This is a genomic window from Enterococcus mundtii, assembly GCF_013394305.1.
Classification (GTDB): domain Bacteria; phylum Bacillota; class Bacilli; order Lactobacillales; family Enterococcaceae; genus Enterococcus_B; species Enterococcus_B pernyi.
Window position 1 is genome coordinate 2,600,686 of sequence record NZ_AP019810.1, and the last position, 91,815, is coordinate 2,692,500.

Below are 91,815 nucleotides of genomic sequence, written 5' to 3' on the forward strand. Positions count from 1 at the left end.
TGAGGAAGTTCAGGTTCAGGGACAGGATATCCTTGTTTGAATCGATTGATATTAACAGCTAATATGAAGCACCATTCCATTGTTTTAATTTTGTTCCTTTTTAGTGCAATATTGGTAAAAACTTGTTTTACTGTCGTTAAGATCTTCTGGAAATCAAGCGTTAGAAATGGCCATTCGATTCCTTCATATACCTCCCATAAGAACAAATAAATCGTGTAGCGAATTTGGGTTTCTTTTCCACTGAAAAAAATAGTACCTTCTCGTGTTTTTATTTTTAAATCATAGTAACTGAAGAAATGATTTACTTGAGCCAACTGCCTTCTGAGAAAGGATTCGCTGATTCCATGATGAGCGGCGAATTCGTAAAGCGTGAGATTTGAATGTAGACAAACAGCTTTAAGTATTTGGAAATTTAACGAATTTTCAAGTATTGCTAGTTTCAGTTGATGAAAGTCATAGTTGTCACCAAGAAAATGGTAACTAGATCCATCTTTTTTGAACATATTATTTTGGGATAGAGAACATAGGCGTTCGCAATGATTGAATAAGGAACGTCTATCTATGTGGAGTAGACTTGAAAGTTCGTCCATTGTCAAAGGTTGATGTGACTCGTAACAACTTTTTAAAATAGTCAGTTGTACGTGTATGTTTTTCTCTAATATAGTATAGATATTCAATGAGAAACCTCCTTCATAAGCAGATAGATAAATAGTTAAATTATTATAAAATGTTATATTTTTATTCAGGATATAATAATTTTCATTTTTTTAAATAGTATATTTAGTAAAAAAAAAGGTTACATAATAATTTTTTTAGTTATTTTATTAGGGTGATAGTACAAGCTTTTTGTAAATAAATAATAATAATTTACTTGGTTAATATTATATGTTATTTGGCATTTTAAATAAATTTTTTTGCATAAAATAACGATTAAATATTCATTTTTAGGTATTATCATCTGCTTTCAGATAGTTATTTCAAAATATATCAGAACTTAATGATAGATTTCTTATTTCGACGTTGCTACTATTCAAGATAACTTAAGTTGTAATGAGAAAAATTAAAAAGATATCTTTTTAAATTTTTGGTAAAGGAGTGTCATTCAGGGCAAAGCATATTTATTCGTGTTGATTCAATCTGTGGGGGAGAACAAAAATACATGAATCTGCTTTAGGGGGAAAGGGAATGAAAAAGGATTACAAAAAAAGTATGGATCAAAAGGCACGTGCCAAACGGCGATCAAAAAAAACAATATTGATAGGTACGTCGATAGCAGCAGGGGTGATGTTAGGGGTTACTCCGATTTCAATTGTGACACCTTTATTTACCCTTGGCACACATCAAGCATATGCGGATGTGGTCAGTGGACAAATATTCAATACTTTGACTACAGCTAATACAAGTGGCACAACAGCTTCAGCTCCTTATCAACTTAGTGGGGCGACTAGAAATGTCGACTTTACGATTTCAGGAGAAAATGGAATCAATGTTAATTTATTGAATGGTACGAGACGAGCAGTCTTAGTGATCCCAGAAGAAATGCAGGGACTTGTTTCCCCAGCAGGCGCTGGGACTTTTCAAACAGATATATTACTTCCACAAGATGAATTAGCTCCACTGCTGAATGCAGTAAATAGTGCGGTCACTCCTTTAATCACAGCGATTGATACCTTGTTGGGGGCAAATCCATTAGCAAGTGTGAATCTTGCTGAAGTTTACGAGCAGTTGAACTTATTACAAAATCTAAGTACGTTGACTTCTGCTGAAGTGCAAATTCCACTGCAAGTACAAGGGGACGAATATATCTATGGTGAACTGGATGGGGCACTTGAAACAGTTGTCAGAGAGGGATTAACAGAAATATTAACTGATTTGAACAATGCCGTTCAGGCGTTACAAGCAACTGGAAATGGGGTTTTAGGAAATGCGGCAGCTGGGATTGTTAATACTGCATTAGCTGCGACTGTAAAACCAGCATTTAACTTAGCATTTGCTACTGCAACAGGACTATTAGGTCCAACTTCTTCTTTGGTTGGTGTTGTAGCAGATGCGAGTGTGCTAGGAGGAACAGAAATCACAATCCCGACAACGATCCAAGATCCTAATTATGCTGATTTAGCAAATGCAGGGATCGATTTATCAACTCCTTATGAAGCAGGCTTTGTTGGAACTGTTGTGAAAGCAGATGTGTTGAACCTTAATGTGGGTTCCACTACTGACGGCTATTCACCGATTTTTTACCAAGCAGCCGAAGTAACTGCGCCTTATAATGTTGAAGTTACAGGAAATTCAACAGAAGGATATGAAGTCACTGGGTTGGCCGATCCAAATACTACAGTGCGGATCTATGACGATGCCAACAATTTGATCGCAGAAGGTCAAGCCGATGGGACAGGAGCATTTACGATACCGATTTCTCAAGATGATGTTGCGCCACTTGATGATATCCAATTAATTGCCTACGATCAAAACGACAATCCAAGTTTACCAACGGCGGCAATTATTCCGGATGATGAAGAGGCTGACGCTGATGCCGATGCGGATGCTGACGCTGATGCTGACGCGGATGCTGACGCGGATGCGGATGCTGACGCGGATGCGGATGCTGACGCGGATGCGGATGCCGATGCGGATGCTGATGCCGATGCCGATGCTGATGCTGATGCTGACGCCGATGCTGACGCGGATGCTGACGCTGATGCTGACGCTGATGCTGATGCTGATGCGGATGCTGACGCGGATGCCGACGCTGATGCGGATGCTGACGCGGATGCGGATGCCGATGCTGATGCTGACGCCGATGCGGATGCTGACGCTGATGCTGACGCCGACGCCGATGCTGACGCCGATGCTGATGCTGACGCGGATGCCGACGCGGATGCCGACGCGGATGCCGATGCTGATGCTGACGCTGATGCGGATGCTGACGCCGACGCCGATGCTGACGCCGATGCTGATGCTGACGCGGATGCCGATGCGGATGCTGACGCGGATGCGGATGCTGACGCTGATGCTGATGCCGACGCCGATGCGGATGCTGACGCTGACGCGGATGCCGATGCCGATGCTGATGCTGACGCCGATGCTGACGCTGATGCGGATGCTGACGCTGATGCGGATGCCGATGCGGATGCGGATGCCGACGCGGATGCCGATGCTGACGCCGATGCTGACGCTGATGCGGATGCGGATGCTGATGCGGATGCCGACGCCGACGCGGATGCCGATGCTGATGCTGACGCCGATGCGGATGCGGATGCCGACGCCGACGCCGACGCCGATGCGGATGCGGATGCGGATGCGGATGCTGACGCTGACGCTGATGCGGATGCTGACGCGGATGCGGATGCTGACGCGGATGCTGATGGTCGTCTAGGTGGGATTGGAAGCAACGGGGGTGGAGCAGGAAATAATCCAGATGGAGATCCAGTTGGCTTGTTCCTAAGTACTCGTGGAACAAGCAACCAATCTGGTTGGACTTCTGCTAGAAACGGAGTGAATCCTAGTGGTCACCACTCAGCGACACCGAAAATGTATCCTAAAACAGCTGAGCATTCATCTGTTGCCACTTCTTGGTTAGGTGCGATCACAGCACTACTTTCGGGAATTGGTATCTGGAAATCTAAAAAAAATAAAGAAGATTAATGAACAGGAACTAGAAAATTAGCTATGACAATCGGAAAATTGTCTGCTTGTCATAGCTATTTCTGATAGAGGTGATATGATGCTAGTGCAGACGCGTAATAAACTCTCGATACTTAAAGATATCTTGGATACTACAGGAATGGAAACAGAGAGAAAAACAGCTATCATTACTACTGGTGAAAACAAAGAACGTGGAAAAACGATGGAGTTTTATGGGAAAAACATCTCTCAACTTTGGAATAATATCGTAACTGCTTATCAAATGAATCAATGGGACAAAAACTCTTATGTAAGAGTGGATCTTGTAACCGAAGAAGAAAAAATAGACTTCGACTTGTTGAACCAAAAATTAAAAAAAATCAAGCGCAATAATTATATAGATTTTAATTTACGATTTGATGGAATAAGGAAACGATCTTTTTTAAAAGAAGAATTAGTAGGAAATGCCATTATCAAACCGGCTAAAACACATATTGTTGGCAAAAATCATCCGAATCTACAAATTGACCCACAGAATTTTCGAGGATATGTGAAACGTAAATATAATCGAGAAGAGGCGGATTTAAGTTACTTAGCGCGCTCAAACGTTTATCTTTTTAAGACAAAAGCTTATTATATTGAAAACAATCAAGTAATCAAGCTTGAAGATTACGGAAATGGAAATCAGGTGAGAAGGATCACTGAAGAGTCTTTGAATGAAGTGACTGATTCCGTCATAAGAGAAGGAAGTAAGTATCTAAAAGGACAGCTAACTGACACTGGACAGTTTATCTACGGTTATTATCCTTGTTATGATCAATTAATCAAGGGCTATAATTCAGTCAGACATTTCTCTTCATTATATGCGTTGATTGAAGCTGCTGAGTATTTCTCAGACCATGAACTGTTGCTACAGGCAGAAAAAGGTCTTGCTTGGGGTATCGAAAACTTAACAATGAATGAACAGGGATACTTTTTGGTCAAAGACTTTTTCAATAAAGAGATTGAATACAAATTAGGTGCCCAAGCAACTGCAATTTTAGCAATCGCAAAATATGTCCAAGTATCCGAGGACGTTTTTTATAAAAAATACTTGAAACAACTTGTTGATACGATTTCTAGGAAATTTCTCTCAATAGACAACCAAACAATCCATGTCCTGGATAAACAATTGACGGTCAAAGAGCATTTTCGAATCATTTATTATGATGGGGAAGCCTTGTTTTCTTTGTTAAGAGCGTATGAGATTCTTAATGATCCTAAGATTTTTAGTACGTGTGAAATCTTGATGGAACATTTTGTCACGGAAGATTATCAAAAATATCACGATCATTGGTTGAGTTATGCGACAAACGAGATGCTAAAATATAAACAAAAAATTGACTATTATCGTTTTGGAATCAAAAATGCCCTTGAAAATATCAACTTTATTGAGCAGAGAGACACTGCCTATCCGACAATGCTTGAATTACTTGTGGCAGCGTCCAAAATGATGAGGAAACTGGAACATAGTGAACTAAAAAATGAACTTTTCAATACGCAAAATGATTTCATTGAAGTAAAGGAAAGAATCGATACAGTGATGAAGAAGCGTGTTTCTCATGAAATCAAAACAGGAGTCATGTTTCCAGAATATGCGCTTTTCTTTAAAAAACCGGTTCGTATCAGCTATGGTTTTTTTGCAAGGCATGATCGTTTTCGTATGCGGATCGATGATGCAGAACATTTTTTGTCAGGATTGATCAATTATCAAAGCCACTATAAAAAGGAGTGAATAAGATGGTTGCATTTATTCGTTTTGCAGCATTGGCATTGATCGGGATTTCCTATTTAGGTTATCGTATAAAAAAGAAAAAACATCACCAAACAGAATCGCTAGAGACGGATCTGAGCCAATACGAGAAAAATGAAGAAGGACTTTACCCTTGGGAAGTTGATGCCGATGACTCGCCTAAGCGAATTGATCAAAAAGCAAGAAGATATGTCAATCAAGCAAGACCTAAGCGTGGAAAATGGTAAACAAAGTAGGTGGAAAGATGAATACGATCAAGCAATTACTTAGTGATATCGAAGGTTCATATTTTAAAGAGTATGCTAGTTTGGATCAGGAGATCAATCAACTTGAGTACTTTTCTGGACATCTTAAACGTACGAAAGATTATTCTAAAACATTATTTGTCTGTATAACAAATGAACGGCGTCAATATATCAATCAAATGCGTCCAGTCAAATGGGCGGATGGAAATGAACAAATCAAAGGCAAGGAAAATCAATTTGCTTTGATTGTCACAGAACATCCAATCGAAGACCCGCGTGTGACGACACCGCAATTCATTGTCCAAGATAGCTGGCGTTTCTTATTGGAATTTGCCAATCAAATGCGGCAATCGTTCAAAAAAACGGTGATTGCGATTACTGGTTCTGCTGGAAAAACATCTACACGTATGATGATCACCCATGCATTCAAAGAAGAAAAAGTTCTAGAAAATCGTGGAAATCATAATGTGAGATTTGCGATTCCTCTTTATTTAAGTCAGTTAGTAGGGGATTTTGACTTATTGAACCTTGAAGTATCTCTCAATGCGTTGAATACGTATGATACGGGTTCAATGTCTAGTCTAATACAACCCGATATAGCCATCGTGACTTCGATAGGTGAAGCACATCTTAGTTCCTTAAAAACAACTAAGAATGTCGCTTACTACAAATCAAAAATCTTTGACGGTTTAAAACAGAATGGTACAGCAATCATCAACACCGATATGGGTGCTGAAGAGTTAGCTATACTCATTCAAGCAGCCGAAAAGAAAACAACTGAAATTTTTACTTATTCGCTATATGATACAAGTAGAGATGTCCATGTCTTGTCCATTGAACAGAAAAAAGAGTTTTGTGAAGTAGGTATCCGTTTTTTTGAACAAGAGTTCAAGATCCGTCTCAGTGTTCCATCTTCTGGGATGATTTCCAATGCTTTGGCAACGCTGATAGCCATTTGGAAAATCAAAGGAGATGTTTCAGCTTATCTTACCACCTTCGAGACATTCAAGCCGTTACCTAAAATTTTAGAAAAACATGTTTATCCAAATGAACCTTCTTTCACTTTTATTGATGATACACACAATGCGTCATTACCCTCTATGAAAAATGCAATCGACTACTTTAAAGCAGTACGCCCATTTTATAATGGAAAATCGATATTGGTTCTAGGTCAAATCGCGGATTTAGGAAATGCTTCTGCAAATGTCCATCAGCAGGTGATGGAGGCATTAACAGACGTACCAGCAGATAATATTTATGGCTATGGGGGACATTTCAGAGAATTATTCAATGAACAAAGTAAAAATGACCAGAAATACGAATGGTTTGAAACGTTACCCGAATTAACACAAAATATCGAACAGCATTTAACGAATGATAGTATCATTTTGGCAAAGGGGTCAGTCACAGGTAGCGATTTCCATGAGATCGATAGATATATTCGTCAGTTTTCTTTGAAAGAAATGGTGTGAGCTCTCGCATACGGGGAGCTACTAGAACGTTTTAACAACATTTACTTGAACAATCACTTATAACAAATAAAAAAAGACGGAGAGAACGGAGAAGTTGTTTCATTTCCTGATTTCTCCGCTTTTTTTTGCTGGAAATGCTTAATAGGAAGGCATAAACAAAGTTAAAAAAACTAGTTTTTTTAATTTATTGAACAAAAAATCATAAAAATCCAATAAAACGTATAAAAAGAATCGCTTTCTTTCTTTTCTGTTTATGCGCCCTATGGTATGATAATTAAGAATTTTACAAAAAAATACATATGAATCACGAAGAAAAACACTATTTTTTAAAGTTTTATTAGGATTAAGTAGTTGGATTGCTGAATGATTGGGTGTATGAGAGAATAATCAAGAATATGTATGATAGAGGTGTAGTATGAAGCGGTGGCAAAAAGTGATATTGACTTTATTGGGAATAATCGTACTTCTCATCGGCGGAGTTTCAGCTTATGGAATCAAGTTTATGGGAGAGGCGAGCCAAACAGTCAATCGGATTTCAAAACAATCTGATCGTGTATCAGCAAAACGTGACGATCGAGTAAGTATTGATGATCAAGAACCCTTTTCAGTATTATTATTAGGATTAGATACAGGAGGCCTTGGACGAACAGAACAAGGGAGATCCGATACGATGATGGTCGTGACCGTCAATCCACAACAAAAGAAATCAACGATTATTAGCTTGGATCGAGATATCTATACGAATATCGTCGGTTATGGGACGGTCGATAAGTTGAACCATGCCTATGCATTTGGTGGCGTAGAGATGGCAATGGATTCGATCGAACAATTACTTGATATCCCTATTGACCACTATGTCACAATCAATTTGGATGGTATGAAGGACTTGATCGATGCAGTAGGTGGGATCGAGATCGACAATAAAATCGACTTTACTCTAGATGGTGTCCATGTTCCAGAAGGAAAACAAACAGTTGATGGTGAAAAAGGGTTGGCGTATGCAAGAATGCGGCATGAAGATCCTGAAGGTGATATCGGCCGACAAGCACGTCAACGAGAAGTTGTGACGAAAATCGTCAATAAAGTAGTCAGTCTTGATGGCGTTAGCAATTATCGAAAACTTTTAGATGCGGCAGGTAACAATGTGACAACTGATTTGGATTGGGATGACATGCTAGATATCGCAACGAATTATACCTCCGCTTTCCAAACAATCAAGCAAGACCAGCTAAAAGGAAAAGATACGACGATCAATGATGTGTACTACCAAATACTAGGTCAAAATGACTTATTATCGATCCAAAATCAATTGAAAAAACAATTAGAGATCAAGCCAAGTGATACGTTGCCTAACTTAAAAAATGATAATGCCTATATGATGTTTTATGATGACTCAGAAAATGGTGAAGGAGATACCACTGCTAATACCACAATCGGTGAGACATCTGAATATTCACAAGATACGTACAATCAGTATGGCACCGATGGGTACGGTCAGCAGTCGGTCTATTCAGAAGACACCTCTCAATACTACGACCCAAATCAGTATAACCAGCAACAATATTATGACCCATATGGCGGTCAACAAAATGATCAAAGCACAGAGACTTGGACAGGCAATGGCTATTAACAAAGCTTTGTTCTTATGATTTAAACAATAAATAAAACGAGTAGATATCGAAATTTAAGGATACATCCTTAAATTTCGATATTTTTTTAGTTTTTTAAGTTATGTTATTTTTATTTTGTTTTAAGTGTTTTTCTTATAACGGAAAATAATTTAAAATGATAGATAGATTTTATTTGATTACAGAAATGTCTTGAAAATGTTTGTTTATCAGATTTTTTTACGTTAATTTATTCAAAACAGAGTAGTTTTATATATTTTTATTTTTATACTCAAAATTAAAAAACGCTAATTCTTATTTAAAAATGTTATATTTTTAGTTTTTATTTGTTATGATATCGTTGTGCAAGAGGGAAATACATAGCACGAGATAAAATTGTTGATGGGGGATATACATACTAATGAAAAGAAATGTTCGTCTAAAGAAATTATTGGCTGGCGCTGCATTATGCAGTCTGCTAGTCGCACCATTGTTTTTGAATGAACAACAAAGTGCAGCAACAGAACAAACAATCAAAACAACACCTGATTTTGGTGTAGGTCAAGGTATTGAATGGCCAGAACAAGTCGTTGCACCATTTGTTGATATGACAGCTTATACATCAGGTACAGAGTTGTCGAATAATGGCGCGTTGAATCTAGCGGCAATTGCAAAGGAAACTGGGCAAAAATTCTTTAATTTAGGATTCATGCAAGCGAAAGGAATCAAAGATGGTAAGATCGATTGGGCATGGGGCGGATTTGCCGGATTGAGTGAGAATGACAGTGATCAATGGCAATATGAAGGTATCAAAAAAACGATCCGTGAATTAAGAGTGGTTGGTGGAGATGCTGCTGTTTCATTTGGTGGACTGAACACAGGTGCTTTCTGGGAAGTCAGCCATGATGAAGATATGCTTTATGATGCTTATATGGAAGTGGTTCAAGGATATGGCTTTACTCGTGTAGATTTTGACGTGGAAGCAGGGGCGATGGGCTATACAGAAAACTTACTCAATGCGAAAGCAGTCAAACGACTACAAGATACTACAGGAGTACAAGTAACGTTGACATTACCTGTTATGCCGACTGGTTTGATTTCGACTGGACTATCCGTATTGCAAGCTTATTTAGAAGCAGGTGTCGATTTGACCAATGTCAATATTATGACGATGTGTTATGGTCCGAGCGTCATTGATTATGCACAAGGATCATTAGATGCGGTCGACAATACAATGGTCCAATTGAAGAATCATTATCGCCAATATGCTGGTATCACTTTGACTGATGAAGAAGCGTATGCAAAATTAGGTACAACTCCTTCGATTGGTTTTGAGAACGAACAACATCCGTACTTCACGACAGAAATGTTCAATCAAGTTGTCGAACATGCAAGAGAACGTAAAATTGGTATGGTTTCTTATTGGTCGATGAACCGTGATGCAAAAACAGATGGTGGACAAGGACAAATAAAGAACCAATTTGAATTCTTAAAAGTGAGTGAAGCATTTGCTGAAGGTAATGAGGGCGGCGGAAGCGAAACTCCGGAAGATAAAGAAAAACCGTCTGTTCCGACAAATCTTTCTGTTGGGGACATTACAAAAAATAGTGCGCATATCAACTGGACGGCGGCGACTGACAATGACCGTGTGGCAAAATATAACCTGAGATTAGTAGGGAATGGACAAACGATCAATGTTACGACTACTTCTCTTTCATACGCGTTTGCAAACTTAAAAGCCGATACAGAATATATGGTAGAAATCAATGCAGAAGATCGTTCTGGAAATATTTCGGATACGGCAAAAGTTGCATTCACAACTTTAGCGGATGTAGTAGATCCAGAGGAGCCGGGAGAACCTGGTGAACCAGGGGAGGCACCTGCATGGGAGGCGACAAAGGTTTATTTAGGTGGAGAAGTTGTATCTTATAAAGGTGCTTTATATCGCGCTAAGCATTGGACGCAAAACAATGTACCGAGCGAGTCAGGCCAATATGGTCCTTGGGAATTGATTTCAGGAACGCCAGAAGGTGGCGATGAGATCGCCGCGTGGGAAGCGAATAAAGTTTATGTACAAGGAAATCGAGTGATGTATAATGGGATCGTTTATGAAGCGCAATATTGGACACAAAACAACAAGCCAAGCGAAGCTGGATTGTACGGTCCTTGGAAACAGGTTGGATAAAACATTCGAATAATAGAATCATATAAAAAAGCTACGTGAGCGATCACGTAGCTTTTTTAAATCATTGTTGTGTGATTCATTCTAGTACGTTGTTATTAGTTAAAACCTATCGATTAATTCAAAATAAAAATCGCGTAATTCAAGATAGATGCAAAAAATACCCATAAATAGTAAGGAATCGTCAACCACATTGCTGTGCGATTGTGCAGCCATAAATGATAGACCAAAGCTGTTAAGAAAATCATTAATAAAGTGATATCGATTGCTGAAATCAAAGTATTTCCAAGGTTGAAGAATAAAGCTGACCATAAAAGGTTGAAGATGAATTGAATAGTAAAGAGCCACAGTAGTTTAGAGCGGTGTTTTTGATTTTGTGTATTTAGAATAAAGTACAAAGAAATGCCTATTAAAATGTAGAGGACCGTCCACATAGGACCAAAAATCCAACTAGGTGGTGCAAAAGCTGGGAGTTGTAACGAGTAATAATATTTTCCTGGATTGCCGCTAAGAATGCCAGATAAAAATCCCAAAGCAACGATTCCGATAATGCAAACCCACAAACGATAATCTTTTAATCGATTGATAGTGTATACCATAACAAAAACTCCTTTCTTTAGACAGTTTAACATAATTATTTATAACAGCACCTATTTATGTCTTGTGATTTATTAAGTTATTTTAAAAAATGTTGATATAGCGTACATATTGACCGAAATAAATTAGTGACGAGGTGATTAAATCGGTGATAAAAGCTTTTTTAGATTGATTTTTAAACGTTGTTGCAATACCGAACATTTTTGTTTTTACTTTTTTATTTAACTATAAAACGGGGATAAAACGATTAAATAACCTTAATTTCTTTTTTGTTTTCGTTATATTATTTTGAGTTATCTGATATTATAAAATTTGTAATCGATTACGAACAAGGAAATGAATTAGTTGAATGAGGAGAGTTTGGAAAATGAAGAAAAAAAGTGTAAAAAGATTATTAGCTGGAGCAGCATTGTGTAGCTTATTAGTTGCACCGTTGTTTTTAAATGAAGAGCAAGGAGCGGCAACAGTGCAAACAGTTCGCGCAACACCTGATTTTGGTGTAGGTCAAGGAATCGAGTGGCCAGAACAAGTCGTAGCGCCATTCGTAGATATCACGGCGTATACTTCAGATGAAGTACTGTCAAATAAAGGTGCCTTGAATATGGCAGCAATTGCTAGAGAAACAGGTCAGCGTTTCTTTAATCTAGGGTTTATGCAAGCTAGAGGGATCAAAAATGGGAAACTTGATTGGGCTTGGGGAAACTTCAATGGATTGAGTGAAAGTGATAGTGACCAATGGCAATATGAAGGAATCAAGCAATCGATCCGTGAGTTAAGAGAAGTAGGCGGAGATGCAGCTGTGTCATTTGGCGGATTAAATTCTGGTGCCTTCTGGGAAGTAACGCAAGATGAAGATATGCTTTATGATGCTTACATGGAAGTTATCCAAGGTTATGGTTTTACACGTATTGACTTTGACGTAGAAGCTGCTGCTATGGGGTACCACGAAAATTTAGCAAATGCGAAAGCAGTAAAACGATTACAAGATGCAACTGGGGTTGACGTGACGTTGACATTACCAGTTATGCCTACAGGATTGATCTCAACAGGATTATCTGTCTTGCAAGCTTATTTAGAAGCGGGTGTTGACTTAACTAACGTGAATATCATGACGATGTGTTATGGATCAAGTGTTACAGACTATGCGCAAGGTTCGTTAGATGCGGTAGACAATACTATGGTCCAATTGAAAAATCACTACAAACAATACGCTGGTAAAACATTAACGGATGAGCAAGCTTATGCAAAATTAGGTACGACTCCTTCTGTAGGATTTGAAAATGAACAACATCCTTACTTTACAACAGATATGTTCAACTTAGTTGTACAACATGCCAAAGAACGCAAAATCGGTATGGTCTCATACTGGTCAATGAATCGTGATGCCAGAGTAGATGGCGGACAAGGGCAAGTGAAAAATCAATATGAATTCTTAACTGTGGGTCAAAGATTTACAGATGGTTCTGAGATGCCTGAAGATACACAAAATCCATCAACACCGACAAATGTAGGTTCAGATTTCATTACGACACAGCGTGCGCGTATCAATTGGACGGCATCAACGGATAATGACCGCATTGCTCGTTATAACCTTAAATTAACTGGTGCAGGCGAAACAGTATCAGCGACAACAATGGCTGTTTCTCATACCTTTGAAAACTTGAAGAGCAATACGACTTACACAGTTGAAGTGATTGCAGAAGACCGTTCTGGAAATGTTTCGGATGCAGCAACTTATACTTTTACTACGCTTGAAGAATCAGAATCTACTCTGCCCGCTTGGGACCCTGCAACAGTTTACTTAGGTGGAGAGCGTGTTACATATGAAGGGCTGATCTATGAAGCGAGACATTGGACACAAAACGATATTCCAAGTGAATCTGGTCCTTATGGTCCATGGAGACTTGTGACTAAATAATCCGGCGATTTCTTATTACTCCATAGATAAAATGATAAATCGTAAAAATTATTAATAACTTCTATTGTAAAATGATATTTAAGTTATTATTTATATAGATGTGTAAAAGAAGAGAGTCTTAAATAAGCTCTCTTCTTTTTGTTGGAAAAACAATATGTATATTGAAACATTAAGAAAATATTAAGTGTACAATAGAAACATTTAGGTGATTAACTATCCTTATTGCTAGTTAAATCCTATTAAATCAATCTTTTTATTAGATGTTTTAAATTAGCTTATCTGCAATAAAGTTATAAAAGCATAACGTTTGTTTTTATTTTAGAAAACGTTTACAATAAACCTATCAAATATAGGAGGTTCAGTTATGAAAAAGTTTAGTATTATGATGTTCGTAGGAATTGTTATGTTAGGTTTGTTTGGTTTTGGTACATCTGGTTATGCACATGGTTATGTAACATCTCCAGGGAGTCGTGCCTATTTCGGTACAGCAGCTGCAGGTAATTTGAATCAAAACGTTGGGCGCGCACAATGGGAACCACAAAGTATTGAAGCGCCTAAAAATACATTTATTGATGGAAAAATCGCAAGTGCAGGTGTTAGTGGGTTTGAACCATTAGATGAACAGACAGCAAATCGTTGGCATAAAAGTGTAATTAATGCTGGTCCTTTGAATATCACTTGGAACTTAACTGCACAACATCGTACAAGTACTTGGGATTACTATATTACAAAACCAGGTTGGAACCAAAATCAACCTTTGAAATTCAGCGATTTTGAATTGATTACAAAAATCGATGATAAAGCAACAGTTCCGCCAAAAACAGTAAATCAAACAATTACTGTTCCTCAGGATAGAAAAGGCTACAACGTGATTTTAGCTGTTTGGAATATTTCAGATACAACAAATGCGTTCTATCAAGTAATTGATGTCAATGTTCAATAGAAAAACCTTGAAGAGAAACCTTTTTAACTGATCATATAAAGAACACCTATGAAGTGACTCTCATTTTCACTTCATGGGTGTTTATTTGTATGTTCGAACCATTTAAAATCAATAGGACGAGGTTCGATGATGATCCCATTTTTTGGCGAACTTCAGGTTGTATTGTATGATAGAAATAAGGATACCAAAAGGGAAGGGTTACGGAGGAAATCAAATGAAAAAATTTTTACGGAAAAAAAAGAAAAACAAAGAATCGATTGAAGATACTGTAATCGAAAACGAAGAAACAAAAGTAGAAGAAACATTGGAGCAAACACCTGAGGAACAAAAGGAATTTGCTTCCTTTTTCGCTGAAACAATGAAAAGACTTCCTCAAAAAACAACCGCAGCTATTTTACGAAATTTTGATTCGTCAAAAAGCAAAGCGGAACAAACATTAGCAAAGAGTAAAACACAATTCGATCGTTTATTTGAAGAATTCTTAAAAGGGGTAGATGAACCCTTACGTAGAAAATGCCATGCAACGATTCATGCGGCCTCTTTGACAGCGGCGATCATCGGTTGTTCACCGATCCCTTTTTCAGATGCTTTTTTACTTGTACCAGTTCAGCTAACGATGATGGGACGTCTCCACAAGTTATTTGGACAATCATGGTCTGAATCATTAGGTAAAAGTGTCTCAAAAGAGTTGATCGTTGTTAGTTTAGGTAGAAGTGCAGTAGGGAATATCATTAAGATCATTCCGGCAGTAGGTACAGTGGCTGGTGCAGCGATCAACGCAACAGTCGCTAGTACGATCACCGAATCATTAGGCTGGATCACAGTAAAAATGTTGAATGATGGCGAAGATATTTTTGATGATGTCATGTCTTTCAAAGGGCAAGTTCAAACACTTTTTACTTTATTGAAACGAAAAAAACAAATGAAATAAGGTTTAATCAGAAATAATCGGATAAAAAAATAAGCATTGACCTCGGAAATAGTTTTGACTATTAAGTAAAGGAAAATGCTTATTTTTTATAAGGATTCTGGCTGGCGCTATTGAATTATTTTTTTGTTAATTTCACGACGACTTCACAACGTGCTGTCTGAGGGAACATGTCGACAGACTGTAGATACTCGACGTGAAATACTTTCGCTAATTGGACGAGGTCCCTTGCTAAAGTCGAAACATTGCAAGAAATATAAACTAATTTTTGCGGTGGGTTTTTTAAAATTGCTTGGATCAACTGCTCATCCAAACCAGTACGTGGCGGATCAACAATGATCCCATCCGGACGAAAGCCTTTATTCAACCACTTTGGTAATAGCTCTTCTGCCGTACCCACTTCATAACGAGTATTCTCATAGCCTAATCGTTGTGCGTTTTTCTGTGCATCTGAAATGGCTTGGGGGATGGTATCCATTCCGCGTACTTCTTTTGCTTTGTTTGCCACACTCAAACCAATTGTCCCAACACCACAATAAGCATCTACGATCGTTTCTTCTGGTTGGATGGCTAAAGCTTTGATTCCCTCACCGTATAAGACTTCTGTTTGTTGAGGATTCAACTGGAAAAAGGCACGAGGTGAAAGATCAAAAGTTACTTCATTGATCCGTTCCTCAATAGCTTCTTTTCCCCAAAGGTGTTTTGTTTCGTCACCCATCACGAGGGAGGTTTTTAAAGGTTGCACGTTTTGCATGATCGAAACGACTTCAGGGAGTTGCTGATTGATCTCACGAATCAGGGCATTTTTTTGTGGGAATTTTTGACTCCTGGTGATAAAGACAACTTGTAGCTCACCTGTCTGTATACCCACTCGAACCATGATCGTGCGGAAAATTCCGCTATCCGCACGTTCATCATAAATCGGTAAATCATATTTATTCAATAAATCGACGACTGTATTCATCACTTTTTGTGTCGCAGGCTCTTGCACTAAACAATCAGTAATTGCCACTAAGTCATGAGAATTGGCTTGATAGAGTCCAGCTTCGATTTTGTCTGTCTGTTTATTTTTTCTCAATTGAAATTGCGCTTTGTTCCGGTAACGCCATGGATCCTCCATTCCAATCGTTGGTAAAAGTGGATACTCACGATAACCGGCGGGTTTGAATTTTTCTAAAGCCTGCAAAAGCAAATCTTTTTTGAAATCGAGTTGTGCATGGTACGCTAAATGTTGCAATTGGCAACCACCACATTCATAGTAGACTGGACATGGAGCAGTCACACGGTCACTACTTGTTTTTTTGACTTTAACGAGTTGTCCTTCGGCATAGCGAGGGGTCGCTTTGGTGATCTTCACTAGGACTTCTTCTTTAGGAAGGGCATACGGAACAAAGACGATCATGCGTTTAAAGTAGCCGATTCCTTCTCCGTTGATCCCTAAACGTTTGATTTTTAATGTGATCGTTTGGCCGTTTTTAACAATTGCTTCTGGCATAGGTATCTCCCTTTTTATCATTATGTGGCTATATTTTAACATATTATAGCGAAAGTTGGGGATTTTCTATGTTATGATAGGAATATATGTTCGAGGAGGGATAGTTTGCTTTCTATTGCAAGAATCAGTAAAGGCAAGGGGCCTTTTTATCAGATCGATCTATCAGATGGCGAAACACTACAAGTATCAGAAGATATTTTAGTACGCTATCGTTTATTAAAAGGACAAGAATTGACAGAAGATAAATTAGCTGAAATCAAAAAAAGTACAGGTTATGATTTTGGTTTACAACAAGCATTAAATTATTTGAGTTACCAATTACGAACGGAAAAAGAAATTCGGATCTATTTAAAAGATAAAGAGATCGGACAAGAAGACCGTCATAAAATCGTTGAAAAACTAAAAGAATTAGGTCTTGTTGACGATTTGACGTTTGGTGAAAGTTACGTCCGAACGAATATGCGTTTGAGTGACAAGGGACCAAAAAAATTAGCACAACAAATGCAACAAAAAGGGCTATCACCAGAAGTGATCGAGCAGTCTTTAAGCCAGTACCCATTTGAAGAGCAAGTAGAAAATGCACGGCAAACAGCGGAAAAGACTTACGAAAAAAATCGTGCCAAAAGTCAAAAGGATCTATTACGGAATATCCAACAGAAATTGATGACAAAAGGATTTACCAATGATGTGATCCAAGAAGCGATGCAAACCTTACCTCAAGAAACTGATCCAGAAGTTGAATATGAGCTTTTAGTACAACAAGGAGAGAAGATCTGGCGTAAGAATAGTCGCTTTGAACCTCAAAAGAGAAAGATGAAAGTAAAGCAGAGTCTCTATCAAAAAGGCTTTGATTTTGAGATGATCCAGCGCTTTATTTTAGAAAAGGAAGAAGAAGCAAGTGAGTAGAGAATGGGAAAACTGGTCCTTAGAAAAAACAAAAGAATTTCAAGAACGTTTTATTGAATGGTATGAGCTTGAAAAGAGAAATCTCCCTTGGCGTTACAATCAAGACCCTTATCGTATTTGGATATCAGAAATCATGTTGCAACAAACCAGAGTCGATACAGTCATTGATTATTTTTATCGCTTTATGGAGTGGTTCCCAACCATCGAAGCGTTGGCGCAAGCACCCGAAGAAAAACTGTTGAAAGCTTGGGAAGGCTTAGGTTACTACTCACGGGCCAGAAATATTCAAGCTGCTGCAAAACAAATCATGGAAGATTTTGACGGAAAGATGCCACGAACACCGGAAGAAATCAGTACATTAAAAGGGATCGGTCCTTATACGACAGGGGCAATCGCAAGTATTGCTTTTGGGCTACCTGAACCAGCGATCGATGGAAATGTCATGCGTGTGGTTAGTCGGCTGTTCTGTATTGAAGAAGATATTGCGAAAGCATCGAGTCGCAAAGTGTTTGATCAAGCCATGCGGAAAATCATTGACGAAGAGCATCCGGGTGAGTTCAATCAAGCATTGATGGATCTTGGCTCAGCAATCTGCACGCCGACCTCGCCTAAATGTGAGGAATGCCCAATCCAAGCATTTTGTTTAGCAAAAGAAAAAGGGATCCAAACCGCCTATCCTGTCAAAACAAAAAAAGCAAAGCCGCGAGATGTTTATTATGTTTGTGCAGCGATTGAAAACGCAGAAGGTGCATTTTATTTTGAACAACGAGATCAACAAAAATTACTGGCTGATATGTGGACATTTCCGATGGTAGAAGTAACGAAAGAGGTATACGAAAAACTAGAAGCAGACTGGCAACCTAAGAACGAAATCAGTTTGTTCGATGAGGTTTTAGTCGCTGAAGAAGGTGCTTCAGTATTGCCTTTTGCTCATGCGGACAAAATCGTATGGCAAAAAAGGCATCTAGGGGAAGTGACGCATATCTTCAGTCATTTGAAATGGCATGTTTTATTGTTTTATGGTCGGTTGCCTAAGACTGAAAAAGACCTATCTGAGACTGGCAAACAGACGCAGTGGCTGATACCAGAAGCATTTGAACAAGTGGTTTTCCCAAAAGTACAAATGAAGCTAGTCGAGCAGTTGGATAAAAATCGAAACAATAGTAATCCTTTCTAGGCAAAGATGATTTTTATTGCTATAATAATTACGATGTCGGTGTAATGAACACCCCAACACAAAGCACAAAATGTTGCTAAGGAAGGATTGCGATGGGAGTTCCAAAAGAAGGAGAGTTTGTAACGATCCAAAGTTATAAACACGACGGCAAATTGCATCGAACGTGGCGCGATACCATGGTATTGAAAACAAGCGAACATTCAATGATCGGTGTCAATGATCATACTCTTGTAACAGAGTCTGATGGACGACGTTGGGTGACGCGAGAACCAGCGATTGTATACTTTCACAAAAAATACTGGTTCAATGTAATAGCAATGATCAGAGAAAAGGGGGTTTCCTATTATTGTAATCTGGCTTCACCTTTTTTATTAGATGATGAAGCATTAAAATATATTGATTATGACTTAGATATCAAGGTTTTTCCTGATGGCGAGAAGCGCTTGTTAGATGTCGATGAATATGAAATGCACAGTCAAATGATGAATTATCCAAGTGATATTGACTTCATTTTAAAAGAAAACGTGAAGATTTTGGTTGACTGGATCAATAATGGAGATGGCCCATTCTCAGAAGGCTATATTGATATTTGGTATGACCGTTACAAGCAATTGTCGCAAAAGTAAACGAAAACAGTAAGTAAGTGAAGGAATCTTCATCTTGCTTACTGTTTTTACTTGGATGCTTCACAAGTTTTTTTTCATGTTGAGATGTTGGATGCCCGCATCTTCGAAGACTTCACCGTAGGCTTGATAATCAAGCTTCTCGTAAAAAGGAATAGCAGTCAGTTGAGCGCCTAATTTTATCGTATCAAATCCTTGTTTTTTAGCAAAAGCCTCTGCTTCTCTTAGCAAGACTTGCCCCAAACCTTGTTGACGGTATTCAGCAAGGATTGCCATACGTTGGACTTTTATCTGGCCATTTTCGAGTGGCAGTAAACGAACAGTACCTTGCGCCTCCTGTGCATCTGTATAAAGGACGAAATGGATACAATGCGCTTCATCCTGATCGATTTCTCTCTCAAAGGGAACACCTTGCTCGACAACGAAGACTTGGTTTCTGATACGTACAGCATCGAGATAGATCGGACTCATCGTATCTTTTGTATGAACTACTTTCATCAAATAGCCACCTTTCTTTTCAGTAGTATACTGTAAAGTGATCGGAATGGAAAGTGCATAAAATAAAATCAAAAATAACAGATTTTTTCAAAAGAATGTTATATACTATCATAAAAAAGGAAAGAAGTGAATTATTTGTTCGATAAGTTAAAACAATCAAAGTTGATGTTCTGGTCATTTGAATTGCTGATTTTAGCAACATTGATCTTAGTCTCCTCGAAAATCAGCTTTGTCTTCCAACCAATCGGGACATTCTTCTCCACATTATTTGCACCAGTTTTGATTGCTGGTTTTTTATATTATATTTTGAATCCAATCGTTGGATTATTGATGAAAACAAAAATGAAACGGATCTGGGCAGTAGCAATTGTACTGTTATTGTTAGTTGCCGCTCTGGTCTGGATCTTGTTAAGTGTCATCCCAAGTTTAGTCCAACAAATATCTTCCTTGGCCTCTAACACGCCGAACTTTATTCGCCAAGTAGAGACTTGGTTAGCAGAAGTTGCACAATGGTCCGTATTCAAAGATGTCGATATCAATAAATATTTTGAACAACTGGATATTTCATATGGCACGATCATCCAACAATTTCTGAGTGGCTTATCTAATAGCTTAGGTTCGATCGTTGGAACGATTGCTTCAGCGACCATCGTTATTATTACCGCGCCGTTTATCTTGTTTTACATGTTGAAAGATGGCGAAAAACTTGTACCGAACATCAAACGTTTCTTTCCAGAAAAACGAAGAGAACAAATCGTCGAGTTGTTAGGACAGTTGAATAAAACGTTAGCTAATTATATTAGTGGCCAAGCAATCGAATGCTTATTCGTTGGTACATTCACCTTTCTAGGTTACTTTGCTCTAGGCGTAGACTATGCCTTCCTTTTCGGAGTAATTGCTGGATTGACCAACCTCATTCCTTATTTAGGCCCATATTTAGGTTTAGCTCCTGCCTTTTTAGTGACAGTATTCAATGATCCATTCAAAGCATTGCTATGTTGTGTAGTCGTTTTGATCGTTCAGCAACTAGATGGAAATATCATTTATCCGAATGTCATTGGTAAATCATTGAAGATCCATCCACTAACGATCATTATCGTTTTACTTGTTGCGGGAAACATTGCCGGTTTACTAGGGATTTTTCTAGGTGTACCTTTTTATGCGATCTGCAAAACAATCATTTCTTATGTCGTCAAGATCGTAAAAGAAGATAAACAAAACGAGAACAAGAAAAAAATCGCGACGACTCTTGAATCTTAATGATCGAATGGCTATTTTTATTGCAAAGAAAATCGCTTTATGATACCATTTTAACGTGGCTACCTTTAGCCACGTTTTTTTCTTTAAAAAAATAAAAATTTAAATGAATAAGGAGAGAATGCGATTATGAATGCTGACCCTGAGAGTCAGTCGCTGTTAGCGCAAATTTTATTATTGATCATTTTGACATTGATCAATGCTTTTTTAGCAGCTTCCGAAATTGCAGTTGTATCGATCAATAAAAATCGGATCGAACAAAAAGCGGAAGAAGGAGATGTTAAATCTAAAAAGCTTTTAAAAATATTGCAGAACCCAAATAACTTCCTATCAACTATCCAAGTAGGAATCACTTTGGTCAATATTTTATCTGGTGCATCTTTAGCTAATACTTTATCCGTAAGATTAGCCCCACTACTAGGTGGCGGTGCCGCAGCAAGAAGTATTGCAAATATTATCGTACTGGCTATTTTGACCTATGTTTCGATTGTTTTTGGAGAATTATACCCGAAAAGGATCGCTTTGAATAAATCAGAAGAGGTAGCGAATTTTACCTCAGGTATGATCCGAATGATCGGTGTCGTAGCGAAACCTTTCGTGTGGCTGTTATCTGCATCTACCAGCTTGCTGGCACGGATAACACCAATGACTTTTGACGATGAAGATTCAAAGATGACCCGCGACGAAATGCGGTATATGCTTGAAAACGAAGGGGTATTGAACAACGAAGAGTTGGAAATGCTTCAAGGTGTCTTTTCCTTAGACACAAAAGTTGCAAGGGAAGTAATGGTTCCTCGAACAGATGCTTTTATGATCGACATTAATGACTCCATTGAAGAAAATGTCAACGAAGTACTATCGGAGAATTACTCAAGGATTCCTGTTTATAATGAAGACAAAGATAAAGTTGTCGGAATCCTTCATACGAAAAATTTATTAAAAGCTGCCCATAAATTTGGGTTCGAAAACTTAGAGATCAAAAAAATCATGCAGGAACCACTTTTTGTTCCAGAAACGATTTTTATTGATGATCTATTGTATGAAATGAAAAAAACACAAAACCAAATGGCGATCCTATTAGATGAATATGGCGGAGTCGTAGGTTTAGTGACCTTGGAAGATCTACTTGAAGAAATCGTTGGAGAAATCGATGATGAATCAGATGAAGTAGAAAATCTCTACGAACAAGTCGGTGACTATGAATACATCATTCAAGGTCGAATGCTGATCGATGAATTCAATGAGGCGTTTGAAAGTAATCTCCACATGAGTGATGTGGATACGATGGCCGGCTACTTGATCACAGCTTTAGGCATGATTCCCGATGAAGGAGAAAAACTTTCATTTGATGTTGAAAACATTACCTTGATTTCTGAAGAAATGGAAGGTTCTAGAGTACTCAAAATTCGTGTGATCTTCCATGATCCAGAAGAAATAGAAGCTGAGCCTGAAGAAGAACGTCGCTATTTCAAAAAAGATTTTGAAGACGACGAACCACGAAGATAAAGCACCTTCGATGATCTTTTAACGAAACGAAGAGCGGATATATTACTTGCTTTCTGAAGTGATGTATCTGTTCTTTTTTTGGAGATATCAAATGAAAAGAAAAAGTAAAACTGTTTCGCTTACTTTTTCAAATTGAATATCCATGCTATACTATTTGAGTTGAAGAAAAGGATAGAGGAACTATCGAATAGTCGAAGGGGTTCTCTTTTATGAAGCAATAGACAAATGAAGAATGGAGTAAATTTATGAACAATCCAGAATTAAAACAGCAAGTGGACAATCGACGCACATTTGCGATCATTTCCCATCCGGATGCGGGAAAAACAACGATCACCGAACAACTGCTTTTATTCGGTGGTGCGATTCGCCAAGCAGGAACGGTCAAAGGAAAGAAAACAGGTAATTTTGCAAAATCTGACTGGATGGAAATCGAAAAACAACGTGGGATTTCTGTTACCAGTTCAGTGATGCAATTTGATTATCACGGAAAAAGAGTCAATATTCTAGACACCCCTGGGCATGAGGACTTTTCAGAAGATACGTATCGTACGTTGATGGCGGTCGATAGTGCGGTCATGGTCATCGATAGCGCAAAAGGGATTGAAGCGCAAACGAAAAAACTTTTCCAAGTAGTCAAAAGAAGAGGAATTCCTATTTTCACCTTCATCAATAAGTTGGACCGAGATGGTCGAGAACCGCTTGATCTATTAGAAGAATTAGAAGAGTTATTAGATATCGAATCTTGCCCAATGAATTGGCCGATCGGTATGGGGAAAGGATTGGAAGGATTATACGATATCCATCATAACCGAGTAGAATTTTATCGTCCTGAGAATTATCAAGATGAACGCTTGGCTCAATTAGATGAAGAGGGTCACTTACCGGAGGATCATCCACTAAGAAATAATTCATTGTACGAGCAAGTATTAGAAGAAGTAGAGCTGTTAAAAGAAGCCGGAGATTCCTTTAATGAAGAAAAAATTGCACGTGGGGAGCAGACGCCAGTATTTTTCGGTTCAGCTTTAACTAATTTTGGTGTTCAGACATTTTTAGAAACATTCGTTGATTTGGCGCCATCTCCTTATGGACATAAAACACGTGAAGAGCAAGTAGTCAGCCCGTATGAACAAGAGTTTTCTGGTTTTGTCTTTAAGATCCAAGCCAATATGAATCCAGCTCACCGAGATCGTATTGCATTTGTACGAATCTGTTCAGGTACATTTGAACGTGGAATGGACGTCTCATTAGAGCGGACGAACAAAAAATTGAAATTGAGTAATGTCACGCAGTTTATGGCAGATGCCAGAGAAAACGTTGAAAATGCTGTGGCAGGAGATATCATTGGTGTGTATGACACTGGAAATTATCAAATCGGTGACACATTATATGAAGGAAAACTAAAAGTAGCTTATGAAGAGTTACCTTCATTTACCCCTGAGCTTTTCATGAAAGTAACGGCTAAAAATGTGATGAAACAAAAATCATTCCACAAAGGAATCAATCAATTGGTACAAGAAGGTGCCATCCAATTATATAAAACCTATGTGACCGAAGAATACATCATCGGGGCAGTTGGACAATTGCAATTTGAAGTTTTCCAATATCGGATGTTGAACGAATACAATGCAGAAGTGATCATGTCGCCGATGGGGAACAAGATTGCCCGTTGGATCGAACCGGAAGATCTGGATGAGAAAATGAGTTCAAGCCGTAATATCTTAGCGAGAGATCGCTTTGATCAACCGCTATTCTTATTTGAGAATCAGTTTGCAGAGCGTTGGTTTGCTGACAAATATCCAAACGTAAAATTAAAAAGTTTGATGTAATCAGTGATTCCCATTAACTGTACAGTTGTTTCCTTTTAAAATAAAAACTTAAAAATATTCATTTAGTATATAAATTAAAACGAACACACGACGATTCATATTTTCAGTGAATTGTCGTGTGTTTTTGTTGGATTTTAACGTTTTTTTGTTTATTTTGAAAAAATCAATTAAAAACAAATAAAAAAATAGATTAGAATATTTTTGCGTACATATATATAAAATAAGCAAAGAAAGTAGGGATCAAATGGAAACAGAAATCGAAAAAAAACAGCGTATTGAAAGAAAAAAAGCAAAAATGCGTCGAGTATGTCAAATGTTGGATATTGAGAACTGGGAAAAAAATGAACGGATCGTCAATGAAATCCGCTCGATCATCCAAGCGGATCGACCTGTAAAGGGGAGGGAAGTTGGAAATAGTAAAAAGAAAAAAAGGGAATGCCAAGTGCCTTCGACAAAACCCTTTTGATTCATGATTTATTTTTTTCTACATAGCAATTGGTGCATTTAAATTTCTTTTTGGAATAGAGATTTCTACTAAGCCCGGTAACTCGATCACTTGGATGTCTTCAGGATGGTACAAAGCGTCATGGATTTTTTTTAAGAAGTAGTGTTGGATTTCTTCAATTTCCTTTGGTTGGATATTGCGGTTTTCATTCATCAGGACGATTTCATTGTGCTCAGGAGCTTCTGTGTAAATAACAGTTGTATTTCCTGCGGTATACACCTTGACCATATGTGCATCTGTATTTTCTAATTGGTTCAAAACTAATCGTGAATGGCTGTTTGTTACATTAACTAGTTTCATGGCGCTCACCTCTCTTATGTATTTAAGAAATAACTTATATTAAGTATAATTTTTTTTTAGTAAAATGAACAGCATTTTGTCTTCTTAAAAATAAACGAATAAGAAAAAAATTGTTACTTTCTTTTCCAAAAATAAAATCAAAAGCGGAGAGTGGCAAACTCTCCGCTCCATTTTTTCTACCATTTGAGTGTGAAATTATTCTGTCGGTTCATTGTTTGCTTCTTTGACTAAACGTTCAGGTTTAGAAGTAATGACGATTTTGTCGTCTTTATCTAATTTTGCTTTAAGATCTGAGATCGTTGGATGATCAAGATAGAATTCGGCAATGCCGTCTTCGATTTGTTCTTGGATCGTCCGACGTAATGGTCGGGCACCCATTGCTGGATCGTAACCAAGATCAACCAGCTTTTCTTTGACATTTGTAGGAACGTCCACATGTAATTGTTGAGCCGCCAATAGTTGGTTGACATCATCAAGCATAAGAGTCACGATCATCATCAAGTTTTCTTTTGATAAAGCACTGAACTCAATGATTCCATCAAAACGATTCAAGAATTCTGGTGTGAAGTAGTTGTTCAATTGATTCAAGACAGAACGAGTCACACCTTCACGAGCAGCACCAAAGCCAACATTGGCTTCTACTTTTCCAGTTCCTGCATTACTTGTCATGATGATGATTGTATCTTTGAAGCTGACCGTACGACCTTGCGCATCGGTTAAACGTCCATCATCTAAGATTTGTAGGAACATGTGCAAGACATCTGGATGTGCTTTTTCTACTTCATCAAGCAGAACCAAACTATACGGATTTCGACGTACTTTTTCAGTCAATTGACCAGCTTCTTCATAGCCGACATAGCCTGGAGGGGAACCAATCAATTTTGCGACACTGTGTTTTTCCATGTATTCTGACATATCGAAACGGATCATCGATTCTTCAGATCCAAATAATTCATAGGCTAGTTGCTTCGCTAATTCTGTTTTACCAACACCAGTAGGACCAACAAATAAGAAAGAACCAATTGGACGGTTTTTCTTGCTTAAACCAACTCGATTACGACGAATGGCTTTGGCTACCCGATCAACCGCATCGTTTTGCCCGATCACATGTTTTTTCAAGTCGTCCGCTAAGTTTTTCAATTGAGTTTGTTCTTTTTCTTTCAGTTCACCAACTGGGATGCCTGTACGTTGTTCAACGATTTTTTCCATATCCTTTTCAGAGATTACTGGGATTTCTTCTTCTGAAAGTTGGCGTTCTTGCATTTTTTTCAATTTATTGATTTGATCGCGATAATAAGCTGCTTTTTCGAAATCTTCTTCTTTAGAAGCCAACAACTTTTGTTCTTCCGCTTCTTCCAATTTCTTTTCGATCATTTTTGGATCAACGATTTGGATCGTTAAATTTTTCTTAGATCCTGTTTCATCCAGTAAATCAATGGCTTTATCCGGTAAAAAACGATCTTGGATATAGCGATTGGACAATCTAGCCGCAGCTTCGATCGCAGCATCTGTGTATTTGACATGATGGTAGTCTTCATAGCGCTTTTGCAATCCTTTTAAAATACTGATCGTTTCATCTACAGAAGGTTCATCGACACGAACAGGTTGCATGCGGCGCTCTAACGCAGCATCTTTTTCAATGATCCGGTATTCATTCAATGTCGTTGCTCCAACCATTTGTAATTCACCACGAGCTAACGCAGGTTTTAATATGTTTCCGGCATCCATGTTACCATCACCAGCTGAACCAGCCCCAACGATTTCATGAACTTCATCTATAAATAAAATAACGTTTTCTGCTTGTCTGATTTCTTCGATCAGTTTTTGCATCCGTTCTTCAAATTGTCCTCTGATTCCTGTGCCTTGGACAAGTGAAACAACATCTAAGCGAATCACTTCTTTATCTAGTAATTTTTGTGGTACATCGCCATCAACGATTTTTTGAGCGAGTCCTTCAACCACAGCCGTTTTACCGACACCTGGTTCTCCGATCAATACAGGGTTGTTCTTTGTGCGGCGATTCAAGATTTCGATCACGCGCTTGATTTCATCATCTCGACCGATGACTGGATCGATTTCACCTTGGCGTGCTTCTTCTGTAATATTGATACCGTATTCGCCTAAAAGACCATCTGAAGCGAGTCCTTGTGGTGGTTGTCCACCATTGAAGTTGTTGTTCCCACCAAATTGAGTAGGGGGGGTTTGTTCGTAATTTCCTTGTTGTTGCATTTGACGAGACATCGAACGAAACAGATCGTCCAGACTACCAAAGCCAAATGGATCATTTTGGGCCATACTTGTTAGACCTCCATTTTGCTGATTTTTAATTTTTTGGTAACAGCTCTGACAATAGTCAAGTTGTGTACGTTGGCCATTGACAGTCGCATACAAGTGAATCGTTGCTTCATTTTTTCCACAGTTTTGACAAAGCATAAAACATTCACGTCCTTTCAAACATTGGTCATTAAGTCTATTTTACATCGCGCCTATCTTTGGGTAAAAGAATAACACTCGATCAACAAAACTTGTAAAAGTCATACCTCGTTGACCATTACTGACCATTTAATTTTATTATACTAATTTTTTGAATTGACGCAAGCAATTGATTCTTTTGTTCAGACAATGTGACAAAACATTTGGGTAAGAACCTTAAGTTGTCGACAAATTTGTAGGGGATAAAGCTGAAATTTCATGAATCGTTCAATTACTCGACAAACATGATTGGTCAATCGATTTATGAGATATAAAAAAACATGGAATTTATTAAAACAGGAATAATCATCACTATGCATGAAACAGTTCTACAGAATAGTTTATTGGATTTTCTCTCAATTTAAATGAAAACTGTTGTATCTAAGGAAAAAAAATGGTAATCTTTACAGATGAAAGGGTTCATCTGATTAGTTCTATCATGGATTGCTAAAAAAGAAAACCCTCACATAAAAACAACACTCACTTAAAGGAGACCGATTAATATGGAAAAGAAAGAATTTCACGTAGTAGCAGAAACTGGGATCCACGCACGTCCAGCTACACTATTAGTACAAACAGCAAGCAAATTTAACTCTGATGTAAACTTAGAGTATAAAGGTAAATCAGTAAACTTAAAATCTATCATGGGCGTTATGTCTTTAGGTGTAGGTCAAGGTTCTGACGTTACTATCACTGCTGAAGGTGCTGACGAAGCTGACGCTATGGCAGCTATCGTTGAAACAATGAAGAAAGAAGGCTTATCTGAATAATGGTTGAAATGCTAAAAGGGATCGCCGCTAGTGACGGAGTAGCCGTTGCAAAAGCTTACCTGCTAGTTCAACCGGATTTATCATTCAGTAAGACGACAGTTGAGGATACTTCAGCTGAAGAAGCTCGCTTAGATGATGCTTTAGCAAAATCAACTGAAGAATTACAACAAATTCGTGAAAAAGCAGCGCAAAGCTTAGGTGAAGCAGAAGCGCAAGTATTTGACGCACATTTAATGGTTCTTTCAGATCCTGAAATGATAGGTCAAATCAAACAAAACATCAAAGATAACAGTGTAAATGCTGAATCAGCTCTTAAAGAAGTAACGGATATGTATATCGGTATGTTCGAAGCAATGGAAGATAATGCTTACATGCAAGAACGTGCAGCAGATATTCGTGACGTTGCAAAACGTATTTTAGCACATCTATTAGGTGTGACTTTACCAAACCCTTCAATGATCAATGAAGAAGTTGTTGTCGTGGCGCATGATTTGACGCCAAGTGACACTGCTCAATTAGATCGTAACTTCGTAAAAGCTTTTGTAACAGATATCGGTGGACGTACATCGCATTCTGCAATCATGGCTCGTTCTCTTGAAATTCCAGCAATCGTTGGAACAAAGGAAATCACTGCGAAGGTCAAAGAAGGCGTAATGTTAGCTGTTAATGGGATCGAAGGCGATGTAGTCATTGAACCAACAGCAGAACAAAAAGCCGAATTTGAAAAAATCGGCGCAGATTATGCTGCACAAAAAGCAGAATGGGAAAAACTGAAACATGCTGAGACAGTGACTGCCGATGGCAAACACTTTGAATTAGCAGCCAACATTGGTACACCTAAAGATTTAGTTGGTGTACACAACAATGGTGGTGAAGCAGTTGGACTTTATCGTACTGAATTCCTTTATATGGATTCACCAGATTTTCCTACTGAAGAAGACCAATACGTTGCTTACAAAGCAGTATTGGAAGGAATGGAAGGAAAACCTGTCGTTGTTCGTACAATGGATATCGGTGGAGATAAAGAATTACCATACTTGCAATTGCCGCATGAAATGAATCCTTTCTTAGGATACCGTGCATTACGTATTAGCTTGTCAGAACAAGGTGACGATATGTTCCGTACGCAAATGCGTGCGTTATTACGTGCCTCTGTACATGGAAACTTGCGTATCATGTTCCCAATGGTTGCTACACTAAAAGAATTCCGTGGTGCAAAAGCAATCTTTGAAGAAGAAAAACAAAAATTAGTAAATGAAGGCATTGAAGTCTCTGATTCGATCCAAGTAGGGATTATGATCGAGATTCCAGCTGCAGCCGTTATTGCGGACAAATTTGCTAAAGAAGTAGACTTCTTCTCAGTAGGAACAAACGACTTGATCCAATACACAATGGCAGCTGACCGTATGAACGAACGTGTTTCTTACTTGTATCAACCATACAACCCATCAATTCTACGTTTGATCAAAAACGTCATTGATGCAGCACATGCTGAAGGTAAATGGGCTGGTATGTGTGGAGAAATGGCCGGCGATCAAATGGCTGTTCCTTTACTAGTAGGTATGGGATTAGATGAGTTCTCAATGAGTGCAACATCGATCTTAAAAACACGTAGCTTGATGAAACGTTTAGATACAAGCAAAATGGCTGAACTAGCGGATCGTGCCCTAAACGAGTGCGACACAATGGAAGAAGTCGTAGAACTTGTGAATGAATATCTAGCTTGATTTTTGGAACAGGCACAGTATTTTGCTGTGCCTGTTTTTTTGTCTTCTTGCAATAATAAATAAAATTCTGTCCAAACTTACAAGTTTGTTGGGAAAAAATCGGACTTAAGGTTGAGTGACAGCTTTCACGCTGTGTTATAATATAAGAGTGAGGGGGAACGTAGATGAAGGTATTATTATATTTTGAAAGTGAGAAGATACTTTCTAAGTCCGGCATTGGTCGTGCACTTGATCATCAAAAGCGTGCGCTTAAAGATGTAGGGATCTCCTATACTTTAGATAGTAAGGAAGACTATGATATTTTGCACATCAATACATATGGTATCAATAGTCACAACATGGTCAACAAAGCGCGTAAAAATGGTAAAAAAATAATTTATCATGCGCATTCAACGGAGGAGGATTTTCGTAATTCCTTTATCGGTTCGAATCAATTAGCACCATTTGTAAAAAAATATTTAGTCGGATTGTATGAAAAGGCAGATTACTTGATTACACCAACCCCATATTCAAAAAAATTATTGCAAAGTTATGGCATTGATTTACCTATTCAATCGATTTCCAATGGGATCGATTTGGAAAAGTACCAACCAGACTCTGTCAAAGAACAAAAATTCAGGGAGTATTTCAATCTTTCACCTGATCAAAAAGTGATTATTTGTGTAGGACTGTTCTTTGCAAGAAAAGGAATCATTGATTTTGTTGAAATAGCCAAACAATTACCGGAATATACATTCATCTGGTTTGGTCATGTGCCGATGTATTCGATCCCAAGTAATATCCGAAAAATCGTGAAAGAAGATCATCCCGATAATGTCATTTTTCCAGGCTATATTCGAGGAGAGATCATCGAAGGAGCTTACTCAGGAGCGGATTTGTTCTTTTTCCCTTCTTATGAAGAAACGGAAGGTATTGTCGTACTGGAAGCTTTAGCAAGTAAACAAAATGTGTTAGTACGTGATATTCCAGTCTATGATGGTTGGCTTGAAGATCAAAAAAATTGTTATATGGGGCGAAACAATGAAGAGTTTTCACAACTCATTCAAAAAATCATTCAACATGAAGTACCTAGTTTAGTTGAATCTGGCTATCAAACGGCTGAAGAACGAAGTATCAAAAGAATTGGTGAACAACTTCAATCCGTTTATCAACAAGTGCTAAAGGCATCCGATTCTTCAGATGAACAAATGCAAGAATCAAAATAAAGGTAGTTTGGAGGCGAAAAAAGATGAAAATCGGCTTTTTTACCGATACCTATTTTCCACAGGTAAGTGGTGTAGCTACATCGATCAAGACATTAAAAGAAGAACTCGAAAAAATGGGACATGACGTGTATATATTTACGACAACAGATCCCAATGCAGACAAGTTAGAAAAAGATGTAATTCGTATGCCAAGTGTTCCTTTTGTATCATTTAAAGAACGTCGAGTAGTGGTACGAGGAATGTGGTACGCCTATTTAGTGGCAAAAGAATTAGAGTTAGATCTTATCCATACGCACACTGAGTTTGGAGCGGGTGTTCTTGGCAAGATGGTCGCAAAAAAATTAAAGATCCCATCGATTCATACGTATCACACGATGTATGAAGATTACCTGCATTATATTGCAAAAGGGAAAGTGATTCGACAATCCCATGTCAAATACTTATCTCGTCTATTTGTGAACCATACGACAGGTGTGGTTTGCCCAAGTGAGCGTGTGATCGAAACACTGCGAAGCTATGGGGTGACAGCGCCATTACGAGTGATACCAACAGGAATCGATATCGAAAAATTCAAACGTCCAGAAATTACACAAGAACAAATCAACGAATTACGTACCTCATTAGGAGTTAAAGAAAACGGCTTGATGATTTTATCTTTAAGTCGAATCTCTTACGAAAAAAATATCCAAGCGTTGATCCAAGGGTTTCCAGAAGTCATCAAACACTATCCAGATGCACGACTAGTCATAGTCGGAAACGGACCTTATGTTGAGCAACTAAAAGAACTGATCACGTCGCTGGATTTAGCTGATGCGGTTCAATTTACTGGGGAAGTCGATAACAATGACGTCGCGTTCTATTATCGTGCGGCTGATTATTTTGTGTGTGCTTCGACATCAGAAACACAAGGATTGACGTATACAGAAGCAATGGCGGCTGGTACACCATGTGTAGTTGAAGGAAATGATTATTTGAATCGTTTATTTGATCATGCTTCCCTTGGCCGAACATTTGAACGAGATGAAGACTTTGCACCTGCACTTATTGATTATATTGAAAGCAAAGTTGAAAAAGATCCAGAAGTGTTTGAAAAGAAACTTTACGAGATCTCAGCTACTCATTTTGGTCAATCAATGATCGAATTTTATGAAGATATGCTTGTGTATTACAAAGAAGAGATGCGTAAAAAAGAAGAAGAAGCATCCATCGAACGGATTAAAATTAAATTAAATTCTTTCAAAAGATAAAAAAACAGTGAATAATCCTAAAAAAATCCTTGTTTCTAGCGTATACTAGCATAGAAACAAGGATTTTATCGTTTAGGAGGGCAAAAGATGAAAATTGGTTTTATCGGTACAGGAGTTATGGGAAGCGCGATTGTTCGTCATTTACAAAAAGCTGGCCACGAACTGACTGTTTATAATCGTACGAAAGCAAAAGCTGCGCCACTTATGGAAGAAGGGGCAGTATGGGCAGATAGTCCACAAGAAGTAGCTGAGATGAGCCAAGTTATCTTTACAATGGTTGGCTATCCTCAAGATGTGGAAGAAATCTATTATGGTGAGAAAGGCATTTTCCAAGCAGCTATAAATGGAAAAACAGTCATAGATTTATCGACAAGTACGCCAACACTTGCTGAAAAAATTGCAGCAAGCGCACAAGAGCTTGGAGCGGATGCCTTAGATGCCCCTGTATCAGGAGGCGATCTAGGTGCAAAAAATGGCACCTTAACGATCATGGTGGGTGGAAAAGAGAATGTCTACGAGCAAGTATTACCACTATTTCGTGAGTTTGGAACAACATTTACATTACATGGTTCAGCTGGAAAAGGACAACATACAAAAATGGCAAACCAGATCATGATTGCCGGAACAATGACTGGTATGACAGAGATGCTTGTTTATGCACAGAAAGCTGACTTAGACTTAGAAAAATTGATTGCCACGCTTTCAGGCGGTAGTGCGGCAAACTGGTCATTAAGTAATTATGCACCTCGTATTTTACAAGAGAACTATACACCAGGATTTTTTGTCAAACATTTTATCAAAGATTTGAAGATTGCTTTAGCCGAAGCAGAAAAAGTAGGGTTGGACTTACCAGCGACCAAAGAAGCCCGAAAGCTGTATGAGAAGTTAGCAGAAAAGGGTTTTGAGAACGATGGAATACAAGCATTGATCAAGCTTTGGTGGGAAGATGGCAGACAGCCGAAAAAAAAATCCTAAAAAACTAGTTTTTTTGGAGAAAATCAATGCAAGTCGACGATGCTTTTGATACAATATAACAGAACTAAGAAAAGGAGGACCTCCGATGGCACATTCACAATTAGTCGCAATCATTAAACGACTGGAGGCTATGGTCGAATCAGCAGACAATGAGCTGCAAGTTCGTCGTTTTGAAAAAGAGGGCGTAGAAAAATGCACCGTAACTTATGATAAAGCGACAGAAACATTTGAACTAACTGAAACAGACACACATCAACAATACGAATTCGACAATATCGATATCGTTGCGATGGAGATCTATGATTTGATTCAATAAGATTTCGAGCTAGCTAAAAGAGCCTGGGATTCAACCAATGCGTTGGATTCCAGACTCTTTTTTTGTTTCCTGTTCGTCTTTTGCCAGTTTACGTTGGTAGCTGATCAAGATTTGAACAGGATCGATTTCTTCTTGAGACAGTTGTCGCTTGAGTGACAACCTGTTGTCTTTTTCATAATAGAAATGAGGCGCTTGTCCAGGTTCTGTGATCGTTGTATCAGCCACTTGTCCGTAGGAAACCAAGAAATGCTTGATCTTGGTCTCATCGTTAGCTAACGGCATGCTCAATGTGATTCTCGGTGTTCGCAAAAATTTTTTTTGTTCTTGTATCCGACCAGTAAAGTACGTGATCAATTCGATATCTCGTTGCAGAATAGCCGCCTTCTCAAAATTAAGCTGGTTAACAAAATGTAATTGTCGTTTTTTTAAATAGCCTAACAATTTCTTGTTTCTTCCTTGCAATAGACCTTGGATCTCTTTCTTTTTTTGATCAAAGCTCAATGCCTTCATTTCAGGAAGTTGAACTTGTAACGCCAAATGACTGATTTCAGAAAGCCAAGGCATTTGATAGTTTTCTTCGATGATTCGAAGGATACTAGGCATTTTTTTATAAAGACGAAAAGGGCCATAAGTTCTTGCGGTAGGAATATTCGTGAGAAAAAGACCATCGGATTGAATATGTAAATAGTTATAGTTGTCAAAATAATTCATCCGACGATTGTAGATAGGACGATAGTGTTGGATCAATTGACACTCTAATAATAAGGCATCTAGTTCAGTATCAACGACAACAATCTCAAAATCTGCAATCGAACGAACTAAGCGCAAGACTTTTTTCGAGTGTTGTTTATTTTGATGAAAATACGTACTTACGCGATTTTTTAAATTTTTAGCTTTCCCCACATAAATAATTTTTCCATCGCTGTTTTTCATCAAGTAAACACCAGGTAATAAAGGCAGGTTTTTTAATTTCTCTTTTAAGTGCATAAGCGCTCCCCTAATTGAATTTGAACTAAAAAGATTATAACAGATTTAAAAAAATGAACAATAAAAGGGATTATATTTTATAAATAAATTATAGAGATACTTTGATAATCAAAATATTTTTTTATTCTTTTATTTTTAATTTTTAGAGGTTGAAAGGTTGATATTAAAGCATTTTGTCATAAATTTAAAATTAAAAAAAATTAATAATGCAAAAAAATCTAGTTAAAAGGTTGCATTTTGAAAAAAGTTAAGATATAGTTTGAACATCAAAAGATTTGATAATCAAACTAATTTTAGTGGATGGTGGAACATGGAACCTGATTTTAATACAGTAAATGATTATCTCGTTAGTGTCTTCAATGATATTTTGACGATCGAAGAATCCGAATTAAAAAAGTCACAATTCAAAGATCTGTCGATTACAGAGATGCATACGATCGAGGCAATCGGTATGTACAAGAAAAAGACAACTTCAGAAGTAGCCAAAGAACTGTCGATTACTGTTGGGACCTTGACCACTGCTATCAACAAGTTAGTTAGGAAAGGCTACGTTGAGCGTATCCGTAGTGAAGACGACCGACGAGTGGTGAAGCTGGGGTTGACCAAAAAAGGTAAGTTACTTTACCGCGTGCATCAGCATTTCCATCGTGAAATGGTCAAAAACATTATGGATGGTATGGCTACCGACGAACAACAAGCTTTGCTGTCTGCATTGAAAAACTTGCATGATTTCTTGCGAGATTACAAGTGAGGAAGTTTAATGGAACAATTTGGAACGATCACAGCAACGGCAAGTGTCTTACCGGAAAAAATCATCACAAACGATGATCTCTCAAAAATGATGGACACTTCGGATGAATGGATTTCATCCCGTACAGGAATCAAAGAGAGACATTGTGTGACCGAGCAGGAGACTTCCGATTTGTGTTACCTCGTTGCCGAAAAATTACTAAAGAAAAAAAAACTCGATCCAAAGGAACTCGATTTTATTATCGTTGCTACGATGTCGCCTGATTATACATCGCCTTCTGTCGCAACTTTAGTTCAAGGAAGGATCGGCGCAACCAAAGCAATCGCCTTTGATATCAGCGCCGCATGTTCAGGATTTGTTTATGCCTTGAGTGTTGCAGAGAAACTGATTCGCTGTGGCTCAATGAAAGGTTTAGTAATTGGTGGCGAAACATTATCTAAACTGATCGATTGGACGGATCGTTCAACCGCTGTCTTGTTTGGTGATGGTGCTGGTGGGATTTTGTTAGAAGCTGGCTCAGATCAAAAATTATTGAGAGAATCGCTAGCGGCAGATGGTTCGCGTGCGCAATCTCTTACTTCTGGCTATCTACCAAATCAATCGCCTTTATACACGAAAGATTCAGAAGGTTCTTACTATTTAAAAATGGTTGGACGGGATATTTTTGACTTTGCTGTAAGAGACGTCGCGATGAACATCAAGGAACTCATTCAAGACACACCTGTTGATTATCTGCTTTTGCATCAAGCGAACTTACGAATCATCGAAAAGATTGCTCGCAAGGTAAAAATTCCCCAGGAGCAATTCCTAACGAACATGGATAAATATGGCAATACTTCCGCAGCAAGCATCCCGATTCTTTTAGATGAAGCGATAGAAAGCGGAAAAATTACCTTAGGTCAAAAACAAAAAGTGGTATTTACAGGTTATGGTGGAGGATTGACATGGGGAAGTATCCTCATGGAACTATAAACTGATAAAAATAAAAAATATAAAATAAAGAAACAATATCGGAGGAATTATCATATGGTATTCGAAAAAATTCAAGAAATCATTGCGGAAGAATTAGGGAAAGACACAGAAGAAATCAAATTAACGACAAACATCCAAGAAGACCTTGAAGCAGATAGCTTGGATTTATTCCAAATCATCAACGAGATCGAAGATGAATTTGATGTGAAAATCGAAACAGAAGACGGCATCAAAACAGTTCAAGATTTAGTCACTTATGTTGAAAAACAAACTGCATAATCATCAAGATTAGGTTGGGGGCTGGGACATTTTCCGAAAAAGGAATGTCTTAGCCTTTTTTTAAATGAAACAAAAAGCTATCTATCCTGAATATAAATTGGAGACTATGATGAAAACAGCATTTTTATTTAGCGGACAAGGTGCACAATACCAAGGAATGGGTCAAGACCTCTACCATGAACCCATCGTGAAACAGACTTTTGATGAAGCTAGTCAGATCTTAGGCTATGATATGGCGGAGCTTTGTTTTTCAACAAATGAACGTTTGGATCAAACGATCTATACGCAACCAGCTATTTTAACTGTCAGCATTGCGTTCTATCGTTTGCTGAAAGAACATGGGATCACTCCTCAAGCCGTTTTAGGGCTTAGTTTAGGTGAGTATTCTGCTTTAGTAGCCAGTGGTGCGCTCTCCTTTAGTGAAGCAGTCGCATTGGTCGAAAAAAGAGGCACGTTTATGACAGACGCTGCACCTATCGGTAGTGGGAAAATGGTAGCTGTGATGAATGCACCGGTAGATGTTATCGAGAGCTGTTGTAAGCAGGCGGAAGAAATGGGGATCGTTTCCCCTGCAAATTACAATACACCCCAGCAAATCGTCATCGGAGGCGAAGAAAAAGCAGTGGATCAAGCGGTAGCACTATTACAAGAACAAGGGATCAAACGAATGATCCCACTCAATGTAAGTGGCCCTTTCCATACAGCAATCTTAGAACCTGCTGCTAGACAATTAGCGGAGGAACTAAGCAAGATCGTTTTTTCAGAACCTGAAATACCTGTGATCAGCAACACCACGACAGAGATCATGACGAAAGAAAGAATCCTAGGTTTACTTGAACAACAAGTCATGAAACCCGTTCGTTTTTACGAAAGTATCGAAAAACTTAAAGATTTAGGAATCGACCAAGTGGTCGAAGTCGGTCCCGGTAAAGTATTAAGTGGCTTTATGAAAAAAATTGACAAGTCGATCGCCGTTGCACGTGTGGAGAATCAACAAACATTTGAAGAAACAATCAATCGATTGTCATAGGAGGCAAGTTATGGACGTAACTGGAAAAAATGTATTTATTACAGGCAGTACACGAGGAATTGGTGAAGCAATCGCTTTAGCCTTTGCCAAAGCAGGCGCAAACATCTTCTTAAATGGTCGTGGAGAGATCCCAGCCGAAAAAATCAATGCGATCAAAGCGCATGGGGTTGAATGTGTAGGAATCTCAGGTGATATCTCCGATTATGATAAAGCAGGAGAGATGATCAAAGAAGCAGAACAGCAGCTGGGTTCTGTCGATATTTTGGTGAATAATGCGGGAGTTACGAATGATAAACTTGTCTTACGTATGGATGCAGATGATTTCAAAAAATGTTTGGATATCAATCTAACAGGAACTTTCAATATGACACAGCACGTGTTAAAGAAAATGATGAAAAAAAGAGAAGGCGCGATCATCAATCTTTCAAGTGTTTCAGGATTGATCGGTAACTTGGGTCAAGCCAATTATGCAGCAAGTAAAGCAGGAGTTGTCGGTTTTACTAAATCTGTGGCAAGAGAAGTTGCCACACGAGGAATCACATGTAATGTGATTGCTCCGGGGTTTGTCACTACAGATATGACAGATGTATTATCCGAAAAAGTAAGAGAACAAGCAGAAAAACAAATTCCAATGCAACGTTTCGGCCAAGTGGAAGATATTGCGGAAGCCGCATTGTTCTTAGCGAAAAGTTCGTATATCACAGGTCAAGTCATCAATGTTGACGGCGGATTGGTCATGCACGGATAGGGAGGAAAATTTATGAATCGAGTAGTAATTACAGGTTATGGAGTCACTTCACCGATCGGTAATGATGCAGATAGTTTTTTAGCTAGTTTAAAAGCTGGGACGAATGGCATTGCACCGATCACAAAATTTGATGCAACAGATACAGGAATCACTTTAGCAGGTGAAGTAAAAGACTTTCCTTTTGATAAATACTTTGTAAAAAAAGATAGCAAACGCATGGATATGTTTTCGATCTATGGCATTTATGCTGCGATGGAAGCATTGACGATGAGTGGGATCGAAAAAGAAACGATCAACCAAGATCGTTTTGGTGTTATCGTTGGCTCTGGGATTGGTGGTTTACCAACAATCGAAAGCCAAGTCATCCGCATGCACGACAAAGGGGCCAATCGCGTATCACCTATGTTTGTTCCAATGTCGATCGCCAATATGGCAGCTGGTAATATTGCGTTGCGTGTAGGGGCGAAAGGAATTTGTACGTCGATCGTGACCGCTTGTGCCAGTGGAACGAATGCGATTGGTGAAGCATTCCGCAACATCAAACATGGTTATTCCGATATCATCCTTGCAGGTGGAACAGAAGCAACAATCTGTGAAATGGGGATCGCCGGATTTGCGGCATTGACTGCTTTGTCAACATCGACAGATCCTGAACGTGGTTCGATGCCATTTGATGAAGACCGTAATGGTTTTGTCATGGGTGAAGGGGCAGGAGTATTAGTCCTTGAATCACTGGAGCATGCACAAGCTCGTGGCGCAAAAATTTATGGTGAAGTCGTGGGTTACGGCTCAAATTGTGATGCTTACCATATGACAGCTCCAACACCAGATGGTTCTGGTGCGTCAAAAGCAATGAAATTGGCGATGGAAGAAGCCGGGATCGATGCAAAAGAAGTGGGCTATATCAACGCACACGGAACAAGTACACCTGCAAATGATCAAGCAGAAGCTAAAGCGATCCAAATCGCATTAGGAGACTCTTTCAAAGAAACCTATGTCAGCAGTACGAAATCAATGACTGGTCACTTATTAGGTGCTGCAGGTGGGATTGAGGCACTTGCCACTTTGATGGCGTTAGAGCATCAGTTTATTCCACCAAACATCAATGTTGAAAAACAAGATCCTGAAATCGATCTGAACGTTGTGATCAACGAAAGTAAACCAGCTGAACTGTCTTATGCCATGAGTAATTCATTAGGATTTGGTGGACATAATGCTGTACTATGTATGAAACGCTGGGAGGAATAATGTTGAAGATCCATGAAATCAAAGAATTAGTCAGTCAATTTGATCAGTCAACTTTAACAGAATTTGACTTGAAAGACGGACAATTTGAATTATATATGAATAAAAATGAAATGAGTCGGGGAATGGGGCAAACAGTACCAACAACGAGTGCTTCTGAACCACAACCTCAACAAGTTGTACCGGCTTTACCAAAAGAAGAAAGCCATTCTGTTCAACCAGAAGCAGTTGCGCCGACAATTGATGGGACTGAAGTGAAATCACCAATCGTTGGAATCGTCTATCTACAACCATCTCCTGACAAACCAGCATTCAAAAAAGTAGGAGATAAAGTCGCTAAGGGTGAAGTGATCTGTATCATTGAAGCAATGAAATTGATGAACGAAGTAACTAGTGATGTCGATGGTGAGATCGTTGCGATCTTGATCGACAATGAAGAAGTCGTAGAATACGGACAACCACTCTTTATCATCCAACCAAATTAAGCCAAGGAGAACCAGACCTATGAATATACAAGAAATCAAAGAAATCATCCCTCATCGCTATCCGCTGTTGCTGATTGATCGAGTGGAAGAAATTGTCGAAGGCGAACGGATCGTTGCTAAAAAAAATGTGACGATCAATGAACCTTTTTTCCAAGGACATTTTCCAGAAGAACCTGTGATGCCGGGGGTATTGATCGTAGAAGCGATGGCCCAAGCAGGAGCAGTAGCTCTATTATCATTGGAACAGTTCAAAGGAAAAACTGCTTACTTTGGCGGATTAGATAAAGCGAAGTTTCGTAAAAAAGTGACTCCTGGAGATACGTTGATATTAGAAGTGGAAATCACTAAAATCAAGTCTTCTGCAGGAATAGGCAAAGGAATTGCAAAAGTGGACGGCAAAAAAGTTGCTGAAGCTGAATTAACCTTTATGATTGGATAGGTGAGTTATGTTTTCAAAAGTCTTGATAGCAAATCGCGGCGAAATAGCCGTACGGATCATTCGTGCCTGCCGTGAGCTTGGAATCCAAACCGTTGCGGTCTATTCTGAAGCGGATGCGGAGGCATTGCACACACAATTAGCAGACGAAGCCGTCTGCATCGGTCCTGCAAGAGCAACAGATTCCTATTTGAATGTACAAGCAGTTCTAAGTGCGGCCATCGTTACAAAAGCAGAAGCAATCCATCCTGGATTTGGATTCTTATCTGAGAACAGTCGATTTGCTTCGATGTGTGAAGAATGTAATATCGTCTTTATTGGACCTAAAAGCAAAACGATCGATGATATGGGGAATAAAATCAACGCACGTCAGTTGATGCAACAAGCAGATGTTCCTGTGATCCCAGGTAGTGATGGTGTGCTATCGACTGTTGAAGAAGCACTGGAAGTGGCAGAAAAAATTGGCTATCCAGTGATGCTTAAAGCCGCCGCTGGTGGTGGCGGTAAAGGAATCCGCAAAGTCTTGTCAAAAGAAGAATTACCACAACATTTTTCATCCGCCCAACAAGAGGCAGCTGCTGCTTTTGGTAACGATGATATGTATTTGGAAAAAATCATTTATCCCGCAAGACATATTGAAGTGCAAATATTAGGTGATCAATTTGGTCATGTTCTGCATCTAGGTGAACGTGATTGTTCCTTACAACGGAATAATCAAAAAGTCTTAGAAGAATCACCATCTGTTGTGATCTCTGAGGAAAAACGAAATCACTTAGGTGCAGCAGCTGTCAGAGCGGCAAAGGCAGTGAATTATGAAAATGCAGGAACGATCGAATTTTTAATGGATGAATCCGGTGATTGTTATTTTATGGAAATGAACACCCGCATCCAAGTTGAACATCCAGTAACAGAAATGGTCACAAATATCGATCTTGTCAAAAAACAAATCGAGGTTGCGGCCGGACGACCACTAGAGATCCAACAAGAAGATATCATTTTCCAAGGGCATGCGATCGAATGCCGGATCAATGCAGAAAATCCAGCATTTCATTTCGCTCCTTCACCAGGCAAAATCAAGAATTTGTTGCTACCAGCTGGTGGTATGGGATTAAGGGTCGATAGTTCGGTTTATTCAGGTTACACGATTCCCCCTTATTATGATTCAATGATTGCTAAGGTCATCGTACATGGCGATACACGTTTCGATGCGTTGATGAAAATGCAACGGGCATTGAGCGAGATCGTGACAGATGGCGTGATCACGAATGCTGAATTCCAAATGGATCTGATCAGTCACCCTGCAGTGATTGCTGCTGATTACAGTACCGCATTCTTACAAGAAGAGTTTTTACCAAACTGGATTCCCGAGACGGAGATAGGAGACGAATAAGATGACTTTATTCAAAAAGAAAAAATACATTCGAATCAATCCTAATCGAGAAATCAAGCCAACGAATGCACCATCAGTCCCTGACAATATGTGGGCGAAATGCCCAAATTGTAAACATATCATCTACACAAAAGATATCGGGGAAGAAAAAGTATGTCCACACTGTAGTTATAACTTTAGAATCGGCGCATGGCAGCGATTAGCGTTGATCATTGATGAGAAAAGTTTAGAGGAATGGGATACGGATCTCGTTACAAAAGATCCTCTTGATTTCCCTGATTATCAAGAAAAGATCGGCAAGATGCAAGAAAAGACTGGCTTACATGAAGCAGTTCTAACTGGTCAAGCGACTATTAAAGGCATTCCTTTTGCTATTGGTGTCATGGACCCTAATTTTATCATGGGAAGTATGGGCACGATCGTAGGGGAAAAGATCACTCGTTTGTTTGAACGTGCGGCGAGTAAAAAATTACCCGTCGTATTATTCACTGCTTCAGGGGGCGCCCGGATGCAAGAAGGAATTTTCTCTCTCATGCAAATGGCCAAAATCTCCGCAGCGGTCAAACGTCATAGCAATAAACAGCTATTTTATTTGACTGTCTTAACAGATCCGACGACAGGTGGTGTTACCGCCAGCTTTGCGATGGAAGGGGATATCATCTTAGCTGAACCGCAAAGTTTGATCGGCTTTGCTGGCCGCCGAGTGATCGAACAAACGATCAAACAAGAACTACCAGAAGATTTTCAAAAAGCAGAATTTTTACTGGAACATGGCTTTGTGGATCAAATCGTTCCAAGAAGAGAACTCAAGGACACGATCCATCAATTATTAGAATTGCATACGCAGAAAGGATGGATCAACCATGAATAAAACTGCTCATGATATCGTCCAACTGGCGCGGGCAAAAGATCGTTGGACAAGTCTTGATTTTTTTGAAACGATTTTTGAAGGGTTCCAAGAATTTCATGGTGATCGCTTATTTGGTGATGATGAAGCGATTGTCGGAGGCGTAGCAAAATTAGCCGGAAAACCAGTGACCGTCATTGGCATCCAAAAAGGCCGTGACTTGCAAGAAAATATTCGTCGGAATTTTGGCTCTCCTCATCCGGAAGGTTATCGTAAAGCACTGCGTTTAATGAAACAAGCAGAAAAATTCAACCGTCCGGTCATTACGTTGATCAACACTGCGGGTGCCTATTGTGGGATCGGTGCAGAAGAACGTGGTGAAGGGGAAGCGATTGCCCGTAATCTATTAGAAATGTCGGATTTGAAGGTACCAATCATCAGTATTATTATTGGTGAAGGCGGTAGTGGTGGGGCACTAGCCTTAGCATTAGCCGATGAAGTCTGGATGTTAGAACAAACGATCTATGCTGTTTTATCACCAGAAGGCTTTGCTTCGATTCTTTGGAAAGACGGCAGCCGAGCAGCCGAAGCCGCTGAATTGATGAAAGTCGCTGCTGGTGAATTATTAGAGTTAGACGTCATTGATCGAGTGATCCCCGAAACATTCAATGGAGAACCTTTAGGCAAAGAAAAAGTTGCGCGTATGATGCAAAAAGCATTGATCGAAAAACTGACCGAACTTTGTCAGAAACCAACCGAAGAATTGATCGAACAACGCTACCAACGTTTTCGTAAATATTAAGAAGTTTTTTGATTTAAACTGTAGAGAATTGCCTCTACAGTTTTTTCTGATTTATCCTATAAATGGATAAATATTGGTTTATGATTTATATATTTAATGTGTTTATTTGTATGATTTGCTAGTTAAAAGGGGAAATAAAATAGGAATTATATGATTTTTTTAGAAAATATTCTTGTTTCTTTTTGATTGTAAGGGTTAAAATGGAAAAAATTTTATGATATATATTTAACTTAATATAAAAAACTAATTTCATTGAATTTTCTTAGATTTTTAAACTTACACTGATATTTAGTTATTAGAGATTGTATCTTGATGTGTAATTATTTAGGTATTAGATTTTGATTGTTGATTATATAAAAGAAAAATGGAAAATGTTAATTGGAAGAATGATATTAAAGATAGAGATAATTTGAATTTCTGTAACTTAAAAAAATTTAGTAATTTTTCATAGAGTATATATTGAATGTTGTGTTATACACTAAAAATTGAAAAAAACTAGGTTAACGCGTAATTAAATGTACCGTTTTTATTCTTTTAATGAAGTATATCCCACTTATTTACTGTGTAATTATCGCAATACATAAAAATAAACATCTTCTAACCACAAATAACCTGATTTGGTTTATCAAATCGGGCTATTTGTGGTTAGATACTACTATTCAATATATATATGTACAAGCTTTTTGAGATGTCTAAGATAATAGCGAGAAAAAATGAAGTGAAGTTGTCCTTTATTGCAGTTTATTTATTGTTCATTTTTCTCACTAATTAACCAATAGGACAACCACCATTAGAACGTACAGTTCCTTTATATATCACATTCTTCCAGTTGAAAAATCTTTTTCATAAGACCAAGACTGTAAAGTTAATTGTCCGCAATAAATTCCATCATTATAAATCATTGTGTTAGTTAACCCGGCTAACGTAGTAGATCGTCTTGTGTGATAGATGATTTTACTACCTAAAGGTTCTATAGATATTGAGGTATATTCCGCTATTGCTAAGTTTGTGTTTGCATTGTGTCTTTCAGTAAATAAAAATAGACCAGAAATTACTATTGAAGCTATTAAAATTTGTTTGAAATATTTCATTTTAGATCCTCCTCATCAATTGGTGATAATAAGTCATTGTTCAAAATATTTAATTTTGATGGAACTGGAAATGGAACGGAGTTATGATAAAAGTAACCTTCATAATAACCAGTTGTACCATAATGACTTGGTAGTTCACGATATCTGCTTAACCATCCCCTATATGCACCGCTTTGAAAGAAAGCTACTGCGGGAGCGGGGCTACCTGTTTTAATCCATCCTGACGTCCAATATCTAGTCAATATTGCTTTTGAGTCTAAGTTATCTGAATTTGAACCTATTGATTGGATGCTAGAAAATGGTTCTGTATGCTCGATTATTTCTTGGGTCTAGACGATTTGGCTAGGTAACAACATACTGAAAAAAGTAACGCCAACAAAGCAACTAAAAATAACCTTTTTTTTCATATTAAACCTCTTTTTTTTATTTGTTACAATTTTATTATAGTTAGTTTATTATTTCCGATCAAATCATAACTTAGTTATTATTTGATATTTTTTTTGTGTGTGATATTTTTATTAAAAAGGAGTTGATGTTGTGTTTTATAAGTTGTTAAGTAAGTTATTTTATGTTCTTTTTTTGGGAGGTGTAATTTCTTTGTCGCTATTCTTGACTGGCTGCTCTAAATCGAATGAGGACCGATTAAAAAACATCGAAATTGTTCAAGTGACGAATGCTGGGACGCTACAAAACAGAGGAAGTTATACTCTTAAAGAGGGAAATTTAGAGATCATGAAAGAAATCCAACTGGCACAAAGCCTTGATCAAGATCCCGCAGATTTAAAACTCTCAAGCAGTGAAGAACAAGAAATCAAAAGTTTGCTGACACCAGATTTTACATCCGCAGAACAAGACCTAAAAACGAATGAACTTTTTCAAACATTTGTTAAAGAGATCGAACATGTAACAGTCGAAGTCAATCAGGAGAAGAAAACGACAACGTTAGTCGGAAAGGATTATCGAAAAGAATTTTCTTGGGTAGGTGAAAGTGGAAATCGTTTATCTGACTCACATAAGATTGAATATAGTTTTGTGTCAGGGAATGAGGAATAGTTGAGTAAAGGAATAGCCTTAAAAAACGATGCTTCTTGCAAAATGATTATTGAAGTAGAGGAATTTCAGAATAATTTGAACAGAAAGAAGGGGGCACCATCTTTTCCCTGTTCTTTTAATTGATTAAAAATATTTTTCTGTACCGAATCAGGATTTTTGATTTGAAATTTTAAAAGTTGTTGAAACCATAGGTATTTCTTTTTAGTGCTGGATATTGGTACTTAACTATTTAAGTAGGCCATCTGAATAGTTATAGTGTAAGGCGTTCTTGGTGTGTGCATAAACTTGCTAACGTATCTTATCGTCTTGGTATAGCTTTCAGGAAGTTATATTGTCCAGATATTCGCGAAACATCCATTACACAGTAATCGACCATTTCTTTCCCGCATGAAGAATGCCTTGTTACAATTACACTATTATGATAAGTTTAATGTAGTGTATTTGTAACGTAAGTGAGGGGATTAAATGCAAGATAAGCTGAAAGAGTTGTTGCGTATTCGCGATGGAAATTTATCTATGAAGGAAGCTAGAAAATTAGGAATTTCAGCAACTACTGTACAAAGATTGGTGAATCAAGGAATTTTGATGAAAGTTGATCGTGGTTATTATGTAGAGACTGGTCATGGAATCGATGATTTATTTTGTTTTCAGCAACGATTTTCCAGAGGAATATTTTCTCATGAAACGACATTAGATATATATCAACTTTCTACAAACATGCCGAACTTCATTCATTTGACTTTTCCACATGGTTATAATGTGAATCGTTCAATTACGAAAGAGCAACAGTTACAATTTCATTTTGTGAAGAAGGAAGTATACGAGTTAGGGAAAGTGGAGGGCACTTCCTTTCAAGGAAATCCTATTATTATATACGATAAGGAACGAACTCTTTGTGATATTTGGAATCCGAGATATGAAATTGAATATGAAATGAAATTAGAAGCTTTAAAAGAGTACATGAGAGATCCTAGGAGAGACCCAAGTAAATTAAGAGATTATATGACAAAACTACATGTAGAAAAAGAAATGAAATATCATATGCAGAGTTTGTATTGATGGAGAGAAAATATGACCCCTACACAATTTACAGCAAAAACAAGAAATCTTGCAAAAAGTATAGGATTAAATGCACAGTTAGTTCAAAGGCATTTTATGATGGATCGCTTAGTTGAACAAATCTCTGAATCGAAGTATAAAAATGACTTTATTTTGAAAGGTGGTCTTCTATTAGGTTCAAAATATGGAATTGATAGAAGAACAACAATTGATATTGATACGACATTTAGAAATAGTAAATTAACTAAAGAAAAATTGAAGAACATCTTTAAAGAATTAACTAGTAAACCTACGAAAGAGGGAATTGTTTTCTCTGTTCAAGAGATTAAAGAGACAAGGGAAATTGATTTTTATCCTGGGTTTCAAATTAAATTGATTGCTCATTTAGAAAAAATACGTGTCCCATTTAAATTGGATGTAACAACAGGAGATTCTATTTATCCTGAAGTAGATATACATCATCATCAATTGATGTTTGAAGATAAAAAAGTGGAGATTCCAGCTTATCCAACAGAACAGATTATTGCAGAAAAGCTGAGTGCTACATTTAACTTTGGGACAGACAATTCGAGATTGAAAGATTACTACGACCTATTTGCCATCAGAAAACTAGAAAATATTGATATGAAAGAGCTATATAAAAGTGTCCGAAATACATTTACAAAACGTGGAGACAACAAACCGTTATCTTTTTATTATGAAAGGGAAATCGAAAAGATAAAAGGGAGCGGTTATTTGGAAAAACTATGGGACAAATATCGCTCAGTTAATTCTTTTGCGAATTCTATTTCATTTGCAGATACAGTTAACGGAGTTGCTTATCTAATGCAAATTGTAATCAAAATTGAAAATCAAGAAAGAAAACAATAGTTTACAAGAATTGAACAAATCAAGATGACAAACGATATTAATTGTGTGATTTAGCGTAAATCAGCGGAACCAATGAGCTTGGTACAGAGGTGTTTGGCTTTGAGAAACAAAGTAAAATAGACTGAAAATCAAATAAAAAAGCTGAGACTTGGTTCTCAGCTTTTTCATTTCTTCCCTTGAAATATTAAAATAAATATTCTTAATTTGTGATTATTATTCATTTTAAAAGCATAAAAACGAATAAAATTAAATAAATATACAAAAAATAGTTTATTTTTGAAATTTTCATGCTATAATGACAGAACAAAATGAATAAGGGGCGAGACAATGAAAAAGATTTCCGGAATTATTTTATTTTTAGTTACAACATTCGCATTAGGAGCTTGCGGGAATGGGGATGCAGCTGAATCAAACGATCAATTAGCAGCAATCAAGGAAAGTGGTGTATTGAAAGTGGCGACGTCTGCTGATTATGCGCCGTTTGAATTTCATACGATCGTCGATGGGAAAGATCAAATCGTCGGATCGGATATTGATTTAGCTAAAGCCATCGCAGATGAGCTTGGTGTGAAATTGGAGCTCTCAGATATGAGTTTCAACACGGTGTTAGCCTCTTTAAAAGAAGGGAAAGTCGATGTAGCGATCTCAGCGATTTCAGCGACCGCAGAACGAAAAGAACAATTTGACTTCACCGACAACTATTACAATCCGCCACAAGTTCTCGTGATCAATAAAAAAGATAAAAACACGTTCACAAGCATTGATCGCTTGGCAGGTAAAAGCTTAGGGGCGCAAAAAGGCTCGATCCAAGAAGCAGTGATCAACGAACAAATCAAAGAAGCTAAAGTAGTCACGATCGATAAAGTGCCAAATATGGTGATCGAGATCAATCAAGGTTCACTGGATGGCATGGTCGTTGAACAAACGATTGCCGAAGCATATATTGCTCAGAACCCCAACTTGATGATTGCAGATATCCCTTTGGAACAATCAGATGATGAAGCTTTTGCTGTTGCCTTACCAAAAGGGAGTACAGAATTACAAGAAGAGTTGAATAAAATCATCAAAAAATTAAGTGATGAGGGAAAAATCGATGAATTCATCAAAAAAAATCATGAACTAGCTGAACAAACAGCGACAGAATAGAGGGACGCAGTGTGAATTTTTCGTTTTTAGATAAGTACTTACCGTATTTTTTATCCGGCGCGGTCGTTACGATCGTCATTTCGATCTTGACAGTCATCTTTGGTACAATGATTGGCCTAGCCATGGCATTGATGAAGCGCTCAAAGATCAAGCCTTTGAATTGGTTAGCTAATAGTTATATCGAATTACTAAGAGGCACACCGATGTTATTGCAGATCATGATCGGATTCATCTTATTGCAACGTTTCTTTCCAGCGGTGGATTGGTCCGTGGGGATTTTAACCATCGACTTAGGGCGTTTGATACCAGGAATCATCGTATTATCACTGAACTCTGGGGCGTATGTTGCTGAGATCATTCGTGGAGGGATTGCGGCTGTTGATATGGGACAAACAGAAGCTTCGTATTCACTAGGCTTACGTCCTATACAGGCGATGCGTTATGTCATTTTCCCACAAGCGTTGAGAAATATCCTGCCACCATTAGGAAATGAGTTTGTCACGTTGATCAAAGATTCTTCTTTACTGACAGTGATCGGTATCAATGAATTGATGGGATCTGCTCAGATCGTTATCTCAAACTCCTATATCCCATTGGAACCTTATTTTATTGCCGCAGGGTTATACTTCGTTATGACCTTTGTAACATCGCGGTTGTTGAGTAGTTGGGAGAAAAAACTCGGAAAAGGGTATCAACGTTAGGAGAGAATGTCGTATGGAAAAATCAATAGTAACGATCAAACAATTAAATAAATCATTTGGGGAAACAGAAGTATTGAAAGGAATTACTACGACTATTTCCGCCGGGGAGGTCGTAGTGATCATCGGCCCTTCAGGTTCAGGGAAAAGTACGTTTCTCCGTTGTTTGAATCTACTCGAATCTCCTACAGCCGGTACGGTGGAGTTTGAGGGAACGGATATCACACATAAGAAACACGATATTTTTAAAACAAGAGAAAAAATGGGGATGGTTTTTCAACAGTTCAATCTATTTCCCAATATGACAGTATTAGAAAATATCACCTTATCACCAATCAAAGTGAAAAAAATGCCTAAGAAAGCAGCCGAGGCGATCGCTTTGGAATTATTGGCAAAAGTTGGTTTGTCAGATAAAGCCACCGCCTATCCTTACTCTTTATCAGGTGGACAGCAGCAACGGATAGCGATTGCCCGAGCGTTGGCAATGCAACCAGACGTCATGTTGTTCGATGAGCCTACTTCGGCACTTGATCCAGAAATGGTGGGTGAAGTACTCTCGGTTATGTTGCAATTGGCACAAGAAGGGATGACGATGGTCATTGTCACTCATGAAATCGGCTTTGCGAAAGAAGTGGGTGATCGAATCATCTTTATGGATCAAGGACAGATCGTGGAAGAGGGGACACCTAGTGAGGTGCTGGAGCGGACGAGCCAGCCTCGGACTATCGATTTTTTGGCCAAAGTATTGTAGTAAAAAATAAGATATAAGAAATGGCGCTCTTTTCCAACATTACCTATGGATAGTGATTTCAGTTCTTTAGGTTTTTCTAAAATTATATGAATGATGTTCCAAAAGTAACTCTTTCAGTAATAAGCAACCAACTCAAGAATATAGAAGAATCTATTTTATGAGCTGATTGCTTATTTTTTGGAGCTGGTTCCTTCTGTTATTACCTCCATTAAAAGGTTTAATGTATAGAGGTAGTTTTTTTTTAGATTTTACAGTATAATATGGGGTTGAGGAGTACATATCGTGCTCCTTCATTTTTTGCAGATGAGGAGACAACATGTTTTCAAATTATAAACCTACATGGATGGTAGAAGCCGTCTATAAAATTACCCCTGCACAACTGAAAAAACTAGGGATCAAAGCCGTCTTGACGGACCTTGATAATACACTGATTGCTTGGAATAATCCAGATGGAACGGAAGAATTGTTCACTTGGATTTTAGAAATGAGAAATGCGGGCATACCAGTAGTCGTTGTTTCTAACAACAACTCAGAACGCGTAGCTCGTGCAGTTAAAAAATTTGAGCTACTTTATGTTGCAAGAGCTTTGAAGCCTTTGCCAGTGGGAATCAATAAAGCAAAAAAAATGTTGGATCTGGCAGATGAAGAAATCATCATGATTGGTGATCAGATCATGACCGATATTCGTGGCGCGAATAGTGCCGGTATCCGTAGTGTCTTAGTTAAACCAATCATTGAAACTGATAGTTGGAAGACGAAATTCAATCGGTTCTGGGAACGTAAGATCATGAGTTATTTAGTAAAGAAACATCCAGATATGGATTGGCGAGGTGGCATTGAATGAACGAAGAATTGCAATGTATCGGTTGTGGCGTGATGATCCAAACTGAACATCCTGATGAATTAGGCTATACACCAAAAGCAGCACTCGAAAAAGGGTTAGCAACAGGGGATGTTTATTGTCAACGTTGTTTCCGTTTGAGACATTATAATGAGATCCAAGATGTATCACTGACAGATGATGATTTCTTGCGATTACTAAATGAATTAGGTCAAAAAGACGCATTGATCGTCAATGTGGTGGATATTTTCGATTTCAACGGTTCACTGATTCCTGGATTACATCGTTTTGTCGGAAAAAATCCAGTTCTTTTGGTTGGGAACAAAGTCGATATTTTACCTAAATCATTAAAAAAATCAAAAATGATCCAATGGATGAATGAGCGTGCCCATGAAGCAGGGCTAAGACCTGTCGAGGTGTTGTTGACAAGCGCAAAAAAAGCACCTGAAATGACAACACTTCTAGAGAAAATCGAAAAATATCGTGAGGGTCGAGATGTGTATATCGTTGGTGTGACGAATGTCGGGAAATCGACATTGATCAATCAGATCATCAAAAATACGGCAGGCGTCCAAGAAGTGATCACGACTTCGCAGTTCCCAGGAACAACGTTAGATAAAATCGAGATCCCATTGGATGATGGCCAATTTTTGATCGATACACCAGGAATTATCCATCGCCATCAAATGGCCCACTATTTAGGCAAAAAAGACTTACGTATCATCGCACCGACGAAGGAAATCAAGCCTAAGGTGTATCAGCTGAATGAAGGTCAAACGCTTTTCCTTGGAGGATTAGCTCGATTCGACTTTATCAGTGGCAAACGAGGTTCATTTATTGCTTATGTATCAAATGATGTCAATTTACATCGGACAAAATTAGAAAAAGCCGATACTTTTTATGAAAAACATGTAGGCGGCTTATTGCAACCACCACGTCCGAATGAAGTCAGTGAATTCCCTGAACTTGTTCGCTTTGAGTTTTCTGTAAAAGAAAAGACAGATATCGTCTTTGCAGGACTAGGCTGGATCACGGTAACGGAACCAGCAGTCATCGCAGGCTGGGCGCCAAAAGGGGTACATGTGTTAAGAAGAAAAGCACTGATTTAAGAAAGAAGGAAAAACATGAGTTTAAGAGGAAAGCAAAAACGATTTTTACGTAGTCAGGCACACCATCTTCAACCGATCTTCCAAATCGGTAAAGGTGGGATCAATGAAGCAATGATCGTCCAAATCGAAGAAGCACTTGAAAAAAGAGAATTGATCAAAGTATCATTGTTGCAAAATACAGATGAGATCGCAGAAGATGTGGCACAAGTATTAGAACAAGCTATCGCATGTGAAGTGGTTCAGATCATCGGACGCGTGCTTGTTTTATACAAAGCATCATCTAAAGAGAAATACCAACGGATATCTAAAGAAGTACATGCAATCTAAGGAGTGACGAAGATGAAATCGCAAGCGAAATCCTTTGTTCGACCTCAAGTATTTCCAAAAGAAATGCCCCATCTTTATGCGAAAAGAAAACAGGTGGGGATCTTGGGCGGAACTTTCAATCCTGTGCATCTAGCCCATCTAGTGATGGCAGAACAAGCAGGACAGAATTTAGGACTAGACCATGTCTGTTTAATGCCTTCCTATCAACCACCTCATGTGGATGAAAAGCCAACTATACCGGCAGAACATCGCTTAAACATGCTGGAACTTGCGATCGAAGACAATCCTTTTCTAACGATTGAAACGATTGAAATCGAACGAGGCGGCAAAAGCTATACGTATGACACGATGAAGGCTTTGACTCAAAATAATCCTGATACGGACTACTATTTTATCATCGGCGGTGATATGGTCGAATATTTACCAAAGTGGTACAAAATCGACGAGTTATTGACAATGGTCCACTTTGTCGGTATCCATCGACGTGGGTATCAAGTGGAAACCCCGTATCCTGTGATCTGGGTCGATGTCCCTGAGATTGATCTAAGTTCGACAAAGATTCGTCAAAAAATTCAACAAGGTTGTTCCGTCCGTTATTTGATCCCAGATAAAGTCTTGGATTATATTCAGAAAGAAGGATTGTATCAACATGAATTATAGTACAGATTATACGGCCTATACTCGAGAAATCTTGATGCAAAAAGTCCAAATGAGAATGAGTGAACAACGCTTCAAACATGTTTTGGGTGTAGAACAAACAGCTGTTGCACTTGCTGAAAGGTATGGTTGCTCGCCAGAAAAAGCGAGTATCGCCGCATTGACACATGATTATGCGAAAGAACGACCAGACGATGAGTTTATCTTATTCATCGAACGTGAGCAACTTGATCCAGAGTTATTAGCTTATGGAAATGCAATTTGGCACGGATTAGTCGGTGCATCATTTGTTGAACGAGAATTAGGCATCACTGATGAGGAGATCTTACAAGCAATCCGTCTCCATACGACAGGAGCTGCTGAGATGTCCTTACTCGATAAAGTCATCTATGTGGCTGACTATATCGAACCAGGACGTTCTTTTCCAGGTGTCAAAGAAGCCCGTGAGATTGCCATGATCGATTTAGATGAAGCAGTTGCATTCGAAACCAAACATACATTAGCACATTTGATTGCGCAAGAGAGCAAAATTTATCCAAAAACAATTGAAACATATAATCATTGGGTGGCAAAATAGCTGACCCATTAGGAGGAAATCATCATCGATAGTAAAGAACAATTAAAAATCGCTGTCCAAGCAGCAGATTCAAAACGTGCAGAAGATATTTTAGCTTTAGACGTCCGTAAAGTGTCGCTATTAGCTGACTACTTTATGATCTGTTCAGCAAACAGTGAACGTCAGATCAATGCCATCGTGGAAGAAATCATTGAAAAAGAAGAAGAAAGCAAATACGAAGTAAAACGCGTAGAAGGAAAAGAAGGCGGCAAATGGATTCTGATCGATCTAGGTGATTTGATCATCCATGTATTCCATGCCCCAGAACGTGGGTTTTATAATTTAGAGAAGTTATGGTCAGATGCGCCACTTGTCGATTTGACTGAATGGTTGGATTAACATGGCCTACGAAACATTTGCCTTTATTTACGATGAAGTCATGGATGACGGGCTTTATGAACAATGGCTCGCATTTTCTAAACGCCATTTGCCTGAAACAACTAAAAACATTCTTGAACTAGCTTGTGGTACAGGAGCATTAGCTGTGGCTTTTGCCAAAGACGGCTACAATGTAACTGGCTTGGATCTATCAGAAGAAATGCTGATGATCGCCAGTCAACGTGCCTATGAAGAAGAAGCATCGGTACAGTTTGTTGAAGGGAATATGTTAGATCTATCAGAGAGTGGGCAATACCAAGCCATCACTTGTTTCTCAGATTCTTTGTGCTATATGCAAAACGATCAAGAAGTACAACAAGTATTCGATGAAGTCTATCAGGCATTGGAAGAAAACGGCCGTTTCTTGTTTGATGTCCATTCCGTTTATCAAATCGATCAAGTATTTCCGGAGTATAGTTATCATTACCAAGGAGACGATTTTGCCTTTCTTTGGGATAGTTATACGGGGAAAGAAAAACATAGCATTGAACATTATTTGACATTCTTTGTCGAATCACAAGAAAAAGACGGTACGTTCACACGTGAAGATGAATTACATCAAGAACGTACGTATCCACTAGAAAACTACTTGCGGATGTTAGAGAATAGCGGATTTGCTAAAGTAGAAGTATTCGCTGATTTTACAGACGAAACACCTAACGAAGAATCCAGACGTTGGTTTTTTGTCGCCCAGAAAGAAGAAGGCGAAATCGACGAACTGTAGCAAACAATAAAAAGGAGAGACGGCTGGATCAAAAAGCTTAGTCTCTTCTTTTTTACTAGGCGAAAGGAGAAAAGCGAATGAAAGTATGTGGCATCATTGTTGAATATAATCCCTTTCACAATGGTCATCTTTATCATGTCCAGCAAGCACGGGAACGAACCGGTGCCGACGTAGTGATTGCGGTGATGAGTGGCAATTTTTTGCAGCGAGGTGAACCGGCGATTTTAGATAAGTGGCAACGTGCAGAAGTAGCCTTGAAAAACGGAGTGGATCTCGTGGTTGAATTACCAATCGAGTGGGCAGTACAATCTGCTGATTATTTTGCTAAAGGAGCAGTTCAACTGTTGCAAAAATTAAACTGTGACTATTTATGTTTTGGAACAGAAGATGAAGCGACCTTCGATTATCAAGCATTTGGTCAATTTGTTTTGCACCATCAGGATCAAATCACCAAAGCATTTCAAGAGTTGCCCGATCAGACAATGAGTTATCCGCAAAAGATGACACAGGTATTCAAGCACGTCTACCCAGAAATCTCACTTGATTTTTCCTCGCCTAATCATATTCTAGGGCTGAGCTATGCAAAAGAAAATGCTACCTATGAACATCCAATGGAACTAGTTCCGATCAACCGTAAAGGGGCTGGTTATCATGATGAAGAGTTACCAAAAGAAACAATAGCCAGTGCCACAGCGATTCGTAAAGCATTAACGGAAAATCGATCGATTTCTGCAACAGTTCCCTCAGAGACAGAGAGATTTTTAAAGACAGAAAGTTTGCAAACTTGGACATCCTATTGGCCCTTGCTAAAATACCGTCTTCTTTCTTCCACCGTTGACTCGTTGCAAAAAATCTACCAGATGACGGAAGGTTTAGAGATCAGGATGTTAGAAGCGGCCAAGACAGCTAATACATTTTACGAGTTTGTCGAACAAGTCAAAACAAAACGCTATACGTGGACGAGGATCCAACGCCTGTCGTGCTACGTGTTATTGAATATCCAAAAAGAAGAGATGAGAGAGCAACAGATGCAAGAATACATCCATGTGTTGGGCTTTACAGCAGCAGGTAGAGCATGTCTCAAAAATAAAAAAGCCTTAGCCCTTTTTGCGAAAATCGGCAAAAAAGAAGCGCAAGTGGCAAAACTACTCGTTCGCAGTGATCAAATCTATCGCTTAGGTGGCGAGGTAGCGGAACAAGTATTTGGGCGAAAACCAGTCTTTATCGAAACGATCGAAGAGAAAAAAAGCTTCACATAAACCTGATTCACAAGTATAATGAAACAGGACGTTTTGTGTGTTCCCGCACGAATCAAAAAGAATCTATCCTATATCAAATCAGAAAGCGAAGTGAAACTATGGGACGTAAATGGGCCAATATCGTAGCTAAAAAAACAGCTAAAGATGCAAACAACAGCCGAGTTTATGCGAAGTTCGGAATTGAAATCTATGCAGCAGCAAAATCAGGTGATCCTGACCCACACGCTAACCAAAAACTACGTTTCGTCATTGAGCGCGCTAAAACTTACAATGTACCAAAACATATCATCGACCGAGCAATTGAAAAAGCAAAAGGTTCAGGGGATGAAACATACTCTGAATTGCGCTATGAAGGATTTGGACCAAATGGCTCAATGGTGATCGTAGACACATTGACCAACAACGTAAACCGCACAGCCGCTGATGTGCGTGCAGCATTCGGTAAAAACGGCGGAAATATGGGTGTCTCTGGGGCAGTATCTTATATGTTCGACAATACCGCGATTTTTGGTTTTGCCGGTGAAGATGCAGATGAGATCTTAGAATACTTGATGGAAAAGGACATCGATGTACGTGATGTCATGGAAGAAGATGGCCAAATCATCGTTTACGGAGAAGTGCCAGATTTCCACAGTATTCAAGAAGCACTAAAAGAAAAAGGCATCACTGACTTTTCAATTGCGGAGATCCAAATGATCCCTCAAAATGAAGTGACATTGACTGGCGAAGACTTGGAACAATTCGAAAAAATGATCGATGTATTAGAAGATCTAGAAGATGTCCAACATGTCTTCCATAATGTTGCTTTAGAAGATTAATCGAATAAAGCGGATAAAAGAGGTCGGAACAGAAGTGTTTAACCTCGAGAAATAAGGCGCCAGCCACGAAAATTGTTTTTCAAATTTTTGTGGCTGGCGCCTTATTTGTGAAGAGATACTTCTGTTCCCGCCGTTTGTTCAGTTTTAAGTGTTACGAGAGGATGAATGTCCAGACACTTTTTTATTTTCCTAAAAAAACAAACAGCTGTTATCCTGCTTAAAAAGCTAATGTCATGTTTTGCTTTCGTACTTTTATTTATACGATTTTTTCGGAGAAGAGAAAATATTGGTGAAGCTAAAAAAGAAGTATAGTCATACGATTTGAAAGAAAGAGAACAAATACAGAGTAGTTAAATTAAAAATCCTGTGTTATTTGTTACAGTTTTTTTGTGATTTATTATCATTTCTATTTCAACCTATGTTATTATTAAAGTATCGTGAGTAAACGAATAGTAATTTGATGTAGGCGGGGAAAGAATAATGGAAGCAAAAATTAATCTAGAGCCTTTCGAACGTATTCTAAGCGGTTACCAAAAAGTAGAAGAGTTGGCAGTCAATATCACCGATTGCTCAAAGCTTGCACAAAAATATGCACCTTATGGGGTAGAAGGCTATCGTTTAGGAAACTATATAGGCACAGGCTATTTGAATCGTTATCTAGAATGTATGGTTGATCGCGCGCCCATGCTGATCTATAAAAAAAAATATTTGATTCCATTGCTTTTTCGACGTTCTGACTCAGCATTTCAGTTGTTTGAAGAAGATTATCGGATGGAAGCTTTCTTTTTATTATTGGACTGGAGTCTGAAGCATCAACCAGAAAAGATATTGATCGAAACAAGTCAAAAAGTAGATACGAAAAAAGAAAAAGTCATTGATACAGCTTATTTGGCTTTTCGTGTATCAGAAATATTAGATAGTGGGGGTTACCCGATCAGTAATTTCCAAACAGTCGAACAATTTATGGATTGGAATCGTATTTATCGTCTGATCGATAACGGAGGGATTGGTCGCCATAGTAAAGTATTTGACCCAGAATATCCCGAAAATATCGAAGAATTGCGAATGATCGTCTCACTTGTTCGTTTGAAATACCCAAACACAGAATTGATGTTATGATCGATAGATGAATAAAAAGAGGCAGAGACAGAAGTGTTTAGCCTCGAGAAATAAGGCGTCATCCACGAAAATTGTTTTTTCAATTTTTGTGGATGACGCCTTATTTTTTGAAGAGGTTACTTCTGTTCTCGCCGTATATTCAGTTTAAAGTGGTGCGAGAGGACTGATTCCCCTGATGCTTTTTATTTTTAATAACGAATCAATCTAAAGCGAGAGACTCATGATTTTCAGTAGCCAATGCTTGTAGAAAAGAAGCGTCTTTCGCTGATGTAAATAGGATCAATTCATGCATGGCACGCGTACACATTGTATATAAGATTTGTTTGTCATGACCAGAATTAAAATGTGCATCATCGACATTCCATAAAAAGACTCGGTCAAATTCTAATCCTTTTGCTAGATAAGCAGGAAGAAGAATAATCGAACGTTTCATAAAATCAGATTCATCAGCAATCAATTGGACTTGATCTTTCAGGGATACAGGCAATTGTTCATAGAGTGCTTCACATTCAGCGATCGTTTTACCAATGATCGCGGTACGCCAATATTTTGCTTGCTCTTTCGTGTCAATGATCGTTTGTTCCAACCAGTTGATTTTGCTTGTAGATGAATCACTTTGGACGATCAACGGTAGGCGACCTTCACGAGCCGTTGTTTCTACAAGATTGTCGTGAGCTAAGAAATGATTGGCAAAATCAGTGATTTGCTTCGTGGAGCGATAGCTCGTCGTCAATTGGAATTGGGTCACTTCTTTCTCTGGGAAAAGCGACTCTAACGAACCAGTGATCGTCTCGTTCCCAAAAAAATTTTGGTTCAGATCCCCACAAAATGTTAGATTGGCAGTTGGATAGATTGATTGCAGCAATGCGACCTGCGAAGGAGCAAAATCTTGCATTTCATCAATAAAAATATACCTTGCCTTTTGTGTGACTGATACAGGATGGATTCGACGCATCAATAGGAAGTACAAGACGGCGTCTTCCTGTGGCAATTCTCTTTTCCGTAAGTTCATTTTGACTTCTTGAAGATGTTCGTTCCAAGAAGTTTCGCTGATTCCATGTGCGGTTAACATCGTTTTAGGAATCGTTTGTAAAAAGTGAAGAAACTGTTTCGGTAAGTTGACGAATTGATAATGTAAAATTCCTCGGTGAACTTTACGGAATCTTTTTTTCACGATTTGATTCGTAAGTTTTTTACGCAATGATTTTTCTTTTTGTTCGGTGTATTCTAAATTTGGATCGGTTGCATATAGTTCTTGAAGTTGTTCTTCAGCAAGCTCTTTGACCCACTTCTGACGGGTTTCATCCTTTTGCAGACCGCCTAATTTTTTCAATAACTTTGTCTGTAATAAAGATAGACGTTGATGCAATGGAAGTAGTTCATTGGTTTCTTGGTACCATTTTCGGATCGCTTCTTTGGATAGGATCGTTCGACCATTGATTTTCATCTCACGGAACAATGGCCCAAAATCAGTGATCGTCTGGATGTAAGTCTCCAGGAGATCAACGAAAGTCAATCCGGATTTCAACGTTTTTATCGGGTCATCAGCACCAGAAAGGAAACCGACTTCTTGTTGTTCTTCTTCAGTCAACTCAAATTCAGGAACTAATTGCTGTAAATAATTTTTGAAGGTTTGTGTCGGAACACCACTTTCACCAAGAGATGGTAAAACAGTGGAGATGTAATCAGAAAACAGATGGTTTGGTGAGAACAATAAGACGTTCTCAGCATCTAGCCATTTCCGATTGTGATAAAGAATGAATGCGATACGTTGAAGTAATGCTGAAGTCTTACCGCTTCCAGCAATTCCTTCGATCAGCATCACTTTACTGTTGGTGTCACGGATAATGGCATTTTGTGCTTTTTGGATCGTCGACACGATGTTTTTCATGTGAGCACTTGATGCGTCATCCAAGATTTCTAATAGAAAATCATCATTGATGACTTCAGATGTATCGACCATGGAGACGATTTTTCCTTCAACGATTTTGAACTGTCGTTTCAAGAGAAGTTCGACGTCGATTTTTTCGACATCTGTTTCATAAAAAGCAGGGCCGATTTCTCCTTCGTAATACAGGTTAGCGATCGGTGCACGCCAGTCGATCACGATGGTTTCTTCTTCTGTATCTCTCAATGAGGCGATGCCAAGATAGAGAGTTTCTTTTTCCGTCTCTTCTTTGAAATCGATACGAGCAAAGTAAGGACTTTCTTTCATTACTTCTAATGTTTGCAGACGTTTTTGCTGAGATTCTAATGTATGGTATTTTAAAAGCAATTCTTGTTCATGTTGGCGGTATTCGACCACTGACTCATAAAAAGACTCGTTGGAGCCGCTACGTATTTTGTGATTAGCTGTTTCTTTTGTGGAGTCATTCATTTTTTCAGTCAAGTCGCTTAATTTGCGATTCAATAGGCGTTGTTCAAGTTGGATCATTTGTGTGGTTTCTTCCACATGCTGTTGTTCTAATTGTCTTTCATTCATTGCATCGTTTACTCCTTCCGCCGTAAATAACGAATTAAAAGTATAGCACAGTTTGACTAAAAAAGGTACACAAGTGAGTTAACTAAAAATAAACGCAAAACTACATGAGAGTGATAGTTGTTTTCATTTAGGGGTTTTTAGTTTAAATGGCTTTAGAGAACAGGTATTCTAAATGTGGAGAAAGGAGCTGAACGAAATGACACATTTTAAAAAATTTGCAATGACACTACTGATTGGAGCGGTGGCCCTCATCAGTGAGTTTATGTTCGACCATCCTCGCCTTGCGTTTATGATCATTGCTATCACCGGTGGCACACTCGCCTTCTTGATGTTTGTCGAAATGATCAAAACACTGCGTTCAGGGAAATATGGGGTCGATATTTTAGCGATTACAGCTATTGTTGCGACATTGCTCGTCAATGAATATTGGGCGAGTTTGATGATTTTGATCATGTTGACAGGTGGCGAAAGTTTGGAAGACTATGCGCAAAAAAAAGCAGGTCAGGAATTGCAATCCCTATTAGATAATACGCCAAGAACTGCCCATAAATTGCAAGGAGATCAACAACTTGATGTTGCGGTAGACACACTTGAGATCGGCGATCATCTGGTGATCAAACCAGGGGAAATCGTTCCAGCTGATGGACGAGTGATCATGGGGGAATCTACTTTTGACGAAGCGTCATTGACTGGAGAAGCAAAACCGATGAGCAAGAAAGTCGGTGATGAATTGATGTCCGGTTCGGTCAATGGGGACTCATCTGTCAAAATGGTGGTTGAGAAACGGGCAGAAGATAGCCAGTATCAATTAATTATCAAACTAGTAGAGGAATCGAAAGAAAAACCCGCACGTTTTGTCCGTCTAGCAGATCGTTATGCTGTTCCCTTTACTTTGATCGCTTACTTGATCGGCGGAATCGCTTGGTGGGCTAGTGGTGATCCTGTACGCTTTGTGCAAGTCTTAGTTGTAGCATCGCCATGTCCATTGATTTTGGCTGCACCTGTTGCTCTAGTAGCGGGAATGAGTCGTTCAAGTAAAAGTGGGATCGTTGTCAAGACTGGTACCGCTGTGGAAAAATTAGCAGAGACTAAAACGATTGCCTTTGATAAGACAGGAACAATCACCAAAGGGATGCTTGAAGTAACTGGTGTCGCTCCCGTTCAAGGGTTTTCAGAAGCGGAATTATTACGTGTGGCGGCGAGTGCGGAACAAGGCTCAGCCCATATCTTGGCCCGTTCCTTAGTTCAAGCAGTTCCCCAATTGTTGCCAGTCACTGATTTGAAAGAAATCTCAGGGCAAGGGATTACCGCTACGGTTGATGGCAGGCAGGTTAAAGTAGGGAATGCACGCTTTATTGATGTTCCAGAAGCTAAAACAGATACAACTGCGATCTATGTGGCGATTGATGAAAAATACGCCGGCACGATCTACTTCTCAGACACAATCCGTCCAGAAGCAAGTAAAACAATCGCTCGCTTGAAAGCTCAAGGCATCACCGACTTACTGATGGTGACTGGGGACGGTCGTACGGTTGCAGAAGCAATTGCCGAGGAAGTTGGCTTGACCGAAGTTCATGCTCGTTGTTTACCACAAGATAAATTAACGATTTTAACTAGTATCCCCAAAGAAAAGCGGCCTGTCACGATGGTAGGAGATGGTGTCAATGATGCTCCTGCCTTGACTGTCGCAGATGTAGGCATCGCCATGGGCGCACATGGCTCAACTGCTGCAAGTGAAAGCGCAGATGTCGTCATTTTGAAAGATGATTTAGAACGAGTAGCAGAAGCAGTGATGATTTCTAGAGAAACGATGAAAGTAGCGAAACAATCTGTTTTGATTGGGATTTTTGTCTGTGTCTTTTTGATGCTCGTTGCCAGTACAGGAGTCATTCCAGCATTGTTTGGCGCGATGCTTCAAGAAGTGGTTGATACAGTTTCCATTTTAAGTGCGTTACGTGCAAAAAAATCAGCGAAACAACAACCACATGCCATGATCACACAAAATTAAAGGCAAAATGATAAAAGAGACTTTTCAGCAAAATCTTTTTGCGGTATGATGCAAAGAGAGAAGCAATAGTTGATCAATACAAAAGTGAACGATGAAAGGAAGTTGAAAACATGCCATTCGTACATGTTGAATTAGTCGAAGGACGTAGCCCAGAACAATTAGAAAACATGATGAAAGATATCACCGAGGCGGTCCATAAAAATACGCAAGCACCAAAAGAACACATTCATGTAATTATCAACGAAATGAAAAAAGGCACGTATGGTGTCAATGGTGAATGGAAAAATAAGTGAATTCGAGACTTGATTTTTTGAAATAATAGTGGTTAAATAAACACATAGATGATTGATGAGAAAGACAACTGAATTTGAGAGTCTTCGATAAGAGAGGAAAAGCTAGGCTGAAACTTTTCCAGGAGAAAACCAAAGGATGACCACTTTCGAAACCTTTGTTGAAACAGAGGCGGTCGTACCGTTATCACGCTTGAGGAATACGCATGTCGTATTCAAAATTAGGTGGAACCACGAATTTTTCGTCCTAGTATCTGTACAGATACTAGGACTTTTTTTATTGGTGGCGAAGCTAAAAACGGAAATTTAAAGGAGGAACCCCTATGATAAAAATGACATTTCCTGATGGTGCAGTCAAAGAGTTTGCGCCAGGGATCACCACTGCAGAAATTGCAGAAAGTATTTCTAAAAGTTTAGCCAAAAAAGCCTTAGCTGGAAAAGTGAATGGCGAACTGATCGACTTGAACCGCGGGATCGAAGAGGATGGCTCAATCGAGATTGTGACACCTGATCATGAAGACGCACTTGCTTTGATTCGTCATTCAAGTGCTCATTTGATGGCACAAGCCATGCGCCGTTTATATCCAAATATCCACTTTGGTGTAGGACCAGCAATCGATTCAGGATTTTACTACGATACTGATAACGGTGAGAGCCAAGTCAGTGCCGAAGACCTACCAGCGATCGAAGCAGAAATGATGGCGATCGTCAAAGAAAATTTGCCGATCGAACGTCGTGTGTTATCAAAACAAGAAGCATTAGAAATCTTTGCAAGTGACCCTTACAAAGTGGAACTGATCAGCGAATTACCAGAAGACGAAGTCATCACTGCCTACCAACAAGGAGAATTCATCGATTTATGCCGTGGGCCACATGTCCCATCAACTGGTCGTATCCAAGTCTTCAAATTATTATCTGTGGCAGGAGCTTACTGGCGTGGAAATTCAAATAACCAAATGATGCAACGTGTTTATGGAACAGCATTTTTTGATAAAAAAGCGTTAAAAGCGTTTATCCAAATGCGTGAAGAAGCAAAAGAAAGAGACCATCGCAAACTAGGAAAAGAGCTAGAATTATTCATGGTAGCTCCTGAAGTTGGCTCTGGTTTACCTTTCTGGTTACCAAAAGGTGCAACAATCCGTCGTACGATCGAACGATACATCGTAGACAAAGAAATCAGCTTAGGCTATCAACATGTGTATACACCGATCATGGGGGACGTAGAGTTATACAAAACTTCAGGTCACTGGGATCATTACCAAGAAGATATGTTCCCACCAATGGATATGGGAGATGGCGAGATGCTCGTGCTACGCCCAATGAACTGCCCACATCATATGATGGTCTACAAAAATACAATCCATTCTTACCGTGAGTTACCGATCCGTATCGCTGAACTTGGTATGATGCACCGTTATGAAAAATCAGGTGCGTTGTCTGGATTACAACGTGTACGTGAAATGACATTGAATGACGGACACACATTCGTTCGTCCTGATCAGATCAAAGATGAATTCAAACGTACGTTGGAGTTGATGGTCGCAGTTTACGCTGATTTCAATATTACAGACTATCGCTTCCGTTTAAGTTACCGTGATCCAAACAACACAGACAAATATTTTGACGATGATGCCATGTGGGAAAAAGCACAGATCATGTTAAAAGCTGCGATGGATGAAATGGAACTTGACTATTTCGAAGCAGAAGGAGAAGCAGCCTTCTATGGACCAAAATTAGATGTCCAAGTTAAAACAGCATTGGGAACAGAAGAAACATTATCAACGATCCAATTAGACTTCTTATTACCAGAACGCTTTGATTTAACTTATGTAGGAGAAGATGGCGAAAATAATCATCGCCCAGTCGTTATCCACCGAGGCATCGTTTCAACAATGGAACGCTTTGTGGCATACTTGACAGAAGTATACAAAGGCGCATTCCCAACTTGGTTGGCACCGATCCAAGCAACGATCATCCCAGTTTCAGTTGATGCTCATTCAGATTACGCTTATGAAATCAAAGAACGTCTACAAATGAAAGGCTTGCGTGTAGAAGTCGACGATCGCAATGAAAAAATGGGTTATAAGATCCGTGCCTCACAAACGCAAAAAATCCCATACCAAATCGTAGTTGGGGATAAAGAAGTGGCAGATGCAACAGTCAATATCCGCCGATATGGTAGTAAAGAAACTGCTGTAGAGGACTTGAATATCTTTGTCGATGCAATGGCAGAAGAGGTTCATAATTACAGCCGTTAAGACGAGTTAGCAAGAGAACCAACGCCTAATTTAATAAAAACAGGAAGGACAACAAAGAATTGTTCCTTCCTGTTTTTTTATGGGGCACTCATTACACACGTCAAAACGCTAGATCGTGCTAAAATAAATGTATTAGATAAATAAGGGGGAACGTAGAGAATGTATCAACCAATCCAACCTCATCATCTGTTTCATCAAGCATATGAAGAAAAAATACATTATAAAGAAACGGTTCTCCCAGTCTTAGCAGATGTCTTGGTGTGTATGTGGGAGTCTATTTCATTTGACTTTAGCGGTACGGTCACCGACGTGATCATCGCCGACGGTTGCATTGATTTGATTGTCAATGTTTTGGAGCAATCTGTTTTCTATACTGGTTCAAGTAAAACGGACTTCAACTTTCTCTCAAGTTTTCCCGAACACTATATTGGTTTTCGCTTAAAGCCAGGTGCTTTTTCTGCTTTCACTGGTCGAGAGGCAACAGCAGCGATGGATCAAGTGTTGTTCATTGAAGAAGTAGATGTTGGGTTTGATACAACCCATCTTTTTGCGCTCACGATTGAAGAAATGAAAGAATCGCTGATCAGCGATTTATCCGGATTAGCCAAATGTATCTCTTCGACGGAATACATTCAGTTATTTGAAAAACTATATATAAAAAAATTAGCTTCCCCACAAGCATTATACGAATATACGAGACTTAGTCCAAGGCATGTCCAACGGCTATTCAAAAAGCATTACGGTCTCACCCCACAATTGGCTCTATCGACCATAAAATTTCATCATAGTTTGACCATTTTATTAAAACAACCTGCTGATCGAAGGGAGCTTATTGGAAATTATTATGACCAGTCCCATTTTATCAATGAGTTCAAAAAAAATATTGGCCTCACACCCATTGAGTTTGTTAAGTTGAGTGAGCAGCGAAAAATGTCGCTTCTATCCAATACGTTACTAACCTAAGTTGCTACAATAAAACTAACTTAAAAAAGGAGTGGTCGATAGATGAACTTTAATCAGGCAAAAATTGGATTGTTGATTCAAAAAGATTATGGGGAATGTTATGATTTTTAGACAAAAAAATTAGGATTGGTTCCTACATGGGGAAATCGAAAAGGTCCGTATACGTCATTTGCTATGGCAAAAGGAGAACCTAACTGTTTTGATATGACGTCAGCAAAAGAAATGTCTTTGGTCAAAGGGTATATACAGTCTGCTAAAAATGGAATATCTGATACAGTGGTGATAATATTACCTACGAAGGATATCCAAAAGGACTATGCGAAGTTAACCGCAAATGGTGTCACTTTTTTAGGTGACCCTCAGAAAATAGAGGCTTGGGGAGGATTTACCAGTGCCTACTTTAGAGACCCAGAAGGCAATTTGTTTGAACTGAATGATGGGTATTAGTTTCTTTTTGGATGTTGCTTCTTTCTTTTTTTTTGTTTTTAATAGCTGATTCTGTGAAACTCCATAAATGATAAGTCAAAAGAAACCAAGATAAGGGTGTGACATGTTGCCACTTATACCTTGGCTTCTTTTTTTAGCGATTGATTTTTAGGAATAACAGTAATCGGTTGAGCAGGCAGAGAACAAAGGATATTCTCTATTTTCTTGTTTAGTATGAGAATTGTTTGCCTTTGAGTATGATATAATGACATAGACATTTAGAAAAAGGGATGTGTATGAGATGAGCGTAGTGAGTCGCATTGAAAGTATGATGAATGACTATTCTTCTGCCGAAAGAAAACTAGCAGATTATATCGTAACACATGTAGAAAAAATACCAACGATGACAGCCAATGAGTTAGCAGAAGCGGCGGGCCTGAGCGCTCCCACAGTTGTTCGTTTCTCCAAAAAACTTGGCTTTCAAAGTTTAACGGATTTTAAAATCACTATTTCCACCGAATTACAAGCAGGTATCGTGGAAGGATTCAGCGATATTGAACCAAATGAATCATTTTATTCAATCAAACATAAATTAGGGAATAATGCGCAAGTAGCGATCAAAGAAACCGTGGATATTTTAGAAGAGGAGATGATCCAACGTGTCGTTGAGCGTCTGGAAGAAGCACAAACAGTTTATCTATATGGTGTGGGCGCATCTTCTTTAGTCGTTGAGGATATCCTCCAAAAATGGTCTCGTGTAGGAAAACCAATCATTTTTGAAAAAGACATCCACGTCTTATTGCCACAATTAGTGAGTAATGAAACAAAAAAAGTGCTATGGCTTGTCTCTAACTCAGGAAACAGCAAAGAAGTGGTGATGATCGGACAGTTAGCCAAAGAAATGGGAATCGATATTATCGCATTGACTCAATTTGGAAATAACCGATTAAGTAAATTGGCCGATGTCGTTGTCCAGACATCAAGACCAAAAGAAATCACGAACCGAAGTGCAGCAACTAACTCATTATTGGCTCAATTTGCAACGATTGATATCATTTTTTATCTTTATATGGCAAAGAATGAAAAATTAACCGAGAAAGTCACTCAAACCAAAGAAGTGATCAAAAATTATGTCAAACAAAAATGAAATAACAGATGATAGTTTTCCACAATGTCATATTTGTTTCCATTGTTTCACAGTAAAAGAAAACTTTATTTTCAAAAATAACCATATTTTTTAAAGTTTTTAGAATCCATTTGTGTGACACATTACTTGTTTGTGAAACAAACTAGTCTTTTTTGGGTCGAGAATTAAAGAATTTCTTGCGGATCAGGATTTTACTTTTTAATTTTGTTTTTTTTAGGTACAATGGAGCCTATAAGTAGGCGAAAAAGAAGGAATGATGAAAAGTTTTATGAAAAAAAATACAAATAATTCTTGGTTAGATCGAATAAAAAAAGGAACACAAGAACCAAAAAATAAAACGTTTCGACGGTCACATGTTCCCTTTCGTTTAAATTTCCTTTTTTTCATTATATTTACGTTGTTCGTGTCATTGATTGCTCGATTAGGTTATTTGCAGATCGTAAACAGTGAGGAACTAGAAGCAAAAGTCAAATCATCTTCGTCTCTAACGGTACAAGTAAGTTCACCCCGAGGCATGATCTACGATGCCACCGGGAAAGCTTTGGTGACAAACCAAGCCAACCAAGCAATCACGTTCACGAGAGGCAGAAATATGACAGCGGAGGATTTGCTGAAAACAGCAAATACCTTGACACAGTTGATCGATATGCCAGTGGATGAAAATTTGACTACACGTGACAAGAAGGATTTTTGGTTAGCAGATCCCAATCATTTGAAAGCTGCGACTGAACGCCTATCGGCAAAAGAAAAAAGCTTGAGTACGAGTGAGCAATACCAAGCAACTGTAGATAAAGTGACAGATGAGGAAATCAATTTCAATGAGGAACAATTGAAAGCAGCAACGATTTTTAAACGAATGAATAATGCGTATGAACTGAATACAGTTTTCATCAAAAATTCTGGTGTTACAGATCAAGAATTGGCGATCGTGGCAGAACATGCATCAGACCTGCCAGGTGTTTCAACAGGAACTGACTGGGTACGCCAGTATAATGCGGCGGATTCCATAAAGAGTATTCTAGGAAGCGTAACATCAGAAAAACAAGGCTTACCTGCCGATCAAGTGGAAGAATTCTTGGCAAAAGGCTACTCACGTAATGACCGAGTAGGCCAAAGCTATTTAGAAAAACAATATGAAGATGTCTTGCAAGGCACAAAGACACAATATGAAATCACTTTAGATAACAATGGAAATGTCATCCAACAAAAAGAATTGTATGCAGGAGAAAAAGGATCGAATTTGATGTTATCGATCAATGCAGAGTTCCAAGCGAAGGTCGAAGAGATTCTTAGAAACAATTATCAAAAATTAGTCGATAATGGAAAAGCCCAATACTCACCAGGTGCGTATGTAGTCGCGATGAATCCTCAAACAGGTGAAGTATTAGCGATGACGGGTTTCAGCCATGAGCAAGGCTCAAAAGAGTTGACTGAAAATGCCCTTGGTACGATCACGAATGCCTTTGTTCCAGGATCTGTTGTAAAGGCAGGTACGTTAGCCGCCGGTTGGCAAAGTGGCGTGATCAGCGGTAATCAAGTATTAGTAGATGAACCGATTCGATTACAAGGCTCTTCAGAAAAAAGCTCCGTCTTCAATCGTACTGGATCTGTACCTTTGGATGTGGTCCAAGCGTTAGAGCTTTCATCAAATACCTATATGATCAAAGTAGCGTTGAAGATGCTAGGGTTAGAGTACGTACCAAATATGGGCTTACCTAGTCTAAGTGAAGAGGCACAAGCGTATGAACAATTGCGTGACGGCTTTAAACAATTTGGACTTGGAACAGTCACAGGGATCGATTTACCAAATGAGTCTGCGGGGATCTCACACTCTGTTGAATACATGAAGAAATTCAATGCAGACAACGGACAAGACTGGTTCACACCAGGAAACTTTACTGACTTGGCATTTGGCCAGTTCGATACGTATACCCCGATCCAGTTAGCGCAATATGCAGCAACAGTAGCAAACGGTGGAAAAAGAATCCAACCACGCATTGTCAAAGGCATTTACGGGAACGACGAGAATGGTAACTTAGGTGAAGTGAAAAAAGAGATGGAACCAGTTGTCGAAAATACAGTAGACGTGTCTCCTGAAGAGATGGCCCTTTTACGTGAAGGATTCCATCAAGTAGTCCATGGAACAAATAACTACACGACTGCTCGATCATTAGCAGATGCAAAAATGGATCTTTCTGCTAAAACAGGGACAGCCGAAACAGTCGCTGAAGGTCATCCCGATATCGTAACAGTCAATAGTAATATTGTGGCTTACGGACCAACAGAAAATCCTGAGATTGCGGTAAGTGTTGTCTTACCAAACCTGCTAGATGAAAAAGACCATATGAATTCGGTCATAGCCAAAGAAATCATGAATGCTTATTACGATATGTTCATGGCAAACAGATAACAGAGGTCAGAGCCGAAGTATTTAGCCTCAAGAAATAAGGCGCCATCCACGAAGATTTTGTGGATGGCGCCTTATTTTCGAAGAGCTTACTTCTGCTCCCTCTGTTTATTTGGTTTTAAGTGGTGCGAGAGGACGAATGCCCCAGACGGATTTTTTATAATGAAAGTAATTTTTCAAGGTAATTCGCCAAACCGTCTTCTTCATTTGTTTGTTCAGTGACATCGTTGGCTACGCCTTTTAGTTGCTCAGTCCCATTAGCCATTGCCACACCCCAGCCCGCATATTCAAGAAGTTCTAAGTCATTGTGTTCATCACCAAAAGCAATCACATCTTTTTGTTCGATCGATAGATAATTCGCTACTTGATGGATTCCTTTCGCTTTTTCGATCCCTTTTGAAACAATCTCTAGTATCGCCATTGGTCCACCCCAAGTCCTTACATCGACATGCTTCCCAAATTGACGTGTTAGTTCGGCAGAAACTTGTTCAGCATATTGTTTTTCTGTACGTACCAATAAGGACGTAGGGTTAGTTGTTAGATTTCGTGGAGACAGTAGGTTTTCTGGTTTAGGATTTGGTGAAGCAAAGAATTTTGCGTCAAAAAAATCAAAAGTATCGATAAAGAAAGTGTCGCGATTCTCCGCAGCAATAAAATCTAGATTCAATTGATTTTTTTGCGCTAAGATCTCAAAAACAATCTCTTTATTGATCAATGTTTCTTGTTCTCCAGCCCATTGTTGGTTTGGGATATGCACAAGCGCACCGTTAAAGTTGACCATCGGTGTTGTCAATTCTAACTGTTGATAATATTGATAACTCATTCGATAAGGACGTCCGGTTGCAATACTGACATGATGGCCAGCATCAATGGCTTTTCTCAATGTCTCTTGGGTTTTAGAAGTAATGATCGACTCAGGATTCAAAGTTGTTCCATCCAAGTCGATCGCAATCAATTTTTTGTTCAATGCTGTCATTCCTTTCAAACAACGATTTGTTTCAGTCTAGCATATTTCAATGAATAAACAAGGTACAGATCTTTCTGAAAAATAAATGCTTTAAAGCAAAAATAGAAAAGAATCAAACCAAATTGAGTTAAACACGAACATTAAAATATAAAAATGACATTTCATAAAATTTTGTGTTGAAAAACGAATGAAATGTCTATATAATCTATAAATGTTCGACGGAAAATTATATTTGGATTTATTTTTACATATTATATAGTCCGTTAGAAAAAATCAGGGAGTGGAAATTTTTATGGAAAAGTTTTTCCAACTAAAGAAAAATAATACAAATGTACCAACAGAAATAATGGCTGGTGTAACAACGTTTTTTGCCATGAGTTATATATTATTTGTTAATCCGACGATCTTGTCAGCTGCTGGCATGCCATTTCAGGCAGTCTTTTTAGCGACGATCATTGCTTCGATCATCGGTACTTTAGTTATGGGATTATTTGCTAATGTGCCTTATGCACAAGCCCCAGGAATGGGTTTGAATGCTTTCTTCACATTTACAGTTGTTTTTGGGTTAGGTTATTCTTGGCAAGAAGCATTAGCCATGGTCTTTATTTGTGGGTTGATTAATGTATTTATTACAGTAACAAATATTCGGAAAATGATCATCCATGCTATTCCTGAGAGTTTACAACATGCAATCGGCGGTGGTATTGGGATTTTTGTTGCATACGTTGGGATCAAAAATGCTGGATTTTTGTCTTTCTCTGCAGATCAATCAGCGATAACTAGTTCTGTGGTTGATAATGGTCAAGTGACGAATGTGACGATCAACGGTGGTATCGTTCCAGAACTTGCAAACTTTAATAATGCGCCGATCCTACTAGCTGTCATTGGATTAGTTTTGACATCGATCTTAGTTGTTAAAAATGTTCGTGGTGCAATCTTGATCGGTATCGTAGTAACAACGATCATCGGGATCTTGATGGGTGTTGTTGATCTAGGAACGATCGATTGGGAACAAAATTCTTTAGGCAATTCAATCAATGAACTAGGCACGACGTTTGGTGCAGCATTTGGTGCGGAAGGGATGCAATCTTTATTCAGCGATAGCTCTAAGATCCCACAAGTCCTGATGACGATCATTGCCTTTAGTTTATCCGATACATTTGATACGATCGGTACGTTCATCGGTACTGGACGGCGTACAGGTATTTTCTCTAAAGAAGATGAGGAAGCTTTGGAAGATGGACGAGGATTCAAAACTAAAATGGATAAAGCGTTGTTCGCTGACGCAATCGCAACATCGATCGGTGCGATTTTCGGAACATCGAATACAACGACTTATGTCGAATCAGCAGCCGGTATTGGCGCTGGTGGTCGTACAGGTTTGACTTCAGTTGTCGTAGCCGCATTATTTGCTTTAAGTAGCTTATTTTCTCCACTGATCGCTATTGTACCGGCACAAGCAACTGCACCAGCATTGATCTTAGTTGGTGTGATGATGATGGCTTCGTTTGCTGATATCAATTGGTTAGATATGGAAGAAGCATTACCTGCCTTTTTTGCTTCGATCTTCATGGGATTAGCTTACAGCATCTCTTACGGAATCGCTGCTGGTTTTATCTTCTACACGATCATGAAAGTGATCAAAGGCAAAACAAACGAGATTTCAATTGCTTTATGGGTTGTTGATATTTTATTCATTCTCAACTTCGTCATTTTAGCAATCATTTAAAAGACATTTTTAATTAGGAGTGAAGAGTAGGCTAACTCTTTGCTCCTATTTTATTTGGTCTATGTCTTCTTTGACAAAAATGAATGATACTGGCACATACGTTGCACACACGTACAAAAATAGGTATGATAATAGAGACGAAAGAAGGGTGATAGATGAAGGTTCAATGGAGAAAAAATTTATTCGTAGCTTGGATAGGCTGCTTTTTTACTGGTTCAAGTATCAGTTTAGTCATGCCGTTCATTCCAGTTTACGTCGAACAACTAGGTACACCTAAGGATCAAATTGAATTATTTTCAGGATTAGCGATTTCAGTAACAGCCTTTGCTGCGGCGATCGTTGCGCCTATTTGGGGAAATCTAGCCGATCGAAAAGGACGGAAAATGATGATGATCCGGGCAGCAGCAGGTATGACGATCACTATGGGATCACTAGCTTTTGTCCCAAATGCTTATTGGCTTTTAGTCATGCGTTTCTTTAATGGGATTTTATCTGGATACATACCTAATGCGACAGCGATGATTGCTTCACAAGCGCCTAAAGAGAAAAGTGGATGGGCGTTAGGCACGCTTTCTACTGGGGCAGTGGCAGGGACGCTGATTGGTCCGTCAATGGGAGGCGCTTTGGCGCAATGGTTCGGAATGGAAAATGTTTTTTTGATTACTGGAGGGTTATTACTGATCACCACGATCTTAACGATTTTCATGGTAAAAGAAGATTTCCAACCGGTAGAGAAAAAAGATATGATCAGTACCAAAGAAGTTTTTGCTAAAATGGATCACTTTTCTGTGTTAGTCGGTTTATTTGTTACTACTCTGATCTTACAGTTAGGGATCACCACGATCAGTCCAATCTTGACATTGTACATTCGGGAATTGAGTGGTGACACATCAAATATCTTATTTGTTAGTGGATTGATTGTTTCAGTATCAGGTGTTTCAGCAGTATTTTCTTCTCCAAGACTGGGGAAATTAGGGGATAAGATCGGAAATCAGAAGGTGCTGTTAGCAGGTTTGGTACTTTCGTTTTGTTGTTACTTACCAATGGCATTTGTGACTACGCCCTTACAATTAGGGATCTTACGTTTTATATTAGGTTTTTCGACAGGTGCGTTGATGCCATCGATCAATACATTGATCAGCAAGATCACACCAGAAGAAGGTGTCAGTCGAGTATACAGCTATAACCAAATGTTTACGAACTTTGGTCAAGTACTAGGACCGATGTTAGGTTCGACAGTCGCTCATGCGTACAATTATAGTACAGTGTTTATTGTGACTAGTCTCTTTGTTCTGACGAATATTCTTTTATCACTATTTAATTTTAGAAAAGTACTTCATCAAAAACTATGATCAAGAAAAAAACAGATTGGAGTATTTCTCCAATCTGTTCGGCTTTTATGAATGTGAAGCGGACGAAGTTTCTTTTTTAGGTGTTGCAACAGCGCTGATCAAAATGACGATCAATCCTGCAACCAATGAAATAATAGTCGTCATGGTAAAATCATATGGGCTACTAGACAATGCACCACCGATATAGCCAACCACTTGACCTAAAATGACTGCCCAAAATAATGTGACGATATATCGCATATCAAACACCTCTTTTCTAAGTTCAGTTTACCAGATTTTTTTTGAATGTAAAGGGAGAAACAGGCATTCAACGTCAGTGGATAGTATAAAAAGTATAGATCGTTCATCGGATGGGAAAAGCATGATGAAAGACGAATACACGTAACCAGTCATACAAGATAACGAGCTGATGTTACGAATATTCCCCTAAAAAGAAAGTGAATGGAAAAGGTGGTATGTAAAAATGTTTCTTCCACAACTTTATACGATCACCTCGTATTCTTTGTTGCAAAGTACGATTCGCATAAACGAATACGTTCGAGAAGCAAAGAAACTAGGCTATCAGACATTAGCGATCACAGATAAGGATGTGCTATCTGGGGCAGCGGAATTTTACCGCATCTGTATGAGTGAAAAAATACAACCAATTATTGGACTGAACTTGACCTACCAGTTTCAAGAACGTCATTATGAGTTACTACTCTACGCAAAAGATAGGATCGGCTACCAACAATTGATCAAGCTCTCAAGCAAGAAAATGATCCGAGAAAAAATCGAGCTTCACGAGATCGATGAACTCGATCATTTGCTTGTCGTTTTACCAACCAAAAAATCGATTGCTGATGACTACGGTGTGTCAGCATTATTTGATAGCCATTGGCAAAGTTTGCAAGAAAAAATAGCATCTTCTCATCTTTATGTAGGTGTCACAGAAGAAACGCCTCTAGAAGCTCCAGAATGGCTAGCTTATTTACGAGCAAATCAATTTCAAATTTGTGCAGTACATCCGATTGCTAGTTTGCACCAAGAGGAACTTTTTTCTTTGGAAACAATGAAACATCTGCGTGAAGGAACGCAACTCTCTTTTGATGAAGTGCGACAAACGACTCGTGATTCATCCACAGGTTTTTTACTTCCCGAAGCAGAATTACGACAAAGATTCATAAACGCAGGATTGGAAGAAGCGTTGAACAATGCGCAGCAATTAGCTAAAACAGTAACTTTTGAATTTCAGTTCCATCAGAAATTACTACCACATTATCCGGTACCAGAAAATCGAAGTGCAGGAGAGTATTTACAGGAACTTTGTCAGAAGCAATTAGGTAAGCGTGTAGAAAAGATCACTGCAGCTTATCAAGAGCGCTTAGATTATGAACTGTCAGTGATCCACCAGATGGGATTTGATGATTATTTCTTGATCGTTTGGGATGTCATGGCTTTTGCTCATAAAAACAACATCGTTACTGGTGCTGGTCGTGGTTCAGCTGCGGGGTCATTAGTCGCCTATGTGTTGGAGATCACAGATGTAGATCCATTGGAGTACGACTTGCTATTTGAACGTTTTTTGAATCCAGAACGATACACGATGCCAGATATCGATCTAGACATTCCTGATAATCGCAGAGAAGAAGTGCTGATTTATGTTCGTGAGAAATATGGTCAATACCATATGGCACAAATCGCCACGTTTGGGACCATGGCAGCTAAAATGGTACTAAGAGACGTGGCACGTGTCTTTGGCCTTTCACAAAGCGAAGCAAATCGTTGGTCTAAAGCGATTCCTAATCAATTGAAAATGACGTTGAATGAGGCTTATCGAACTTCTAACAAGCTGGTTGAATTAGTACAAGCGAGTGAAAAAAATCAATTGTTGTTCCATACTGCAAAAATACTTGAAGGTTTGCCAAGACACGTTTCTACTCATGCAGCTGGTGTCGTTTTAAGTGATAAGAATCTACTAGAGTTAGTTCCTTTACAAAAAGGATCAGATGAAGCATATTTGACTCAGTATACAATGAATGATGTCGAAGCTATTGGGTTGTTAAAAATGGATTTTCTTGGATTAAGAAATCTGTCTATTATCGATTACACAGTGAAAGCAATCAAACGTGTCGAAAACAAAGATATCGAACTAAAAGAAATACCATTAGATGATCCTAAAACTTTACAGCTTTTCCAACGTGGCGAAACAACAGGGGTCTTTCAATTCGAATCTGCCGGGATTCGGAATGTCTTGCGAAGATTAGGACCAGAAAACATTGAAGATATTGCCGCTGTCAACGCCTTGTATCGTCCTGGGCCAATGCAAAATATCGATACATTTATCGCTCGTAAGAAAGGGAAGGAAAGAATCCATTATCCCGACGATTCACTACAACCGATGTTGAAAAATACGTATGGCGTCATTGTGTATCAGGAACAAATTATGCAGATTGCTTCAACCATGGCTGGATTTTCTCTTGGACAAGCGGATATTTTGAGGCGAGCAATCAGTAAAAAGAAAAAAGACGTGATTGATCAAGAAAGAGATCATTTTGTTCAAGGTGCCAACCAACAAGGGTACAGTAAGGAAAAGGCCAATGAAGTGTACGAATATATCGAACGCTTTGCTAACTATGGGTTCAATCGTTCCCACGCGTTTGCTTACTCCTTTGTTGGCTTTCAAATGGCCTATCTCAAAGTTCATCACCCTGGTGCATTTTTTATGAGTTTGATGAATTCCGTCCGTCACAACACGGCAAAGTTAAAAGAGTATATTGCTGAGGCAAAAAAGTATAAAATAAAGCTGACCCCTCCATCCATCAATCAAAGTTTTTATGGTTTTGAGCTGACGGATAAAGGAACCATTCGTTTTGGATTGACAGCAATCAAAGGTGTTCGTCGAGATTTTGATGAGGAGATCATTCGTGAACGAAAAGAAAATGGGCCATTCCGTTCGGTTGATCAGTTTCTGATTCGTATCAATAAACGTTGGCTCAAATTGGAGTTGCTACAAACGTTAGTTGCATCAGGTGTTTTTGATGAATTAGTAGGAAACCGCAGACAGTTGATGTTGGATCTGGAAGGTAAGATCCAAAACATCTTATATAGTGGTGGTAGTTTAGACCTTTTAGATATCATGGCTTTAAAAGAGGAAGAAGTCGCAGATTATAGCCTCGAAGAGAAGCTTCAATTAGAAGAAGAGCATTTAGGTGTCTATTTATCTGGTCATCCGACAGAAGGGTATGAGCGACTTAAATTAGCAAAAAAAGTCCATTTAGTCACAGAAATCGTCCCTAAACAAGCTACAAATGTTTTAGTGATGGTCAAAGAGGTAAGAGAGATCCGTACGAAAAAAGGAGCGTTGATGGCTTTTGTCAGCGGAACAGATAGTAGTGGAGAAATAGCTATTACTGTTTTTCCAGAGCTGTACCGACAAGCGCGTCCATTATTCAAAGAAAATCAAGTGATTTTCGTGCAAGGACGTTCAGAAATCAGTAAATACAATCAAGAATTGCAGCTGATTGCAGAAGTAGTCGCTGATCCTGAAGAATTGCAACAGCAGTATCCAGAACAAACGTGTTATTTGAGAATCAGAGAAGAGGCAGATCAACCAGATACGATGAAACAACTGCAAGAATTGTTCAAAAAATTCCCAGGATATATTCCTGTTGTGATGTATCATGAAAAAGACCAACGAAAAGTTGTGTTATCTGAAGCCTTTTGGCTCGATGGTTCAGACAGTCTCAAGAAGCAATTAGCTTACCTTTTAAAAGAAGAAAATGTTGTTTTCAAATAACTTACGGTAAAAGATACTATTTGCTTTCATTTTTTTTCATTTTTTTATCAGGAAATCAAGACAAGTGAGCAAAATAATGTTAGAATGTTAGTCGTGGTTAATACAAAGAAGGTTATAAACCTAAGTCTTGCTTAGGATAAAGTAATTTAATGAGGTGAAGATGAATATGAAACGCATCGGAATTTTGACTAGTGGTGGAGATGCTCCTGGGATGAATGCAGCAGTTCGTGCAGTCGTTCGTAAAGGTATATATGAAGGATTGGAAGTTTACGGGATCAATTATGGTTTTGCTGGACTAGTTGCCGGAGATATCCGTCGATTAGATGTTGCAGATGTCGGTGATAAGATCCAACGCGGAGGTACATTCTTATACTCTGCACGTTATCCTGAATTTGCAACAGAAGAAGGACAATTAAAAGGAATCGAACAATTGAAAAAATTCGGTATCGAAGGTCTTGTTGTGATCGGTGGCGATGGTTCTTACCATGGCGCGATGGCTTTGACTAAACGTGGTTTCCCAGCAGTGGGTGTACCAGGTACGATCGATAACGATATTCCAGGAACTGATTTTACGATCGGTTTTGATACAGCAATCAACACAGTATTAGAATCAATCGACCGTATCCGTGATACAGCAACTTCGCACGTTCGTACATTCGTGATCGAAGTGATGGGACGTAATGCTGGAGATATCGCTTTATGGTCAGGTGTTGCTGGTGGAGCGGATGAGATCATCATTCCTGAGCATGATTTTGATATGGCAGTTGTTGCCAAAAAAATCCAAGATGGCCGCGATCGTGGCAAAAAACATTGCTTGATCATTTTGGCAGAAGGCGTAATGGGCGGAAACGAATTTGCAGAAAAATTGTCAGAATATGGCGATTATCATACACGTGTATCGATCTTAGGACACGTTGTACGTGGTGGTTCACCAACTGCACGCGACCGTGTATTAGCAAGTAAATTTGGTGCACATGCTGTTGAACTATTGCAACAAGGTAAAGGTGGTTTGTGTATCGGTATTCGCGACAACGATATCGTTGAGGCTGATATCATCGACACACTAGAAAATAACAAACACCAACCAGATTTATCATTATATGACTTGAACAACTCACTTTCTTTCTAATAAAGAAAAGTAGTCAGATAAATCAATAGATATATATGGGAGTGGGAAGCAGGTCTTCCCAATATCTAACAGATATTTAAGCTTTGAATGGCTTTAAATAAACAATTTGAATGGGAGAGTTTTGTAAAATGAAAAAAACGAAAATCGTTAGTACATTAGGACCAGCCAGTAATTCAGTAGAAACTATTTCTAAATTGATTGAATCTGGAGCAAATGTCTTCCGCTTCAACTTTTCACATGGTGACCATGAAGAACAATTATCACGTATGGTAATGGTTCGCGAAGCAGTGAAGAAAACTGGTAAAGATGTTGGCATCCTTTTAGATACAAAAGGTGCAGAAATCCGTACAACAGTTCAAGGCACAACTGAAGAAGATTTTGGCCGTGCAGGCTACATCAAATTTGAAGTTGGCGACAAAACACGCATCTCAATGGACCCTGAACATGTAGGTTCAAAAGAAAAAATCGCAGTAACTTATCCAGGTCTTTTTGAAGACGTTCATGTAGGTGGACATATCTTATTCGATGATGGTTTGATCGACATGGAAATCATTGAAAAAGATGAAGCAACGCGTGAATTAGTAGTAGAAGTGAAAAATGCAGGTATGCTGGGATCACGTAAAGGTGTTAACGCACCAGGCGTTTCAATCAGCTTACCAGGTATTACACCAAAAGATGCAGACGATATCCGCTTCGGACTAGATAACGACATCGACTTCATCGCTGCAAGTTTTGTTCGTAAAGCACAAGACGTATTAGATATTCGTGAAATTTTAGAAGAAAAAGACATGACACATGTTCAAATCTTCCCTAAAATCGAATCTCAAGAAGGTATCGACAACATTGATGAAATCATCAAAGTTTCTGATGGTATCATGATTGCTCGTGGAGACATGGGTGTTGAGATCCCTGCTGAATTAGTACCAATGGTTCAAAAACGTATCATCAAAAAATGTAACGCTGCGGGTATCCCAGTAATCACTGCAACACAAATGTTAGAATCAATGCAAGAAAACCCACGTCCAACACGTGCGGAAGCATCTGACGTTGCCAATGCAGTATTTGACGGAACAGACGCAACAATGTTATCAGGTGAATCAGCAAATGGTGACTATCCTGTTGAAGCTGTTGCAACAATGGCTCGTATCGACCAACAAGCTGAATTAGCATTAGCAGAATTAGGTTCATTCCAATTAAATGAATTTGACAAAACTGATGTAACAGAAACAATCGGTCTATCAGTGGCACGTGCTGCGAAAAACTTAGGCGTAAAAACAATCGTTGCTGCAACTGAATCTGGTTATACAGCAAAAATGATCTCTAAATACCGTCCAGATGCTGATATCTTAGCTGTCACATTTGACGAACGCACAAAACGTGGTTTGATGCTTAACTGGGGTGTATATCCAACAGTTGCAGAAAAACCAACAACAACAGACGAAATGTTTGAATTAGCTGCGAAAAAAGCAGTCGAATTAGGTTTCGCTTCAGAAGGTGACTTGATCTTGATCACTGCTGGTGTACCAGTTGGTGAACGTGGAACAACAAACGTAATGAAGATTCAAATGATTGGTTCAAAATTGCTTGAAGCACAAGGAATCGGTCAACAATCTGTTGTAGCGAACGCTGTAGTTGCTTCATCAGCAGCAGAAGCAATCAAAAAAGCAAAAGATGGTATGGTATTAGTTGTTCCTTCAACTGACAAAGAATTCATGCCTGCAATCGAAAAAGCAGCAGCAGTAGTTGTTGAAGAAGGCGGTTTGACTTCACATGCAGCAGTTGTGGGAATTGCACAAGATATTCCTGTAATCGTTGGTGCGAAAGATGCAACTTCAACGATCAAAGATGGTGAATTGATCACTGTTGACGCTCGTCGTGGTATCGTTTATCGCGGAGAAACAACAGCTATCTAATTGAAATCAAAATCAAAAAGAGTGTTGAGAGAAATCTCAGCACTCTTTTTTTGTTTTTTATTGTGTGTGAGTTGAGCAAGTCATTTTTGGGTTTTCATAAATTCATGGATGACTTCGATCACGTTTTCATGTAAAACCGTTGGTAACTGCTGTGCACGAGTGGCTAATGAAATCAAAAAACGTGGTTGAGCAGTATCTGCTAAAGGAATAGCTACGAGATTATCTTCAGGATGAATCGCGATCTCGGTGAGAAAGCCAATCCCGATATTTTCTCGGATCATGCTTTTCAAAATAGTTAAGTCATTACTCTGATAAACGATCTTAGGTACAATATGCGTTTGCTTAGAAAGCTTTGTAAACGCAGCAGGATGGACGTAGTGTTCATTTAATAAAACAAATTGATCGTTGACTAGCTCCTTAAAAGAAACGCTTGTACGATCTGCTAGAGGGTGTGAAGGGGACACAACGATCATGAAGCATTTATCCAACAATGGCTCGACTTCTAGCTTTTGATCAACGATCGGTTGCGTTGATCCAAGAATCGCAAGATCAATCCGCCCTTGATGAATCATGCCATAGAGATCACGAGAACCTCCGTCGATGATATCGATTTGACCCATTAATTGATGCTTGATAAAATAGCTCGATAATTTTGGGAAATATTCATTGCCAATGATAGGTGGCATACCAAAGCGCAATTTTTTCTTTTGTAGCTGAGCAATCTCTGCCTTAGCAAGTGTAATTTCTTGTAAGACGGATTGTGCATGGATCAATAATTGCTTACCAGCAGGAGTGATAATCAATTCATGATGGGAACGATCTCTTGTAATCAGTGTGGCACCAATTTCTTTTTCTAGGCGTTGTAAGGCATAAGTAATCGTCGGTTGACTGACCTCAAAAAACTTAGCCACCTTAGTAAAGTTTTTTTGTTTGACGATTTGAACATAGTATTCAAGATCTCTTGTATTCATGAATCGATTCGCTCCCTTGACATATAAATAATGTTTATTGTAATCGATAATTTTGACTATAACAAACCTAAAAGACTACACTTAAAAAAGAAATAAGTAATCTGCTAGGCTAGTGGCACGCGAATCGTCTTTTAGATTAAAACAAAAAATAGAAGAAGCAACATGTTTGAGCAGTGCTGGCTCATATCTACAAAGAGATTGCTTCACTAAATGGTTACTGAGGAGATGGAAGAAATGGTATTTTTTCAATCAATTGAAAGTGTGATCAGTATAATCTTGATGATTGGATTAGGCTATGTACTAAAAAGCTTGGGGTGGTTTGATGAACAGTTTGGGGGAAGTATCTCTTCCTTGATCACTAAAGTAGCTTTACCCGCCTCGATTTTTGTTTCAGTTATGAAGAATTTAACTAAAAGCAGTTTGATTGAACTATCTGGAAGTTTGATATATCCGATCGCTGCAGTGATCATTTCCTACTTGATTGCTTATGTACTAACAAAATTACTCAAGATACAACCAGGTAGACGGGGGATTTTTATGAATGCAGTAGTGAATGCCAATACGATATTTATTGGCTTGCCACTCAATATTGCCCTTTTTGGCGAAGCCTCTTTACCTTACTTTTTAATTTATTATGTGACAAATACCGTATCGACCTGGGCATTTGGTGTGTTTTTGATCGCTAATGATGACCCGACAAAAGATCGAACAGAAAAGAAAACGAAGCTGAATTGGAAAAAGCTTTTGCCAGCGCCTTTATTAGGTTTTATCCTTGCGCTTTTCTTCTTGGTGTTAGAGATCCCTGTACCTGATTTTGTCAATTCAACACTAAATTATGTAGGCGGGATCGTGACGCCATTATCATTGATCTATATCGGAATTGTTTTATACGATGCAGGGTTGAAAAGTATTCGATTTGATCGGGATACGATCGTGGCTTTGATCGGTCGATTTATCTTAGCACCAGCTATATTGATTGGACTGATGGTAATAGGTAAATATGCCTTTGGTGCAGAACTAGCCCCTCTACTGAAACAAACGTTGATCGTACAGTCAGCTACACCTATGCTAGCTGTCTTACCAATCCTTGCAAATGAAGCACACGGTGATGTGAAGTATGCAACGAATCTTGTCACGACGAGTACCTTACTATTTGTGTTCGTTGTACCTATTTTAATGCAATTGATCCAATACATTTGATATCTGATCAAACGGTGATAGCTAGCGACAAAGTAAACGCAGAGCGAATAAATCTCACGTAGATGAGAAAAACGCTCTGTGTTTTTTTATGAAGTGTAAGGTGTCAAGAAAATTTCATTGACAACCGACTTTTTGCCCTGTATAATAGCTTTTGTTGCTTAGGAGTGATGAAACTATGAAATGGTCTTTATTGGAATTGAGAAAATACCAAGAGACACCGTTAACTTTTCATGAGACCCTTGACGTAAAAAAGGCTCTTATGAAGCGAGACGATTCAATTTTAGATGTTGCGCCTGTGGAAGTCGAAGGTCTAGTCTCAGTAGATAACAAAGGCTATCTCGTTCATTACACTGCGCAGACGACACTGACTGTTCCGTCCACTCGTTCATTGACACCAGTTGAATTACCAATCAAACTGTCTGTAGATGAATTGTTTATGACGATGGAGCAATACCAACGTAGAGATGTACAGTTACCTTCAGAAGAGATCCTCTTAATCGAAGGAACGCATCTAGATGTGACAGAGTCGATCGAAGACAACATTTTATTGGCGATTCCGATGCGTGTACTCACAGAAGAAGAAGAGCATTCCACTGAATTACCGAAAGGGAACGATTGGGAAGTGCTATCCGAAGAAGAGTACGAAAAACGCAAAACGGAAGAAGCTGAGACAAAAGTAGATCCTCGTCTTGCAAAACTATCAGAATTTTTTGATTCAGCATCAGAAGAAGATGATAACGCGTAAGATTGGAATATATTGTATCAAATATTGATACGAGACTTTACAAGGAGGTGTAGCAAAATGGCAGTACCAGCTAGAAGAACATCGAAAGCTAAAAAAGCAAAACGTCGTACTCATTACAAATTGACAATCAAAGGATTGAACGAATGTCCAAACTGTGGTGAAATGAAAAAAAGCCATCACGTATGTGCAAGTTGTGGTTACTACGATGGTAAGGACGTAATGTCTAAAGAAGCTTAATACATTTTATTTAGAAAATGTAAAACCTCAAGGCTAACCATGGAGCCTTGAGGTTTATTTTTTTGATTCTGAAATAACAATTGTATTCGGAATGATAAGAAGTAAGAAACATCACCGATTCGTACTTATTTGGTTTGCAAGTAAGCTATGTTAAGCTATAATTAGAGAGATTAGGGAGAACATCCCATATGTAGGAGGAGTTTATATGTCAAAACAACAAATCGGCGTTGTCGGAATGGCCGTCATGGGTAAAAATCTAGCCCTTAACATTGAAAGCCGCGGCTACTCTGTTGCACTATTCAACCGTACAGGAGCAAAAACAACAGATGTGGTAGAAGAACATCCAGACAAAAACTTCAAAGCAACATACACGATCGAAGAATTTGTTGATTCAATCGAAAAACCACGTCGTATTCTTTTGATGGTCAAAGCAGGACCAGCAACAGATGCAACGATCCAAGAATTATTACCACATTTAGACAAAGGTGATATTTTGATCGATGGCGGGAATACCTTCTTCCAAGATACGATTCGTCGAAATGAAGAATTAGCCAACTCTGGTATCAATTTTATCGGGACTGGTGTTTCAGGTGGAGAAGAAGGTGCGTTGAAAGGACCTTCGATCATGCCTGGTGGACAAAAAGAAGCGTATGAATTAGTTGCACCGATCCTTGAACAAATTTCTGCAAAAGCAGAAGACGGCACCCCTTGTGTAACTTACATTGGTCCAAATGGTGCAGGTCATTATGTCAAAATGGTCCACAATGGGATCGAGTATGGTGATATGCAACTGATTGCTGAATCTTATGACTTGATGAAAAATATTTTAGGTTTATCTGTCGATGAGATGGCTGATATCTTCAAAGAATGGAACGAAGGTGAATTAGATAGCTACTTGATCGAAATCACTGCGGACATTTTGACACGTAAAGACGATGAAGGTACAGGTCAACCGATCGTAGACGTGATCCTTGATGCTGCAGGGAATAAAGGAACAGGGAAATGGACAAGTCAAAGTGCTTTAGACCTTGGTGTGCCACTTCCATTGATCACAGAGTCTGTCTTTGCCCGTTATATCTCTGCATACAAAGATGAACGTTTACAAGCAAGCAAAATCTTGACACATACGAATGATTTTGAATTCAACGGCGATAAAAAAGAATTTATCGAAAAAATTCGTGAAGCGTTATACTTCAGCAAAATCATGAGCTATGCACAAGGGTTTGCACAGCTACGTGTCGCATCGAAAGACTATGGCTGGGATTTACCATTCGGTGAAATTGCAAAAATCTGGCGTGCCGGCTGTATCATCCGTGCTCGTTTCTTACAAAAAATCACTGATGCCTACGAAAACAATCCTGACATTGAAAATCTATTATTGGATGACTACTTTGTTGAGATCACTAAGAAATACCAACAAGCCGTGCGAGAAGTTGTTGCGTTAGCTGTTCAAGCAGGCGTACCGGTACCAACATTCTCTTCAGCGATTGCTTACTTTGATTCATACAGAGCCGAACGTTTGCCTGCAAATATCATCCAAGCACAACGTGATTATTTTGGCGCACACACGTATGAACGTGTTGACAAAGAAGGAATCTTCCATTACTCATGGTATAACGAAGATTAATCAGCTTCTTTATTCTTCAACATGCTAAACAAATAAGTAATAAATGAAAGAGCTGAGGTCATTTTATAGAGGGCGACTTCAGCTCTTTTTTAAAATAGTATTCCATGATAAAATGATTATAGATTTTAAATTAACTATTGGTATAATAATGGAGTTTAGAAGCCTAGGAGAGAAAGGACAAAATTGAATGAGTAATATTCTAATCATTGAAGATGAGAAAAACTTAGCCCGATTTGTCGAGTTAGAATTAAAACATGAAGGGTATAATGCTGAAGTACATTACAATGGACGAACAGGTCTGGATGCTGCTTTGAATAATGAGTGGGATGCAATTTTATTAGACTTGATGTTACCTGAATTGAACGGACTTGAAGTTTGTCGTCGCGTACGCCAAGCGAAAAATACACCAATTATCATGATGACTGCGAGAGATTCTGTCATTGATAGAGTTTCTGGTTTAGATCATGGTGCAGATGATTACATCGTCAAACCATTTGCAATCGAAGAATTGTTAGCGCGTCTACGTGCTTTATTACGCCGCATCGACATCGAAGGAGACAAAAATGTGGCAAAACAAACAACGATCACTTATCGCGACTTAACGATCGAAAAAGAAAATAGAGTCGTACGTCGTGGCAATGAAGTCATTGAATTAACGAAGCGTGAATATGAACTATTACTTACTTTGATGGAAAATGTCAACGTGGTACTTGCACGGGATGTTTTATTAAACAAAGTTTGGGGCTACGAAACCGAAGTGGAAACAAACGTAGTGGATGTGTATATTCGTTATCTCCGTAATAAAATCGACGTTCCTGGTGAGGAAAGCTATATTCAAACAGTACGTGGGACTGGTTACGTGATGCGCTCGTGAGCAATTACAATCAAACCGAAAAAAGAGAACTTAAAGGTCCATCCTTGACGATCAAGTGGGCCTTTGCAAGTTCTTTCTTCATATTTGTCGTCTTTACGATTTTTGCAGTGATCACCTATAAATCATCGATCAATCTGATCGTAGCTAAGGAAAGAGCAAATGTCGAACATACCATTTCTGAAGCGGCTTCTCGTTTATCAAATTCAGATGAGGAGTTGACATTGATCAATGCCTATCGAAACTTGACGAACGCTGACCAAACCGGTGGTACTGGAGATGATACTGCTGTCATTGAAGGGAACTTGATGAAAATCGACTCCTTTATTTCCGAACTTGGTCAAGCATCGATGGATCTGTATGTTTACGATCTGGATGAAAAATTGATTTTTAAAACACACGAAAAAAGTCGTTCATTGATCCAAACGACCAGGAAGATCCCAACGATCGTTACTTTAGACGGGAAAACTGGCTTTTTATCGATCCAACCTATTTATTCTAAACAAACAAGAGAAAAAATCGGCTATACTCAAACGTTTTATGAACTTTCATCTTTCTATGATATAAGAAATAATCTTTTGTTGACTTTGATCGTGCTAGAGATCGTCTCCTTGATACTAAGTAGTATCTTAGGTTTCTTCCTATCTTCCTACTTCTTAAAACCGTTAAAAGTATTACGAGATACGATGGATACGATCCGTAAAGATCCACAATCAGATATCCATATGCCAGAGATTGATACAGATGATGAGTTAGCAGACCTTGCTGAGATCTTCAATGAAATGCTAGATCGTATGCGTCTGTATATCGAACAACAAGAACAATTTGTGGAAGATGTATCACATGAATTAAGAACACCTGTAGCAATTATTGAAGGGCATCTCAGCTTATTGAATCGCTGGGGAAAGATGATCCCGAAATTTTAGAAGAATCCCTAACTGCAAGTATGCAAGAAATCAGTCGGATGAAAAGCTTAGTACAAGAAATGCTAGATCTATCACGTGCAGAGCAAGTGGATGTTTATTATGCCAACGAAACGACGAATGCAAAAGAAGTGACTTACCAAGTATTCAATAATTTTAAATTACTTTATCCTGATTATGTTATTACACTGGATGATGACTTACCTAAAGAAGTAACACTACAAATTTTTAGAAATCATTTTGAACAATTGATTATCATCATTTTAGATAATGCGGTAAAGTATTCAACGACAAGAAAAGAAGTCCATATCTCCATTTCATCCACGCTTAGCGAATTTGAGATCGCGATCCAAGATTTTGGTGAGGGAATACCTGAAGAGGACTTGAAGAAAATATTTAATCGTTTTTATCGTGTAGATAAAGCAAGAGCACGAACAAAAGGTGGAAATGGCTTAGGATTGTCGATTGCCAAACAACTTGTAGAAAGCTATAAAGGAAGAATATTAGCAGAGAGTGTAGTAGGGCAAGGGACGATTTTTAGAATTTTTGTACCAATTGTACGAACAGAAGACAAGTAAAGTGATGACTTTGCTTGTTTTTTTTTTATGGGTTTATCGACAAACTTCCCTAGGCTATTGATTTCTAAGAAGTTCTTACGTAGCTTTCCCCTTAAAAAGAGACGAACTTTAATTGAGAAATACTAGAATAATACAATTAAATAACATCAAAAAACTGTTGATTTTTAAACATCTTCTACGAATATTCGGCTTTGAAAATAATCGTTGAAAAAAGCATTTTTTCTATTGCAATTTTTTTAAGTCCTTGATATATTATTATTTGTTCTGACAAAGCAGTAAGAAACGTCATGATAAATTGTTGAATTTAAATGTTGACGAGGTTTTGATGCTGTGTTATAATAACGAAGTCGTTAAAAATAAGGCGATAAAAACCTTAATATACCAACAAAAAAGTTGTTGACAAATAACAACTGAGATGATATATTAATGAAGTCGCCAAGAAACAACGACAAACAACTTTCTAAGTTAAGAAAGAAAAACTTGTTGACAACTTCTTAAAGAAATGTTAAGATATAAAAGTTGTTAAATAAGAAAGAATAGACCTTTGAAAACTGAACAAAGTAAGACAAACCAAATGTGTAGGGCGTCTTGATTCAATTCAAGACAACAAACATTTTTAACAAGCAAGCAATATGCTAGCAAACAAATTGAGCTTAACAAATGAACTATATGATGTTCGAAAGTAAATTTCGAACTACAGTTCCACATCAGCTTTCGCTGTGAGGAACTAGCATATTATGAGAGTTTGATCCTGGCTCAGGACGAACGCTGGCGGCGTGCCTAATACATGCAAGTCGAACGCTTCTTTTCCCACCGGAGCTTGCTCCACCGGGAAAAGAGGAGTGGCGAACGGGTGAGTAACACGTGGGTAACCTGCCCATCAGAAGGGGATAACACTTGGAAACAGGTGCTAATACCGTATAACAATCGAAACCGCATGGTTTCGTTTTGAAAGGCGCTTTACGGTGCCGCTGATGGATGGACCCGCGGTGCATTAGCTAGTTGGTGAGGTAACGGCTCACCAAGGCCACGATGCATAGCCGACCTGAGAGGGTGATCGGCCACATTGGGACTGAGACACGGCCCAAACTCCTACGGGAGGCAGCAGTAGGGAATCTTCGGCAATGGACGGAAGTCTGACCGAGCAACGCCGCGTGAGTGAAGAAGGTTTTCGGATCGTAAAACTCTGTTGTTAGAGAAGAACAAGGGTGAGAGTAACTGTTCACCCCTTGACGGTATCTAACCAGAAAGCCACGGCTAACTACGTGCCAGCAGCCGCGGTAATACGTAGGTGGCAAGCGTTGTCCGGATTTATTGGGCGTAAAGCGAGCGCAGGCGGTTTCTTAAGTCTGATGTGAAAGCCCCCGGCTCAACCGGGGAGGGTCATTGGAAACTGGGAGACTTGAGTGCAGAAGAGGAGAGTGGAATTCCATGTGTAGCGGTGAAATGCGTAGATATATGGAGGAACACCAGTGGCGAAGGCGGCTCTCTGGTCTGTAACTGACGCTGAGGCTCGAAAGCGTGGGGAGCAAACAGGATTAGATACCCTGGTAGTCCACGCCGTAAACGATGAGTGCTAAGTGTTGGAGGGTTTCCGCCCTTCAGTGCTGCAGCTAACGCATTAAGCACTCCGCCTGGGGAGTACGACCGCAAGGTTGAAACTCAAAGGAATTGACGGGGGCCCGCACAAGCGGTGGAGCATGTGGTTTAATTCGAAGCAACGCGAAGAACCTTACCAGGTCTTGACATCCTTTGACCACTCTAGAGATAGAGCTTCCCCTTCGGGGGCAAAGTGACAGGTGGTGCATGGTTGTCGTCAGCTCGTGTCGTGAGATGTTGGGTTAAGTCCCGCAACGAGCGCAACCCTTATTGTTAGTTGCCATCATTTAGTTGGGCACTCTAGCAAGACTGCCGGTGACAAACCGGAGGAAGGTGGGGATGACGTCAAATCATCATGCCCCTTATGACCTGGGCTACACACGTGCTACAATGGGAAGTACAACGAGTCGCGAAGTCGCGAGGCTAAGCTAATCTCTTAAAGCTTCTCTCAGTTCGGATTGTAGGCTGCAACTCGCCTACATGAAGCCGGAATCGCTAGTAATCGCGGATCAGCACGCCGCGGTGAATACGTTCCCGGGCCTTGTACACACCGCCCGTCACACCACGAGAGTTTGTAACACCCGAAGTCGGTGAGGTAACCTTTTTGGAGCCAGCCGCCTAAGGTGGGATAGATGATTGGGGTGAAGTCGTAACAAGGTAGCCGTATCGGAAGGTGCGGCTGGATCACCTCCTTTCTAAGGAATATCACGGAGACTACACACGTTTGTCGATACTTTGTTCAGTTTTGAGAGGTCTACTCTCAAAATTTTGTTCATTGAAAACTGGATATTGAAGTAAAAATGTAAGTAATACAAACCGAGAACACCGCGTTGAATGAGTTTTTTAATAAGTTCAATTGCTTATTTTTCTTGATTGGACTTCTATCGCTAGAAGAAAGATCAAAACCCAACCGCAAGGTTGATAAGGTTAAGTGAATAAGGGCGCACGGTGGATGCCTTGGCACTAGGAGCCGATGAAGGACGGGACTAACACCGATATGCTTTGGGGAGCTGTACGTAAGCTATGATCCAGAGATTTCCGAATGGGGGAACCCAGCATCTTTTGTAGGATGTTACGTATACGTGAATACATAGCGTATACGAGGTAGACGCAGAGAACTGAAACATCTAAGTACCTGCAGGAAGAGAAAGAAAATTCGATTCCCTGAGTAGCGGCGAGCGAAACGGGAAAAGCCCAAACCAATGAGCTTGCTCATTGGGGTTGTAGGACTCCAATATGGTAGTTCTTTCAGATAGTCGAATGACTTGGAAAAGTCAGTCAGAGAGGGTGAAAGCCCCGTAGATGAAATTTGGAAGGCACCTAGGAGGATCCTGAGTACGGCGGAACACGAGGAATTCCGTCGGAATCCGGGAGGACCATCTCCCAAGGCTAAATACTCCCTAGTGACCGATAGTGAACCAGTACCGTGAGGGAAAGGTGAAAAGCACCCCGGAAGGGGAGTGAAATAGAACCTGAAACCGTGTGCCTACAACAAGTCAAAGCCCGTTAATGGGTGATGGCGTGCCTTTTGTAGAATGAACCGGCGAGTTACGATTGCATGCGAGGTTAAGTTGAAGAGACGGAGCCGCAGCGAAAGCGAGTCTGAATAGGGCG

The 91,815-nt window shown here is 39.0% G+C and carries 78 protein-coding genes, 2 rRNA genes and 2 pseudogenes (2 of these 82 cut by a window edge); 69 read left to right on the forward strand and 13 right to left on the reverse strand.

Annotation, left to right across the window (positions count from 1 at the left end; all coding sequences use genetic code 11):
* On the reverse strand, positions 1-677 hold the 5' portion of the coding sequence (locus HZ311_RS12520) for a helix-turn-helix domain-containing protein (protein ID WP_010735909.1). It extends 781 nt beyond the left edge of the window; 677 of the gene's 1,458 nt are visible here — the first part of the coding sequence; it begins with the start codon at positions 675-677; the stop codon falls past the left edge of the window.
* Between the two features lie 508 nt (positions 678-1,185).
* Between HZ311_RS12520 and HZ311_RS12525 the strand changes: the two genes are divergently transcribed.
* From HZ311_RS12525 to HZ311_RS12550, 6 genes are all read left to right on the forward strand, one after another.
* Positions 1,186-3,645, forward strand: a complete 2,460-nt coding sequence (locus tag HZ311_RS12525) for an adhesive domain-containing protein (RefSeq protein WP_137072093.1) — start codon at positions 1,186-1,188, stop codon at positions 3,643-3,645.
* A gap of 79 nt (positions 3,646-3,724) precedes the next feature.
* Positions 3,725-5,398 carry a hypothetical protein gene (locus HZ311_RS12530; RefSeq protein WP_137072095.1) on the forward strand — a complete coding sequence of 558 codons (1,674 nt, stop codon included), beginning with the start codon at positions 3,725-3,727 and terminating at the stop codon, positions 5,396-5,398.
* A gap of 5 nt (positions 5,399-5,403) precedes the next feature.
* The gene (locus HZ311_RS12535; RefSeq protein WP_010735905.1) at positions 5,404-5,643 is read left to right on the forward strand and encodes a hypothetical protein; all 240 of its coding nucleotides are present in this window, start codon (positions 5,404-5,406) and stop codon (positions 5,641-5,643) included.
* A gap of 17 nt (positions 5,644-5,660) precedes the next feature.
* On the forward strand, positions 5,661-7,133 hold the full coding sequence (locus HZ311_RS12540; RefSeq protein WP_178946731.1) for a Mur ligase family protein: 1,473 nt from the start codon (positions 5,661-5,663) through the stop codon (positions 7,131-7,133).
* A 415-nt stretch (positions 7,134-7,548) separates the two neighbouring features.
* Positions 7,549-8,763, forward strand: coding sequence for an LCP family glycopolymer transferase (locus tag HZ311_RS12545; RefSeq protein ID WP_137072099.1), 1,215 nt, complete (start codon positions 7,549-7,551; stop codon positions 8,761-8,763).
* Between the two features lie 398 nt (positions 8,764-9,161).
* Entirely contained in the window at positions 9,162-10,925 is a 1,764-nt protein-coding gene (locus HZ311_RS12550; protein ID WP_137072101.1) for a carbohydrate-binding protein, read from the forward strand.
* Positions 10,926-11,038: 113 nt separating this feature from the next.
* Here HZ311_RS12550 and HZ311_RS12555 read toward each other — a convergent pair whose 3' ends face one another.
* A complete protein-coding gene (locus HZ311_RS12555; RefSeq protein WP_010735901.1) occupies positions 11,039-11,521 on the reverse strand; it encodes a TspO/MBR family protein in 483 nt (160 codons plus the stop codon).
* A gap of 365 nt (positions 11,522-11,886) precedes the next feature.
* Here HZ311_RS12555 and HZ311_RS12560 point away from each other — a divergent pair, with 365 nt between their 5' ends.
* From HZ311_RS12560 to HZ311_RS12570, 3 genes are all read left to right on the forward strand, one after another.
* Positions 11,887-13,437, forward strand: coding sequence for a fibronectin type III domain-containing protein (locus tag HZ311_RS12560; protein ID WP_178946732.1), 1,551 nt, complete (start codon positions 11,887-11,889; stop codon positions 13,435-13,437).
* Positions 13,438-13,801: 364 nt separating this feature from the next.
* Positions 13,802-14,380, forward strand: coding sequence for a lytic polysaccharide monooxygenase (locus HZ311_RS12565; protein WP_010735899.1), 579 nt, complete (start codon positions 13,802-13,804; stop codon positions 14,378-14,380).
* 214 nt (positions 14,381-14,594) lie between these two features.
* On the forward strand, positions 14,595-15,311 hold the full coding sequence (locus HZ311_RS12570) for a YcjF family protein (RefSeq protein ID WP_010735897.1): 717 nt from the start codon (positions 14,595-14,597) through the stop codon (positions 15,309-15,311).
* 115 nt (positions 15,312-15,426) lie between these two features.
* Here the strand turns inward: HZ311_RS12570 and rlmD are convergent, their stop codons facing one another.
* Entirely contained in the window at positions 15,427-16,803 is a 1,377-nt protein-coding gene (rlmD, locus tag HZ311_RS12575) for a 23S rRNA (uracil(1939)-C(5))-methyltransferase RlmD (protein WP_010735896.1), read from the reverse strand.
* 105 nt (positions 16,804-16,908) lie between these two features.
* On the opposite strand from rlmD, the gene recX reads away from it, so the two are divergent.
* From recX to ntdP, 3 genes are all read left to right on the forward strand, one after another.
* Positions 16,909-17,709 carry a recombination regulator RecX gene (gene recX, locus HZ311_RS12580; protein WP_010735895.1) on the forward strand — a complete coding sequence of 267 codons (801 nt, stop codon included), beginning with the start codon at positions 16,909-16,911 and terminating at the stop codon, positions 17,707-17,709.
* Entirely contained in the window at positions 17,702-18,886 is a 1,185-nt protein-coding gene (mutY, locus tag HZ311_RS12585) for an A/G-specific adenine glycosylase (RefSeq protein ID WP_010735894.1), read from the forward strand. Before recX ends, mutY begins: the two co-directional genes overlap by 8 nt.
* A gap of 92 nt (positions 18,887-18,978) precedes the next feature.
* Positions 18,979-19,512, forward strand: a complete 534-nt coding sequence (ntdP, locus tag HZ311_RS12590; RefSeq protein ID WP_010735893.1) for a nucleoside tri-diphosphate phosphatase — start codon at positions 18,979-18,981, stop codon at positions 19,510-19,512.
* Between the two features lie 60 nt (positions 19,513-19,572).
* Here the strand turns inward: ntdP and HZ311_RS12595 are convergent, their stop codons facing one another.
* Complete coding sequence (locus HZ311_RS12595) at positions 19,573-20,007, reverse strand: GNAT family N-acetyltransferase (protein ID WP_023519399.1); 435 nt, start codon at positions 20,005-20,007, stop codon at positions 19,573-19,575.
* 135 nt (positions 20,008-20,142) lie between these two features.
* Between HZ311_RS12595 and HZ311_RS12600 the strand changes: the two genes are divergently transcribed.
* The 4 genes from HZ311_RS12600 (at position 20,143) to HZ311_RS12615 (ending at position 25,062) form a co-directional block, all read left to right on the forward strand.
* Positions 20,143-21,267 carry an AI-2E family transporter gene (locus HZ311_RS12600; RefSeq protein ID WP_023519400.1) on the forward strand — a complete coding sequence of 375 codons (1,125 nt, stop codon included), beginning with the start codon at positions 20,143-20,145 and terminating at the stop codon, positions 21,265-21,267.
* Positions 21,268-21,393: 126 nt separating this feature from the next.
* Positions 21,394-22,770, forward strand: coding sequence for a hemolysin family protein (locus tag HZ311_RS12605; RefSeq protein ID WP_010735890.1), 1,377 nt, complete (start codon positions 21,394-21,396; stop codon positions 22,768-22,770).
* A 245-nt stretch (positions 22,771-23,015) separates the two neighbouring features.
* Positions 23,016-24,596, forward strand: coding sequence for a peptide chain release factor 3 (locus tag HZ311_RS12610; RefSeq protein WP_010735889.1), 1,581 nt, complete (start codon positions 23,016-23,018; stop codon positions 24,594-24,596).
* A gap of 244 nt (positions 24,597-24,840) precedes the next feature.
* The gene (locus tag HZ311_RS12615; protein ID WP_010735888.1) at positions 24,841-25,062 is read left to right on the forward strand and encodes a hypothetical protein; all 222 of its coding nucleotides are present in this window, start codon (positions 24,841-24,843) and stop codon (positions 25,060-25,062) included.
* A gap of 18 nt (positions 25,063-25,080) precedes the next feature.
* Here HZ311_RS12615 and HZ311_RS12620 read toward each other — a convergent pair whose 3' ends face one another.
* Both HZ311_RS12620 and HZ311_RS12625 read right to left on the reverse strand, forming a co-directional pair.
* Positions 25,081-25,401 carry a DUF1827 family protein gene (locus tag HZ311_RS12620; RefSeq protein WP_023519401.1) on the reverse strand — a complete coding sequence of 107 codons (321 nt, stop codon included), beginning with the start codon at positions 25,399-25,401 and terminating at the stop codon, positions 25,081-25,083.
* 195 nt (positions 25,402-25,596) lie between these two features.
* Complete coding sequence (locus HZ311_RS12625; RefSeq protein ID WP_137072107.1) at positions 25,597-27,834, reverse strand: ATP-dependent Clp protease ATP-binding subunit; 2,238 nt, start codon at positions 27,832-27,834, stop codon at positions 25,597-25,599.
* Positions 27,835-28,376: 542 nt separating this feature from the next.
* Between HZ311_RS12625 and HZ311_RS12630 the strand changes: the two genes are divergently transcribed.
* From HZ311_RS12630 to HZ311_RS12655, 6 genes are all read left to right on the forward strand, one after another.
* Positions 28,377-28,643 (forward strand): phosphocarrier protein HPr, encoded by a 267-nt coding sequence (locus tag HZ311_RS12630; RefSeq protein WP_002287602.1) that lies wholly within the window; start codon positions 28,377-28,379, stop codon positions 28,641-28,643.
* Positions 28,643-30,370, forward strand: a complete 1,728-nt coding sequence (gene ptsP / locus HZ311_RS12635) for a phosphoenolpyruvate--protein phosphotransferase (RefSeq protein ID WP_019723966.1) — start codon at positions 28,643-28,645, stop codon at positions 30,368-30,370. Before HZ311_RS12630 ends, ptsP begins: the two co-directional genes overlap by 1 nt.
* 164 nt (positions 30,371-30,534) lie before the next feature.
* Positions 30,535-31,575 carry an LTA glycolipid anchor biosynthesis glycosyltransferase, IagA/BgsA family gene (locus tag HZ311_RS12640; RefSeq protein ID WP_137072109.1) on the forward strand — a complete coding sequence of 347 codons (1,041 nt, stop codon included), beginning with the start codon at positions 30,535-30,537 and terminating at the stop codon, positions 31,573-31,575.
* Positions 31,576-31,598: 23 nt separating this feature from the next.
* The gene (locus tag HZ311_RS12645; RefSeq protein ID WP_010735883.1) at positions 31,599-32,822 is read left to right on the forward strand and encodes a glycosyltransferase family 4 protein; all 1,224 of its coding nucleotides are present in this window, start codon (positions 31,599-31,601) and stop codon (positions 32,820-32,822) included.
* 87 nt (positions 32,823-32,909) lie between these two features.
* Positions 32,910-33,797 (forward strand): NAD(P)-dependent oxidoreductase, encoded by an 888-nt coding sequence (locus HZ311_RS12650; protein ID WP_178946733.1) that lies wholly within the window; start codon positions 32,910-32,912, stop codon positions 33,795-33,797.
* Between the two features lie 85 nt (positions 33,798-33,882).
* The gene (locus HZ311_RS12655) at positions 33,883-34,113 is read left to right on the forward strand and encodes a YkuJ family protein (RefSeq protein WP_010735881.1); all 231 of its coding nucleotides are present in this window, start codon (positions 33,883-33,885) and stop codon (positions 34,111-34,113) included.
* A 30-nt stretch (positions 34,114-34,143) separates the two neighbouring features.
* Here HZ311_RS12655 and HZ311_RS12660 read toward each other — a convergent pair whose 3' ends face one another.
* Entirely contained in the window at positions 34,144-35,100 is a 957-nt protein-coding gene (locus HZ311_RS12660) for a GIY-YIG nuclease family protein (protein ID WP_023519407.1), read from the reverse strand.
* A gap of 310 nt (positions 35,101-35,410) precedes the next feature.
* On the opposite strand from HZ311_RS12660, the gene fabT reads away from it, so the two are divergent.
* The 11 genes from fabT (at position 35,411) to HZ311_RS12715 (ending at position 44,085) form a co-directional block, all read left to right on the forward strand.
* The gene (fabT, locus tag HZ311_RS12665) at positions 35,411-35,851 is read left to right on the forward strand and encodes a fatty acid biosynthesis transcriptional regulator FabT (protein ID WP_010735879.1); all 441 of its coding nucleotides are present in this window, start codon (positions 35,411-35,413) and stop codon (positions 35,849-35,851) included.
* Positions 35,852-35,860: 9 nt separating this feature from the next.
* On the forward strand, positions 35,861-36,823 hold the full coding sequence (locus tag HZ311_RS12670; RefSeq protein ID WP_137072111.1) for a beta-ketoacyl-ACP synthase III: 963 nt from the start codon (positions 35,861-35,863) through the stop codon (positions 36,821-36,823).
* Positions 36,824-36,877: 54 nt separating this feature from the next.
* Positions 36,878-37,102, forward strand: a complete 225-nt coding sequence (locus HZ311_RS12675) for an acyl carrier protein (RefSeq protein WP_010735877.1) — start codon at positions 36,878-36,880, stop codon at positions 37,100-37,102.
* A gap of 109 nt (positions 37,103-37,211) precedes the next feature.
* Positions 37,212-38,132, forward strand: a complete 921-nt coding sequence (gene fabD / locus HZ311_RS12680; RefSeq protein WP_010735876.1) for an ACP S-malonyltransferase — start codon at positions 37,212-37,214, stop codon at positions 38,130-38,132.
* A 10-nt stretch (positions 38,133-38,142) separates the two neighbouring features.
* On the forward strand, positions 38,143-38,880 hold the full coding sequence (gene fabG, locus HZ311_RS12685; protein ID WP_010735875.1) for a 3-oxoacyl-[acyl-carrier-protein] reductase: 738 nt from the start codon (positions 38,143-38,145) through the stop codon (positions 38,878-38,880).
* A gap of 12 nt (positions 38,881-38,892) precedes the next feature.
* Entirely contained in the window at positions 38,893-40,128 is a 1,236-nt protein-coding gene (gene fabF / locus HZ311_RS12690; RefSeq protein ID WP_010735874.1) for a beta-ketoacyl-ACP synthase II, read from the forward strand.
* A 2-nt stretch (positions 40,129-40,130) separates the two neighbouring features.
* Positions 40,131-40,610: an acetyl-CoA carboxylase biotin carboxyl carrier protein gene (gene accB, locus HZ311_RS12695; RefSeq protein ID WP_306795953.1), complete on the forward strand. Its 480-nt coding sequence runs from the start codon at positions 40,131-40,133 to the stop codon at positions 40,608-40,610.
* A 19-nt stretch (positions 40,611-40,629) separates the two neighbouring features.
* Positions 40,630-41,049, forward strand: coding sequence for a 3-hydroxyacyl-ACP dehydratase FabZ (gene fabZ / locus HZ311_RS12700; RefSeq protein ID WP_010735872.1), 420 nt, complete (start codon positions 40,630-40,632; stop codon positions 41,047-41,049).
* Positions 41,050-41,056: 7 nt separating this feature from the next.
* The gene (locus HZ311_RS12705; RefSeq protein ID WP_178946734.1) at positions 41,057-42,436 is read left to right on the forward strand and encodes an acetyl-CoA carboxylase biotin carboxylase subunit; all 1,380 of its coding nucleotides are present in this window, start codon (positions 41,057-41,059) and stop codon (positions 42,434-42,436) included.
* Position 42,437: 1 nt separating this feature from the next.
* Positions 42,438-43,307, forward strand: coding sequence for an acetyl-CoA carboxylase, carboxyltransferase subunit beta (gene accD, locus HZ311_RS12710; protein WP_137072115.1), 870 nt, complete (start codon positions 42,438-42,440; stop codon positions 43,305-43,307).
* Entirely contained in the window at positions 43,300-44,085 is a 786-nt protein-coding gene (locus HZ311_RS12715; protein ID WP_010735869.1) for an acetyl-CoA carboxylase carboxyl transferase subunit alpha, read from the forward strand. The genes accD and HZ311_RS12715 overlap by 8 nt, the downstream gene beginning before the upstream one ends.
* A gap of 815 nt (positions 44,086-44,900) precedes the next feature.
* Here the strand turns inward: HZ311_RS12715 and HZ311_RS12720 are convergent.
* Complete coding sequence (locus HZ311_RS12720; protein WP_232092489.1) at positions 44,901-45,176, reverse strand: hypothetical protein; 276 nt, start codon at positions 45,174-45,176, stop codon at positions 44,901-44,903.
* Positions 45,173-45,436 (reverse strand): annotated as a pseudogene (locus HZ311_RS15810) (hypothetical protein); the annotation flags it as partial. The pseudogene HZ311_RS15810 and the gene HZ311_RS12720, both read right to left, overlap by 4 nt.
* Positions 45,437-45,713: 277 nt before the next feature.
* On the opposite strand from HZ311_RS15810, the gene HZ311_RS12725 reads away from it, so the two are divergent.
* From HZ311_RS12725 to HZ311_RS12800, 16 genes are all read left to right on the forward strand, one after another.
* Positions 45,714-46,229 carry a hypothetical protein gene (locus HZ311_RS12725; RefSeq protein ID WP_137072117.1) on the forward strand — a complete coding sequence of 172 codons (516 nt, stop codon included), beginning with the start codon at positions 45,714-45,716 and terminating at the stop codon, positions 46,227-46,229.
* A 465-nt stretch (positions 46,230-46,694) separates the two neighbouring features.
* A complete protein-coding gene (locus tag HZ311_RS12730; RefSeq protein WP_137072119.1) occupies positions 46,695-47,288 on the forward strand; it encodes a type IV toxin-antitoxin system AbiEi family antitoxin domain-containing protein in 594 nt (197 codons plus the stop codon).
* Between the two features lie 12 nt (positions 47,289-47,300).
* Positions 47,301-48,158, forward strand: a complete 858-nt coding sequence (locus HZ311_RS12735; protein ID WP_137072121.1) for a nucleotidyl transferase AbiEii/AbiGii toxin family protein — start codon at positions 47,301-47,303, stop codon at positions 48,156-48,158.
* 327 nt (positions 48,159-48,485) lie between these two features.
* Complete coding sequence (locus HZ311_RS12740) at positions 48,486-49,304, forward strand: transporter substrate-binding domain-containing protein (RefSeq protein WP_137072123.1); 819 nt, start codon at positions 48,486-48,488, stop codon at positions 49,302-49,304.
* A gap of 11 nt (positions 49,305-49,315) precedes the next feature.
* On the forward strand, positions 49,316-50,005 hold the full coding sequence (locus tag HZ311_RS12745; protein WP_019724123.1) for an amino acid ABC transporter permease: 690 nt from the start codon (positions 49,316-49,318) through the stop codon (positions 50,003-50,005).
* A 13-nt stretch (positions 50,006-50,018) separates the two neighbouring features.
* A complete protein-coding gene (locus HZ311_RS12750) occupies positions 50,019-50,753 on the forward strand; it encodes an amino acid ABC transporter ATP-binding protein (protein WP_010735866.1) in 735 nt (244 codons plus the stop codon).
* A gap of 316 nt (positions 50,754-51,069) precedes the next feature.
* Positions 51,070-51,597, forward strand: a complete 528-nt coding sequence (locus HZ311_RS12755) for a YqeG family HAD IIIA-type phosphatase (RefSeq protein ID WP_010735865.1) — start codon at positions 51,070-51,072, stop codon at positions 51,595-51,597.
* A complete protein-coding gene (gene yqeH / locus HZ311_RS12760; RefSeq protein ID WP_178946735.1) occupies positions 51,594-52,703 on the forward strand; it encodes a ribosome biogenesis GTPase YqeH in 1,110 nt (369 codons plus the stop codon). The genes HZ311_RS12755 and yqeH overlap by 4 nt, the downstream gene beginning before the upstream one ends.
* Positions 52,704-52,718: 15 nt before the next feature.
* Positions 52,719-53,030 carry a ribosome assembly RNA-binding protein YhbY gene (gene yhbY / locus HZ311_RS12765; protein ID WP_019724120.1) on the forward strand — a complete coding sequence of 104 codons (312 nt, stop codon included), beginning with the start codon at positions 52,719-52,721 and terminating at the stop codon, positions 53,028-53,030.
* 12 nt (positions 53,031-53,042) lie between these two features.
* Positions 53,043-53,690: a nicotinate-nucleotide adenylyltransferase gene (locus HZ311_RS12770; RefSeq protein ID WP_137072127.1), complete on the forward strand. Its 648-nt coding sequence runs from the start codon at positions 53,043-53,045 to the stop codon at positions 53,688-53,690.
* Positions 53,680-54,264: a bis(5'-nucleosyl)-tetraphosphatase (symmetrical) YqeK gene (gene yqeK / locus HZ311_RS12775; RefSeq protein WP_023519420.1), complete on the forward strand. Its 585-nt coding sequence runs from the start codon at positions 53,680-53,682 to the stop codon at positions 54,262-54,264. Before HZ311_RS12770 ends, yqeK begins: the two co-directional genes overlap by 11 nt.
* Positions 54,265-54,288: 24 nt before the next feature.
* Positions 54,289-54,642, forward strand: coding sequence for a ribosome silencing factor (rsfS, locus tag HZ311_RS12780; protein WP_034688417.1), 354 nt, complete (start codon positions 54,289-54,291; stop codon positions 54,640-54,642).
* Position 54,643: 1 nt separating this feature from the next.
* Positions 54,644-55,405, forward strand: a complete 762-nt coding sequence (locus HZ311_RS12785) for a class I SAM-dependent DNA methyltransferase (RefSeq protein WP_010735859.1) — start codon at positions 54,644-54,646, stop codon at positions 55,403-55,405.
* A gap of 77 nt (positions 55,406-55,482) precedes the next feature.
* The gene (locus HZ311_RS12790) at positions 55,483-56,664 is read left to right on the forward strand and encodes a nucleotidyltransferase (RefSeq protein ID WP_137072130.1); all 1,182 of its coding nucleotides are present in this window, start codon (positions 55,483-55,485) and stop codon (positions 56,662-56,664) included.
* Between the two features lie 98 nt (positions 56,665-56,762).
* The gene (locus HZ311_RS12795) at positions 56,763-57,482 is read left to right on the forward strand and encodes a YebC/PmpR family DNA-binding transcriptional regulator (RefSeq protein ID WP_029594248.1); all 720 of its coding nucleotides are present in this window, start codon (positions 56,763-56,765) and stop codon (positions 57,480-57,482) included.
* A 480-nt stretch (positions 57,483-57,962) separates the two neighbouring features.
* Entirely contained in the window at positions 57,963-58,601 is a 639-nt protein-coding gene (locus tag HZ311_RS12800; protein ID WP_019724515.1) for a hypothetical protein, read from the forward strand.
* A gap of 199 nt (positions 58,602-58,800) precedes the next feature.
* Here HZ311_RS12800 and helD read toward each other — a convergent pair whose 3' ends face one another.
* A complete protein-coding gene (helD, locus tag HZ311_RS12805) occupies positions 58,801-61,083 on the reverse strand; it encodes an RNA polymerase recycling motor HelD (protein WP_178946736.1) in 2,283 nt (760 codons plus the stop codon).
* A gap of 196 nt (positions 61,084-61,279) precedes the next feature.
* Between helD and HZ311_RS12810 the strand changes: the two genes are divergently transcribed.
* From HZ311_RS12810 to HZ311_RS12840, 7 genes are all read left to right on the forward strand, one after another.
* Positions 61,280-63,091 carry a heavy metal translocating P-type ATPase gene (locus HZ311_RS12810; RefSeq protein ID WP_023519423.1) on the forward strand — a complete coding sequence of 604 codons (1,812 nt, stop codon included), beginning with the start codon at positions 61,280-61,282 and terminating at the stop codon, positions 63,089-63,091.
* Positions 63,092-63,201: 110 nt separating this feature from the next.
* The gene (locus HZ311_RS12815) at positions 63,202-63,384 is read left to right on the forward strand and encodes a 2-hydroxymuconate tautomerase (protein WP_178946737.1); all 183 of its coding nucleotides are present in this window, start codon (positions 63,202-63,204) and stop codon (positions 63,382-63,384) included.
* Positions 63,385-63,704: 320 nt separating this feature from the next.
* A complete protein-coding gene (gene thrS / locus HZ311_RS12820) occupies positions 63,705-65,639 on the forward strand; it encodes a threonine--tRNA ligase (protein ID WP_019723795.1) in 1,935 nt (644 codons plus the stop codon).
* 159 nt (positions 65,640-65,798) lie between these two features.
* Positions 65,799-66,602 (forward strand): AraC family transcriptional regulator, encoded by an 804-nt coding sequence (locus tag HZ311_RS12825; protein ID WP_178946738.1) that lies wholly within the window; start codon positions 65,799-65,801, stop codon positions 66,600-66,602.
* Between the two features lie 174 nt (positions 66,603-66,776).
* Complete coding sequence (locus HZ311_RS12830; protein WP_232092490.1) at positions 66,777-67,049, forward strand: VOC family protein; 273 nt, start codon at positions 66,777-66,779, stop codon at positions 67,047-67,049.
* Positions 67,050-67,329: 280 nt separating this feature from the next.
* Positions 67,330-68,175 (forward strand): MurR/RpiR family transcriptional regulator, encoded by an 846-nt coding sequence (locus tag HZ311_RS12835; RefSeq protein WP_010735849.1) that lies wholly within the window; start codon positions 67,330-67,332, stop codon positions 68,173-68,175.
* Positions 68,176-68,428: 253 nt separating this feature from the next.
* Positions 68,429-70,585 carry a peptidoglycan D,D-transpeptidase FtsI family protein gene (locus HZ311_RS12840; RefSeq protein WP_137072138.1) on the forward strand — a complete coding sequence of 719 codons (2,157 nt, stop codon included), beginning with the start codon at positions 68,429-68,431 and terminating at the stop codon, positions 70,583-70,585.
* A gap of 154 nt (positions 70,586-70,739) precedes the next feature.
* Here the strand turns inward: HZ311_RS12840 and HZ311_RS12845 are convergent, their stop codons facing one another.
* Positions 70,740-71,549 carry a Cof-type HAD-IIB family hydrolase gene (locus HZ311_RS12845; protein ID WP_010735846.1) on the reverse strand — a complete coding sequence of 270 codons (810 nt, stop codon included), beginning with the start codon at positions 71,547-71,549 and terminating at the stop codon, positions 70,740-70,742.
* Between the two features lie 292 nt (positions 71,550-71,841).
* On the opposite strand from HZ311_RS12845, the gene HZ311_RS12850 reads away from it, so the two are divergent.
* Positions 71,842-73,278, forward strand: coding sequence for an NCS2 family permease (locus HZ311_RS12850; RefSeq protein ID WP_019723063.1), 1,437 nt, complete (start codon positions 71,842-71,844; stop codon positions 73,276-73,278).
* A gap of 155 nt (positions 73,279-73,433) precedes the next feature.
* Complete coding sequence (locus HZ311_RS12855) at positions 73,434-74,630, forward strand: multidrug efflux MFS transporter (protein ID WP_010735844.1); 1,197 nt, start codon at positions 73,434-73,436, stop codon at positions 74,628-74,630.
* A 45-nt stretch (positions 74,631-74,675) separates the two neighbouring features.
* Here the strand turns inward: HZ311_RS12855 and HZ311_RS12860 are convergent, their stop codons facing one another.
* Positions 74,676-74,870 (reverse strand): YjzD family protein, encoded by a 195-nt coding sequence (locus tag HZ311_RS12860; RefSeq protein ID WP_010735843.1) that lies wholly within the window; start codon positions 74,868-74,870, stop codon positions 74,676-74,678.
* A gap of 223 nt (positions 74,871-75,093) precedes the next feature.
* Here HZ311_RS12860 and dnaE point away from each other — a divergent pair, with 223 nt between their 5' ends.
* From dnaE to pyk, 3 genes are all read left to right on the forward strand, one after another.
* Positions 75,094-78,408, forward strand: a complete 3,315-nt coding sequence (gene dnaE / locus HZ311_RS12865) for a DNA polymerase III subunit alpha (protein ID WP_178946739.1) — start codon at positions 75,094-75,096, stop codon at positions 78,406-78,408.
* A 166-nt stretch (positions 78,409-78,574) separates the two neighbouring features.
* Positions 78,575-79,537, forward strand: a complete 963-nt coding sequence (gene pfkA / locus HZ311_RS12870; protein ID WP_034691339.1) for a 6-phosphofructokinase — start codon at positions 78,575-78,577, stop codon at positions 79,535-79,537.
* 128 nt (positions 79,538-79,665) lie between these two features.
* A complete protein-coding gene (gene pyk, locus HZ311_RS12875) occupies positions 79,666-81,450 on the forward strand; it encodes a pyruvate kinase (RefSeq protein ID WP_010735840.1) in 1,785 nt (594 codons plus the stop codon).
* A gap of 80 nt (positions 81,451-81,530) precedes the next feature.
* Here pyk and HZ311_RS12880 read toward each other — a convergent pair whose 3' ends face one another.
* Complete coding sequence (locus HZ311_RS12880; RefSeq protein WP_019723060.1) at positions 81,531-82,421, reverse strand: LysR substrate-binding domain-containing protein; 891 nt, start codon at positions 82,419-82,421, stop codon at positions 81,531-81,533.
* 234 nt (positions 82,422-82,655) lie between these two features.
* Between HZ311_RS12880 and HZ311_RS12885 the strand changes: the two genes are divergently transcribed.
* From HZ311_RS12885 to HZ311_RS12920, 8 genes and pseudogenes are all read left to right on the forward strand, one after another.
* The gene (locus HZ311_RS12885) at positions 82,656-83,621 is read left to right on the forward strand and encodes an AEC family transporter (protein WP_019723059.1); all 966 of its coding nucleotides are present in this window, start codon (positions 82,656-82,658) and stop codon (positions 83,619-83,621) included.
* Positions 83,622-83,796: 175 nt separating this feature from the next.
* Positions 83,797-84,366: a YceD family protein gene (locus HZ311_RS12890; RefSeq protein WP_010735837.1), complete on the forward strand. Its 570-nt coding sequence runs from the start codon at positions 83,797-83,799 to the stop codon at positions 84,364-84,366.
* 57 nt (positions 84,367-84,423) lie between these two features.
* A complete protein-coding gene (gene rpmF, locus HZ311_RS12895) occupies positions 84,424-84,603 on the forward strand; it encodes a 50S ribosomal protein L32 (protein ID WP_010735836.1) in 180 nt (59 codons plus the stop codon).
* A 205-nt stretch (positions 84,604-84,808) separates the two neighbouring features.
* On the forward strand, positions 84,809-86,230 hold the full coding sequence (gndA, locus tag HZ311_RS12900) for an NADP-dependent phosphogluconate dehydrogenase (RefSeq protein ID WP_023519428.1): 1,422 nt from the start codon (positions 84,809-84,811) through the stop codon (positions 86,228-86,230).
* 187 nt (positions 86,231-86,417) lie between these two features.
* Positions 86,418-87,104, forward strand: coding sequence for a response regulator transcription factor (locus HZ311_RS12905; RefSeq protein ID WP_010735834.1), 687 nt, complete (start codon positions 86,418-86,420; stop codon positions 87,102-87,104).
* A pseudogene (locus HZ311_RS12910) lies at positions 87,101-88,602 on the forward strand (HAMP domain-containing sensor histidine kinase). Before HZ311_RS12905 ends, HZ311_RS12910 begins: the two are co-directional and overlap by 4 nt.
* A 733-nt stretch (positions 88,603-89,335) precedes the next feature.
* Positions 89,336-90,896 (forward strand): 16S ribosomal RNA (locus HZ311_RS12915).
* Positions 90,897-91,126: 230 nt separating this feature from the next.
* Positions 91,127-91,815, forward strand: a 23S ribosomal RNA gene (locus HZ311_RS12920) (it continues 2,226 nt past the right edge of the window).
* Together the 16S and 23S rRNA genes form the textbook arrangement of a ribosomal RNA operon.

Excerpts from the sequence above, each read along its gene's own strand:
- HZ311_RS12730 (WP_137072119.1), top strand. The coding sequence starts at position 46,695 with ATGCAAGATAAGCTGAAAGAGTTGTTGCGTATTCGCGATGGAAATTTA.
- yhbY (WP_019724120.1), top strand. The coding sequence starts at position 52,719 with ATGAGTTTAAGAGGAAAGCAAAAACGATTTTTACGTAGTCAGGCACAC.
- HZ311_RS12525 (WP_137072093.1), top strand. The coding sequence starts at position 1,186 with ATGAAAAAGGATTACAAAAAAAGTATGGATCAAAAGGCACGTGCCAAA.
- HZ311_RS12650 (WP_178946733.1), top strand. The coding sequence starts at position 32,910 with ATGAAAATTGGTTTTATCGGTACAGGAGTTATGGGAAGCGCGATTGTT.
- HZ311_RS12565 (WP_010735899.1), top strand. The coding sequence starts at position 13,802 with ATGAAAAAGTTTAGTATTATGATGTTCGTAGGAATTGTTATGTTAGGT.
- HZ311_RS12605 (WP_010735890.1), top strand. The coding sequence starts at position 21,394 with ATGAATGCTGACCCTGAGAGTCAGTCGCTGTTAGCGCAAATTTTATTA.
- rpmF (WP_010735836.1), top strand. The coding sequence starts at position 84,424 with ATGGCAGTACCAGCTAGAAGAACATCGAAAGCTAAAAAAGCAAAACGT.
- HZ311_RS12645 (WP_010735883.1), top strand. The coding sequence starts at position 31,599 with ATGAAAATCGGCTTTTTTACCGATACCTATTTTCCACAGGTAAGTGGT.
- HZ311_RS12620 (WP_023519401.1), bottom strand. The coding sequence starts at position 25,401 with ATGAAACTAGTTAATGTAACAAACAGCCATTCACGATTAGTTTTGAAC.
- thrS (WP_019723795.1), top strand. The coding sequence starts at position 63,705 with ATGATAAAAATGACATTTCCTGATGGTGCAGTCAAAGAGTTTGCGCCA.
- HZ311_RS12850 (WP_019723063.1), top strand. The coding sequence starts at position 71,842 with ATGGAAAAGTTTTTCCAACTAAAGAAAAATAATACAAATGTACCAACA.
- HZ311_RS12595 (WP_023519399.1), bottom strand. The coding sequence starts at position 20,007 with ATGAAAGTAGTTCATACAAAAGATACGATGAGTCCGATCTATCTCGAT.
- rlmD (WP_010735896.1), bottom strand. The coding sequence starts at position 16,803 with ATGCCAGAAGCAATTGTTAAAAACGGCCAAACGATCACATTAAAAATC.
- HZ311_RS12640 (WP_137072109.1), top strand. The coding sequence starts at position 30,535 with ATGAAGGTATTATTATATTTTGAAAGTGAGAAGATACTTTCTAAGTCC.
- HZ311_RS12840 (WP_137072138.1), top strand. The coding sequence starts at position 68,429 with ATGATGAAAAGTTTTATGAAAAAAAATACAAATAATTCTTGGTTAGAT.
- HZ311_RS12835 (WP_010735849.1), top strand. The coding sequence starts at position 67,330 with ATGAGCGTAGTGAGTCGCATTGAAAGTATGATGAATGACTATTCTTCT.
- HZ311_RS12830 (WP_232092490.1), top strand. The coding sequence starts at position 66,777 with ATGGCAAAAGGAGAACCTAACTGTTTTGATATGACGTCAGCAAAAGAA.
- HZ311_RS12655 (WP_010735881.1), top strand. The coding sequence starts at position 33,883 with ATGGCACATTCACAATTAGTCGCAATCATTAAACGACTGGAGGCTATG.
- HZ311_RS12740 (WP_137072123.1), top strand. The coding sequence starts at position 48,486 with ATGAAAAAGATTTCCGGAATTATTTTATTTTTAGTTACAACATTCGCA.
- HZ311_RS12670 (WP_137072111.1), top strand. The coding sequence starts at position 35,861 with ATGGAACAATTTGGAACGATCACAGCAACGGCAAGTGTCTTACCGGAA.
- HZ311_RS12720 (WP_232092489.1), bottom strand. The coding sequence starts at position 45,176 with ATGAAATATTTCAAACAAATTTTAATAGCTTCAATAGTAATTTCTGGT.
- ntdP (WP_010735893.1), top strand. The coding sequence starts at position 18,979 with ATGGGAGTTCCAAAAGAAGGAGAGTTTGTAACGATCCAAAGTTATAAA.
- HZ311_RS12615 (WP_010735888.1), top strand. The coding sequence starts at position 24,841 with ATGGAAACAGAAATCGAAAAAAAACAGCGTATTGAAAGAAAAAAAGCA.
- HZ311_RS12660 (WP_023519407.1), bottom strand. The coding sequence starts at position 35,100 with ATGCACTTAAAAGAGAAATTAAAAAACCTGCCTTTATTACCTGGTGTT.
- HZ311_RS12560 (WP_178946732.1), top strand. The coding sequence starts at position 11,887 with ATGAAGAAAAAAAGTGTAAAAAGATTATTAGCTGGAGCAGCATTGTGT.
- fabT (WP_010735879.1), top strand. The coding sequence starts at position 35,411 with ATGGAACCTGATTTTAATACAGTAAATGATTATCTCGTTAGTGTCTTC.
- HZ311_RS12705 (WP_178946734.1), top strand. The coding sequence starts at position 41,057 with ATGTTTTCAAAAGTCTTGATAGCAAATCGCGGCGAAATAGCCGTACGG.
- ptsP (WP_019723966.1), top strand. The coding sequence starts at position 28,643 with ATGGTTGAAATGCTAAAAGGGATCGCCGCTAGTGACGGAGTAGCCGTT.
- HZ311_RS12880 (WP_019723060.1), bottom strand. The coding sequence starts at position 82,421 with ATGAATACAAGAGATCTTGAATACTATGTTCAAATCGTCAAACAAAAA.
- fabZ (WP_010735872.1), top strand. The coding sequence starts at position 40,630 with ATGAATATACAAGAAATCAAAGAAATCATCCCTCATCGCTATCCGCTG.
- yqeH (WP_178946735.1), top strand. The coding sequence starts at position 51,594 with ATGAACGAAGAATTGCAATGTATCGGTTGTGGCGTGATGATCCAAACT.
- HZ311_RS12770 (WP_137072127.1), top strand. The coding sequence starts at position 53,043 with ATGAAATCGCAAGCGAAATCCTTTGTTCGACCTCAAGTATTTCCAAAA.
- fabG (WP_010735875.1), top strand. The coding sequence starts at position 38,143 with ATGGACGTAACTGGAAAAAATGTATTTATTACAGGCAGTACACGAGGA.
- HZ311_RS12570 (WP_010735897.1), top strand. The coding sequence starts at position 14,595 with ATGAAAAAATTTTTACGGAAAAAAAAGAAAAACAAAGAATCGATTGAA.
- fabF (WP_010735874.1), top strand. The coding sequence starts at position 38,893 with ATGAATCGAGTAGTAATTACAGGTTATGGAGTCACTTCACCGATCGGT.
- HZ311_RS12825 (WP_178946738.1), top strand. The coding sequence starts at position 65,799 with ATGTATCAACCAATCCAACCTCATCATCTGTTTCATCAAGCATATGAA.
- HZ311_RS12750 (WP_010735866.1), top strand. The coding sequence starts at position 50,019 with ATGGAAAAATCAATAGTAACGATCAAACAATTAAATAAATCATTTGGG.
- HZ311_RS12675 (WP_010735877.1), top strand. The coding sequence starts at position 36,878 with ATGGTATTCGAAAAAATTCAAGAAATCATTGCGGAAGAATTAGGGAAA.
- HZ311_RS12815 (WP_178946737.1), top strand. The coding sequence starts at position 63,202 with ATGCCATTCGTACATGTTGAATTAGTCGAAGGACGTAGCCCAGAACAA.
- HZ311_RS12735 (WP_137072121.1), top strand. The coding sequence starts at position 47,301 with ATGACCCCTACACAATTTACAGCAAAAACAAGAAATCTTGCAAAAAGT.
- HZ311_RS12535 (WP_010735905.1), top strand. The coding sequence starts at position 5,404 with ATGGTTGCATTTATTCGTTTTGCAGCATTGGCATTGATCGGGATTTCC.
- HZ311_RS12755 (WP_010735865.1), top strand. The coding sequence starts at position 51,070 with ATGTTTTCAAATTATAAACCTACATGGATGGTAGAAGCCGTCTATAAA.
- dnaE (WP_178946739.1), top strand. The coding sequence starts at position 75,094 with ATGTTTCTTCCACAACTTTATACGATCACCTCGTATTCTTTGTTGCAA.
- HZ311_RS12905 (WP_010735834.1), top strand. The coding sequence starts at position 86,418 with ATGAGTAATATTCTAATCATTGAAGATGAGAAAAACTTAGCCCGATTT.
- HZ311_RS12795 (WP_029594248.1), top strand. The coding sequence starts at position 56,763 with ATGGGACGTAAATGGGCCAATATCGTAGCTAAAAAAACAGCTAAAGAT.
- HZ311_RS12530 (WP_137072095.1), top strand. The coding sequence starts at position 3,725 with ATGCTAGTGCAGACGCGTAATAAACTCTCGATACTTAAAGATATCTTG.
- HZ311_RS12890 (WP_010735837.1), top strand. The coding sequence starts at position 83,797 with ATGAAATGGTCTTTATTGGAATTGAGAAAATACCAAGAGACACCGTTA.
- pfkA (WP_034691339.1), top strand. The coding sequence starts at position 78,575 with ATGAAACGCATCGGAATTTTGACTAGTGGTGGAGATGCTCCTGGGATG.
- pyk (WP_010735840.1), top strand. The coding sequence starts at position 79,666 with ATGAAAAAAACGAAAATCGTTAGTACATTAGGACCAGCCAGTAATTCA.
- HZ311_RS12785 (WP_010735859.1), top strand. The coding sequence starts at position 54,644 with ATGGCCTACGAAACATTTGCCTTTATTTACGATGAAGTCATGGATGAC.
- HZ311_RS12630 (WP_002287602.1), top strand. The coding sequence starts at position 28,377 with ATGGAAAAGAAAGAATTTCACGTAGTAGCAGAAACTGGGATCCACGCA.
- HZ311_RS12540 (WP_178946731.1), top strand. The coding sequence starts at position 5,661 with ATGAATACGATCAAGCAATTACTTAGTGATATCGAAGGTTCATATTTT.
- fabD (WP_010735876.1), top strand. The coding sequence starts at position 37,212 with ATGAAAACAGCATTTTTATTTAGCGGACAAGGTGCACAATACCAAGGA.
- yqeK (WP_023519420.1), top strand. The coding sequence starts at position 53,680 with ATGAATTATAGTACAGATTATACGGCCTATACTCGAGAAATCTTGATG.
- HZ311_RS12855 (WP_010735844.1), top strand. The coding sequence starts at position 73,434 with ATGAAGGTTCAATGGAGAAAAAATTTATTCGTAGCTTGGATAGGCTGC.
- gndA (WP_023519428.1), top strand. The coding sequence starts at position 84,809 with ATGTCAAAACAACAAATCGGCGTTGTCGGAATGGCCGTCATGGGTAAA.
- HZ311_RS12800 (WP_019724515.1), top strand. The coding sequence starts at position 57,963 with ATGGAAGCAAAAATTAATCTAGAGCCTTTCGAACGTATTCTAAGCGGT.
- HZ311_RS12550 (WP_137072101.1), top strand. The coding sequence starts at position 9,162 with ATGAAAAGAAATGTTCGTCTAAAGAAATTATTGGCTGGCGCTGCATTA.
- HZ311_RS12790 (WP_137072130.1), top strand. The coding sequence starts at position 55,483 with ATGAAAGTATGTGGCATCATTGTTGAATATAATCCCTTTCACAATGGT.
- HZ311_RS12860 (WP_010735843.1), bottom strand. The coding sequence starts at position 74,870 with ATGCGATATATCGTCACATTATTTTGGGCAGTCATTTTAGGTCAAGTG.
- HZ311_RS12810 (WP_023519423.1), top strand. The coding sequence starts at position 61,280 with ATGACACATTTTAAAAAATTTGCAATGACACTACTGATTGGAGCGGTG.
- HZ311_RS12610 (WP_010735889.1), top strand. The coding sequence starts at position 23,016 with ATGAACAATCCAGAATTAAAACAGCAAGTGGACAATCGACGCACATTT.
- HZ311_RS12885 (WP_019723059.1), top strand. The coding sequence starts at position 82,656 with ATGGTATTTTTTCAATCAATTGAAAGTGTGATCAGTATAATCTTGATG.
- HZ311_RS12625 (WP_137072107.1), bottom strand. The coding sequence starts at position 27,834 with ATGCTTTGTCAAAACTGTGGAAAAAATGAAGCAACGATTCACTTGTAT.
- HZ311_RS12715 (WP_010735869.1), top strand. The coding sequence starts at position 43,300 with ATGAATAAAACTGCTCATGATATCGTCCAACTGGCGCGGGCAAAAGAT.
- helD (WP_178946736.1), bottom strand. The coding sequence starts at position 61,083 with ATGAATGAAAGACAATTAGAACAACAGCATGTGGAAGAAACCACACAA.
- HZ311_RS12545 (WP_137072099.1), top strand. The coding sequence starts at position 7,549 with ATGAAGCGGTGGCAAAAAGTGATATTGACTTTATTGGGAATAATCGTA.
- HZ311_RS12555 (WP_010735901.1), bottom strand. The coding sequence starts at position 11,521 with ATGGTATACACTATCAATCGATTAAAAGATTATCGTTTGTGGGTTTGC.
- accD (WP_137072115.1), top strand. The coding sequence starts at position 42,438 with ATGACTTTATTCAAAAAGAAAAAATACATTCGAATCAATCCTAATCGA.